The 113,894-nt window shown below is 70.2% G+C and carries 99 protein-coding genes, 5 tRNA genes and 4 pseudogenes; 55 read left to right on the plus strand and 53 right to left on the minus strand.

The genetic code is table 11. From position 1 onward, the window contains the following. Positions 1 to 363: 363 nt before the first annotated feature. The gene (locus QQM72_RS23710; protein WP_142265125.1) at positions 364 to 1,476 is read right to left on the minus strand and encodes a LacI family DNA-binding transcriptional regulator; all 1,113 of its coding nucleotides are present in this window, start codon (positions 1,474 to 1,476) and stop codon (positions 364 to 366) included. 413 nt (positions 1,477 to 1,889) lie between these two features. On the opposite strand from QQM72_RS23710, the gene hisC reads away from it, so the two are divergent. The 6 genes from hisC (at position 1,890) to QQM72_RS23740 (ending at position 11,399) form a co-directional block, all read left to right on the plus strand. Then, entirely contained in the window at positions 1,890 to 2,969 is a 1,080-nt protein-coding gene (hisC, locus tag QQM72_RS23715; protein ID WP_314222889.1) for a histidinol-phosphate transaminase, read from the plus strand. A gap of 166 nt (positions 2,970 to 3,135) precedes the next feature. Beyond that, positions 3,136 to 4,644, plus strand: a complete 1,509-nt coding sequence (locus tag QQM72_RS23720; protein WP_314222890.1) for a cytochrome ubiquinol oxidase subunit I — start codon at positions 3,136 to 3,138, stop codon at positions 4,642 to 4,644. A 20-nt stretch (positions 4,645 to 4,664) separates the two neighbouring features. After that, on the plus strand, positions 4,665 to 5,669 hold the full coding sequence (gene cydB / locus QQM72_RS23725; RefSeq protein ID WP_314222891.1) for a cytochrome d ubiquinol oxidase subunit II: 1,005 nt from the start codon (positions 4,665 to 4,667) through the stop codon (positions 5,667 to 5,669). A 93-nt stretch (positions 5,670 to 5,762) separates the two neighbouring features. Further along, positions 5,763 to 9,251, plus strand: a complete 3,489-nt coding sequence (gene cydD, locus QQM72_RS23730; RefSeq protein WP_314222892.1) for a thiol reductant ABC exporter subunit CydD — start codon at positions 5,763 to 5,765, stop codon at positions 9,249 to 9,251. Positions 9,252 to 9,376: 125 nt separating this feature from the next. Then, positions 9,377 to 10,432 carry a M23 family metallopeptidase gene (locus tag QQM72_RS23735; protein WP_314222893.1) on the plus strand — a complete coding sequence of 352 codons (1,056 nt, stop codon included), beginning with the start codon at positions 9,377 to 9,379 and terminating at the stop codon, positions 10,430 to 10,432. Between the two features lie 100 nt (positions 10,433 to 10,532). Then, positions 10,533 to 11,399 carry an AraC family transcriptional regulator gene (locus tag QQM72_RS23740; RefSeq protein WP_314222894.1) on the plus strand — a complete coding sequence of 289 codons (867 nt, stop codon included), beginning with the start codon at positions 10,533 to 10,535 and terminating at the stop codon, positions 11,397 to 11,399. Between the two features lie 13 nt (positions 11,400 to 11,412). Here QQM72_RS23740 and QQM72_RS23745 read toward each other — a convergent pair whose 3' ends face one another. The 7 genes and pseudogenes from QQM72_RS23745 to QQM72_RS23775 form a co-directional block, all read right to left on the minus strand. Beyond that, positions 11,413 to 12,300: a Cof-type HAD-IIB family hydrolase gene (locus QQM72_RS23745; RefSeq protein WP_314222895.1), complete on the minus strand. Its 888-nt coding sequence runs from the start codon at positions 12,298 to 12,300 to the stop codon at positions 11,413 to 11,415. A gap of 71 nt (positions 12,301 to 12,371) precedes the next feature. After that, on the minus strand, positions 12,372 to 13,274 hold the full coding sequence (locus QQM72_RS23750) for an LLM class flavin-dependent oxidoreductase (RefSeq protein WP_314222896.1): 903 nt from the start codon (positions 13,272 to 13,274) through the stop codon (positions 12,372 to 12,374). Between the two features lie 42 nt (positions 13,275 to 13,316). Beyond that, complete coding sequence (locus QQM72_RS23755) at positions 13,317 to 13,760, minus strand: hypothetical protein (protein WP_314222897.1); 444 nt, start codon at positions 13,758 to 13,760, stop codon at positions 13,317 to 13,319. A gap of 50 nt (positions 13,761 to 13,810) precedes the next feature. After that, entirely contained in the window at positions 13,811 to 14,374 is a 564-nt protein-coding gene (locus QQM72_RS23760) for an RNA 2'-phosphotransferase (RefSeq protein ID WP_314222898.1), read from the minus strand. A gap of 122 nt (positions 14,375 to 14,496) precedes the next feature. Beyond that, on the minus strand, positions 14,497 to 15,411 hold the full coding sequence (locus QQM72_RS23765; protein ID WP_314223031.1) for a MerR family transcriptional regulator: 915 nt from the start codon (positions 15,409 to 15,411) through the stop codon (positions 14,497 to 14,499). A gap of 112 nt (positions 15,412 to 15,523) precedes the next feature. Further along, positions 15,524 to 17,335: an SDR family oxidoreductase gene (locus tag QQM72_RS23770; protein ID WP_314222899.1), complete on the minus strand. Its 1,812-nt coding sequence runs from the start codon at positions 17,333 to 17,335 to the stop codon at positions 15,524 to 15,526. Next, a pseudogene (locus QQM72_RS23775) lies at positions 17,332 to 17,565 on the minus strand (M24 family metallopeptidase); the annotation flags it as partial. The pseudogene QQM72_RS23775 and the gene QQM72_RS23770, both read right to left, overlap by 4 nt. Positions 17,566 to 17,880: 315 nt before the next feature. On the opposite strand from QQM72_RS23775, the gene QQM72_RS23780 reads away from it, so the two are divergent. From QQM72_RS23780 to QQM72_RS23805, 6 genes are all read left to right on the plus strand, one after another. Next, positions 17,881 to 18,858 (plus strand): ABC transporter ATP-binding protein, encoded by a 978-nt coding sequence (locus QQM72_RS23780; RefSeq protein ID WP_314223032.1) that lies wholly within the window; start codon positions 17,881 to 17,883, stop codon positions 18,856 to 18,858. Continuing rightward, positions 18,848 to 19,756: an ABC transporter permease subunit gene (locus QQM72_RS23785; protein ID WP_314222900.1), complete on the plus strand. Its 909-nt coding sequence runs from the start codon at positions 18,848 to 18,850 to the stop codon at positions 19,754 to 19,756. Before QQM72_RS23780 ends, QQM72_RS23785 begins: the two co-directional genes overlap by 11 nt. Beyond that, positions 19,753 to 20,664 carry an ABC transporter ATP-binding protein gene (locus QQM72_RS23790; protein ID WP_314222901.1) on the plus strand — a complete coding sequence of 304 codons (912 nt, stop codon included), beginning with the start codon at positions 19,753 to 19,755 and terminating at the stop codon, positions 20,662 to 20,664. The genes QQM72_RS23785 and QQM72_RS23790 overlap by 4 nt, the downstream gene beginning before the upstream one ends. Positions 20,665 to 20,673: 9 nt before the next feature. Next, positions 20,674 to 21,393: an ABC transporter permease gene (locus tag QQM72_RS23795; RefSeq protein WP_020132774.1), complete on the plus strand. Its 720-nt coding sequence runs from the start codon at positions 20,674 to 20,676 to the stop codon at positions 21,391 to 21,393. A 94-nt stretch (positions 21,394 to 21,487) separates the two neighbouring features. Further along, complete coding sequence (locus QQM72_RS23800) at positions 21,488 to 21,730, plus strand: SGM_3592 family protein (protein ID WP_314222902.1); 243 nt, start codon at positions 21,488 to 21,490, stop codon at positions 21,728 to 21,730. Positions 21,731 to 22,012: 282 nt separating this feature from the next. Beyond that, a tRNA-Ser gene (locus QQM72_RS23805) sits at positions 22,013 to 22,097 on the plus strand. A 384-nt stretch (positions 22,098 to 22,481) separates the two neighbouring features. On the opposite strand, the gene QQM72_RS23810 is transcribed toward QQM72_RS23805, so the two are convergent. The 9 genes from QQM72_RS23810 to QQM72_RS23850 all read right to left on the minus strand — a co-directional run bounded on the left by QQM72_RS23810 (position 22,482) and on the right by QQM72_RS23850 (position 32,533). Further along, positions 22,482 to 23,288 (minus strand): HAD family hydrolase, encoded by an 807-nt coding sequence (locus QQM72_RS23810; RefSeq protein WP_314222903.1) that lies wholly within the window; start codon positions 23,286 to 23,288, stop codon positions 22,482 to 22,484. Beyond that, the gene (serS, locus tag QQM72_RS23815) at positions 23,285 to 24,562 is read right to left on the minus strand and encodes a serine--tRNA ligase (RefSeq protein WP_314222904.1); all 1,278 of its coding nucleotides are present in this window, start codon (positions 24,560 to 24,562) and stop codon (positions 23,285 to 23,287) included. The genes QQM72_RS23810 and serS overlap by 4 nt, the downstream gene beginning before the upstream one ends. Positions 24,563 to 25,110: 548 nt before the next feature. Then, positions 25,111 to 26,046 carry a prephenate dehydratase gene (gene pheA, locus QQM72_RS23820; RefSeq protein WP_314222905.1) on the minus strand — a complete coding sequence of 312 codons (936 nt, stop codon included), beginning with the start codon at positions 26,044 to 26,046 and terminating at the stop codon, positions 25,111 to 25,113. Positions 26,047 to 26,241: 195 nt separating this feature from the next. Beyond that, positions 26,242 to 27,549 carry an iron uptake transporter deferrochelatase/peroxidase subunit gene (gene efeB / locus QQM72_RS23825; RefSeq protein WP_314222906.1) on the minus strand — a complete coding sequence of 436 codons (1,308 nt, stop codon included), beginning with the start codon at positions 27,547 to 27,549 and terminating at the stop codon, positions 26,242 to 26,244. Positions 27,550 to 27,557: 8 nt separating this feature from the next. Then, positions 27,558 to 29,498, minus strand: a complete 1,941-nt coding sequence (locus QQM72_RS23830; RefSeq protein ID WP_314222907.1) for a copper resistance CopC/CopD family protein — start codon at positions 29,496 to 29,498, stop codon at positions 27,558 to 27,560. Positions 29,499 to 29,511: 13 nt separating this feature from the next. Beyond that, the gene (locus QQM72_RS23835) at positions 29,512 to 29,967 is read right to left on the minus strand and encodes a copper chaperone PCu(A)C (RefSeq protein WP_399078478.1); all 456 of its coding nucleotides are present in this window, start codon (positions 29,965 to 29,967) and stop codon (positions 29,512 to 29,514) included. Positions 29,968 to 29,990: 23 nt separating this feature from the next. Further along, complete coding sequence (locus tag QQM72_RS23840; RefSeq protein WP_314222908.1) at positions 29,991 to 30,641, minus strand: SCO family protein; 651 nt, start codon at positions 30,639 to 30,641, stop codon at positions 29,991 to 29,993. 138 nt (positions 30,642 to 30,779) lie between these two features. Next, positions 30,780 to 31,544: a YcnI family copper-binding membrane protein gene (locus QQM72_RS23845; RefSeq protein ID WP_314222909.1), complete on the minus strand. Its 765-nt coding sequence runs from the start codon at positions 31,542 to 31,544 to the stop codon at positions 30,780 to 30,782. 125 nt (positions 31,545 to 31,669) lie between these two features. Then, on the minus strand, positions 31,670 to 32,533 hold the full coding sequence (locus tag QQM72_RS23850; RefSeq protein WP_314222910.1) for a hypothetical protein: 864 nt from the start codon (positions 32,531 to 32,533) through the stop codon (positions 31,670 to 31,672). Between the two features lie 242 nt (positions 32,534 to 32,775). Between QQM72_RS23850 and QQM72_RS23855 the strand changes: the two genes are divergently transcribed. From QQM72_RS23855 to QQM72_RS23865, 3 genes are all read left to right on the plus strand, one after another. Next, positions 32,776 to 33,237, plus strand: a complete 462-nt coding sequence (locus tag QQM72_RS23855; RefSeq protein WP_314222911.1) for an ATP-binding protein — start codon at positions 32,776 to 32,778, stop codon at positions 33,235 to 33,237. A gap of 149 nt (positions 33,238 to 33,386) precedes the next feature. Next, a complete protein-coding gene (locus QQM72_RS23860; RefSeq protein WP_449657436.1) occupies positions 33,387 to 34,328 on the plus strand; it encodes an intradiol ring-cleavage dioxygenase in 942 nt (313 codons plus the stop codon). Positions 34,329 to 34,337: 9 nt separating this feature from the next. Next, complete coding sequence (locus QQM72_RS23865; protein ID WP_314222913.1) at positions 34,338 to 35,171, plus strand: triphosphoribosyl-dephospho-CoA synthase; 834 nt, start codon at positions 34,338 to 34,340, stop codon at positions 35,169 to 35,171. A gap of 193 nt (positions 35,172 to 35,364) precedes the next feature. Here QQM72_RS23865 and QQM72_RS23870 read toward each other — a convergent pair whose 3' ends face one another. The 4 genes from QQM72_RS23870 to QQM72_RS23885 all read right to left on the minus strand — a co-directional run bounded on the left by QQM72_RS23870 (position 35,365) and on the right by QQM72_RS23885 (position 41,573). After that, positions 35,365 to 36,582, minus strand: a complete 1,218-nt coding sequence (locus tag QQM72_RS23870; protein WP_314222914.1) for an MFS transporter — start codon at positions 36,580 to 36,582, stop codon at positions 35,365 to 35,367. Between the two features lie 359 nt (positions 36,583 to 36,941). Further along, positions 36,942 to 38,309 carry a MocR-like pyridoxine biosynthesis transcription factor PdxR gene (pdxR, locus tag QQM72_RS23875; protein ID WP_314222915.1) on the minus strand — a complete coding sequence of 456 codons (1,368 nt, stop codon included), beginning with the start codon at positions 38,307 to 38,309 and terminating at the stop codon, positions 36,942 to 36,944. Between the two features lie 129 nt (positions 38,310 to 38,438). Beyond that, a complete protein-coding gene (locus QQM72_RS23880) occupies positions 38,439 to 39,932 on the minus strand; it encodes an aminopeptidase P family protein (RefSeq protein WP_314222916.1) in 1,494 nt (497 codons plus the stop codon). A 105-nt stretch (positions 39,933 to 40,037) separates the two neighbouring features. After that, on the minus strand, positions 40,038 to 41,573 hold the full coding sequence (locus QQM72_RS23885; protein ID WP_314223034.1) for a PP2C family protein-serine/threonine phosphatase: 1,536 nt from the start codon (positions 41,571 to 41,573) through the stop codon (positions 40,038 to 40,040). 524 nt (positions 41,574 to 42,097) lie between these two features. Here QQM72_RS23885 and QQM72_RS23890 point away from each other — a divergent pair. Together QQM72_RS23890 and QQM72_RS23895 are read left to right on the plus strand one after the other, a co-directional pair. Continuing rightward, positions 42,098 to 42,763, plus strand: coding sequence for a bifunctional DNA primase/polymerase (locus QQM72_RS23890; protein ID WP_020132756.1), 666 nt, complete (start codon positions 42,098 to 42,100; stop codon positions 42,761 to 42,763). A gap of 56 nt (positions 42,764 to 42,819) precedes the next feature. Then, positions 42,820 to 43,374, plus strand: coding sequence for a hypothetical protein (locus QQM72_RS23895; RefSeq protein ID WP_314222917.1), 555 nt, complete (start codon positions 42,820 to 42,822; stop codon positions 43,372 to 43,374). Between the two features lie 277 nt (positions 43,375 to 43,651). Here the strand turns inward: QQM72_RS23895 and QQM72_RS23900 are convergent, their stop codons facing one another. From QQM72_RS23900 to QQM72_RS23910, 3 genes are all read right to left on the minus strand, one after another. Continuing rightward, a complete protein-coding gene (locus QQM72_RS23900; protein ID WP_054242183.1) occupies positions 43,652 to 44,617 on the minus strand; it encodes a DUF5926 family protein in 966 nt (321 codons plus the stop codon). 325 nt (positions 44,618 to 44,942) lie between these two features. Then, complete coding sequence (locus tag QQM72_RS23905) at positions 44,943 to 45,581, minus strand: ATP-binding protein (RefSeq protein ID WP_314222918.1); 639 nt, start codon at positions 45,579 to 45,581, stop codon at positions 44,943 to 44,945. 183 nt (positions 45,582 to 45,764) lie between these two features. Beyond that, positions 45,765 to 46,601, minus strand: a complete 837-nt coding sequence (locus QQM72_RS23910; protein WP_314222919.1) for a glycerophosphodiester phosphodiesterase — start codon at positions 46,599 to 46,601, stop codon at positions 45,765 to 45,767. A 281-nt stretch (positions 46,602 to 46,882) separates the two neighbouring features. On the opposite strand from QQM72_RS23910, the gene QQM72_RS23915 reads away from it, so the two are divergent. Beyond that, complete coding sequence (locus tag QQM72_RS23915) at positions 46,883 to 48,502, plus strand: trypsin-like peptidase domain-containing protein (RefSeq protein WP_314222920.1); 1,620 nt, start codon at positions 46,883 to 46,885, stop codon at positions 48,500 to 48,502. A 194-nt stretch (positions 48,503 to 48,696) separates the two neighbouring features. Here QQM72_RS23915 and QQM72_RS23920 read toward each other — a convergent pair whose 3' ends face one another. Further along, positions 48,697 to 49,533 carry a hypothetical protein gene (locus QQM72_RS23920; protein ID WP_314222921.1) on the minus strand — a complete coding sequence of 279 codons (837 nt, stop codon included), beginning with the start codon at positions 49,531 to 49,533 and terminating at the stop codon, positions 48,697 to 48,699. 358 nt (positions 49,534 to 49,891) lie between these two features. Between QQM72_RS23920 and QQM72_RS23925 the strand changes: the two genes are divergently transcribed. Then, positions 49,892 to 50,410, plus strand: a complete 519-nt coding sequence (locus tag QQM72_RS23925) for an RICIN domain-containing protein (protein WP_230195263.1) — start codon at positions 49,892 to 49,894, stop codon at positions 50,408 to 50,410. Positions 50,411 to 51,248: 838 nt separating this feature from the next. Here the strand turns inward: QQM72_RS23925 and QQM72_RS23930 are convergent. From QQM72_RS23930 to QQM72_RS23945, 4 genes are all read right to left on the minus strand, one after another. Further along, positions 51,249 to 51,626, minus strand: a complete 378-nt coding sequence (locus QQM72_RS23930) for a hypothetical protein (RefSeq protein ID WP_314222922.1) — start codon at positions 51,624 to 51,626, stop codon at positions 51,249 to 51,251. A 216-nt stretch (positions 51,627 to 51,842) separates the two neighbouring features. Then, on the minus strand, positions 51,843 to 52,679 hold the full coding sequence (locus QQM72_RS23935; protein ID WP_314222923.1) for a protein kinase family protein: 837 nt from the start codon (positions 52,677 to 52,679) through the stop codon (positions 51,843 to 51,845). 70 nt (positions 52,680 to 52,749) lie between these two features. After that, positions 52,750 to 53,193 (minus strand): glycine-rich domain-containing protein, encoded by a 444-nt coding sequence (locus QQM72_RS23940; protein ID WP_314222924.1) that lies wholly within the window; start codon positions 53,191 to 53,193, stop codon positions 52,750 to 52,752. A 206-nt stretch (positions 53,194 to 53,399) separates the two neighbouring features. After that, complete coding sequence (locus tag QQM72_RS23945) at positions 53,400 to 53,642, minus strand: hypothetical protein (protein ID WP_314222925.1); 243 nt, start codon at positions 53,640 to 53,642, stop codon at positions 53,400 to 53,402. Between the two features lie 114 nt (positions 53,643 to 53,756). On the opposite strand from QQM72_RS23945, the gene QQM72_RS23950 reads away from it, so the two are divergent. After that, positions 53,757 to 55,097 (plus strand): helix-turn-helix domain-containing protein, encoded by a 1,341-nt coding sequence (locus tag QQM72_RS23950; RefSeq protein ID WP_314222927.1) that lies wholly within the window; start codon positions 53,757 to 53,759, stop codon positions 55,095 to 55,097. Here the strand turns inward: QQM72_RS23950 and QQM72_RS23955 are convergent. After that, positions 55,075 to 55,608, minus strand: coding sequence for an NUDIX hydrolase (locus QQM72_RS23955; protein ID WP_054244045.1), 534 nt, complete (start codon positions 55,606 to 55,608; stop codon positions 55,075 to 55,077). The two genes, QQM72_RS23950 and QQM72_RS23955, sit on opposite strands and share 23 nt — an antisense overlap. A 263-nt stretch (positions 55,609 to 55,871) precedes the next feature. Between QQM72_RS23955 and QQM72_RS23960 the strand changes: the two genes are divergently transcribed. Together QQM72_RS23960 and QQM72_RS23965 are read left to right on the plus strand one after the other, a co-directional pair. Then, the gene (locus QQM72_RS23960) at positions 55,872 to 58,397 is read left to right on the plus strand and encodes an ATP-binding protein (RefSeq protein ID WP_314222928.1); all 2,526 of its coding nucleotides are present in this window, start codon (positions 55,872 to 55,874) and stop codon (positions 58,395 to 58,397) included. 579 nt (positions 58,398 to 58,976) lie between these two features. After that, positions 58,977 to 59,063: transfer RNA gene (locus QQM72_RS23965), tRNA-Ser, on the plus strand. Positions 59,064 to 59,198: 135 nt separating this feature from the next. Here the strand turns inward: QQM72_RS23965 and QQM72_RS23970 are convergent. Further along, the gene (locus tag QQM72_RS23970) at positions 59,199 to 59,519 is read right to left on the minus strand and encodes a hypothetical protein (RefSeq protein WP_314222929.1); all 321 of its coding nucleotides are present in this window, start codon (positions 59,517 to 59,519) and stop codon (positions 59,199 to 59,201) included. A gap of 160 nt (positions 59,520 to 59,679) precedes the next feature. Between QQM72_RS23970 and QQM72_RS23975 the strand changes: the two genes are divergently transcribed. Then, a complete protein-coding gene (locus QQM72_RS23975) occupies positions 59,680 to 60,057 on the plus strand; it encodes a hypothetical protein (RefSeq protein ID WP_314222930.1) in 378 nt (125 codons plus the stop codon). Between the two features lie 21 nt (positions 60,058 to 60,078). Here the strand turns inward: QQM72_RS23975 and QQM72_RS23980 are convergent, their stop codons facing one another. Next, complete coding sequence (locus QQM72_RS23980; RefSeq protein WP_314222931.1) at positions 60,079 to 60,972, minus strand: bifunctional DNA primase/polymerase; 894 nt, start codon at positions 60,970 to 60,972, stop codon at positions 60,079 to 60,081. 361 nt (positions 60,973 to 61,333) lie between these two features. Here QQM72_RS23980 and QQM72_RS23985 point away from each other — a divergent pair, with 361 nt between their 5' ends. The 6 genes from QQM72_RS23985 (at position 61,334) to QQM72_RS24010 (ending at position 67,258) form a co-directional block, all read left to right on the plus strand. Next, complete coding sequence (locus tag QQM72_RS23985; RefSeq protein ID WP_314222932.1) at positions 61,334 to 61,648, plus strand: hypothetical protein; 315 nt, start codon at positions 61,334 to 61,336, stop codon at positions 61,646 to 61,648. 301 nt (positions 61,649 to 61,949) lie between these two features. Beyond that, on the plus strand, positions 61,950 to 63,008 hold the full coding sequence (locus QQM72_RS23990; protein ID WP_314222933.1) for a bifunctional MaoC family dehydratase N-terminal/OB-fold nucleic acid binding domain-containing protein: 1,059 nt from the start codon (positions 61,950 to 61,952) through the stop codon (positions 63,006 to 63,008). Further along, the gene (locus QQM72_RS23995; protein ID WP_314222934.1) at positions 63,005 to 63,400 is read left to right on the plus strand and encodes a MaoC family dehydratase; all 396 of its coding nucleotides are present in this window, start codon (positions 63,005 to 63,007) and stop codon (positions 63,398 to 63,400) included. The genes QQM72_RS23990 and QQM72_RS23995 overlap by 4 nt, the downstream gene beginning before the upstream one ends. Then, positions 63,397 to 64,563: a lipid-transfer protein gene (locus QQM72_RS24000; protein ID WP_314222935.1), complete on the plus strand. Its 1,167-nt coding sequence runs from the start codon at positions 63,397 to 63,399 to the stop codon at positions 64,561 to 64,563. Before QQM72_RS23995 ends, QQM72_RS24000 begins: the two co-directional genes overlap by 4 nt. A 339-nt stretch (positions 64,564 to 64,902) precedes the next feature. Then, positions 64,903 to 65,451: a SigE family RNA polymerase sigma factor gene (locus QQM72_RS24005; protein ID WP_314222936.1), complete on the plus strand. Its 549-nt coding sequence runs from the start codon at positions 64,903 to 64,905 to the stop codon at positions 65,449 to 65,451. Positions 65,452 to 65,578: 127 nt separating this feature from the next. Then, the gene (locus tag QQM72_RS24010; RefSeq protein ID WP_314222937.1) at positions 65,579 to 67,258 is read left to right on the plus strand and encodes a long-chain fatty acid--CoA ligase; all 1,680 of its coding nucleotides are present in this window, start codon (positions 65,579 to 65,581) and stop codon (positions 67,256 to 67,258) included. A gap of 230 nt (positions 67,259 to 67,488) precedes the next feature. On the opposite strand, the gene QQM72_RS24015 is transcribed toward QQM72_RS24010, so the two are convergent. After that, a complete protein-coding gene (locus QQM72_RS24015) occupies positions 67,489 to 68,703 on the minus strand; it encodes an MFS transporter (protein WP_314222938.1) in 1,215 nt (404 codons plus the stop codon). Between the two features lie 129 nt (positions 68,704 to 68,832). Between QQM72_RS24015 and QQM72_RS24020 the strand changes: the two genes are divergently transcribed. After that, the gene (locus QQM72_RS24020) at positions 68,833 to 69,417 is read left to right on the plus strand and encodes a TetR family transcriptional regulator (RefSeq protein ID WP_314222939.1); all 585 of its coding nucleotides are present in this window, start codon (positions 68,833 to 68,835) and stop codon (positions 69,415 to 69,417) included. 127 nt (positions 69,418 to 69,544) lie between these two features. Here QQM72_RS24020 and QQM72_RS24025 read toward each other — a convergent pair whose 3' ends face one another. Together QQM72_RS24025 and QQM72_RS24030 are read right to left on the minus strand one after the other, a co-directional pair. Next, the gene (locus tag QQM72_RS24025) at positions 69,545 to 74,116 is read right to left on the minus strand and encodes a hybrid sensor histidine kinase/response regulator (RefSeq protein ID WP_314222940.1); all 4,572 of its coding nucleotides are present in this window, start codon (positions 74,114 to 74,116) and stop codon (positions 69,545 to 69,547) included. Between the two features lie 463 nt (positions 74,117 to 74,579). After that, complete coding sequence (locus QQM72_RS24030; RefSeq protein WP_314222941.1) at positions 74,580 to 75,119, minus strand: SSI family serine proteinase inhibitor; 540 nt, start codon at positions 75,117 to 75,119, stop codon at positions 74,580 to 74,582. A 157-nt stretch (positions 75,120 to 75,276) separates the two neighbouring features. Between QQM72_RS24030 and QQM72_RS24035 the strand changes: the two genes are divergently transcribed. After that, positions 75,277 to 75,367, plus strand: a tRNA-Ser gene (locus QQM72_RS24035). A gap of 194 nt (positions 75,368 to 75,561) precedes the next feature. After that, positions 75,562 to 75,634, plus strand: a tRNA-Arg gene (locus QQM72_RS24040). A gap of 94 nt (positions 75,635 to 75,728) precedes the next feature. Here the strand turns inward: QQM72_RS24040 and QQM72_RS24045 are convergent. After that, positions 75,729 to 76,234: pseudogene (locus tag QQM72_RS24045) on the minus strand (tyrosine-type recombinase/integrase); the annotation flags it as partial. A gap of 68 nt (positions 76,235 to 76,302) precedes the next feature. On the opposite strand from QQM72_RS24045, the pseudogene QQM72_RS24050 reads away from it, so the two are divergent. The 5 genes and pseudogenes from QQM72_RS24050 to QQM72_RS24070 all read left to right on the plus strand — a co-directional run. Beyond that, positions 76,303 to 76,488, plus strand: a pseudogene (locus tag QQM72_RS24050) (ATP-binding protein); the annotation flags it as partial. Between the two features lie 1,460 nt (positions 76,489 to 77,948). Further along, positions 77,949 to 78,755, plus strand: coding sequence for a DUF5819 family protein (locus tag QQM72_RS24055; protein ID WP_314222942.1), 807 nt, complete (start codon positions 77,949 to 77,951; stop codon positions 78,753 to 78,755). Between the two features lie 139 nt (positions 78,756 to 78,894). Continuing rightward, positions 78,895 to 80,046 carry an HTTM domain-containing protein gene (locus QQM72_RS24060; protein ID WP_314222943.1) on the plus strand — a complete coding sequence of 384 codons (1,152 nt, stop codon included), beginning with the start codon at positions 78,895 to 78,897 and terminating at the stop codon, positions 80,044 to 80,046. A 7-nt stretch (positions 80,047 to 80,053) separates the two neighbouring features. Then, positions 80,054 to 80,413, plus strand: a pseudogene (locus QQM72_RS24065) (thiol-disulfide oxidoreductase DCC family protein); the annotation flags it as partial. Between the two features lie 423 nt (positions 80,414 to 80,836). Then, positions 80,837 to 81,130 (plus strand): hypothetical protein, encoded by a 294-nt coding sequence (locus QQM72_RS24070; RefSeq protein ID WP_314222944.1) that lies wholly within the window; start codon positions 80,837 to 80,839, stop codon positions 81,128 to 81,130. Between the two features lie 54 nt (positions 81,131 to 81,184). Here the strand turns inward: QQM72_RS24070 and QQM72_RS24075 are convergent, their stop codons facing one another. Further along, entirely contained in the window at positions 81,185 to 81,430 is a 246-nt protein-coding gene (locus QQM72_RS24075; protein ID WP_314222945.1) for a tyrosine-type recombinase/integrase, read from the minus strand. 232 nt (positions 81,431 to 81,662) lie between these two features. After that, positions 81,663 to 82,088, minus strand: a complete 426-nt coding sequence (locus QQM72_RS24080) for a hypothetical protein (protein ID WP_310435005.1) — start codon at positions 82,086 to 82,088, stop codon at positions 81,663 to 81,665. A 615-nt stretch (positions 82,089 to 82,703) separates the two neighbouring features. Between QQM72_RS24080 and QQM72_RS24085 the strand changes: the two genes are divergently transcribed. Next, positions 82,704 to 83,576 carry a helix-turn-helix domain-containing protein gene (locus QQM72_RS24085; protein WP_314222946.1) on the plus strand — a complete coding sequence of 291 codons (873 nt, stop codon included), beginning with the start codon at positions 82,704 to 82,706 and terminating at the stop codon, positions 83,574 to 83,576. Between the two features lie 68 nt (positions 83,577 to 83,644). Here the strand turns inward: QQM72_RS24085 and QQM72_RS24090 are convergent, their stop codons facing one another. Together QQM72_RS24090 and QQM72_RS24095 are read right to left on the minus strand one after the other, a co-directional pair. Further along, on the minus strand, positions 83,645 to 84,886 hold the full coding sequence (locus QQM72_RS24090) for a PP2C family protein-serine/threonine phosphatase (RefSeq protein WP_314222947.1): 1,242 nt from the start codon (positions 84,884 to 84,886) through the stop codon (positions 83,645 to 83,647). Between the two features lie 597 nt (positions 84,887 to 85,483). Beyond that, the gene (locus QQM72_RS24095; RefSeq protein ID WP_314223035.1) at positions 85,484 to 85,747 is read right to left on the minus strand and encodes a hypothetical protein; all 264 of its coding nucleotides are present in this window, start codon (positions 85,745 to 85,747) and stop codon (positions 85,484 to 85,486) included. Between the two features lie 806 nt (positions 85,748 to 86,553). Between QQM72_RS24095 and QQM72_RS24100 the strand changes: the two genes are divergently transcribed. The 9 genes from QQM72_RS24100 to QQM72_RS24140 all read left to right on the plus strand — a co-directional run bounded on the left by QQM72_RS24100 (position 86,554) and on the right by QQM72_RS24140 (position 94,221). Beyond that, the gene (locus QQM72_RS24100; protein ID WP_314222948.1) at positions 86,554 to 87,189 is read left to right on the plus strand and encodes a DUF5994 family protein; all 636 of its coding nucleotides are present in this window, start codon (positions 86,554 to 86,556) and stop codon (positions 87,187 to 87,189) included. 5 nt (positions 87,190 to 87,194) lie between these two features. Continuing rightward, positions 87,195 to 87,380 carry a hypothetical protein gene (locus QQM72_RS24105; protein WP_314222949.1) on the plus strand — a complete coding sequence of 62 codons (186 nt, stop codon included), beginning with the start codon at positions 87,195 to 87,197 and terminating at the stop codon, positions 87,378 to 87,380. An 11-nt stretch (positions 87,381 to 87,391) separates the two neighbouring features. Further along, positions 87,392 to 87,910 carry a DUF5994 family protein gene (locus QQM72_RS24110; protein ID WP_399078409.1) on the plus strand — a complete coding sequence of 173 codons (519 nt, stop codon included), beginning with the start codon at positions 87,392 to 87,394 and terminating at the stop codon, positions 87,908 to 87,910. A gap of 528 nt (positions 87,911 to 88,438) precedes the next feature. After that, a complete protein-coding gene (locus QQM72_RS24115; protein WP_314222950.1) occupies positions 88,439 to 89,068 on the plus strand; it encodes a hypothetical protein in 630 nt (209 codons plus the stop codon). Positions 89,069 to 89,327: 259 nt separating this feature from the next. Then, positions 89,328 to 90,737 carry an ice-binding family protein gene (locus tag QQM72_RS24120; RefSeq protein WP_314222951.1) on the plus strand — a complete coding sequence of 470 codons (1,410 nt, stop codon included), beginning with the start codon at positions 89,328 to 89,330 and terminating at the stop codon, positions 90,735 to 90,737. Positions 90,738 to 90,899: 162 nt separating this feature from the next. Continuing rightward, a complete protein-coding gene (locus QQM72_RS24125; protein ID WP_314222952.1) occupies positions 90,900 to 91,589 on the plus strand; it encodes a DUF5819 family protein in 690 nt (229 codons plus the stop codon). Next, the gene (locus QQM72_RS24130; RefSeq protein WP_314222953.1) at positions 91,579 to 92,775 is read left to right on the plus strand and encodes an HTTM domain-containing protein; all 1,197 of its coding nucleotides are present in this window, start codon (positions 91,579 to 91,581) and stop codon (positions 92,773 to 92,775) included. The genes QQM72_RS24125 and QQM72_RS24130 overlap by 11 nt, the downstream gene beginning before the upstream one ends. A gap of 503 nt (positions 92,776 to 93,278) precedes the next feature. Then, positions 93,279 to 93,461 carry a hypothetical protein gene (locus tag QQM72_RS24135; protein WP_314222954.1) on the plus strand — a complete coding sequence of 61 codons (183 nt, stop codon included), beginning with the start codon at positions 93,279 to 93,281 and terminating at the stop codon, positions 93,459 to 93,461. Then, the gene (locus QQM72_RS24140) at positions 93,451 to 94,221 is read left to right on the plus strand and encodes a DUF2637 domain-containing protein (protein WP_314222955.1); all 771 of its coding nucleotides are present in this window, start codon (positions 93,451 to 93,453) and stop codon (positions 94,219 to 94,221) included. The genes QQM72_RS24135 and QQM72_RS24140 overlap by 11 nt, the downstream gene beginning before the upstream one ends. Before the next feature lie 129 nt (positions 94,222 to 94,350). On the opposite strand, the gene QQM72_RS24145 is transcribed toward QQM72_RS24140, so the two are convergent. Further along, entirely contained in the window at positions 94,351 to 94,551 is a 201-nt protein-coding gene (locus QQM72_RS24145; RefSeq protein ID WP_314222956.1) for a hypothetical protein, read from the minus strand. Between the two features lie 44 nt (positions 94,552 to 94,595). Between QQM72_RS24145 and QQM72_RS24150 the strand changes: the two genes are divergently transcribed. From QQM72_RS24150 to QQM72_RS24175, 6 genes are all read left to right on the plus strand, one after another. Further along, positions 94,596 to 95,471: a DUF2797 domain-containing protein gene (locus QQM72_RS24150; RefSeq protein WP_314222957.1), complete on the plus strand. Its 876-nt coding sequence runs from the start codon at positions 94,596 to 94,598 to the stop codon at positions 95,469 to 95,471. Positions 95,472 to 95,807: 336 nt separating this feature from the next. Further along, complete coding sequence (locus QQM72_RS24155; protein WP_314222958.1) at positions 95,808 to 96,182, plus strand: antibiotic biosynthesis monooxygenase family protein; 375 nt, start codon at positions 95,808 to 95,810, stop codon at positions 96,180 to 96,182. Positions 96,183 to 96,338: 156 nt separating this feature from the next. After that, the gene (locus tag QQM72_RS24160) at positions 96,339 to 97,079 is read left to right on the plus strand and encodes a response regulator transcription factor (protein ID WP_020131327.1); all 741 of its coding nucleotides are present in this window, start codon (positions 96,339 to 96,341) and stop codon (positions 97,077 to 97,079) included. Continuing rightward, the gene (locus QQM72_RS24165) at positions 97,076 to 98,719 is read left to right on the plus strand and encodes a HAMP domain-containing sensor histidine kinase (protein WP_314222959.1); all 1,644 of its coding nucleotides are present in this window, start codon (positions 97,076 to 97,078) and stop codon (positions 98,717 to 98,719) included. The genes QQM72_RS24160 and QQM72_RS24165 overlap by 4 nt, the downstream gene beginning before the upstream one ends. A 14-nt stretch (positions 98,720 to 98,733) precedes the next feature. Then, a complete protein-coding gene (locus QQM72_RS24170; RefSeq protein WP_314222960.1) occupies positions 98,734 to 100,290 on the plus strand; it encodes a bifunctional glycosyltransferase family 2/GtrA family protein in 1,557 nt (518 codons plus the stop codon). Further along, positions 100,287 to 102,557 carry a glycosyltransferase family 39 protein gene (locus QQM72_RS24175; protein WP_314222961.1) on the plus strand — a complete coding sequence of 757 codons (2,271 nt, stop codon included), beginning with the start codon at positions 100,287 to 100,289 and terminating at the stop codon, positions 102,555 to 102,557. Before QQM72_RS24170 ends, QQM72_RS24175 begins: the two co-directional genes overlap by 4 nt. A gap of 372 nt (positions 102,558 to 102,929) precedes the next feature. On the opposite strand, the gene QQM72_RS24180 is transcribed toward QQM72_RS24175, so the two are convergent. The 4 genes from QQM72_RS24180 to QQM72_RS24195 form a co-directional block, all read right to left on the minus strand. Then, positions 102,930 to 103,400, minus strand: a complete 471-nt coding sequence (locus tag QQM72_RS24180) for a PPOX class F420-dependent oxidoreductase (RefSeq protein ID WP_314222962.1) — start codon at positions 103,398 to 103,400, stop codon at positions 102,930 to 102,932. Between the two features lie 49 nt (positions 103,401 to 103,449). Then, complete coding sequence (locus QQM72_RS24185) at positions 103,450 to 104,271, minus strand: YceI family protein (protein WP_314222963.1); 822 nt, start codon at positions 104,269 to 104,271, stop codon at positions 103,450 to 103,452. A gap of 80 nt (positions 104,272 to 104,351) precedes the next feature. Continuing rightward, positions 104,352 to 106,919: an MFS transporter gene (locus QQM72_RS24190; protein WP_314222964.1), complete on the minus strand. Its 2,568-nt coding sequence runs from the start codon at positions 106,917 to 106,919 to the stop codon at positions 104,352 to 104,354. Between the two features lie 13 nt (positions 106,920 to 106,932). Next, complete coding sequence (locus tag QQM72_RS24195) at positions 106,933 to 107,460, minus strand: MarR family winged helix-turn-helix transcriptional regulator (RefSeq protein ID WP_314222965.1); 528 nt, start codon at positions 107,458 to 107,460, stop codon at positions 106,933 to 106,935. Between the two features lie 434 nt (positions 107,461 to 107,894). On the opposite strand from QQM72_RS24195, the gene QQM72_RS24200 reads away from it, so the two are divergent. Next, a complete protein-coding gene (locus tag QQM72_RS24200; RefSeq protein ID WP_054242212.1) occupies positions 107,895 to 108,092 on the plus strand; it encodes a hypothetical protein in 198 nt (65 codons plus the stop codon). A 144-nt stretch (positions 108,093 to 108,236) separates the two neighbouring features. On the opposite strand, the gene QQM72_RS24205 is transcribed toward QQM72_RS24200, so the two are convergent. From QQM72_RS24205 to QQM72_RS24225, 5 genes are all read right to left on the minus strand, one after another. Beyond that, positions 108,237 to 109,046 (minus strand): hypothetical protein, encoded by an 810-nt coding sequence (locus QQM72_RS24205; RefSeq protein ID WP_314222966.1) that lies wholly within the window; start codon positions 109,044 to 109,046, stop codon positions 108,237 to 108,239. A 54-nt stretch (positions 109,047 to 109,100) separates the two neighbouring features. Next, entirely contained in the window at positions 109,101 to 110,009 is a 909-nt protein-coding gene (locus QQM72_RS24210; protein ID WP_020131315.1) for an RNA polymerase sigma factor SigF, read from the minus strand. 304 nt (positions 110,010 to 110,313) lie between these two features. After that, entirely contained in the window at positions 110,314 to 111,246 is a 933-nt protein-coding gene (locus QQM72_RS24215) for an RNA polymerase sigma factor SigF (protein ID WP_399078422.1), read from the minus strand. Positions 111,247 to 111,526: 280 nt separating this feature from the next. After that, entirely contained in the window at positions 111,527 to 111,820 is a 294-nt protein-coding gene (locus QQM72_RS24220) for a Dabb family protein (RefSeq protein ID WP_314222968.1), read from the minus strand. 18 nt (positions 111,821 to 111,838) lie between these two features. Continuing rightward, positions 111,839 to 112,015 carry a hypothetical protein gene (locus tag QQM72_RS24225; protein WP_020131312.1) on the minus strand — a complete coding sequence of 59 codons (177 nt, stop codon included), beginning with the start codon at positions 112,013 to 112,015 and terminating at the stop codon, positions 111,839 to 111,841. Positions 112,016 to 112,199: 184 nt separating this feature from the next. Between QQM72_RS24225 and QQM72_RS24230 the strand changes: the two genes are divergently transcribed. Next, a complete protein-coding gene (locus QQM72_RS24230) occupies positions 112,200 to 112,469 on the plus strand; it encodes a PLDc N-terminal domain-containing protein (RefSeq protein ID WP_314222969.1) in 270 nt (89 codons plus the stop codon). On the opposite strand, the gene QQM72_RS24235 is transcribed toward QQM72_RS24230, so the two are convergent. The 3 genes from QQM72_RS24235 to QQM72_RS24245 all read right to left on the minus strand — a co-directional run bounded on the left by QQM72_RS24235 (position 112,464) and on the right by QQM72_RS24245 (position 113,640). Further along, positions 112,464 to 112,548 (minus strand) — tRNA-Ser (locus QQM72_RS24235). The two genes, QQM72_RS24230 and QQM72_RS24235, sit on opposite strands and share 6 nt — an antisense overlap. 55 nt (positions 112,549 to 112,603) lie before the next feature. Further along, positions 112,604 to 113,035 (minus strand): tRNA adenosine(34) deaminase TadA, encoded by a 432-nt coding sequence (tadA, locus tag QQM72_RS24240; protein WP_020131307.1) that lies wholly within the window; start codon positions 113,033 to 113,035, stop codon positions 112,604 to 112,606. 50 nt (positions 113,036 to 113,085) lie between these two features. Beyond that, entirely contained in the window at positions 113,086 to 113,640 is a 555-nt protein-coding gene (locus QQM72_RS24245; protein ID WP_314222970.1) for a tRNA adenosine deaminase-associated protein, read from the minus strand. Positions 113,641 to 113,894: the final 254 nt, after the last annotated feature.

The raw sequence follows: 113,894 nt of genomic DNA on the forward strand, positions 1-113,894 counted from the left end.
GCGGGGGACGGCATCGGCCGGGCAAGGGCGATTTCGGCGGGCGGAGCGAGGTCGATGAGGCGGCTGTGACCGAAGCGATGTCTGATGTCTCCAGCACCGCCGGAAATCGCCCGTACGTGCCTCCCGCCAAATTTCGTTGACGCGCCCCCCGGCCCCCCCGGCCTCCCGGCGGCCCCCAGCCCCCGGCCTCCCGGCCCCTCTTGCTCGCCCGGTCCCGCCCGCGCCGCCCCCACAGCCCCGGACTGCCGGGCCCGCTCGCTCCTGCTGCGGCGAACGGACCTTCCCCCGCCGCCCCTCGAACATGCCGCCGCTTCCCACGAACCGCGCCATCGCCTCGGCGTCGGCTGTGGGAGCGGCGGCGGCCTACTTCTCCTCCGGTGCCCGGGGTGGGCTGACCGTGGTCCGAGGGGGACGGCGCTGCGAAGAGGTGCGTACGAACAGTTCGGTCGGTATGACCTGCTCGACCGGGCGGTCCGCCTCCTCGCCCTCGATCGCGTCGATGAGGAGTTGCACCACCGCCGTACCGATGCGGCGCGGTTTCAACGAGAGGGTCGTGACGGGCGGCTCGGTGTTGGCGTACACCGTGGATTCGCTGCAACACACGATCAGCAGGTCCTCGGGGACCCGCAGCCCGTAGCGGCGGGCCGCTGCGAGCAGGTCGGTGCCGTTGGGGTCGAACAGGCCGTAGACGGCGTCGGGGCGGTCGGGGCGGGCCAGCAGCCGGTCGGCGGCCACGGCGCCCGCGCACGGGTCGTGCGCGGGGTAGGCCTCGTAGACCGGATCCTGACCGACCCGCTCGCACCACCGCAGGTACGCGCTGGTCGACAGGTGTGTGTACGTGTCCGTGGTGGTGCCGGTGAGGAGGCCGATGCGGCGGGCGCCGGCGTCGGCCAGGTGGTCGAGGATGTCGAGGACGGCGGCCTCGTGGTCGTTGTCCACCCACGCGGTGACCGGGAGCGCGCCGGCCGGGCGGCCGTCGGAGACGACCGGTAAGCCCTGCCGGACCAGCTCGCTGACCACCGGATCCTGGTCGGACGGGTCGATGACGACCGTGCCGTCCAGAGCCACGTTGGACCAGACGTCGTGGCGTGAGGTCGCGGGGAGGATGACGAGGGCGTAGCCGCGGGCGAGCGCGGCCGAGGTGGCGGCGCGCGCCATCTCCGCGAAGTAGGCGAATTCGGTGAAGGTGAAAGGTTCGTCCCCGTACGTCGTCACGGTCAGGCCGATGAGGCCCGACTTGCCGGTACGGAGGGTTCGGGCCGCCGCCGAGGGGCGGTAGCCGAGTCGGTCGGCGACCTCACGGACATGGCGTCGGGTGGCATCCGGAAGCCTGCCCTTGCCGTTGAGGGCGTCGGAGACGGTCGTGATGGAGACTCCGGCGGCGGCGGCCACGTCCCTGATGCCCGCCCGGCCCGGCCGGCTGCCTCGGCGTGAGGTTTCCGCGCGGCTCACCTGGTGCTTCCCTGCTGCTGTCATGGCGAGCCGATAGTAGGGCTCATCCGGTGGGGTAGGGCGGACGCATATGCACGCATTGACAGGCACGTTTCTGCAAGGCCAAATGGGGTCAAGTGCCTTGGAAACAATGGTAGTTGATTCCGGTAATACCAAGACGTGACGCGTCGGCACGGATGAGCCTGCCAACGCGCCGATGTTTCGAAGAGGTCTCAACTCACCTGCACGAGGGATGCGCGCCACGGAGTGCACTACCGGCGCGTAGATATATGTGCAGCGCGCCCCCTGGGGCGTACGCCTTCGTGCGGCTTCGTCCTCAGAAGTCGCGGAGGTCCCTCCGTTTCAGGCGCCGGTCCCTGCTCAGCTGTACGCACCCGCGCCGAATCCTCATAAGGTGAGCAGTATTGAAGCCGGTGGTGGTCACGAGGAGGACTGCGGTGAGCGAGACGAGCCCCAAGCTGCGCGCCGAGCTGGAGGGGATCCCCACCTACAAGCCGGGCAAGCCGGCCGCGGGCGGTGGTCCCGTGGCCTACAAGCTGTCCTCCAACGAGAACCCCTATCCGCCGCTGCCGGGTGTGATGGAGTCGGTGACGGCGGCGGCCGCCTCCTTCAACCGTTACCCGGACCTGGCTTGCACGGTCCTGATCAAGGAGCTGTCCGAGCGGTTCGGCGTCCCCGCCTCCCACCTGGCCACCGGTACCGGCTCCGTCGGTGTCGCCCAGCAGCTGGTCCAGGCCACCTCCGGCCCCGGCGACGAGGTGATCTACGCCTGGCGGTCCTTCGAGGCCTACCCGATCATCACGCAGATCAGCGGCGCGACCGCGGTGCAGGTGCCGCTGACTCCCGGGGACGTGCACGACCTGGACGCGATGGCCGACGCGATCACCGAGCGGACCCGGCTGGTCTTCGTCTGCAACCCCAACAACCCCACGGGCACCGTGGTGAAGCGGGCCGAACTGGAACGGTTCCTCGACCGGGTGCCGCGTGACGTGCTGGTCGTGCTCGACGAGGCGTACCGGGAGTTCATCCGCGACCCCGAGGTGCCGGACGGCGTGGAGCTTTACCGGAAGCGGCCCAATGTCTGTGTCCTGCGGACCTTCTCCAAGGCCTACGGCCTCGCCGGCCTGCGTATCGGCTTTGCCATCGCCCACGAGCCGGTGGCGGAGGCCCTGCGCAAGACGGCGGTGCCGTTCGGTGTGAGCCAGCTCGCGCAGGAGGCCGCGATCGCCTCGCTGCGCGCCGAGGACGCGTTGCTCGGCCGGGTCGGTTCCCTGGTGTGCGAGCGCCTCCGGGTGGTCGAGGGGCTGCGCGCGCAGGGCTGGACGGTGCCCGAGACCCAGGCCAACTTCGTGTGGCTGCGGCTCGGCGAGAGCACGGTTCCCTTCGCTGCCGCGTGTGAGCAGGCGGGCGTCGTGGTGCGGCCGTTCCCGGGCGAGGGGGTGCGGGTGACGATCGGGGAGAACGAGGCGAACGACATCTTCCTGAAGGTGACGGAAGGGTTCCGCAAGGAGCTCTAGCGAGTCGACTGCGCCGGTTTCGGCTGGTCAGCAGGGGCGACAGGGGGGTTTCCGCGGGTAGGCGGGGACCCCCCTTCACCTATGGAGAATCGGTAAGTCATACTAGCTTGTGAATGTGAACGCTTTCACAAGCGTGATCCACGAGCATGAGGTAAGGAGTGACGACGTGGACCTGGCTCTGGCGCCGGAGACACTGGCGCGCTGGCAGTTCGGCATCACCACCGTCTACCACTTCCTCTTCGTCCCCCTGACGATCTCCCTCGCGGCCCTCACCGCCGGGCTGCAGACCGCCTGGGTGCGCACGGAGAACGAGAAGTACCTCAGGGCGACGAAGTTCTGGGGCAAGCTCTTCCTGATCAACATCGCGATGGGTGTCGTCACCGGCATCGTGCAGGAGTTCCAGTTCGGCATGAACTGGTCCGACTACTCGCGCTTCGTCGGAGACATCTTCGGCGCCCCGCTCGCCTTCGAGGCCCTGATCGCCTTCTTCTTCGAGTCCACCTTCATCGGCCTGTGGATCTTCGGCTGGGACAAGCTGCCGAAGAAGATCCACCTGGCCTGCATCTGGATGGTCTCGATCGGCACGATCCTGTCGGCGTACTTCATCCTCGCGGCCAACTCGTGGATGCAGCACCCCGTCGGCTACCGGATCAACAAGGAGAAGGGGCGGGCCGAGCTCACCGACTTCTGGGCCGTGCTGACCCAGAACACCGCGCTCAGCCAGGTCTTCCACACCATGTCCGCGGCCTTCCTCACCGGTGGCGCCTTCATGGTCGGCATCGCCGCCTTCCACCTGTACCGCAAGAAGCACATCCCGGTGATGAAGACCTCGCTGCGGCTCGGCCTGGTCACGGTGGTCATCGCCGGTCTGCTCACCGCCATCAGCGGTGACACTCTCGGCAAGGTCATGTTCAAGCAGCAGCCGATGAAGATGGCCGCCGCCGAGGCCCTGTGGGACGGCGAGGCGCCCGCGCCCTTCTCGGTCTTCGCCTACGGCGACGTCGAGAAGGGGCACAACAAGGTCGCCATAGAGATCCCGGGCCTGCTGTCCTTCCTCGCGAACGACGACTTCAGTTCGTACGTCCCGGGCATCAACGACGTGAACAAGGCCGAACAGGAGAAGTACGGTCCCGGCGACTACCGGCCCAACATCCCCGTCGCCTACTGGGGCTTCCGCTGGATGATCGGCTTCGGCATGTCGTCCTTCGCGATCGGCCTGGCGGGACTCTGGCTCACCCGCAAGAAGTTCCTGCTGCCGCAGCACCTGAGGGTCGGCGAGGACGAGGTGCCGCACGTGGTGCTGTTCAAGAACAAGGCACTCGGCCCGAAGCTCACCAAGCTCTACTGGCTGGCGGCGATCTGGACGCTGGGCTTCCCGTTGATCGCCAACTCCTGGGGCTGGATCTTCACCGAGATGGGCCGTCAGCCCTGGGTCGTCTACGGCGTCCTCCAGACCCGTGACGCGGTCTCCCCCGGGGTCTCCCAGGGCGAGGTCCTCACGTCGATGATCGTCTTCACGGCGCTCTACGCGATCCTCGCCGTCATCGAGGTCAAGCTGCTGGTGAAGTACGTGAAGGCCGGGCCGCCCGAGCTCACCGAGGCCGACCTCAACCCGCCCACGAAGATCGGCGGCGACTCCCGTGACGCCGACAAGCCGATGGCCTTCTCCTACTAGGCCGAGGGAGCTGCACAGTCATGGAACTGCACGACGTCTGGTTCGTCCTGATCGCCGTCCTGTGGACCGGATACTTCTTTCTGGAGGGGTTCGACTTCGGGGTCGGCATTCTCACGAAGCTGCTCGCCCGTGACCGGCCCGAGCGGCGGGTTCTCATCAACACCATCGGGCCCGTCTGGGACGGCAACGAGGTGTGGCTGCTCACGGCGGGCGGTGCGACCTTCGCCGCCTTCCCCGAGTGGTACGCCACGCTCTTCTCCGGCTTCTACCTGCCCCTGCTGCTCATCCTGGTCTGTCTGATCGTGCGGGGCGTCGCCTTCGAATACCGGGCGAAGCGGTCCGAGGAGAGCTGGCAGCGCAACTGGGAGACCGCGATCTTCTGGACCTCGCTCCTTCCCGCGTTCCTGTGGGGCGTCGCCTTCGGCAACATCGTGCGGGGCGTCAAGATCGACCAGGACTTCGAGTACGTGGGCAACGTCTGGGACCTGCTCAACCCGTACGCGCTGCTGGGCGGTCTGGTGACCCTGACGCTGTTCACCTTCCACGGTGCGGTGTTCACGGCCCTCAAGACCGTCGGCGAGATCCGGGAACGGGCGCGGAAGCTGGCCCTGAAGGTGGGCCTCGTCACCGCCGTGTTCGCTTCGGTCTTCCTGTTGTGGACGCAGATCGACAGTGGTGACGCCAAGAGTCTGGTCGCCCTGGTGGTGGCGGTCGGTTCCCTGGTCGCGGCGCTTGTGGCGAACCAGGCGGGACGCGAGGGCTGGTCGTTCGCGCTCTCCGGCGTCACCATCGTGGCCGCCGTCGTGATGCTCTTCCTGACGCTCTTCCCGAACGTCATGCCGTCCACGCTCGACGAGAACTGGAGCCTCACGGTGACCAACGCCTCGTCGAGCCCGTACACCTTGAAGATCATGACCTGGTGTGCGGGGATCGCCACACCGGTCGTGCTGCTCTATCAGGGCTGGACGTACTGGGTGTTCCGTAAGCGGATCGGTACGCAACACATCGCCGAGGTCGCGCACTGAGTCTGATGTGGGGTGTGTTTCACGTGAAACACACCCCATGAGGAGAAAGCGTGTTTCACGTGAAACACGCTTTTTGAGAAGAGGGTGTTTCACGTGAAACCGATCGACCCGCGCCTCCTCCGGTACGCCCGCGCCACCCGTCTCTTCCTGGTGGCGGTCGTCGGTCTGGGTGCCGTCGGAGCGGTCCTGGTCATCGCGCAGGCGATGCTCATCGCGGAGGTCGTGGTGGGGGCCTTCCAGCACGGTCTGTCCCTCGCCGAACTGCGCACTCCCCTGCTGCTGTTGGCGGCCGTGGCGGTCGGCCGGGCGCTGGTGGCCTGGCTTACCGAACTCGCCGCGCACCGTGCGAGTGCCGCCGTGAAGTCGGAGTTGCGGGGTCGGCTGCTGGAGCGGGCAACCGCGTTGGGACCGAACTGGCTCAGTGGCCGGCGTACCGGTTCGCTCGTCGCCCTCGCCACGCGGGGCGTGGACGCCCTCGACGACTACTTCTCCCGCTATCTGCCGCAACTGGGGCTGGCAGTGGTCGTACCGGTTGCGGTGCTCGCCCGGATTGTGACCGAGGACTGGGTGTCCGCCGCGATCATCGTCGGCACCCTGCCCCTGATCCCGGTCTTCATGGTGCTGATCGGCTGGGCCACACAGTCGCGGATGGACCGTCAGTGGCGGCTGCTGTCCAGGCTGTCCGGGCACTTCCTGGACGTTGTCGCCGGGCTGCCCACGCTCAAGGTGTTCGGGCGGGCCAAGGCGCAGGCCGAGTCGATCCGGCGCATCACCGGCGAGTACCGGCAGGCGACGATGCGGACGCTGCGGATCGCCTTCATCTCGTCGTTCGCTCTGGAGTTGCTGGCGACGCTCTCGGTGGCTCTGGTGGCCGTGACGATCGGCATGCGCCTCGTGCACGGTGAGATGGACCTGTACATCGGCCTGGTGATCCTCGTGCTCGCGCCTGAGGCGTATCTCCCGCTGCGGCAGGTCGGGGCGCAGTACCACGCGGCCGCCGAGGGGCTGGCCGCCGCCGAGGAGATCTTCGAGGTGCTGGAGACGCCGGTACCGGCGTCGGGCACGGTCGCGGTGGCCGAGGCAGGGGTGGCCTTCGAGGGCGTGACCGTCCGCTACCCCGGGCGCTCCGCCGACGCCGTCACCGACGTGTCGTTCACCGTCGAACCTGGGGAGACGGTCGCGCTGGTCGGACCGAGCGGTGCGGGCAAGTCGACCCTGCTGAACGCGCTGCTGGGGTTCGTGCGGCCGGCTGCGGGCGGGGTGCTGGCCGGGGGAGTCGACCTGGCGTCGGCCGACCTGGAGCAGTGGCGCTCTCGGATCGCGTGGGTGCCGCAGCGCCCGCACCTCTACGCCGGGACGATCGACGAGAACGTACGGCTGGCGCGTCCCGACGCCGACGACGCGGCCGTGCGCCGGGCGCTGGCGGACGCGGGGGCGCTGGCGTTCGTCGAGGCGCTGCCCGCCGGGGCCGACACGGTGCTGGGCGAGGACGGGGTCGGGCTGTCCGCCGGGCAGCGGCAGCGGCTGGCGTTGGCCAGGGCGTTCCTCGCGGACCGGCCCGTGCTGTTGCTGGACGAGCCGACGGCCGCGCTCGACGGGGAGACCGAGGCGGAGGTGGTGGCGGCCGTGCGGCGCCTGGCCGCCGGTCGGACCGTCCTGCTGGTCGTGCACCGTCCGGCGCTGCTGGCGGTGGCGGACCGTGTGGTGCGGCTGGCCGAGGCCGAGGCACCCGTGTCCGTGGAGGCCGCGCCCAAGAACGCTCCCGCCCCGTCGGAAGAGGCGGCCGCTCTGCCCGTCGGCGGTGAGTCCGGGGCGGGGCTCGCCGTGACCGGCGGCGGCGTTCTCGCGCGGGTCCGCGCCATGGCCGGCGCCCGACGCGGCCGGCTTGCCCTCGCACTGCTGCTCGGCAGCCTCGCCCTCGGCAGCGCCGTGGGTCTCATGGCCACCTCCGGATGGCTCATCTCGCGGGCCTCGCAGCAGCCACCGGTGCTCTACCTGATGGTGGCCGTGACGGCGACCCGTGCCTTCGGTATCGGGCGGGCGGTGTTCCGGTACGCGGAGCGGCTCGTGTCGCACGACGCCGTGCTGCGGATGATGGCCGACACCCGGGTCGCCGTCTGGCGTCGGCTGGAGCGGCTGGCGCCCGCGGGGCTGCGCTCGACCCGGCGGGGTGACCTGCTGACGCGGCTCGTCGCCGATGTGGACGCCCTCCAGGACTACTGGCTGCGCTGGCTGCTGCCCGCCGGTTCGGCCGTCCTCGTCTCGGCCGGGTCCGTCGCGTTCACGGCGTGGCTGCTGCCGGAGGCCGGGGCGGTGCTCGCCGCCGGGCTGCTGACGGCCGGGATCGGCGTTCCCCTGGTCACCGGTGCCGTGGCGCGCCGGGCCGAGCGGCGGCTCGCCCCCGCCCGAGGGGTGCTCGCCACCCACACGGCCGACCTGCTCACCGGCACCGCCGAGCTGACCGTCGCGGGCGCGTTGCCCGTCCGTACCGCGGGGGTGCGCGCGGCCGACTCCGTGCTCACCCGGATCGCCTCGCGCGCGGCGACCGCCACCGCCCTCGGCGACGGACTGACCGCGCTCGTCTCCGGGCTGACCGTCACGGCCGCCGCCCTGGTGGGCGCCCAGGCCGTCGCCGACGGACGGCTGAGCGGCGTGACCATGGCCGTGGTCGTCCTCACCCCGCTGGCCGCCTTCGAAGCCGTCCTGGGGCTGCCCCTGGCCGTGCAGTACCGCCAACGGGTGCGCAGGAGCGCCGAGCGGGTGTACGAGGTCCTGGACTCCCCCGAGCCCGTGCGCGAGCCGGAGAGTCCCCGTCAGGCGCCTGTGTCACCCTTCCCGCTGGTCCTGCGGGGGCTGGCCGCCCGGCATGCCGGGCAGGGCCGGGACGCGCTCACCGGGGTCGACCTCACCCTGACGCGGGGACGCCGGATCGCCGTCGTCGGGTCCTCGGGCTCCGGCAAGACCACGCTCGCGCAGGTGCTGCTGCGGTTCCTGGACGGCGATGCGGGCTCGTACACGCTCGGCGGGGTGGACGCGCACGCCCTGGACGGCGACGACGTACGCCGGCTCGTCGGGCTGTGCGCGCAGGACGCGCATCTCTTCGACAGCTCGGTCCGCGAGAACCTCCTGCTCGCGAAGAAGGGGGCCGACGAGGAGGAACTGCGGGACGCCCTGGCGCGAGCCCGACTGCTGGAGTGGGCCGACGGTCTGCCCGAGGGGCTCGACACGCTCGTGGGCGAGCACGGCGCCCGGCTGTCCGGCGGGCAGCGGCAGCGGCTCGCGCTGGCCCGGGCGCTGCTCGCCGACTTTCCCGTCCTGGTGCTCGACGAGCCGGCCGAGCATCTGGACCTGCCGACCGCCGACGCGCTCACCCACGACCTGTTGACGGCCACCGAGGGCCGTACGACCCTGCTCATCACCCACCGGCTGGCCGGTCTCGAGGCGGTCGACGAGGTGATCGTGCTGGACGAGGGACGGGTGGTGCAGCGGGGTTCCTACGCGGCGCTGGCGGCGGTGGAGGGACCGTTGCGGAGGATGGCCGAACGGGAGGAAGCCACGGAGCTGTTGGTGGCGGCGCGATGACTTGCCGAGCGCAGCCCGACTTTCCGTTGGTGGGGCAGCCGTACTGAGCCATCAGGGGCGGGGCGTCCCCCAGGCGTACGACTTGAACAGGACCGGGGACCGGTAGCCGGGTCACGATCGCTGACATGCGCTCACATCGCGGTCGTGTCCTGCTCGTTCCGGTCCTGCTGTGCGTGTCCGGGCTGCTCGCGACCCGGCCCACGGCCGCCGAGGGGGAGCCCGGCGACGGCTCGGACTCCCGGATCAGCGCGCAGGTGGCGCGGCTGTACGAGGACGCGGCGCTGGCGACGCAGCGCTACGAGGCGGGGCGGCGCGAGGCGGAGGAGCAGCGGGGGCAGGCCCGGCGTGCGGAGGAACTCCTCACCCGTGAGCGGCGGGAGATCGCCGTGCTGCGCGAGGACCTGGGCCGTATCGCCCGCGCCCAGTACCGCGGCGGTGGCGGTCTGCCGGTCGTCGCGCAGCTGGTCCTGGCGGGCAGCCCCGACAAGCTGATGCGCGGCCAGCACGTCTTCTCGCAGGCGAATCTCGCCGTCGACAACGCGATCGGCAGGAACCGGCGGGCCGAGGCACGGCTGGCCGCCGACGAGGCGAAGGCCGTCGAAGCCTGGCAGGCCGTGGAGCGGCGTGCCAGGGAACTCGCGCGGCTGAAGAAGGACATCGACGACAAGCTCGAACAGGCACGATGGCAGTTGCAGGGCCGGGCGGACGCCTCGGTGGCGGCGGGCTCCTGCCGTGGCGCGGTGCGCCTGGACCAGCCGCCGACGCACTTCGTGGGCGACTGGGTCACACCGGTCGAGACGTACGCCCTGTCAGCGGCGTACGGCAGCGGTGGCACGCGCTGGGCGAACCGGCACACCGGGCAGGACTTCGCGGTGCCGATCGGGACGCCGGTACGGGCGGTCGGTGCGGGCCGCGTGGTGCGGGTCTCGTGCGGGGGCCCCTTCGGGATCGAGGCCGTGGTGCGCCATTCCGACGGCTACTGCACCCAGTACGCGCACCTCGCCGCCGTCACCGTCGACCAGGGCGACAAAGTGACCCCCGGGCAGTGGATCGGGCAGTCGGGCACCTCGGGCAACTCGACGGGCCCGCACCTGCACTTCGAGGTGCGGGTGACGCCCGACGCGGGCTCGGCGCTCGACCCGGTGCCCTGGCTGGCAGCACGCGGAGCGCCGGTCGGCTGAGGCTCTCCCTGCGCACCCGACCTGACCGGGCACAGGATGTCGGGTCCGGCCGGATGTCCGCCGCCTAGCGTGGTGAGCGCAACAGCGGAAGGGGACCGGAGTGCTGGAGCGGCTCAACCAGGCCATGGAGTACGTCGAGGACCACCTCGACGAGCCGATCGACGTGTCGGCGCTGGCACACGGCGCGGCCACCTCGGAGTACCACCTGCGCCGGATGTTCTCCGCGCTCGCCGGTATGCCTTTGTCGGAGTACATCCGGCGCAGGCGGCTGACCGTCGCGGGCGCCGAGGTGCTCGCCGGAGGGGACTCACTGCTGGAGATCGCCGTGCGATACGGCTACGGCTCGGGTGAGGCGTTCGCCCGGGCGTTCCGTGGTGTGCACGGCGTCGGGCCGGGCGAGGCACGCCGTACCGGCGCCGCGCTCGTCTCCCAGCCCCGGCTGGCCTTCCGCCTCACCGTCGAAGGGAGCAGCAGCATGCGCTATCGCGTCGTGGACCGGCCGGCGTTCACCGTCGCCGGCCTCAAGGCCCGGGTGCCCTTGGTGCACGCGGGGCCGAACCAGGCGATCATCGACTTCGTCCGCGGGATCGACCCGCAGGTCCTGGAGCGTCTGGAGAAGCTGTCGGACCAGGAGCCACAGGGCATCGTCGCGGTCTGCGACGACCTGGATCCGAGCCGGGCCGAGGGCACCGAACTCGACTACTACCAAGGGGTGATCACGTTCGCGGCCGCTCCCGAGGGCACGACCGCCCTGGCCGTGCCGGCCGGCACCTGGGCCGTCTTCACCACGTCCGGGCCGGCACCGCAGGCCATCCAGGAGCTGTGGCGGGACGTTTTCACGCAGTGGTTCCCGTCCAACCCGTACCGCAGCCGTCCCGGCCCGGAGGTCCTGCGCACCCGGCTGTCACCGGACGGGTCCGAGGCCGACGCCGAACTGTGGCTGCCGGTGGAACGGGAGCACGGCTGACGCTCTGGGGGAGCTACGCCCGCTCGGCGATCAGCTGCTCGATGACGACGGCGACCCCGTCCTCGTTGTTGGCGACGGTCTGCCCGGAGGCCGCCGCGAGCACGTCCGGGTGCGCATTGCCCATCGCGTACGACCGGCCGGCCCAGGTGAGCATCTCGACGTCGTTCGGCATGTCGCCGAACGCGACGACCTCCTCGTGGGAGATACCGCGTTCCGCGCAGCACAGGGCGAGCGTGCTGGCCTTGGAGACGTCGGGACCGCTGATCTCCAGCAGGGCGCTGGGGCTGGAGCGGGTGACGTTTGCGCGGTCGCCGATGGCCAGCCGGGCGAGGGTGAGGAAGGCGTCGGGGTCGATCGTGGGGTGGAAAGCGAGGATCTTGAGCACCGGCTCGTCGGCCCCGGGGGCGTCCGGCGCCAGCAGCCGCTCGGCCGGCGCGAGGGTGTCGGGTATCTCCATGTGCATCTTGGGATACTCCGGCTCCTGGTAGAAGCCGTACGTCTGCTCGATGGCGTACATGGTGCCGGGCGCCGCCTCCCGCAGCAGCCGTACGGCGTCCAGCGCGTTCTCCCGCTCCAGCTCGCGCACCTTGACGAACCGGTGGGCGCCGGGGCCGCCGTGCAGGTCGACCACGGCGGCGCCGTTGCCGCAGATCGCCAGGCCGTGCCCGTGGACGTGCTCGCTGACGACGTCCATCCAGCGGGCCGGGCGGCCGGTGACGAAGAAGACCTCGATGCCGGCCTCCTCGGCGGCGGCGAGGGCGGCGACCGTGCGCGGGGACACCGACTTGTCGTCGCGCAGCAGAGTGCCGTCGAGATCGGTGGCGATCAGCCGGGGCGGAAGGGCGGCGGCCGGGGTCTCGGGCTGTCGAGTCGCTGAGGTCACCGGGCCATTCTCGCGCATATGCCCGCACGGTCGGGCGCGAGCCCGCACACATGAGACACCGCCGAGGGGCGGGCGGTCTGATGTCGAGTTCAGCGCAGTTGCGCCTGGGCCTCCATGGCGATCTGCTCGAAGACCTTTTCGTCCGCGGCGAAGACGGAGTCGGCGATGGGCCAGTGGACCACGATCTCCGTGAAGCCGAGCTCCCGGTGCCGGCCCGCGAAGTCGACGAAGGCGTCCAGGGACTCCAGCGGGCGCCCGCGGTCCGGGGTGAACCCGGTGAGCAGGATCTTGTCCAGATCCTGTGTGTCCCGCCCGATCTCGGCACAGGTGACGGTGAGCTTCTCCATCTGGCCGCGAATGGCCTGAACGGACTGCTCGGGGGTGCCGCTCTCGTAGAGCTTGGGGTCGCCCGTGGTCACCCAGGCCTGTCCGTACCGCGCGGCGAGCCGCAGCCCGCGGGGGCCGGTCGCGGCGACCGCGAAGGGCAGCCGGGGGCGCTGGACGCAGCCGGGGATGTTGCGTGCCTCGTGCGCCGAGTAGTGGTCGCCCTCGTACGACACGGAGTCCTCGGTGAGCAACCGGTCCAGCAGCGGTACGAACTCGGCGAGGCGGTCGGCCCGCTCACGCGGGGTCCACGGATCCTGGCCGAGGGCGGTGGCGTCGAAGCCGGTGCCACCCGCGCCGATCCCCAGGGTCACCCGGCCGGCGGATACATCGTCCAGGGAGATCAGTTCCTTGGCGAGGGTCACCGGGTGCCGGAAGTTCGGCGAGGTCACCAGTGTGCCCAGGCGCAGGCGGTCGGTGACGGCGGCTGCGGCGGTCAGCGTCGGGATCGCGCCGAACCACGGCCCGTCACGGAAGGTGCGCCAGGACAGGTGGTCGTAGGTGTACGCGGCGTGGAAGCCGAGCTGCTCGGCCCGTGTCCAGGTGGAACGGCCTCCCTCGTGCCAACGCAGGTGCGGGAGGATCACGGTGCTCAGACGCAGACTCATGTAGTCGAGCGTATGCGGGCGAACGTGTTTCACGTGAAACAGTCACCGTACGCGTCCGCCCAGCCACGGGCTGAGGCCGACCAGGATGAACTCCTTGTGCACGCGGTCGCGCGGCAGCGGCACCATCAGGAAGTGGGCGGGCGGAAAGCGCCGGATCTTCACCCAGGCGTGGCCGTCGTAGAGAGCGCGGAGAAAGGCGGGAACGTCGTCGCGGTCGACGTCGGGGCACTCCACTCCGTCGACGGTGATGAGGGCGTCGTCGTCCGGGTAGAGCCGCACGCTCACGCTCGGGCGGCCGCCGAGCTCGACGTAGGCCTCGTGCGGCAGCGAGCCGTCCGCGTCGGTGGTGACGCCGACACCGGCGGAGGTGCGGCGGGAGGTCTGATCGGCGCCGATGTCGTGGGTGACCTCGATCTCGAGCGCGTACTGGGCGGCGATCGACCGGAGGGCGGTGACGGCGGCCTCAGTGGTGGGGAGGTGGTCCATACCTGTGATCATGCCGAAAGAAGACCTGGCGAGGCAGCCGAGGCCGGGCTTCAGTGTCGCTCTGGAAAGCGCAGGTACCGCGGGGGTACGGCCTTCGTCAGCCACACCCCGTTGGCGCTGACGTGGAAGACATGACCGTCACGGTGCATGGCCTCCGCGTCGACGGCGAGGACCACGGGGCGGCCCCGGCGCGCTCCGACCCGGGTCGCGGTCTCCCGGTCGGCCGAGAGGTGCACGTCGTGCCGGTTCATGGGCCGCAGCCCTTCGGCGCGGATCGCGTCCAGGGAGCGGGCCACGGTCCCGTGGTAGAGGTACGACGGCGGGGTCGCGGGGGGCAGCCCGAGGTCGACCTCGACGCTGTGGCCCTGGCTGGCGCGGATCCGGGTGCCGTCGATCGCGAAGCGCTTCTTGTCGTTGGCGGCGACGACGTGGTCCAACTCGTCCCGGGTGAAGGGGAAGCCGTGCGCGGCGCAGGCAGCGATCAGGTCGTCGATCTCCACCCAGCCGGCCTCGTCGAGCGTGAGGCCGATTCGCTCGGGCTGGTGCCGCAGGTGCTTCGAGAGGTACTTCGACACCTTCACGGTGCGTCTCTCGGCCTGGTCCGATTCGTTCATCCGCTCAGCATGACGTGAGAGACGCAGATCACGCACTCAGTTTTGGGGCTCAGGTTTGGTCCACAGCCAACTGTAGTTATCCACAGGCAAGTTGGTGATTCTGTGGACAACGGGCAGCCGCTTCAGCCCTCTTCATCAAGATCACCTGATGCCGCATGACTTGAGACGAGGTGGTTCAAGGCGCTGGCATGCACCTCCCGTTCGGCCGCGAGCGCGAGAAAGCCCGCGGCGTGCTCCGGGCCGACGAGTGCTTCCACGGCCCTCATTGTCTGCACCGGAACCGGGACCGTCCGTGTCCCCGACAGGGGCAGCGGGGTATCACCCGCTCCGAGGCGGCGGCGCAGGTGCGGACCGGCTAACAGCCGCATGGCCCGGGCCAGTTCGACGTCCACGGTCTGCCGGGCGAGCGGGCGCAGCCGTCGGGAGAGCGAGGCTGCCTCGGCCGCGTCGGCGTCGGTCGGACGGTGCGGTCCTTCGAGATGGCGCGCGAAGACATGTTCGGTGGTGAACTCCAGGAAACGGGGGGCGATCTGCTCGACCTGCCTTCTCAACTCCCGCGGATGGGAGGTGATCGCGCCCAGCGGAACCCCGGCAGCGTGCAACTCAACCGCTACCGAGAGCTCTTGGGGACTGGGAACGAGGAAGACGTCCTCGTCGCCGGGGACGGGTTCCAGCACGCCGAGTGCCACGGCGTCGGAGATCGCCCCGTCGGCGGCGGTGCCCCCGAAGCGGGCGGTCAGGTCGGAGCGGGAGACGCGGGAGGGCTCCTCGTCGGTCCACGGACCGTCCACCTCGGCGACCAGCCCCAGGACACCGCCCAGGCCACGGCCGGTGTCGTGGGCGTCCAGAAGTTCCTTGATGGAGGCGAGGGTGTAGCCGCGGTCCAGGAGGTCGGCGATCTGGTGAAGCCGGGTGCGATGGGCGTCGGAGTAGTGGCTCCCCCGCCCCTGACGCTCGGGGCGGGGGAGCAGACCACGGTCCTGGTAGGCGCGGATGGTGCGGACGGTGGCGCCGGCGAGATGCGCCAGCTTCTCCATGCGGTACGGGGGCCCGGCGGGCCGGTCGGTGGTCAAGGCGTCTTTCCCCGAACGGTCGTTGCCCTGGCGGAGGCCGAGTCCGCGGGCGGCCGTGGCGGAGCCGAGGGGCGGCTCACAGCGGCGGTCCCACCCGCGCCAGCGCCCGCAACGCCCTGGGCAGGAAACGCGACAGCGCATACGAGACCCGCGCTTCCGGAGTGACCGGAACCATCGCCTTGTCGAGCACGACCGCCCGCAGGACGGCGTCCGCGACCTTCTCCGGCGGGTAGTTGCGCAGCCCGTACGCGCGCGTGGAGCGTTTCTGGCGGCGTCGTTCCTCCTGCGCGTCCACTCCCACGAAGGTCGCCGTGGCGGTGATGTTGGTTTTCACGAGGCCGGGGCATATCGCCGTGACGCCGATGCCCTGGTCGGCCAGTTCCGCGCGCAGGCACTCGCTCAGCATCAGGACCGCCGCCTTGGAGGTGCTGTAGGCGGGCAGCGCCTTGGACGGCTGAAAGGCGGCCGCCGAGGCGGTGTTGACGATGTGGCCGCCCTGCCCGCGCTCGGCCATCTGCCGGCCGAAGAGGCGGCAACCGTGGATGACGCCCCACAGGTTGACGTCCAGAACCCTGCGCCAGTCCTCGGGTGTCGTGTCGAAGAACGAGCCCGACAGCCCGATGCCCGCGTTGTTCACCAGCACGTCCACCACACCGTGTTCCGCGTGGACCTTCGCCGCGAGTTCCTCCATCGCCTGCTCGTCGGAGACGTCGACCGCCTCCGACCAGGCCTCGGGCGCGCCGGCCAGGAGCGCCGACTCGGCGGTGCGTGCCGCTCTCTCGGCGTCCCGGTCGACGGCGATCACCCGGGCGCCCGCCTCGGCGAACGCGAACGCCGTGGCCCGCCCGATGCCGCTGCCCGCACCGGTGACCAGCACCAGCTGACCGCCGAAGCGCTCGGCGTACCGGCCGGTGGCGGCCTTGCGCACAGGCCCGCCCGCGTCGTCCCCACGGTCCTCTCCCGCCGCCTCGGCCTCCCGCTCCTTCTCGACCGAGGAGACGAAGTCGTCGATCCAGGAGGCGAGCCGGTCGGGCCGGGTGCGCGGGATCCAGTGCCCTGCCGGGAGGGTGCGCCGGGTCAACCGCGGTACCCAGTCCTCCAGCCCGTCGTACAGCCGCGCCGACAGGAACCGGTCCCCCGTAGGTGTGATGAGCTGCACGGGCGCGTGGGCGTACGCGTCCGCACGCGGGTGGCGCAGGCGGGGCCGTACGTTGTCCCGGTACAGCCAGGCCCCGTGCGCCGCGTCCGACGCCAGCGACGGCGTCGGATAGTCGCTCGCGGGAACCTTCTCGACCCGTCGCAGGATGCCGGGCCAGCGCTTGCCGAGCGGGCCGTGCCAGGCCAGCTCGGGCAGGACGGGTGTGTGCAGCAGGTACACGTACCAGGACTTGGCGCCCTGGCCGAGGAGTTGGCCGACCCGGCGCGGAGTCGGCCTGGTCAGCCGCTTGTTGATCCAGTGGCCGAAGTGGTCGAGGGACGGCCCGGACATCGAGGTGAAGGAAGCGATGCGGCCCCTGGTGCGCTCGACGGTCACGAACTCCCAGGACTGCACCGAGCCCCAGTCGTGCCCCACCAGGTGCACCGGCCGGTCCGGGCTCACCGCGTCCACGACCGCCAGGAAGTCGTCGGTGAGCTTCTCCAGGGTGAACCCGCCCCGCAGCGGCTTCGGCACGCCGGAACGGCCGTGCCCGCGGACGTCGTACAGCACCACATGGAACCCGTGGCGGTCGACGAGCCGGGACGCGACCTCGGACCACACCTCCTTGCTGTCCGGATAGCCGTGCACCAGGACGACCGTCGGCCTCTCCGGGTCCCCCAGCTCGGCCACGCACAGCTCGATCCCGCCGGTCCGCACCCGCCGCTCACGCGCACCCTCTGGCAACGTCACTTCCCCTCCGCCTTCCCTGCCGTGTCCGTCGTCGCTCCCGTGCCCGCCCAGCCCCGGACATGCGGCAGGTCGCCGTCGAGCCAGAACGCGCTCTCCTCGGGATCCGCGGATTCCGTGACCACGAGGATCTCCTCGAACTTCGCGCCCGTGCCCCGGAACCGGAGAGGGAGTTCGACCGCCCACAGGCCCGGCCTCGGCGGATGGTCGGACAGGCGGTACGGCGACCACTGCACCCGTCTGAATCCCCGCAGTTCGGCGGAGAGTTCGCGTGTCCCTGCCGTCGTCGCCGTCGTCATGCCACCTCGTCCCAGCCAGTCCCCGTCGACTGCGCTACGTGTCCGTAACTTGGCATCGCCGAATGTGACAGTTGTTAGAGTTCGCGTCAACAGGAGGGTTCGGAGCCTGTGGAAAACCCGTCGCCGCCGCCCCCGTAGCTCTCAGGCATGGCATCCCCTACGGACCCGTACATCTGAGGTCTGATGCGAAGACGGCTCTGAGGTCTGACGATTTTCGTGGCGTGCGTCACTAATTTCGATGACGTGACTGTGATCGCGACCGAAAGCCTGAGCAAGCGGTTCCCCCGGGTGACCGCTCTTGACCGGCTCTCTGTGGACGTCGGGCCCGGTGTGACCGGCCTCGTCGGAGCCAACGGGGCCGGCAAGTCCACATTGATCAAGATCCTTCTGGGTCTGTCGCCCGCCACGGAGGGCCGAGCCGAGGTGCTCGGCCTCGACGTCGCGAGCAAGGGCGCCGCCATCCGCGAGCGGGTCGGCTACATGCCGGAGCACGACTGCCTGCCGCCCGACGTCTCGGCCACCGAGTTCGTCGTGCACATGGCCCGTATGTCCGGCCTGCCGCCCACCGCCGCGCGGGAGCGCACCGCGGACACCCTGCGCCATGTCGGCCTGTACGAGGAGCGCTACCGCCCCATCGGCGGCTACTCCACCGGCATGAAGCAGCGCGTGAAGCTCGCCCAGGCCCTCGTCCACGACCCCCAGCTGGTCTTCCTGGACGAACCGACCAACGGCCTCGACCCGGTCGGCCGTGACGAGATGCTGGGCCTGATCCGCCGCATCCACACCGACTTCGGCATCTCGGTCCTGGTCACCTCCCACCTGCTGGGCGAACTGGAGCGCACCTGCGACCACGTCGTGGTCGTCGACGGCGGCAAGCTCCTGCGCTCCAGCTCCACCACCGACTTCACGCAGACCACGACCACCCTCGCGATCGAGGTCACCGACACCGACGACCACCCGGACGGCACCCGCGCGGTCCGCGAAGCGCTCCACGCGCGCGGGGTGGACGTCCTGGACGGCGACAGCGGCCTGCCGGGCGCCGGCCACGTCCTGCTGCTGACCGCGCAGGGCGAGGACACCTACGACGTCGTCCGGGACGTGGTCGCCGACCTCGGCCTCGGCCTGGTGCGCATGGAACAGCGCAGGCACCACATCTCCGAGGTCTTCACAGACGGTGACGCCACCAACGACCAGCAGCGGAAGGAGGCCGTCGGCCATGGCAGTTGAGCACCCGGTCACCGCCCCCTCGGGTGACCAGACCCGCATCCACAACATCGGCTACCGCAGTTACGACGGTCCGCGGCTGGGCCGCGCCTACGCCCGCCGCTCCCTCTACTCGCAGTCCCTGCGCGGCGCCTACGGCCTCGGCCGCTCGGTGAAGTCCAAGGTGCTGCCGATGCTGCTCTTCGTGGTGATGTGCGTACCCGCGGCCATCATGGTCGCCGTCGCGGTCGCCACGAAGGCCGACGAACTTCAGGTGGGCTACACGCGGTACGCGATCATCATGCAGGCCGTCATCAGCCTGTACGTCGCCTCGCAGGCGCCCCAGTCCGTCTCGCGCGACCTCCGCTTCAAGACCGTGCCGCTGTACTTCTCGCGGCCCATCGAGACCGCGGACTACGTACGCGCGAAGTTCGCGGCGCTCGCCTCGGCGCTCTTCGTCCTGACCGCCGCCCCGCTGCTGGTGCTGTACATCGGCGCGCTGCTGGCCAAGCTGGACTTCGCCGACCAGACCAAGGGATTCGCTCAAGGACTCGTCTCCGTGGCCCTGCTCTCGCTGCTCTTCGCCGGTCTCGGCCTGGTCATCGCCTCGGTGACCCCGCGGCGCGGCTTCGGCATCGCCGCCGTCATCGCCGTCCTGACCATCTCCTACGGCGCCGTCTCCACGCTCCAGGCCATCGCCGAAGCGCAGAACAGCACCGGCTCCATCCCGTGGATCGGTCTCTTCTCGCCGGTCACCCTCATCGACGGAGTGCAGTCCGCGTTCCTGGGCGCCACCTCCGCCTTCCCGGGCGGGATCGGCCCCTCCCACGGGGAGGGCGTCGTCTACGTCCTCGCCGTCCTCGGCCTCATCGCCGCGAGCTACGGCCTCCTGATGCGCCGCTACCGAAGGGTCGGACTGTGACCACGCTCAGCATCGACCACGTCTCCCGCTGGTTCGGCAACGTGGTCGCCGTCAACGACATCACCATGACCATCGGCCCCGGCGTCACCGGCCTGCTCGGCCCCAACGGCGCCGGAAAGTCCACTCTCATCAACATGATGGGCGGCTTCCTGGCACCCTCCACCGGCACCGTCACCCTCGACGGACAGCCGACCTGGCGCAACGAACAGATCTACCGGCACATCGGCATCGTCCCCGAGCGCGAGGCGATGTACGACTTCCTCACCGGCCGCGAATTCGTCGTCGCCAACGCCGAGTTGCACGGCCTGGGCGCCAAGGCCGCGCAGAAGGCACTGGCCACGGTCGAGATGGAGTACGCGCAGGACCGCAAGATCTCCACGTACTCCAAGGGCATGCGCCAGCGCGTCAAGATGGCGTCCGCCCTGGTCCACGACCCGTCGCTGCTGCTGCTCGACGAGCCCTTCAACGGCATGGACCCGCGCCAGCGCATGCAGCTCATGGACCTGCTGCGGCGGATGGGCGACGAGGGCCGCACCGTGCTGTTCTCCTCGCACATCCTCGAAGAGGTCGAGCAACTCGCCTGGCACATCGAGGTCGTCGTCGCGGGCCGGCACGCGGCAAGCGGCGACTTCCGCAGGATCCGCCGTCTGATGACCGACCGACCGCACCGCTACCTGGTGCGTTCCAGCGACGACCGCGCGCTCGCGGCCGCGCTGATCGCCGACCCGTCGACGTCCGGCATCGAAGTCGACCTCGCCGAGGGCGCGTTGCGTATCCAGGCCGTCGACTTCGGCCGCTTCACCGCGCTGCTGCCGAGGGTCGCCAGGGACCACGGCATCCGGCTGCTGACGGTCTCGCCGTCCGACGAGTCCCTCGAGTCCGTGTTCTCGTACCTGGTCGCGGCGTAGGAGGCCCTGATGTACGACCCCACAGTCGCCCGGCTCACATACCGGGCTCTGCTCGGCCGTCGCCGGGCCCTCATCCTGGGCGCCCTGCCCCTGCTGCTGATCGCCATCTCCGTGGTGGTGCGCGGCCTCGCGGGCGCCGACGACCAGACGGCGTCCGACCTGCTCGGCGGGCTCGCACTCGCCACGATGGTGCCGATCATCGGCGTCATCGCGGGCACGGGCGCGATCGGCCCGGAGATCGACGACGGCTCCGTGGTGTACCTGCTGTCCAAGCCGCTGAAGCGGCCGACGATCATCTTCACCAAGCTGATCGTGGCGGTCGCGGTGACGATGGTCTTCTCGGCGCTGCCCACGCTCATCGCCGGCTTCATCCTCAACGGCAACGGCCAGCAGATCGCCGTCGCCTACACGGTGGCCGCGCTGGTCTCCTCCATCGCCTACGCGGCGGTCTTCCTGCTGCTGGGCACGGTGTCCAGGCACGCGGTGGTCTTCGGCCTCGTCTACGCCCTCGTCTGGGAGGCACTGTTCGGCTCCCTGGTACCGGGTGCGCGCACGCTCAGCGTCCAGCAGTGGTCGCTGGCCGTCGCCCACAAGGTGGCGGGCGGTGACCTCGTCACCTCGGACGTCGGACTGACCACGGCGACGGTGCTGCTGGTCGTGGTGACCGTGCTGGCCACCTGGTACGCGGGACAGAAGCTGCGGGCGCTGACGCTCGCCGGCGAGGAGTGACCGGACCCGCAGGGGCGCGGGGCGGCCGTCCTTGACGGTGGCTTCACCCGCGCCCCGGCACACTGGGCGGAACGAATGGGGCGGGGAGGGCGGGATGGCGGACGACGATCCGGAGAGCGGCGGTCGCGAGCGGTCCGAGGGCGAGGTGTGGAACGACCTCGTGCTGGACGAGGACTTCATACGGGCCGCCGGTACGTCCGAACCCTCCGCACGGGCCCGGATGCTGGCCGCGCGCTGGCGGGCGGAGGAGCCCGAACCGCAGCCTTGGCGCTCCGACGACCCGCCCGCGGGCTGGTTCTTCAGCAAGGCACGCCGACGCAGGTGGCGCCGCCGGTAGCCGGCCCCCGACCCCGGCCCTCGCACGGGTGTTTTATTCGGTGGCGCCCAACTCGTCCCCCGGGCACAGTGGTTGTACCCGCAGGGCCGGAAGGGGTCCGGTCCCACAGACTGGGAGGAGCTCGACGATGTCCATGCACGACAGTCCGTCGAGTTCCCTTCAGGGCAGCCAGGGGCGGTTCCGGAGCAGTTAGCCCTCCGTCGAACCCGTTCCGTACAGGGGAGCTGCCCGGGGCGGCCGCTTCGAGCACGCGATTGTCGCTCTCGCGTGGGCCGCCCACCCGGAGGATTGGCCGAGAGGCAAGGCACCGGCTTGCTAAGCCGTGGTCGGGGGTAACCCCGCGCACGTTCGATCCGTGCATCCTCCGCGAGACGTTGTCACTGGGACTGGGCGGGAGTTGTGCGGGGCGCGCGGCTTGGCGCCCACGCGTGGCACTCGTGTGGGGTTCACGCGGGCGCGTTTACGTGTGCGTGTAGGTGCGCTCTGGCGCTGGTGCCGGTGCTGTCAGCAGTTCGGGCGCGGGTGTGTCGTGGCTGGTCGCGCAGTTCCCCGCGCCCCTGATCGCCTACGGCGATCGTCGGGCCCCGGTGGCGCCGGTGTTCTCCTGGGCCTGCGGTTTCCTGCTTCTTGTCGGCTGCGGCGATCGCGCGCGCTCTTGCTTTCGTGCTTGCGGCCCTGGTGGCCCACGGCTATCGGGGGCCCCGCGTGTTTCCGCGGTACGGGTACCCATGCCGTGGCGGTCCCCGGAGGTCTACGCGGGCAGCATGCCTTCCAGGGTTACGGCGATGCCGTCGTCGTCGTTGGACGTGGTTACCGCGTCGGCTACGGCCTTCAGTTCCTCGTGGGCGTTGGCCATGGCCACGCTGTGGGACGCCCAGGCGAACATCGGGATGTCGTTGGGCATGTCGCCGAAAGCGATCGTGTCGGCGGCCTTCAGGCCGAGACGACGGGCCGCCAGGGAGAGGCCCGTCGCCTTGGAGAGGCCCAGGGGGAGCAGCTCCACGATGCCCGCGCCGGCCATCGCGACCGTGACGAAGCCGCCCGCGGCCCGCCGGGCCGCCGCGGCCAGCGCGTCGTCCGACAGCTCGGGATGCTGTATGTAGATCTTGCTCAGCGGGGCGGACCAGAGGTCGGACGCGTCCGTGAACGGCGTCGACGGCAGGGCGCCGGTGACCGCGTAACCGGGGCCGACCAGCACGTCCCCGTCCAGGCCGTCACGGCTGGCCGCCAGGTACAGCGGGCCGACCTCCGCCTCGATCTTGGCCAGCGCCACACCGGCCAGCTGCCGGTCCAGGGTCACCGAGGTCAGCAGGCGGTGTGCGCCGGCGTCGTAGACCTGGGCGCCCTGGCCGCAGACCGCGAGACCGTCGTAACCGAGGTCGTCGAGGATGTGCCGGGTCCACGGGACCCCGCGGCCCGTCACCACGATGTGCGCGGCGCCCGCCGCGGTGACCGCGGCGAGGGCGTCACGGGTGCGCCGCGAGATCGAGTCGTCGGAGCGCAGCAGCGTCCCGTCGAGGTCGGTCGCGACCAGGCGGTAGGGGAACGCGGCGGTCACTTGGCCACCGGCTCCAGGATCTCCCGGCCGCCGAGGTACGGGCGCAGCACCTCGGGCACGTACACGGAACCGTCGGCCTGCTGGTGGTTCTCCAGGATCGCGACGATCGTCCGCGGGACGGCGCACAGCGTGCCGTTGAGCGTGGCCAGCGGGCGGACCTGCTTGCCCTCGCGGACGCGGATCGACAGCCGGCGGGACTGGAACTCGGTGCAGTCCGAGGTCGAGGTCAGCTCGCGGTACTTGCCCTGCGTCGGGATCCACGCCTCGCAGTCGAACTTCCGGGCGGCCGAGGAGCCGAGGTCACCGGAGGCGACGTCGATGACCCGGAACGGCAGCTCCAGCGAGGACAGCCACTGCTTCTCCCACGCCAGCAGACGCTGGTGCTCGGCCTGCGAGTCCTCGGGCGTGACGTACGAGAACATCTCGACCTTGTCGAACTGGTGGACGCGGAAGATGCCCTTGGTGTCCTTGCCGTGCGAACCGGCCTCGCGGCGGAAGCAGGGCGAGAAGCCCGCGTAGCGCAGCGGCAGCTTGTCCGCGTCGATGATCTCGTCCATGTGGTACGCGGCGAGGGGGACCTCGGAGGTGCCGACCAGGTAGAGGTCGTCCTTGTCGAGGTGGTAGACGTCCTGGGCGGCCTGCCCGAGGAAGCCGGTGCCCGCCATGGACTGGGGGCGGACCAGCGCCGGGGTGAGCATCGGCGTGAAGCCGGCGGCCGTGGCCTGCGCGATCGCCGCGTTGACCAGGGCCAGCTCGAGCAGGGCGCCGACGCCGGTGAGGAAGTAGAAGCGGGAGCCGGAGACCTTCGCGCCGCGCTCGACGTCGATCGCGCCGAGGATCTGGCCCAGCTCGAGGTGGTCCTTGGGCTCGAAGCCCTCGGCGCCGAAGTCGCGGATCGTGCCGTGCGTCTCGAGGGTGACGAAGTCCTCCTCGCCGCCTACGGGCACGTCGGGGTGCACGAGGTTGCCGAGCTGCTGGAGCAGCTCCTGCGTCTCGGTGTCGGCGGCGGCGCGCTCGGCGTCGGCCACCTTGACGTCGGCGGCGAGCTGGCTCGCCTTCTTCAGCAGCTCGGCCTTCTCGTCCGCGGAGGCCTTGGGGATGAGCTTGCCGAGCGATCGCTGCTCGGCGCGCAGCTCGTCGAAGCGGACGCCGGACGACCTGCGTCGCTCGTCGGCGGACAGGAGGGAGTCGACGAGCGCGACGTCCTCTCCACGGGCGCGCTGGGAAGCGCGCGCACGGTCGGGGTCCTCACGGAGCAGGCGAAGGTCAATCACGCGGCCAAGGCTACCCGTGCGGGGTTGCGGCTCACGACACCATTCCGTACGGTGCGCGGCCCGTTCCGAATCATGGCTTACGTTCCGTTATGAGTGAATTGCCCAACGTGTCAATAAAAAGTGTCTCACTCCCTGGGACGGGGCACGTGGCGGGCGTCCCGTTGACTCGATTCCCTTGCGGGAGAGGGGACTTGGAGGAGGCGTTGTCCACAGGAGCCCACGCTCCCGAAAGAGTTATCCACAGGGTGTGCGAAAGATCTGTGGATATTGGAATGGATCATTCCGATACCGCCGTGCGGGGTAGGTAATTCCCTGCCCAAACCCGGCTCCACCCCACTTTCGGGTGGAAATGGATCGCCCCAAGGGATTGATCGAAGGAAACAGGTGGACGAAGGGTGACCCGGCGTGTGGGGGTCGCGGTGGGGTGCCGTAGGGCGATTTGTCGACTGGACGGCGCCCCGTTGTCGACTTGTCCCCAGGTCGAGAAGCGGGCCTGTGGATAACTTCTGTGGATAACGAAGATGCGCAGATAGGACCGGCCGGAACGGCTACTGGAACCGGCCGTCCTGGCAGCGCGCCAACCAGTCCGCCGCCGCCACGAACTCCCCGTCCGAGGTCCCGCGCAGCGGAGCCGCCACATCCGCCACGCTCACTTCCGCACGCGGGTACGAGCCCAGGAAGCGCACCTCACGGCAGATCCGCTTCAGCCCCATGAGGGCTTCGGCCATCCGGCGGTCGGAGATGTGCCCCTCGGCGTCGATGCAGAAGCAGTAGTTGCCGATACCGGCACCGGTCGGGCGGGACTGGAGCAGCATGAGGTTGACGCCCCGGGTGGCGAACTCGCCCAGCAGGTCGCGCAGGCCACCGGGATGGTCGTCGCGCTGCCACAGGACGACGGACGTCTTGTCCGCGCCGGTCGGTGCCGCGGGCCGGGCGGGCCTGCCCACCAGCACGAACCGGGTCTGCGCGTTCTCGGCGTCGTGGATCTCGGTCTCCAGGGCGGTCAGCCCGTACCGGGCGGCCGCGAACTCGCCCGCGAAGGCGGCGTCGTAACGGCCCTCCTGGACCAGCCGGGCCGCGTCCGCGTTCGAGGCGGCCGACTCCCAGGCGGCTTCCGGCAGGTTCGCCTTCAGCCAGTTGCGCACCTGCGGCTGCGCGGCCGGATGCGCGGAGACCGTCTTGATGTCCGTGAGCTGCGTGCCGGGCCGGACCAGCAGCGCGAAGGTGATCGACAGCAGCACCTCGCGGTAGATCATCAGCGGTGTGCCCGCGACCAGCTCGTCCAGGGTGGTGGTGATCCCGCCCTCGACGGAGTTCTCGATGGGCACGAAGGCGGCCTCGGCCTCGCCGGTGCGCACCGCGTCCAGCGCGGACTGCACCGACACGTACGGGATCAGCTGCCGGGTGGCCGCCTCCGGAAGCGTGCGCAGGGCGACCTCCGTGAAGGTGCCCTCGGGGCCGAGATACGCATAGCTCGCTGGCATGACCTCACCCTAATGGCCCTTGCCGAAGCAGGTGTACGTGTCTCAAGACAGCCCCACGCAGGAATGAATCCACCCGAGGAGGCGTAACTTCCCGCTCCCGGACGTCACGGCTTCCGGACGCCCCGTTTCCGGACCGGAAGCGGGGCAACCTGACGCCCCCGGACTCGAAGCCCCCCGACTCGAAGTCTTCCGACCTCACGCCTCCAGCAGGCGCTGCCCCACGTACTCGCCCTCCGCCGCCCCGCCCGGGACAGCGAACAGACCGCTCGATTCGTGGCGGACGTACTTCGACAGGGCGTCGCCGCGGTCCAGTTTGCGCTGCACGGTGACGAAGCCGCGCAGCGGATCCGCCTGCCAGCAGACGAACAGCAGGCCCGCGTCCGGGGTGCCGTCCGGGTCGATGCCGTCGTGGTAGGAGAAGGGCCGCCGCAGCATGGCGGCTCCGCCGTTCTGGTCGGGGCGGGTGATACGGGCGTGCGCGTTGATGGGGACGACCAGATCGCCGTTCGCGTCGGTCTTCTCCAGGTCCATCGCGGTCGTCTCGGTGCCGCCGGACAGCGCGGCCCCGTCGGACTTGCGGCGCCCGATGACCTGCTCCTGAGCCTTGACCGACAGCTTCTCCCAGTCGTCGAGGAGCATGCGGATACGGCGTACGACGGCGTAGGAGCCGTCGGCCATCCAGGCGGGGTCCTTGGTGCTGTCCGACGGGACGAAGATGCGCTGGTCGAAGTCCGCGTCGGCCGGCTTGGGATTGCGGGTGCCGTCCATCTGACCCATCAGGTTGCGGGCCGTCATGGGGTGGGCGGTGGCGCCCGGCGTCCGGTTGAAGCCGTTCATCTGCCAGCGGACCTTGGCCGCCGTGCCCGCGTCCTTCTGGATCGCGCGCAGGGCGTGAAAGGCGACCAGGGCGTCGTTCGCGCCGATCTGCACCCAGAGGTCGCCGTTGCTGCGCGCCTTGTCGAGGTGGTCGGAGGAGAAGTCGGGGAGCGGGTCCAGGGCGACCGGGCGCTGCTTCTCCAGGCCGGTGCGGCTGAAGAAGCTGTTGCCGAAACCGAAGGTGACCGTCAGCGAGGAGGGTCCCGCGTCCCGGGCCACGTCGGTGTCGTCGGTGGCTGCGGCCTCGCCCGCCATCAGCCGCCGGGCCGTCTCCGACCAGCGGCGCAGCAGAGCGGCGGCCTCCTTCCGGCCCGCGCCGGCCGCGAGGTCGAAGGCGACGAGATGGCCGCGGGCCTGGAGGCCCTGGGTGATGCCCGGCTGATGTTTCACGTGGAACATCGCCTCGTCGGCGCCGATCGAGGACAGCGGAGTCGCCTGCGAGGGTGCGGCCGTGTAGCCGACGGCCCCGCCGGCCGCGCCGAGCACGAGCCCGGTGGCACCGGCGGTGCCGAGCAGCCTGCGCCGCGTCAGCCCCTCGGGGGAGGGGGCTTCCGAGGGGACACCCTCTGTTGCGTCCACGGGCGGGCGGGCCTCGGGGAGGGACTGCGGAATGGACTGGTCGGGCATGGTGCGGTTCAGCCGATCTGCGCGTTCTTGGAGACGGTCACCTGGTCGATGTCGGAGGTCCGCACGGTCACGGAGATCTCCCACTCGCCGGCCATGGGGATCTGCACCCCGTTGGCCGACCAGTGGCCGGTGGTGATGTGGTCGGGGACGACCGGCAGCGGCCCGATGTCCTTGGCCTCGAGGGTGAAGGCGACCTTGACCTCGGGCACGTCGAAGGCGCGGCCGTTGGGCCGGGTCACATAGACGTGCATCTCGTTGGCCCCGGTGCGCGCGGGGTCGAGGTCGACGCTGACCACGCCCTTGCCGTCCGTGCCGCCGGTGTCGAACGACATGTCCAGTGTGAGGGCACCCGACGCGGAGTCCGCCGCGGAGGACGAGGAGGAGGACGAGGCCCGGTTGGCAGCGGCGGCGTCCTGTTCCGTGCGGCCGGGTTCGGTCGACGTCAGGACGGTGGTGACGGCGAGCACCACGACGGCGACGCCGGCCTCGGCGAGCACCGAGCGGCGCAGGCCGAAGCGGTGGGTGTCGGAGTCCCGCAGCCGCTTCTGCCGGGTGGCGTCGACGGCGGCCTGCTGCCGGGCGAGCTGTGCGGCCCGCTCGGTGCTTTCGGAGCCGGGCGCGGCGTCGCCGGACGTCTGCTTGGCGGTGTCGGTGGTCCCGGCCGATGCCGTGACGCGCTCCTTCTCGGGTGCGGGCTTCCGTACCGCTTCCTCGGTCGTCGGGTCCGCCAGCCGTGCCGTCCACCGCCGCGAGATCCACGCGACGCCGACGAGCAGCGCCACGAGCCCGATCTTGAGGAGCAGCAGCTGGCCGTAGCGGGTGTCGGTGAAGGCGGACCAGGAGCCGAGCTGGCGCCAGGACTGGTAGGTGCCGGTGGCGACCACGACGAGAACGCTGCTGAAGGCCAGCCGGGAGAAGCGGCGCGCCGCGGGTGCCTCGACGGGCCGGTCGGCGGGCGCCCGGTACAGGGCGAGGAGGAGGGTGGTGAGTCCGCCGAGCCAGGTCGCGACCGCCAGCAGGTGCAGCACGTCGACCGGCATGGCGATGCCCGGCTGCAGTCCGGTCGAGGCGTGCTCGGCCATGGCCCAGCTGGCCGCGAGTCCGGCGGCCACGACGGTTCCGCCGATGGCGAGCCCGAAGGTCAGGTCCCGCTTCTCCTCGCCCTCGCGCTTGTCGTACGCGCCGAAGAGCACGGCGATGAACAGCGCGGCCGCAGCGAGCAGCAGCAGGCGTGACACCAGGGCCGCGCCCGTCTTGGTCTGCAGGACCTCCCCGAGGAGGTCGAGGTCGAAGACGTCGCCGAGCTTGCCGGAGCTGGTGTAGGAGCCGCGCAGGAGAAGGAGGAACAGGGTGGCCGCGGTCATCGCGACCCAGCCGGTGACGACGAGCCGTTGCAGGGCACGTACTCCGGTGCCGCGCTGCCAGCAGGCGAGCACGAAGGCGGCCCCGCCGGTCATCACGATGAAGCCGGCGTACGACGCGTACCGGCCGAAGCCGTAGAGCCAGCCGACGACGCCTCCGCCGGCGGCCTGGTCGGACACCGAGACGCTGGTCTCGGAGGGGGAGCCGATGGAGAAGGTGTAGGCGCCGGCGACGGGATGGCTGTCGGCGGACACCACCTGGTAGGTCACCGTGTAGGTGCCGTCGGGCAGCCCCGAGTGCAGTTGCACGGCATAGGTGGTGCCGCTGACCTCGGACGGTTTGCCGGTGTCGACCCGGGTGCCCTTGGGGTCCAGGACGCGCAGCGAGTCGTCGTTCATCGAGACGGTCTCGGAGAAGGTCAGCGACACCTGTGTGGGCGCCTTGTCGACCACCACCCCCTGTGCGGGGTCGCTGCCGGTCAGCGCGGCGTGCGCGGATGCGGGCCCGGCGCCGGCCAGGAGCGCACCGGTGACCGCCAGGAACAGCAGCACGAGCATCCGGACGCGGGGGGCGATGGTCTGCGTCAAGGTGGTCCCTCCCTCAGTGGCCGGTGTTCGGGTTGTACGTGGCGGACTCCACCGGCATCTCGACCTCGACGGGGTCGGACGCGGCGAAGTGCAGCTCGACGGTCACCGTCCCGCCCTGCACCGGCCTGCTCTTCAGCTTCTCGAACATCAGGTGGTTTCCGCCGCTCTTGAACACGAGTTGACCGTGCGCGGGCACGTCCAGGGACGTGACCTCCTCCATCGACGACCCGACGGTCTCGTGGAGGGTGACGCTGCCCGCCGCGGTGCTCGTGACGGAGGTCAGCTCGTCCTTCGTGCCGCCCTTGTTGACGATGGTCAGGAAACCGGCGGCCATGGTGTCGGAGACGGGCTGCGGGATGTAGGCGGCCCGGACGGACAGTTCCGCCGGCCCGCCGGAGTCCGACCCGCACCCGGTGAGCAGCAGCATCGCCCCGGTGATCACGGCGGTGGGCGCGGCGAGCAGCCGCACGGGCCCGGCGGACCTCACACGCCTCACGGGTTCGCGCCCTTGAGGATCTTGGGGAGGTCCTTGGTGTAGTCGTCGACGTCGGCGCTCTCGCCGTACAGGAGGTATCCCCCGTCGGTCTTCGGGGAGAAGGCGACGACCTGGGTGCCGTGGGTGGAGACGATCTTGCCGTTCTTGTCCTTGTGCGGTGCCTCGACGGAGATCCCGAGGGTGCGGGCGGCGGCCTGGATCGTCGCGAACTTCCCGGTCAGGCCGACGACCTGCGGGTCGATGCCCTTGAGCCACTTGCCGAGCGCGGCCGGGGTGTCACGGTCCGGGTCGGTGGTGACGAACACGACGCGCAGCTCGTCCTGGTCGGCCTGGGACAGCTGCTTCTTGGCGACGGCGATGTTGTTCATCGTCAGCGGGCAGACGTCCGGGCAGTTGGTGTAGCCGAAGTAGATGAGCGTCGGGTGGCCCGCGGTCTCCTTGCGGAGGTCGTAGCTCTTGCCCTGGGTGTCGGTGAGGACCAGGTCGGGCTTGGGGAAGGGCTGGTCGAGCACGGTCGCGGCCTGCTGCTTGCCGTTCCCGGAGACGACGGCGACGGGGCTGCTGCCGCTGTCGCCGCTGCCGCAGGCGGAGAGGGTGAGGGTGGCGGCGGCGAGCAGCGCGGCCACGGCGAACGTCTTCTTGCGCATAGAAAAATGTCCCAGATGTGTGAACTCCGGCGCGCACCGGGGGTACGGGGCGGGATGTACGACAGGGCGTACGGCCCGGTGCGCGCCGTCGAGGAGCAGGCGTCGGGCGACGGCGGCCGCCCGACACGGGGGTGTGGCTCAGGCCTCGGTCGTGGTCCGACGGCGGCCGGCGAGCACGCCGTACGCCACGCCGGCGGCGCCGACGACGATGCCGACCACGCCGAGGACCCGGGCGGTGGTGTCACTGGTGTCGGAGTCGGAGGCCGCCTCGGTCGTGGAGGCGGCCGCCTTGGCGTCGTCGGAGGACTCGTCGGAGGCGTCCTCGGCGGTCGTGCCGTGGGAGTGCTCGTCCTCGGAGGCGGCGGCCAGGGCGAGCACGGGGGCCGGGTTCTCCGGCTCCTCCGCGCCGTCCTCCTGGACCTCGATCCAGCGCACGACCTCCTTGTTGGAGTACGTCTGGATCGCCTTGAAGACGAGCTCGTCGGCGTCCTCGGGGAGCGCGCCGACGGAGACCGGGAACTTCTGGAAGTAGCCGGCCTCGATGCCCTTGCCGGTGGCGGTCCAGGTGATCTTGGTGACGGCCTCGGAGATCTGCTTGCCGTGCAGCTCGATGGGCTTGGCGAGCTTCGACTTGGTGACCTCGATCTTCCAGCCGTTGATCGGCTCCGGCATCGCGGAGGCCAGCGGGTGGTCGGCCGGGAAGGTGACCTCGAGCTTGGTGGTCGAGGCGTTGTCCCGCTCGTTGGGAACCTTGAAGTCGACGACCGCGTAGCCGCCCTTGGCGGCGGTGCCCTCGGCGGCGACGCTGACGTGCGCGAAGGCGGGCGCGGACAGGACGAGAACGGCGGAACCGGCGACGGCAGCGGCGGCGGCGACGCGGGAGGCGATACGAGAGGCCTTCATGACAGCGAGCACTCCACTCTGAGTGAATCTGCGGGTGGGAGAGGCGTGGGCAGCGATGTGCGCACGCGCGCGTGCCGCACGACGGCGGCCGTTCCCCCCGGATGTGGAGTGCTGGTCGTGTCGTGTCAGGCAGCGAGGACGAGAAGGGGTACGTCCGGCGGGCCGCGCCTGATCACCGAGTGCTGGAGTGCGGCGGTCCGGGGTGCGGGCACCGCCGCGAGCAGGGCGGGACGCGGGACACGCGGTCCCGCCCCGGGCGCGGCGGGCAGTCCGGCGAGCAGGGCGCGCACCAGCGCGAGCGCTCCGCGCAGGGAGCGTACGAGCGCCCCCTCGGCGACGCCGTGGGCCGACAGGGCGAGCAGCCGCAGCAGGGCCGTGTCACCGCGTCGCAGCAGCCATCCGGCGGCGACGGCCGCGAGGACGTGGCCGAGCAGCATGGGCAGGGACGGCAGCAGGGACATCGGCGTGCCCGCGGTGGTCAGGGCGTCCGCGGGATGATGCGCGGAACCCATCCCGCTCATGCCGCTCATGTCCGTACCGCCCCCGGCGGTGTGGACGGCGCCGCTCGGGTAGAGCCGCGCGTCGACGAGGATCCGCTGGGCCTGGGCGGGGCTGATCGCCGCCGCGGTGGCCCCGCACACCAGCCGGGCCGCCCGTTCGACGAGCGTGGCGTCGGACATGGCCGACGCCGTGGCGGTGGAGGCGGTTGCGGAGGCGGTGTGCTGGCCGAGTCCGAACAGCGTGTGCAGCACGGTCTGTCCGACCGCGAGCAGCACCGCTATGCCCGGCAGCGACCGCTCGCGTCCGGCGAGCGGCACCACGATCGCGAGGGCACCCAGGAATCCCGCGCCGAGCGTCCACAGCGGAACCGTGGCGCAGGAGGCCATGGTGTGCCCGGCCGCGGCCAGCACGACGCAGACCGCGGCGAACACCGCGGCCCGCAGCAGCCGTAGATCGCGACCTGAGCGCTCGCTGTGGGGGGCAGTCATGGCGGGGTCATCATCGCACTGGCCGCACCGCGGCCATACGGCAGGTCCACAAGATTCCGTACGATGCGGAAGATCACCTTCTGTTGTGACTGGTACGACTGATGACCCTGAGTCCTGCATACACCGATTTCAGGGCGCCGGGCATCCCCCATATGGGCGGCATCACGTGGAATTCGCGCTTACGCGGGGCCTTGAGGGGCAATAGGTATCGGTATGTCGAGCCGCGGCCTGGAGGCTGGAGCATGAGCATCTGGTGGTCACTCCATCTGCGGCGCGATGCCGCGAGCGTTCCGCTCGCCCGCCGCCTGTTGCTCGGCACCATGGAGACGGCGGGCGTCGATCCCGACGTCTGTTACGACCTCTCCGTCGCCCTGAGCGAGGCCTGTGCGAACGCCGTCGAGCACGGCGGGGGAGCCGCGCGCGGCGGCTGTTCGGAGGCGTACCGCGTCACCGCCTACCTCGACGGCGAGAAGTGCCGCATCGAAGTCGCCGACTCGGGGCCGGGCTTCGCCGGCGGGCGCACCTCCCGCGTGGACCGCTCCGCGTACGGCGACACCTACGCCGAGCACGGCCGCGGCCTCTACCTCATCCAGGAACTCGCCGACCACGTCCACATCGGCAACAAGCCGGGGCGCAGCGGTGCGGTGGTGAGCTTCGACAAGATCCTCAAGTGGCGCAAGGACGCTCCCCTCATGGCCGTCTGACCGTTCGTCAGGCGGAGCGGGCGCCGGTCTTGGCCGGTCAGGACCGGTAGAAGCCCTCGGGGAGCGGGAGTTCAGCTTTCTCAGCACTCACAGGTCGCTCTCAGCGTTCCCCCATGCCGCTGACTGGTGGCGTTCCTACGTTCATGTTCATGACGGGAAACCACAAAGACTCCACCATCACGCGGCGCCGCGCCCTCGCGGTGACCGGCGGCACGGTCGCGGCGGGCGGACTCGCCGTCGCCGGGTACCAGTCGGCCTTCGCCGACACTGCGGACGACGGGGCGAGCGCGTCGGCGTCCGCCACCTCGACCTCCACGAGCAGCAGCTGCATGACGCTGATGACGAGCGTCACGGAAGGGCCGTACTACCTCGATGGTGCCTTGGTGCGCAAGGACATCACCGAGGGCAAGAGCGGTGTGCCGCTGACCCTGCGCCTCACCGTCGTCGACGCCACCGACGGCTGCACGCCGGTCTCCGGAGCCGCTGTCGAGATCTGGCACTGCGACGCCTGGGGTTACTACTCCGGCTACACGACCGCCAACCCCGGCGGTTCGGCCCCGGCGGAGAGCGAGGACGGCTCCACCGCCGACGACGACACCTACCTGCGTGGCTACCAGATCGCCAACGCCAACGGGGTCGTCAAGTTCGAGACGATCTTCCCCGGCTGGTACACCCCGCGCACCTGCCACATCCACCTCAAGGTGCACACGGGCGGCCAGAAGGAGGACGGCACCTACGAGGGCGGCAAGGTCAACTACACCGGCCAGCTCTTCTTCCCCGACGACATCGCCGAGGAGATCTTCACGCTGGATCCCTACTCCAAGCACTCCGGCAGCTACACCACCCTCGACAACGACATGGTCTACGACGGCGGTGGCACCTCCAGCGGCCTGTTGACCCTGAAGGCCGTGCACAAGGCCGACCCCTCCAAGGGCTACAAGGGGTCCATCACCCTGGGTGTCGACCCCGACGCCGAGAACACCGGCGCGGGCGGCTCAGGCGGCGGCGGTACGCCCCCCAGCGGCGCCCCGGGCGACGCTCCGACGGGCACCCCGCCGAGCGACGCCCCGTCGGTCTCCGCCTCCTCATAAGGTCGGGACATGACAAGCCGTGAGGACGAGGCGCTCGCGCAGGCCGCGGTGGCCGCGCTGACGGGGCAACTGGCCCTGGCTCCCAAGCCGGGCCTGCCCGACCCACGTGACCTGGCAGCCCGCGTCACCCGCAAGGACCACTGCGGGCTGCGCTGGTCGGCCAAGGCGCTCGCACCCGGCCTCGCGGCGATGGCCGCGGCCGCCCGCCGCACCGGCGAACCCACGCCCCGGCTCCGCGCGGAGCTGGGCGCGATCGGGAGGTGCACCGAGCACTCGGTGGGCCTGGCCGGCGGCGGGCACCGGGGTGCGCTGTGGACGCTCGGCCTGCTGGTCGCGGCGGCCGCCCTGGACACCCGCGCGCGGGGCGTCGAGGTCGCCGCGACCGCCAAGCGGATCGCCGCCCACCCCGACCGGGCCGCTCCACGGCGGCCCTCGCGGGGCGCGACCGTCTCGGCGAAGTACGGCGCGGCCGGCGCCCGCGGCGAGGCACGCGCCGGATTCCCGCACGTACGGCGGGCCCTGGACGCGCTCGCCGCGGCCCGGTCGGCAGGCGCGGACGAGTCCGAGGCGCGGCTCGACGCCCTGCTCACCGTCATGTCCACCCTCCAGGACACCGAACTCCTGCACACCGCGGGCCCGCTGGGGCTGCGTCATGTGCAGGCCGGTGCCCGCGGCATCCTGGAGGCGGGCGGCACGGCGACCCCGGCGGGCCGCGCGGCCCTGACCGAACTCGACACCGACCTCCACGCGCGCGCGTGGAGCCCACGCGGCAGCGCGGGGCTCCTGGCGGGCGCGCTCTTCGTGGACGCCCTGCCGGTCGCCGCACTGACCCGGGCGGCCTGAGCCGGACACGGGCACCGGCGGCGGTGGCGACGGCGTGTCGCGACGGCGACGGCGACGGGCGATGGCGGCGGTGCTCCGCGGGCCGCCTCAGCGCGTGCTCGGGGCGGGCTCGGGGCGTGCTCATGGCGGGCTCGGGGCGTGCTCATGGCGGGCTCGGGGCGGGCTCGGGGCGAGCTGAGGGTGTGCGCCGCCGTCAACTCGCCGGGACCAACGCGGCCGAGGGCCCGGTCGTCCGGACGGCCGCGGCCCTCCGGGCCGCCGGGCCCATCGCGTAGGACGCCGCGACAATCGCCGCGCCCAGCAGCAGCCAGCCCGGTGTGCCCCACTCGACCAGGAGCCAGGTCAGGACCAGCGGACCGAGGGTGCGGGCCACCGTGACACCGGTGCCGAACAGCCCCTGGTACTCGCCGACCCGGTCGGCCGGCGCCAGGTCGAAGGAGAGCTGCCAGGAGCCCGCGGACTGCCCCATCTCCGCGACCACCTGAAGCACCGACCCCAGCACCAGCACGCCCGCCGCCACCCACGGCGAGGCACCCGCGGACAGGGCGAACACCGCGCACGCGGCACACATCACCCAGCCCGCCCGACGCACCGCGCGCGTGGCGCTCGCCAACCCCGTCACGCCGCGCGCCGCCCGCACCTGGAACACCGTCACCACGGCGGTGTTGAGCACGAACAGCGCGGAGACCAGCCAGGCGGGCGCCCCGGTCCGCTCGGTGATCCACAGCGGCAGCACCAGACTGAGCAGCGGCATCCGCAGCAGCAGCACGGTGTTCAGCAGCGCCACCAGGGCGTACGGCCGGTCCCGCAGCACACCCAGGCCGCCCCCGCGCGGCCGGACCCTTCCGGGAGCCACCCGGGGCAGCCGGGCGAGCAGCGACGCGCACACCAGGAAGCTCACCGCGTCGACCACGAGCACCCCGAGGTACGCCTCCCGTGTCCCGGCGTTCAGCGCGAGCCCGCCGAGCCCGGCGCCCACCGCCAGGCCCGCGTTCAGGGTCGCCTGGAGCCGCGCGAGCAGCCCCGTCCGCTCCCCGGCGGGCACCAGCCCGGCCAGCAGGGCCTGCCGGGCCGCCGCGAGCCCCGACTGCGCGGCCGCGTACCCGCACGCCACGAGCACGAACGGCACGAACCCGCGCACGAGGGTGAAGGACGCCACCGCCAGCCCGGTCGCGAGGGCCAGCAGTACCGCCGTCCCGCGCGCCCCGCGCCGGTCGGCCAGTCGCCCCAGCGGCACCCCGGCCACCGAGCCGACCGCCCACCCGAGGGTGAGCCCGAGGCCCACGCGCGCAGGGGCGAGACCGATCACCTGGGTGAAGTACAGGGCCGACGTCGTGTAGTACGCGCCGTCCCCGACCGAATTGCTCAACTGGGCGAGCGCGAGCAGCCGCCGTGGGTGAATCTTCGACATACCGATGACGCTAGAGCCGCGGTGGGCCGCTCGACAGCACCAATCACAGGCCGTGAAACTGGCCCAATCACGGTCCGACCATGGTCCGTCCGGTCTGTTTCGATCATGGCCCCGCCCGCTCGCCCGCTCGCCCGCTCGCCCGCTCGCCCGCTCGCCCGCTCGCCCGCTCGCCTGCCTGCCTGCCTGCCTGGCCCGGCCTAACCGGAGCCGGCCCAACCGGAGCCGACCGGAGCCGGCCCAACCGGAGCCGACCGGAGCCGGCCCAACCGGAGCCGACCGGAGCCGGCCCAACCGGAGCCGACCGGAGCCGGCCCGGCCCGATCATGGTCCGGTCCGGTCAGTCCCGGGTCCCGCTTCGGTCAGTCCCGGCCCAGGACCTTCGTCAGCACGTCCAGGGCCTCCGGATACAGCCGCTCCCGGGGTGTGCCGTACCCCACGACCAACCCCTGCGGGTGTCCCGGGCCGGGAGTGTGCCAGTGCTCGCCGAGACGGCCCACCGCGAGCCCCTCCGCCTCCGCCCGCGCCAGTACCTCCGCCTCGTCGCCGACCTCCACCAGCGCGTGCAGCCCGGCCGCGATGCCGCGCACGCCCCGGTCCGCGCCCACCCGTTCCAGGAGCAGGTCCCTGCGGCGGCGGTAGCGCAGCCGGCACGCGCGTACGTGCCGGTCGTAGGCGTGGCTGTGGATCAGCTCGGTCAGTGCGAGCTGCCCGATGGACTCGGTGTGGTGGTCGCTGTGCAGCTTGGCGTCGGCGACCGATTCCACCAGTTGCGGCGGCAGCACCATCCAGCCGAGCCGCAGCGCGGGCCCGAGCGTCTTGGAGGCGGTGCCGAGATAGACGACCTGCCCCGGCGCGATCCCCTGGAGCGCGCCGACCGGCTGCCGGTCGTAGCGGAACTCCCCGTCGTAGTCGTCCTCGACGATCAGCCCGTCACGCGCGCGTGCCCACTCCGTCAGCGCCCGCCGCCGCCCCGGGTGCAACGTCACACCCGTCGGGTACTGGTGCGCGGGCGTGACGACCACTGCCCCCACGTCGCCCAGTTCCCCGACGCGCACCCCGCGCTCGTCCACCGGTACCGGCGTCACGGTCCCGCCGTTGCGTCGTACCACCTCGCGGTGGAAGGGCAGCCCAGGGTCCTCCATCGCGATGCCGACGTCGCCCAGCACGCGCGTGAGGAGCGCGAGGCCCTGCACGTACCCGGAGGTGATCACGATCCGCTCGGGCGGCGCGATGATGCCCCGCGCCCGCCCCAGGTACCCCGAGAGCGCGGTGCGCAGTTCGATGCGGCCGCGCGGGTCGCCGTAGTCGTACGCCAGTGAGGGCGCCGTCGCGATGGCCCGGCGCAGCGCGCGCAGCCAGGCCGCGGCCGGGAACGCCCCGACGTCCGGGCTCCCGGGCCGCAGGTCGAAACGCGGCTCACGCGCGCGTGCGGCGGTGCCCGGCGGTTCGGCGGCGTCGGACGGCAGGGCCGCGACCCGGGTGCCCGAGCCCTGCCGCGCCGTCAGATAGCCCTCGGCGACCAGTTGGTCGTAGGCGGCCTTCACCGTGTTGCGCGAGATGCCGGTCTCGGCCGCGAGCCGCCGGGTGGCCGGCAGCCGGCTGCCGGGCGCCAGCCGTCCCTCCCGCACGGCGTCCCGCAGCGCCCGTTCCAGCCCGGCCCGCCGCCCTTCGGCGGCATCCGGTTCCAGGTGCAGGTCGACGCCGACACCGGACCAGAAGTCGTTCACGCAGTCCCCCTAGACAGAAGCGCCCCTGGACGGAAGTCCTCCTGAACGGAAGTTCCCCCGGACGGAAGTCCTCCTGGACAGGCGAATGGCCGGGCACCCACCAGTACCCGGCCATCGATCAGCGATGTGTCAGACCTTCAGTGACGCCATCCAGGCCTCGACCTCGTCGGAGCGGCGCGGCAGGCCGTCCGACAGGTTCCGGTTGCCGTCCTCCGTGACGAGGATGTCGTCCTCGATCCGGACGCCGATCCCCCGGTACTCCTCGGGCACCGTCAGGTCGTCGGCCTGGAAGTACAGGCCGGGCTCGACCGTCAGCACCATGCCGGGCTCCAGCGTCCCGTCGACGTACGACTCCACGCGCGCGGCGGCGCAGTCGTGGACGTCCATGCCGAGCATGTGACCGGTGCCGTGCAGCGTCCAGCGGCGCTGGAGGCCGAGCTCCAGGACGCGTTCGACCGGGCCTTCGACCAGGCCCCACTCGACGAGCCGTTCGGTCAGCACGCGCTGTGCGGCGTCGTGGAAGTCGCGGTACTTGCCGCCCGGTTTGACGGCCTCGATACCGGCCTCCTGGGCGTCGTACACGGCGTCGTAGATCTTCTTCTGGATCTCGCTGTAGCGGCCGTTCACCGGCAGCGTGCGCGTGACGTCGGCGGTGTAGTACGTGTGGGTCTCGACGCCCGCGTCGAGCAGCAGCAGGTCGCCGGAGCGGACCGGGCCGTCGTTGCGCACCCAGTGCAGCGTGCAGGCGTGCGGACCGGCGGCGGCGATGGTGCCGTAGCCGATGTCGTTGCCCTCCACGCGGGCGCGCAGGAAGAACGTTCCCTCGATGTAGCGCTCGCTCGTCGCCTCGGCCTTGTCCAGGACCTTCACGACGTCCTCGAAGCCGCGGACCGTCGAGTCGACGGCCTTCTGGAGCTCGCCGATCTCGAAGTCGTCCTTGACGAGGCGGGCCTCGGAGAGGAAGACGCGCAGTTCGTCGTCGCGCTCGGCGGTGACCTTGTCGGTCAGGGCCGCCTCGATGTCCGCGTCATGGCCGCGCACGACCCGCACCGGGCCGGTTGCCTCGCGCAGCTTGTCCGCCAGCTCGCGCACGTCGGAGGCCGGGATGCCGTACAGCCGCTCCGCCTCGGTGAGAGAGTGCCTGCGGCCGACCCACAGCTCGCCCTGGCCGGACAGCCAGAACTCGCCGTTCTCGCGGTCGGAGCGCGGCAGCAGGTAGACGGTGGCCTGGTGGCCGTCGGCGACGGGCTCCAGTACGAGGACGCCGTCCTCCGTCTGGTTGCCGGTGAGGTACGCGTACTCGACGGAGGCGCGGAAGGCGTATTCGGTGTCGTTCGAGCGGGTCTTCAGGTTGCCCGCGGGGACCACCAGGCGCTCGCCCGGGAAGCGCGCGGAGAGCGCGGCACGGCGGGCGGCGGTCTCGGCGGCCTGGGCGATCGGCTCCAGGTCGCGCAGTTCCGTGTCGGCCCAGCCGGACTTCATGCTCTCGGCCAGCTCGTCGGAGACGCCTGGGTACAGGCCGTTCTTCCGCTGCTTGATGGGCTCCTCGGACTCAGTCTCCGGGCCCGCTGCGGTAGCAGCATCATCCGGCACAGCCGGGGTGAGCTCGTCGGCCACGGTCATCCTCCTTGATACGGCACTGGACCCCCTCCATCGTACGGTCGTACGTAAGGGGGCCCAGGGCCGATGGACCTGTTGCCGGGCCGGTCACCGGGTGTTACGGCCGTGCTACTCGAAGCGGGCCGCCAGCAGCACCACGTCCTCGTCGCTGTCCCGTTCGGCCGCGCCGTCCGGCAGGAGGGTGCGCAGCACGTGGTCGGCGATCGCGCCCGGGTCGTGCCGCAGCGGTCGCGGAACCCCCGCGGCGGCCGCGTGCAGCCGGGCGAAGGCACGGTCGACGGGCTCGCCGGTGCGGTGCAGCAGGCCGTCCGTGTAGAGCAGAACCGTCTCGCCCGGCTCGGCCTCCATTTCGACGCTCGGCGCCTCCCAGCAGGCGAGCATGCCCAGCGGGGCGGAGACGGAGGTCTCGACGAACTCCGTGCGCCGCTCGCCGACCAGCAGCGGCGGGCAGTGCCCGGCGCCGGCCAGAGTGATCTTGCGCAGGGCGGGTTCGCAGTAGGCGAACAGGGCGGTGGCGGACCGGGCGGGCTCGGTCAGCCGCAGCAGCAGCTCCAGGTCGGACAGGACGGCGACCGGGTCCTCGCCCTCCATCACGGCGTACGCCCGCAGGGAGGCGCGCAGTCGGCCCATCGCGGCGACCGCGCTCGGCCCGGACCCGGTGACGGATCCGACGGCGAGGCCCAGCGCGGCGTCCGGCAGCGGCAGCGCGTCGTACCAGTCGCCGCCCCCGCGCGGGCCGGTGTGATGCCGGGCGGCGAGCTGGACACCGGGTACGCGCGGCAGCCGGGAGGGCAGCAGCTCCTCGGCCATCGTCTTCATGCACGCGCGTGTGCGTTCGAGCTCCAGGAGCCGCGCCAGGTGCTCGGCGGCGTACCGGACGTACAGGCCGATCAGGTGGCGCTGACGCTCGTTCGGCTCGGCGGGCTCGTCGTAGAGCCATACGGCCGCGCCCAGGCGGCCGGAAGCGCCGTCCGTCTCCAGGGGCAGCGCGTAGCTGGCGGCGTAACCGAGGCGTGCGGCCACCTCCCGGTGACGGGGGTCCATGCCGTCCTCGGCGAACAGGTCGGGCTCGGCGATCTCCCCCTCGCCGCCGGGCAGCCCCTCGAGGATGCGGCCGTAGGACAGGGCGCTGCGCGGCACGGTCTCGATGTGGCCGAGATCGGCGCGGCCGAGGCCCAGTCCGATCATGGTGTCCGGCCCCAGCCGGTCGGCGGGCTCGAGGACCACGAGACCGCGCCGGGCGCCCACGAGGGCGGCTCCGGCGTGCAGCATTTCCTGGAGGGTCTCCGGCAGCGCGTCCGTGCGGGCCAGGCGTTCGGTGAGTTCGTGGAGGGTGGTGAGATCGGAGACCCAGCCGGCGAGCCGGTCGGTCAGGAGGACGCCCGGGCCGGTGGAGCCGGGTGCGCTGGTGGGGGCGGCAGGGACCGTCGGGGAGCCCGGGGTGGCGGGCGCGGGCGCGACAGTGTGTGCGGGTGAGGGAACCGTTGAATCGATTCCGGCCACTTTCGGAGGGTGAGGGGCGTTCATGGTGTCCGGCTCTCGGACCGGAGCGTATTGCTCAAAAGCATCGCAAACCCCCATGTCATTCTGCGCCGCTAGCGGTGTCTCCACATGTACACGCACTCGTGAGGGGATGTCCAGCATTGTCCTGCTGGGCTTGCTGGTGTCCGTGGGCTCTTTGGGAGAATCGGGCACAGTTCTTCCGGCTCCCTTGCGGAATTGTAAAGTTGGCTTAAAAATGCCTCGGGTAACGGGTGATTGCGGTCGACTGGGCTTGCTCCACGGAGCGTCACAGCGGTCTTGATGGGTACGTACTCGGTAAGGGCCAGGTGTCGTTGGGAGCTCGTTGGGAGCCTTCCGGAACCTGGTGACCGGCCCGGGCGTCATAGTCATCGACGACCGTGCCCCATCCTCCCGTGGCGGAGGCGGAGAGAAATACGCGCGACGGCAAACGCCAGACTTCGCCACCCCACGCCACGCCCAGGCATGAGATGGATGCACGTCGGACGGAGTGGCCGCGGAAGCAGTCACCGCTCGACCCTGAGGGGTTCCCCCTGTCTCGTACAGGGGTGTGATGCGCCAACAGGTACGCACAGTGAAGTGATCGACACACGATGTGATGTGGCCCACGGTGTTGCCAGCGGTGCAACGGAAAGGAACGAGCGCTCATGCGCGAGATCCTCGGAAAGCGACGCAGGCTCCTGTCCCAGTCCAGCGACAGAGGACCTGAGTTGATCGACTCGGCCCTGACCTTCGCGACGGAATGGCAGTGGCCCGTCCTCCCGGGCGTGACGGCGGACCCGCAGGGGCGTTCCCGCTGCGGCTGTCCCGACCCGGAGTGCACGGTCCCCGGTGCTCACCCCTTCGACCCCGGCCTGCTCGCGGCCACCACCGAAGCGCGCATGGTGCGCTGGTGGTGGACCAACCGGCCGACCGCACCGATCATCCTGGCCACCGGGGGCACGGCCCCCTGCGCGGTCAGCCTCCCCGCCCTCGCGGCCTCGCGCGCGCTCGTGGCGCTCGACCGCCAGGGCATACGTCTCGGCCCGGTCGTCGCCTCGCCCACCCGCTGGTCGATCCTCGTCCGGCCGTACACGATGGAGCAGCTGGGTGAGCTGCTCTACGCCAAGGACTTCGTGCCCGGCTCCCTGCGCTTCCACGGCGAGGGCGGCTACATCGCCCTGCCGCCGTCCGAGACGGGTCGCGGCGACATCCGGTGGGAGCGCGCGCCGCTGCCCGGTTCGGCCTCGCCCTGGGTGCCCGACGTCGAGGCCGTGGTGGACGCCGTCGTCGACGCCCTCACTCGTACGGGTGTGAGCGCACCCGAGTTGTAGGGGTGTCGGGTGCGCGCCGGTCAGGACGCCGGCGCTCGCCCTCTATCTTCCGCTACATGAACCTTCGTCTCCTCGCCCTCGTGGGCGCCGTGGCGGGCGCGATCGCGCTGCCCCTGGCCATGGCGTCCGCGGGGCCGGTGGGCGACGAAGGGCGTACGGCCGGCGCGGCCGAAGTGGCCGATACCCATGCCACCGACGGTACGGATCCGAAGGCGCCGCCCGTCGAACCCTCCAGGTCCCCGCTGCTGCTCGGCCCGGGGCTGGCGACCGCTGCCCGCTGTGGCCCCGAACTCACCTCCCCCGACGGCGTGGAGGCGCAGACCTGCGTGCTGTCCCAGGGTGAGGACAGCTGGGCGCGCACCTACTACCGCAACGCCACCGGGCGCGCCCTGTACGCCTTCCTGAGCCTCATGGGGCCCGAGGGCCGCACCGTGCGCACGCGCTGTGCCGTGGGCGCCGAGGACGAGCCGGAATCCTGCGAGACACCCCATGAGCGGACCCGCGGCGATCTGGCGGCGTACACGGCGGTCGCGGAGTTCGCGCGAGCGACCGGCGCCGGGCCGCTTCTGCTGCGCTCCGGGAGCAACTCCCAGTCGGATGTGGGCAGTTGACATGCGACCGAACCCTGTAAACAGTTCCGGGCATGAAAAGACCCGGTTGCTGACGACGGGGGATGCATCAGCAACCGGGCAACTCGAACGGTAACAAGAGATCTGCTCCAGGCAAATTCGATCTCTTGTTTTCATCGGTATTCCGGACACCGGCGAAACGGCGCTTCTCGCGCCGACTCACCCTGAGCGGGCGGGAGTTGTGAGCGGAGTCACGCCACCCGCCGACGCAAGGGGTGCTGACCGGTCGTTCAGTTCGGCCGGGGTCCGTAGCTGTACGTCAGCTGAGCGTCACCTGTCGGTTGGTCAGGCCGCCCCGCGCGCGGCGCTCGTCGGCCGTGAGCGGCGCGTCCGAGGCCAGGGCGGTGGCGAGCCGCTCGGCGAACTCGGCCGCCGGCTTCTCCACGTCGTCCGCCGTGACCGCGCTCGGCAGGTCCCAGACCGGCACCGTCAGGCCGTGCGCCCGGAAGGAGCCGACCAGGCGCGTGCCCTCGCCGAGGCTCGAACGGCCCGCCGCGTGCAGCCGCGCGAGGGCGTCCAAAAGCCGCTCCTCCGGATGCGGCATGACCCAGCGCAGGTGGTTCTTCTCCGGCGTCTCGCACCAGTACGCGGCGTCCACACCGGTCAGCTTCACGGTCGGGATGGCCGCGGCGTTGGCGCGCTCCAGGGAGGCGGCCACCTCCGGCGCGGCGTTCTCCGGGTCCGGGACCCAGAACTCGAAGCCGCTGTGCACAACTGGCTCGAACACGCCTTCGGCGTCGAGCAGATCCTGCATCCGCGGACCGTCGGCCGGTGCGCGGCGCGCCTGCACCGGAGTGCCGGGGTCGGCGTCCAGGGCCCGCCGCAGGGTGTCGGCCAGGTCGCGGCTGATGTCGCCCGACGGCGTGTCGTTCTGCAGGCCGAGCAGCACCGAGCCGTCGTCGCGGCGCAGCGCGGGCCATGCCATCGGCAGCACCGTGGCGAGCGTGACGGACGGGACGCCCTCGGGCAGACCGCCCTTGAGCGGCAGCTCGACCGTGGCGGCCGGCACCAACTCACGCAGTGCCACCCAGTCGCCCTCACCCGGCAGGCCCTCGAAGGGGCGCTGCACCAGCTCGGTCACGGCATGTGCGGCGGCCCGGCCGTGACAGGCCTTGTAGCGGCGGCCGCTGCCGCACGGGCAGGGCTCCCGCGCGCCGACGACCGGGATGTCCGCGTCGGTGGGCTGCGGCCGCTTGGCCTTCGTCTGGGGGCGCTTCTTGGCCATCTGGGTGTCTCCCGGGTACGGCTCGTCTGGTACGGCGGGAGCCTAGCCGTTCGTACGCTCCGTCACGGGAACCTGTGGACGACGCGGGGGCTGTGGACGGACGATCACCGCGCTCGGCCCCGCGGATCTCCCCGGTCCTTCGGCGACTCTCCCCGACCGTCTCCGGCTGCCTCCGGCGGTTCTGACGACGGGTCCGACGACGGGTCCGACCGTCTGCGACTGTTCCGACGACGGGTTCGACGACGGGTCCGACCGTCTGCGACTGTTCCGGCGACGGGTCCGACCGTCTCCGGCTGTTCTGACGGCTGTTCCGACCGTCTGCGGTCTAGTCCAGGTCGTCGAACGCGTCCGCGAAGTCCAGGCCGGGCATCGACGCCACCGACGGGGCCGCGACCCGGGAGGCGAAATCGTCGCGCCGGCAGCCCGCGTCGGGGTCGTAGACGTCCGCGTCGACGACGACCCAGACCGTGACCTCGCCGCGGGCGTCGTCCCGGACGCCCCAGTCGGCGGCCAGGGACGTGATGATGTTGAGCCCGCGGCCGCCGTGCGCGGTGACGGAGGGGGTGGCCGGGGCCGGACGGGTCGGGCCGCCGCCGTCGGTCACCTCGACCACCAGTCGGCCCCCCTGATCGACACGCCATGCGGCCCGGACGTCGCCGTCTCCGGCCAGGGCGTCGCCCAGTGGCCTGCCGTGCTTGCACGCATTGCTCAAAAGTTCGGAAAGGATCAGTACGGCGTCGTCGATGACCGATTCCGACACCCCGCCCGTGCGCAACTGATCGCGCATGCGGTGTCTCGCATTACCCACGCCCGCAGGGCCATGGGGTACGGCCATGCTCGACGACGCGGGCACCTCCTGTGCCACCACCAACGCCACCCCCGAGACCTCCTTCGCCCCACGCCACGGTGTGGATGCCCCATTGGCCTGTACCGGAAACCGGCCAATGCGGCCCCGGAGACGCATTCGTCATGAACGAACACGGACCGAACGCGCCGGAGCACTCCCTGTGAGGGGCCTGTCAGTGAGTGGCTGGATTTGGACGGTATGGCTGAGAACGGAGGATGCTGTACCGGCGCTGTGGGGTCAAGAGGTATGGACGGGGCTTCTGTGACTTCCGGGACTTCTGTGACTCCCGCCGGGCACGGTTCAGCGCCCCAGCCGTCGCAGCACCTCGCCCGGGCGGTTGGTGATGATGGCGTCGACACCCAGCTCGACGCAGAGGTCGACGTCCTCCGTCTCGTTCACGGTCCACACGTGCACCTGGTGACCGGCCCCCTTCAGGCGCTCGATGTACGCCGGATGGTTGCGCACGATCCGGATCGAGGGGCCGGCGATCCCGACCCCCGCGGGCAGCCGCCCGTCGCGCAGCCGGGGCGAGACGAACTGCATCAGGTAGACCGTCGGCACCGTGGGCGCGGCCGCGCGCACGCGATGCAGCGAGCGGGCCGAGAAGCTCATGATCCGCACCGGGGACTCCGCCGCCGAGACCGGCGCGTCCAGGCCGAACCGCTTCAGCAGCACCAGCAGCCTCTCCTCCACCTGTCCGGCCCAGCGCGTCGGATGCTTGGTCTCGATGGCCAGCTCCACCCGGCGCCCCGCGTCGGAGACGAGCTCCAGCAGCCGCTCCAGGGTCAGGACGGAGGTCTCCTCGCGGTCCTCGGGCCGGACCTCCCAGTCGGGGTCCTCCTCGCGCGCGTGCCAGGCCTCGCGGGCCTCCCGTGTCTTCCAGGAGCCGAAGTCCAGCGCCGCGAGGTCGGCGAGCTCCAGGGCGGAGACCGCCCCGCGGCCGTTCGACGTACGGTTGACGCGACGGTCGTGCACGCAGACGAGATGGCCGTCCGCGGTCAGCCGTACATCGCACTCGAGGGCGTCCGCACCGTCCTCGATCGCCTTCTTGTACGCGGCCAGGGTGTGCTCGGGGGCCTCCTCGGAAGCCCCGCGGTGGGCGACGACTTGAATGTGGTGCTGCCGTGCGTGGGTCACCGCGTCATGGTGCCATCGGCGCCCGGTCGTCTGAGAACCCTCTGAGATGTTTCGATGATGCGCACTTATTGTGCGTAATGACCCATATAAGGAATGGCCAAGGACCCACAGCCACCGCTTATGGTGCTCTGACGGCCCGTGGGAAAAGCTGAGACGTACAAAAGCACATGCACAGCTTCAGCGCGCGGGGTCGACGACAAAGCGCGCGAAAGCGCGACAAGCGCCGACGAGCGTGACCCAGTGCGACCGACGACAACAGCCGTGGATCGAGGAGAAGAGCTGTGAGCACCGAGAACGAGGGCAAGAGCGAGGGCACCCAGGTACCCCCGGCCCCGTCCGCACCCCCCGTGCCGGTGGAATCTCCCTCGGCCTCCCCGCAGGCGCCCGCGCCCGACTCCGGCGCGCCCACGACTCCGCTCCCGGCGGCGCCCGCGCAGGCACCGGAAGCCGGTCACGCCTCCGCGGGTGCGCCCGAGGGCCACTGGCCGCCGCCCACCGCCCCGCAGGGAGCGCCGGCCCCGGTCGAGGGTGACTGGCCGCCGCCGGCCGCTCCGCAGGCCGCCCCGGCCCGGCAGGGAGCCCCGGCCGCCGCCGACGACTGGCCGAACCCGGCCCCGGCGACGCCCGTCTACGCCGACGCCGGGGCCGGCACGCACGCGTACGGCACCCCCGGCTCCGCCGACCTCGCCGGTGGCCCCGGTGCGGCCGGTGGCCCTGGCGGCCCCGGTGGTCCCGGCGGGACCGTCTGGGGTGCCTCCTACCAGCAGCCCGCGCCCAAGTCGGGCCGTGGCCGCGGCGGGCTCGTCGCAGCGGTCCTGGTCGCCGCGCTGGTCGCGGGCGGCCTGGGCGGCGGACTCGGCTACACGCTGGCCAAGAACGACGACGACACCGGCTCGACGACCGTCTCCGCCTCCACCAACGGCGGCGACGTCAAGCGCGACCCGGGCACGGTCGCCGGGGTCGCCGCCAAGGCACTGCCCAGCACGGTCACGATCGAGGCCGAGTCCAGCAGCGGCGAGGGCGGCACCGGCACCGGCTTCGTCTTCGACACCCAGGGCCACATCGTCACCAACAACCACGTCGTCGCGGACGCGGTCGACGGCGGCAAGGTGACGGCCACCTTCCCGGACGGCAAGAAGTACGACGCCGAGGTCGTCGGGCACGCCCAGGGCTACGACGTCGCCGTCATCAAGCTCAAGAACGCCCCCTCGGACCTGAAGCCGCTCACCCTCGGCGACTCCGACAAGGTGGCGGTCGGCGACTCGACGATCGCGATCGGCGCCCCCTTCGGCCTGTCCAACACGGTCACGACGGGCATCATCAGCGCGAAGAACCGCCCGGTGGCCTCCAGCGACGGCACCAGCAGCGCCGCCTCCTACATGAGCGCCCTCCAGACGGACGCCTCGATCAACCCGGGCAACTCCGGTGGCCCGCTGCTGGACGCCTCGGGCAACGTCATCGGCATCAACTCCGCGATCCAGTCCACCGGCAGCGGCGGCCTGGGCGGTACCACCCAGTCCGGCTCGATCGGCCTCGGCTTCGCCATCCCGATCAACCAGGCCAGGTACGTCGCCCAGCAGCTGATCAAGACCGGCGAGCCGGTGTACGCCAAGATCGGCGCGTCCGTCTCCCTGGCGGACTCCACCGAGGGCGCGAAGATCACCGACACGGCCGAGGGCGGGGCCTCCGCGGTCGAGACGGGCGGCCCGGCGGCCCAGGCCGGCCTCAAGCCCGGCGACGTCATCGTCAAGCTCGACGACATGGTGATCGACAGCGGCCCGACCCTCATCGGCGAGATCTGGACCCACCAGCCCGGCGACAAGGTCACGATCACCTACGAGCGCGACGGCAAGTCCCACACCGTCGACCTCACCCTCGGCTCCCGCAAGGGCGACAGCTGACGCCCACGCGCGCGTGCCCGCCCGTTGCCCCGTACCCCGCGCCGCCGGTCAAGAACGGCGCGGGGCGGGTGGCCCGAGCGGCCCACGGGAACGGTCACTGAACGAGGCGGTGTGCAGGAAGCATGGCTTCCTGCACACCGCCTCGGTTCGTTGCGGGCTACGAGCTACGAGCTACGAGCTACGGGATCACGGGATCAGAGAAGCGCACCGTCGGTGATCTTGGTGGCGATGCCGTTCTCGATCACGACCTCGGCCTCGACGCCCTTCTTGGCGGCCTTCTCCAGGTCGGCCTCCTCGCACGGTGCGTCCACCTTCGAGCCGGCGGTGCCGCAGATCTGGCCCCCGCCCAGGATCACGGTGTCCTCGGCGAGGTAGAAGGCCTGCTGTTCACCGCCGGAGCCCTGGGCGGCGGGCCCGTCTACCAGGTACTTGCCGGGCGCCACGTACCGCACGATGCCGTACCAGGTGCCGTTGACGCCCTTGCCCTTGTTGAGACCGTCCACGACGCTCTCGCTGCCGCCGGACGTGCTCCCGGGGGCGGTCGTGGCGCCGCCGCCGGAGGTGCTGCCGCCGCCGGACGTGCTGCCGCCGGAGGACGACGCGGAGGCGCGGCGCTCGGTGATCTGCGTCGCGGCGCCGTCCTTCATCACCACATCGGCGTTGACTGAGCGTCCGCCCTTGGTGGCGGTCTCCAGGTCGGCCTCCTCGCACGGCGCGTCCACCTTCGAGGAGGCGTCGCCGCAGATGGTGCCCGCGCCGAGGATCTTGGTGTCGTCCGCGATCCAGAACTGCTGGTCGGACTTGCCGGACACGCTGACGGTGTACTTGCCCGACGCGAGGTACGTCACCGTCCCGCCCGCGAAGGTGCCGCTGACGCCCTTGGCGCCGGACTTGTTCGCCGCCGCGGCCGTGTCGGACTTGCCGGAGGAGCTGTCGGCTGCGTCGTCGCCCTGGTTGCACGCCGACATCAGCAAGGTGCCGCCCAGGAGCGCGGCGGAGACGAGGAAAGCCTTGCGACGGTTGCGAGTCATGGGTCAATTCCCTGAATAGTCGGCTGGTTGGTGCTGAGGTGCGGTCGTTCCCCGCAGCGCTGTTGATCACTATGAGGGGACCGGGAGCCAAAAGGATGCCTCGGTCCTTGATCCAGTACGACGTCGTCACAGTCCCGTGACATGAACAACTCGGCTGCACGGAACCGGGGTTGCCGCTCCGCGCCACGAATCGGGGGCATCGGCGGCCGCGGCTCGCCTCCGCGGACTTCATCCGCATCCGAACGTGATCGGGTGGGTGAATCGCGGTCGGCACTGTGGCGTGGGCATGACCGAAGTGACATGGCATGTTCACGCTCGATTTACGTGGACACCTCCTCCGACCTCGATTCTCGCGATCATGGAATCTCTGAAGGCTCTGAGACTGACCGTGCCCATGGGACTCGCCGCCCTCGTGCTCACCGTGGCGGGCTCGATGTCCACGGCGTCGGCGACGACGTACTGGTCGTACAGCAACGACTACGAGGGCCAGTGCCTGGTGTCGTCGACCGTGAGCGACAAGGTCTGGTCGGACACCTGCAATGACGGGCTCTCCACCCGGAACTGGTACTGGGGTTCGGATTCCTACACCCGCAACTACGACGGCACGGTGTTCCGCCGGCTGGTGAGCAAAGCCAACGGCATGTGTCTCACCACGGACAGCAAGACCGCGACCAACGCTGTCTGGATGAGCGCCTGCGGGAACGCCCCCGGGCAGTGGTGGAGCGGCGATGACGACTACCTCGAATGCGACTTCATCTCCGGCACCGGGGTGTTTCTCCGTACCTCGGGCAACGGTGCCGCCGTCTACACCACCAACTACATCGGCGAAGGCGGCATCGACCCTGCCCGCTGGGTCTGGTGGGGCGCACACAGCTGACGCTGCCACGACGTGCAGAAGGCCCTCGCACCCCGCAGGAGCGAGGACGTGGACCATGCTCCCCGCTTCGAGCCCGCGCCCGGTAGTCTGTACCCGCTCCGCCCCAGGTGGGCCGGGGCGCGGGTGGGTTGCCCGAGCGGCCTAAGGGAACGGTCTTGAAAAACGCGAGAGCGTGACAGCGTTCCCGTGGGTTCGCAGCGCAGCGCCGCCGCAGGTAACAGACGTGCTGCTCAGAAGGGGTGTCCCTCAACGAGGGATACCCCTTTCGCAGTGAGGTTGTCTCACCTCAGCTCGCTTCTGTCACAGATTCGATCATCGTGTGTGGACCAGACGTGGACCATCGAGGAGAGAGAACCAGCAGTTAGAGCCGAGTTGGACGACCCGGGAGTGTGATGTCCGCGAGCAGCCGGGGGCGATGCACGAGACATGCGGGACATGACTCCGGGCAGGCGAGACGAGTGATTCGGCGGAGGAATAGCTCTATGCGAAAGCGCGCCTTAGCTGCCACGGCTGCAGCCCTAATCGCTCTCACATCCTGCGGCAGCGATGACGACCCTCACGGTGCATACCGAGCAGGCTTCGAAACTGGCTTGGACTACTCCGAACAGTGGCCAGATCCCTCTTCGGTTCCGTCGCCTGAGCAGATGAAGGAGTACTGCACCAGCAATAAGCCGGCCGCGGACGACTCGGATGCTCACGGACACGTCGACCTCTGGATGCGCGGTTGCCTGGATGGCTGGTCGCGGTCCGGAGCTGACCCGGAGTACTGGGGCACATGATGAAAGCGCCACCCCTCCTGAGTCGGTGGGTAGGTGCTTGGCAGCAGCGAGCTTGCTTGCTACTCCTCAGTGGCTTCGAGAGCGCGCTGGATCTGCTCGGTCGCGCGCTGCTGGCTGCGGTGAATCGCCTTGGCGTAGAAGCGGAACAGGACCGCGATGCTGTGGCCTGCCCGGCGTGCCACCTCGGCGGGGGAGACGCCTGATTCGAGCCAGAGCGAGACGCCCGCGTGGCGCATGGAGTACGGGACGTCAGCCAGCGGCGAGGCTGCCTCGGACTGCGTCAGTACCGCGAGCCGGGCGATCTTCCACGCCTCTCCGTACTCCTTGGACAGGAGGTGGCCGCCCTGGGGCGCGCGAAAGAGCCGGCCATCCTCGGCAGTGCCGAACTCCTTTCGGTGGCGCAGGCCAGAACTGCGCTGCCAATGAATGGGCTTCAACTGCTCTCCTCTCCAACTCTGCGACAGCCGACAGGGGTTGCGGCCGCACCCGGATCCGAGCACGCCGACCGCCCCGGTGCCATCGGCACCGGGGTCTTGATCAGGGCTTCCGCGACCGGACCACCCGGAATGCTGCCGAGGCTGAGGGGTGGTCCGGTCTTTTGTTGTTGTCGTCCGCGCGAGGGGGGCGCGAGACGGGTCGGTTGGGGTTCGGGGTCAGATCAGGGCTTTGCCCACCTCGTAGATGGTGGGCCGGTCCCCCGGCGCACGGCTGAGCATCGCTTCGACCAGTTCGCCCAGCTCACCGGGCACCTTCACGGGCCGACGCCGACCGTTGGCCACTGCCTCTCGCTGCACGGGGCGCGGAGCGTCGTCCGGGTACTCGACCGCCCGCCAGCCCGTGGCGGAGATGAGCAGCGCCGCCCCGAGCGCGTAGATGTCGGCTTCCTGCGTCGGCTCCGCTTCTCCGGTGTCCAGCACGCTGCGCGCGATCTCCGGTGCCTCGTAGTGGACGAGGCAGCCGCGGAACGGGAAGTCGTACCCCTGGGGTACCTGGCCGCCCCGGGCAAGGGCGAGGTCGAGGAGGTGCGTTCGTTCCGGGCCGATGATGAAGTGGGCGGGTTGCACGTCGCCGTGTGCCCAGCCCCTCACGTGGAGATCGGCCAGGGCATCGACGCATCCCAGCGCCACGCTGGTGCTCGCTTTGACGGACGAGCCCTGCTTGCGGCAGGGCTCCCACAGCTTGTGGAGATCCGGCCCGGCGTGCCACGGCTGGAAGTTCCACGTGCCGTGTTCCCATTCGCCGTACGCGATCTCGTCGAGGCCGAGGCGATGCAGGACGGCGCCCTCGCGTGCGGGCGCGAGCGCGGTCCAGGGCTGGGCAGGCCACTCGGCTGTTGCCTCGATCGGATAGCCCAGCTTCACCGCGAAGTGGCCGCGGTGGCTCTCGACCTCCCAGACCGTGGAGCCCCGGCGGTTGATGACCAGGCGCTGAGTCGTGGGCATGAGCGCGTCGAGCACCACGATCGGCAGTTCAGGGGTTGGGCCGGACAAGGTCTGTTCTCCTTCCGGGCGAGCGCGGCCGACCCCGAGTCGAGGCCGGCCGCGTCGCTGTTGTCGTGGGTTACGCCTGACCGTACGGTCGGCCGCAGTCCGAATCGCACTGTGCGAGGTTCGTGCAGTCCACGGTCCACAGGTCATCGAAGACCACGAACCCGGCCGCCTTCATGGCACGCGCCGAGGCGGCGACCTTCTCCGGATCGCGCGCTCCTCCACCCGGCTTCGGGTTGTGGTGCAGGAAGCGGCCCGCGTGCTGTGCGCACAGCTCGGCGTACTCCTTCGTGTGCAGGATGAGCGCGTGCAGCCCGAGGTCCACGTCGTCCGACGGAACCATGGGCACGGTGGCCGTGGCCGCCGCGACGAGGAACGCGACCGCCTGGTCCGCGATCCGTTCAGCGCGCTCGGGGGACTGCCCGTCGTGGACCGCCACGAAGCGGGCGAGGCTCTCGAACAGCTCTTCACCAGCCACCGCGCGACCGGTCTTCTGATCGCTCGCCGTTGCCGTCATGTGCCATCTCCTGAGGTGAGGTGGTGCGTGGCGCTTACATCCCGCCCTGATCGCCGAGCTCGGCGCGCGGACGATCGGGAAGCGGGCTTGGAGGCCGGCCCCGAACGGGTCGGGGAGCCGGGAAAACGGCACCCGTTCGGGGCGGCCGGTCTACTGGCTGGTGCCGAGGAGGAACAAGGCCCCGGCACATAGGCCGATGACGCGCTTCACAGCGGGACCTGACTGTTGCCGTTCCGCTCGGCCAGACGTGCGCTCATCTCTTCCCGCGCACTGGGTGCCACCACGTTGCTGGGCAGGGCATCCCACTCCTTGCCGCCACGGACCGGCCGCAGCTGCACTCGGCCACCGATCTCACCCATGACGACACCGATATGCCCGGTGACACTGTCTTTCGCCAGTTCACCGATGGCTGGTCTGGTCTGCTGATTGCTCGCCATGCACACGAGCATCGCGAGCCGGGTACCCCCGCCAAAAGGTCAGGCTGATTACCCAACTTGGGTAATATCGCGGCAAGTAGAGAATCCGCGACGTTGCGTAGCCCTCGCAGTGTGGGAGCTTGCCCAATGCCCGACGCCGACCGGCCGCAGGAGTTGCCTGCCCGGCTGCTCACCGATCCCGAGATGATCAATGCGTGCCGGGTACGGGACTTCTGCAGAATCTTCCGGCTGATGAAGACCAGAGCGGGCATCTACCCGTCGATGATCGCGAGGCGATGCGAGCTGACGCCCAGCCGCGTCGGCGAAGTAATGGCGGGCCGCCGCCAGTTGCTGCACATGGACGTCGTCGAGCGCATCGCCGACGGCCTGCGCATCCCGGGACACATGCTCGGGCTTGCCCGGCGCCCGTGGGAGACGCCTCAGGCTCTCGTCGTCACCAAGCGCGAGGCACCCCAGGTGCCGGAGCCGGAACAGCAGGCCCCCGCGTCGCTTCCGGGGCCCGATGTGGACAGCATCCTCGCGCTGACCACGCGAACCAACCTCAGCGCGGCCACGCTTGAAGCATTCCGGTCCTCGATCGAGGACTACTGGCGACGAGACGACCAGCACGGCGGGGAGGCTCTCAGGCCGGCCGTCGTCGGACAGCTTCGGTATGTGGTCGGACTCCTGAAGGAAAGCCGACCCCCGGCCATCCAGAACGGCCTGTACGGAATCGCGGCCGAGCTCGCACGCCTCACCGGCTGGACCTACTTCGACGCCCGCCAGTACAACCAAGCCCGCGCCTACTTCACCGAGGCACTGCAACTCGCGAAGGCCATCGACGACCGCCAGTTCATGGCCAACGTCCTCGCCTGCATGAGCTTGCAGGCGACCTACCAGGACAAGCCCGCGGACTCCCTGGCACTCGTGACCGCCGCCCAGGACCAGGCCCGCTCAGCCAGCGACACCACCCCGCGCGTTCTGTCGATGCTGTCCATGCGCGAAGCGTTCGCCCATGCCACGCTCGGCAGCCAGACGTCCACTCACCGGGCGATCACGGAAGCACACCGCCAGTTCGAGCAGATCCAGGCGAGCGACCCGGACCCGTCGTGGGTGGCCTACTTCGACGAGCCGAAGCTCATCGCGGACACCGGCATTGCCCATGGCCGACTGGGCGAGTCAGCGACAGCTGAACCGTTGATCGCGGATGCCTTGCGCAGGGAAGCCCACACCAACCAGCGCGGCCGGGCGTTCCACGCGTTCTGGCTGGCCCGCACGCAGCTGGATCAAGGCAAGCTCGACCAGGCGTGCCACACCGCCACGCAAGCCCTGGAGCCCGCATCGGCGGTCGCTTCAGAGCGAGTGTCAGGCCACCTTCGCGAGTTCTACGAGCAGTTGGCCCCACACAGTCAGGAGCCCGTAGCCCTGGCCTTCGAGGCGCGGCTACGGGAGCTCCTGCCACCGGTCAGCGGATCGCTTCATCCATGAGCACGTACAGGAGACCGACGAGAGATCCACTGCTCACGATCTCGCGGCGGTCGATCATCCCCCGTATCTCGCTGAGGGGTATCCACTCGATGCGGTCGGACTCGTTCTTCTCCGTGGGCGGACCCTCGTAGGTCGCCCCGTCCGCACGGAAGACGTGGTGCTGCGAGTCCGTGATCCCGTTGGCCGGCTCGGCGTAGATCAGCGGCTTGATGGGACCGGGACGCCAGCCCGTCTCCTCCAGGACTTCACGAGCTGCCGCCTCTTCAGGAGTCTCGCCCTCCTCGACCAAGCCCATGGGCAACTCCCAGGCCCAGGAGTCCGTGATGAAGCGGTGCCGCCACATCATCAGCACCTCTTGGCGGTCGTTGACCACGGCGGCCACGGCCAGGTGCCGCAGGCGAACGACGTGGTACTCCCACCTGCGCCCATCAGGCTGTTGGACGTCGACCAGACACAGATTCACCCAAGGGTTGGTGTAGATCTGTCGTTCACCGTGGGTCTTCCACTCCATACCTGCGGCCCCTCTCGATCGGACTCCAGGATCGCAGACCGATCCGAAGACAGACGCAGGTTCACCCTTTCATGTCAGCCTGACGAGATGTCTACGAATGGATCATTATATGAGGCATATATGCCAGTAGCGAGCTTTGTCGGTTACGTAGAAGTCGAAAATGTGTACGACTTTCTCTCTATTCTCAAAAACCCCAAGCGTCGCACTTTGCCTCACAGTATTCTCGGGCATCCAGGGTTAGTACGCCGTTCGACGGAGGGGTAGTGAGCACGGAATTCGCAGCATCGGCTGACACGCAGCTTGACAAAGTGGCGTTGAGCGCGAGCCATCAGCTCCCCGACCTGCGACTTCTGAGCTTCTCAGATCTTGCTACGGACATCGAGAAGTTCCTTTCAGCTGCACGTGCGCCAGAGAAGAAGGCGGCGTGGCAAAAACTTCGCGACCTGACCGTCGAATTGAAATCGAAGTCAGAAGGCCGACGGGATCCGACAGCGGGGGATCCTTGGCATCTCACGTCTGTAATGGTCGTTGGCTATCAGGGCGCTACGAATCAGGTAATAATGAAAGTCGACCCTTCGCCGGGAGTGACGATCATTCATGGCCCAAATGGCTCAGGTAAATCGACCATTGCGGACGGAGTGCGAACAGCCCTGGCGGGATCCACTAAATGGTGGACATCAGCTGAGCAGAAATCTTCTCGCTCGAAGATGGAGCCACTATGGGAGAAGATTCATGCAGCGCGAGACGCCGAAAAGACCGTGGCTGAAGTTGTTCTTTCGAGAAAGGGAGAAGAGCTTTCGCTGTCGTGCCTGATTGACGGTGGCGGCGAAGTAGTTTCGCACGATGCTAAATGGACCCTGTCCACCGGTGAAGTGGTAGGCGTCGACCTGAGAGATACGGCGTGGAGTCACGCACTCGCAGGTCACCCGCCAGTATTCGCCTACGCTGACATTGAGCGTCGAGTTCAGCAGAGCAAGGACTTGCGTGAGTACATCGAGAATCTGTTGGCATTTGGTGGATGTTTCGTTGTTCTAAGTGATCGTGTTGCTGACCTTAGTGAAAAGGCGGCATCGGCCAGGAAGCTAATTGACGAAGCGGCCAAGGAGGCTAAAAAGAGGATTGCGCAAGTCGACGAGGTCAATGGCAAGCTTGACCCTGGGGCAAGTGTTGGAAATGTCATTTGGCCAGCGTGGATCTCTGATCTTGATTCATGGCTCGCAGAGAATCAGTTGAACGACTCCGGAGGATTTTTCCCTCAGGTCACCGAGAGGCATTCGGAAATCTTGTCTGCGGCCTTGGCGAGGACAGACGAGGCGTTCCGAGGCATTGATTCATCGCCAGATTCAGTGAAGCGTAAACTTGCGAACTCGCTGCGTGGTTTTCATGAGCATGTGGTTGATCTCGAATCTCCGGGAACGGAGTGTCCAGTCTGTGAGAGCGAGCAGGCTGACTGGCCTTTGCGACTCCTGAAGAGCGTCTCTGATCTGGCTGATCTGGAACCCCTTCACCTTGAGGCGGAATCGTCACTAAGGGAGCTCAGGAGGTCACTTGATGCGGAGTTTCGCCAAGTGATCTTGGTTCTGCGTTCGGCGGCTACTCCTCTGGCTACCTCTCACGAGCTTCTTGATCGAGCGGAGAGTCGCGCCGACGAGCTCTGCCATCTCTTGGACCGCTATGGGTGTCAGCCCACCGGCGCAGCGCGAAGGATGGTCATTGAGCTTCGCTCAGTAATGGAAACTCGTGACTGGTGGAGAGCATGTGTAGAGGCTGCGAGCCTAAGTGCATTCGATAAACAGTGGCGCTTGAAGCGAAAGGCTGCGCTTGAGGACTTCGTTAGTACGTGGCGCGAGAACGTAGAATTTGCGAGTGAATATCAACTCTGGAAGGCAATTAGCGTATGCCTGAAAGACCTTACAGGTCACCTGCGCGATAAGCGTTCGCAAGATTTCACCGCTTTGGCTGGCGGGCGCGTGAGGGCACTTCTGGATGATGCAGGCGTCGTGCTAGAGGACGTACGGCTGACAACCCAGCGAGCGGAGGTCCGGGTTCAGAATTCGGCAGGGCAGCCGCTTAGCCTATCTATGCTCAGTGCGGGACAGAGAAACGCTTTCCTCCTTGCTCCCCTTCTAGCCACAATCGAGTCAGGTCCTTTCGGCTTCCTGGTACTTGACGACCCGGTGCACGCCTTCGATGATATTCGCGTAGACAGACTTGCCGCTGTTCTTGCTGAAATCGCGTTGAGGCGTCGGGTCCTTGTTTTCACGCATGATGAGCGACTCAAGGCACACTTGATGGCGCGCTCGCTCAACTGTCATTCGTGGGCGATTAGTCGAGATCTTGAGACTGGTGTTATCTCTCTAGAGTCCACTGATGAGCTGTGGCGAATGCTGCTTGATGATGCGGAATCCATTCGTTCTTTGGCTCCCAAGGTGCCAGTAAATGGATATCTCTCTGAGACTCAAATTATTCGCGGTCTTTTGCGTCAGGCGGTTGACATTGCCCTACATCAGGCCGTCGTGCGAAACGCTCTCTCTGGTGGACGGGACGTGGTGGAGGACCTAGCCCTTCTTGATTCGTGTCAGAACACCGTGACGCGATTCGATAGGGCGGAAGGGGTGATCGGCGTTGCTGACGGAAATAAGAATCCTGTGCGTGAAGCAAAACTCCGTTGCGGCATTTACTTGAAGATGTGGAACAATGCCGTACATGGGGCGCCTACTACGAAGAATGACTTGAAGTCAGAGATTGACGTCGCGCGTAAGGCGTGCGCAGATTTGGTCGGGAGTTGACGGACGTGGCTCCAGGCTTCTCGTCCACGTCACGTATTGAGGTTTTGGAACTCAGGCTGCGGATCGAGAGAGTGGCTCTGGAAGCTTATCGGGTCGTGTGTCAAGATTCTTCTACTTCCGTCACTAATAGAGTTCCGGAACGGTTGGCATTTGTTCTCGGAATGGTTTCTGAAGACCGTATAAGTGAAGCGATCGGCCTAGTCAGGCTCGCCCGGCATGTCTATAGCAAGTCTTCCGATGTGCTACACGGTCGATCGAGCATGCTGAACGTTCCCGACGCAGTCTCGCGAGAATGGCGGCTGGTTGTGGAGAGGCTAGAGGCAATCGTTTACGCGTGACGCCATAGCCCAGAGTTGGGTCATTCCGTCAGGACCGCTTCCTCCTGCTCTCTGCCGGGGCAGGGCCAGTGCGGTACCTTCCGCGCGCCAGCGTGGTACCAGGAGCGGGTGCTGCCTGCGGGCAGGGGCGTGCCGGCGGAGTGGAACCGGGCTTAGTGGACCCCGTGTGGACCATGCTCCCCACGACGCCCCCCGCGCCCGGTAGTCTGTACCCGCTCCGCCCCAGGTGGGCCGGGGCGCGGGTGGGTTGCCCGAGCGGCCTAAGGGAACGGTCTTGAAAACCGTCGTGGCAGCGATGTCACCGTGGGTTCAAATCCCACACCCACCGCAGCAGGTCAGAGCATTGCAGGTCAGAAGGGGTGCCACTCTCCGGAGGGGCACCCCTTCGGCGTGCCCCTGTCCCACTCTGACTCGCCGGTATCCCACCTCTGACCAGCGCGTGCGGCCAACCTGCGGCCAGGAATCACGGTGTCTCCGCCAAACCACCGGCGGCGTCGGGGAGGCCATCGTTGTGGGTGTCGGCTATGAGTTCGGCGAGGATGTAGTGAGCCTCGTTGCTGGACATCCCTTTTTCGACGCGCACAAAGTAGCTGCGTTCGGAGACGCGGTAGACCCGTCTCCTCTGGCGTCGACGCCCTCTTGCGGTGACAGCTTCCCCAAAGGTGTCGATGATGCGCAGCATCTCGGCCAGGGCTTCGGCTTCGGTGCCCTCAAGTTCACGGGAGACGGTGTAATTGGAAAGTTCCGACAGACCGAGGGCTCGCATGACGGCCCATCCGGGCATGGTGTTCTCCAGTCCGTGAGGCGGCGTGAGCCGCGAAGTCACGTAGCCCTGTCGCGAAGTCGGCCCGAACGTGACTTTGGGCTCGGTGATCTTGGCGCGCGGAGACTATCGGAAGGGGGAACGGCCCGGGGCTCGCCCGGCGGAACACTGGAGTACGGCGATGCTCTGGCCCGCGCCCCGTGCCGTCAGGGCAGGCGACCAGGTCGACGAGGACATTCAGCATTCAGCCCCTGGTCGTCGTCCAGGACGAGACCTGTGCGTCCGCCGGTCCCTCGCCCTCGGCGTCCGGTACGCCGTCCGGCCAACCGTCGGCCTCGTCGCCGCCTGCGTCATCCCCATCGTCCTCCGCCTCGGCGGGCGCGCAGCCGACGTCGACGCGGGCGGCAGCGCGCCGTCGCCCGAGGGTGGCGGCACGGTCCTCGCCGAGACCTGTGCGTCCGGCCGTGCGCCGGTCGTCGGTGTCGGCGCCGTCCTGGTTCTGGCCGGTGGCGGCATCGTCCTCGGACTGCGCCGTCGCACCGCACAGCGCTCGCGCTGACGGTGGAGCGCAGGGGTGCTGTCACGGTTCGGGGCGGTGCGTGGTCATGCGGGCCGCCGACGTGATCGTCCCCCGTGCCTCCCTGGCCGTCAGGCCGGTCCGTACGGCGGCGGCGACCAGGTCCTCGGTCAACTCCGGGCCGATGCCGTCCTCGTAGGCCCGGCAGGCCGCCCAGAACAGCCGTGTGTTGCGTTGCCCCTCGTGGGCGGCCAGGACGAACTGGACCAGGCCCCGGCCGTGTGCGCCGCCCGCCGTCGAGCCGGGGCCCGGGCGGGAGGAGCGCGGCGGTGGCAGCAGCAGGCGCAGCAGGGAGCGCGGGCAGGGCGCGGGGGTGAGGTGGGCGGTGCCGGGGGCGGTGGCGTAGACGCCGTGGGCGGTGCGGGAGCCGGGGCCGACCAGGTAGCCGCCGGCGCCCCGGATGTCGATGCCGGGGGCGAGGCGGCCGGCCGAGTTGGGGACGACGACGTCCGGCGGGCCGGTGAGCCACAGGTGCCGTCCGCCGGACGGGGTGAGGACGACGATCGTGGGCGGGATGGTGAAGAGGTGGCGCAGGGCCAGTTCGCGTAGGGCGGCCGTGGAGTCCGTGTCCGACTTGGTGTCCAGGTCGACGCCGATGAGGTGGTGCGGGGACAGGCCGCAGGCGATGCCGTAGCCGGTCGCCCAGGGCGCGGCGGCGAACAGTTCGCGGATGCGGGCCGGGTCGGTCGAGGCGTCGTACACGCCGTGGCCGAAGCGGCCGCACTCGCCGTGGCACGGCGGTCCCGTCGGCTCGGGGGCGTCGCGGTGAGGGGAACGCAGTGCGGGGAGTTTCGTCCGGGACAGGGGGATGACGGCCAGGCCGCGTTCGGCGGCCGACAGGGCGTGGGCGAGGGCCAGCGTGGTGGCCTGCCGGGGGTACCGGTCGGTGGTGGCCATGGAACCAGTGTCGTACGCGTGTTCGATAAAGGGAAGGGGGCAGGCCACGACGCGCCCGAGGGCGGTCGACCGGAGCGGAAAAATGCCGGAACGCTTCGCCTCATGCGGGGCCCGGGAGGCGGGTGTCCGACTTGCCAATGTTTATGGCGACAGATGAAGGAAAAGTGGTGTTGGGGTTTATCAACTTTTCATCACGCTTGAGTGCGAATCACGTCTTACAGGATGGTTCGCCTGGGAGTCGGTGGGCAACTCTGGTCTCGCGACGTCGTCACAAACGCCCGGGCGGTCGGCCAACTGTCCAGGTGAAGGCCATGCTTCACACACTTCGGGTACTCACGCACTTCCGTTCTGGAGGAACCACATGGCAAGCATCCGTACCGCCCGTGTCATCGCCGCCGTCTCCGCCCTCCCGCTGGCGGCCGCCCTCCTCGCCGGCGTCGCGGTGGCGGACAACGGCGGCTTCGCGGACGACGGATCGAACGCTGGTGTCGCGAGCATCTCCGGCAGCGGTGTCGGGCGAGATAACAGCGGCAACTCGGCCACCACACAGCAGAACGCCGTCGGCTCGGGCGCCTCGAACCAGAGCAACGGCGCGCAGGTCAACGGGTCCGCGTTCACCGCGGTCAACCAGGGCAACCGCAATGTCGCGGTCGCCTTCACCCCGCTGTGGCGGTGATCTGAGGGGTCCGGGGATCGGGGTCCGGCGCCGGCCCAGGGGGAGCTTCGCGTCGGGTGGGGGCTGTGGGGCTGTGGGGCTGTGGGGGCTGGGGTGGGGGCTGCGGGGTGGGGGCTCTGGGGGCAACGCGTCTGTGCGGCGGTACTTCGGTATCGCCGCGCAGGTGTTTTCCTACGGGGAAGTGACCTTGACAGGTATTCATATCTGACGGACAGTCAGAAACTGTTCCCGGCAAGCCCCGGCAAGCCCCGGCAAGCCCCGGCAAGCCCCGGCAAGCCCCTCCCGCGGAAGGAGTACGGCCGTGGACGACGAGCTCCACGCGCGGCTCAAGGCCTACGAAGGCCGCCCCGCGGCGGTCGCGGGCACCGGCCGGGACCCTGTCAACGCACCCATGATCCGGCACTGGTGCGAGGCGACGGGCGACCGGAACCCCGCGTACACCGGCCCCGGCGCGATCGCCCCGCCGACCATGCTCCAGGCGTGGATCATGGGCGGCCTGAGCGGCCACGAGGGGCGCGCGCAGGCCTACGACGAGCTGCTGTCCCTCCTCGACGGGGCGGGCTGCACCTCGGTCGTCGCCACCGACTGCGAGCAGGAGTACCTGCGCCCGCTGCGGCCGGGGGACGAGGTCGCCTTCGACACGGTGATCGAGTCGGTCTCGCAGCGGAAGACCACCAAGCTGGGCACCGGGTACTTCGTCACGACCCGGACGGACGTGCGTGTGGGCGAGGAACTGGTCGGCACCCATCGCTTCCGCATCCTCAAGTACGCGCCGAGCGGGCGCACGTCGAGCGGGCGTCCATCAAGCGGGCGCGCAACGGACGAGTACGTACGGAGCGACGAGCACGCGCCGCACAAGCACGCACCGACCGGGCGGGACGCGCCGCACAAGCACGCACCGACCGGGCGGGAACAGAACGTGCAGGGGCGGCAGGAAGCACCGCGGCGGCCGCGTCCCGTCGTCAACCGGGACAACGCCGGTTTCTGGGAGGGCGTCCGGTGCCACCGCCTCCTCGTCCAGCGCTGTACCGCCTGCGACACGCTCCGCTTCCCCTGGCTCCCCGGCTGCAACGCCTGCGGCTCGGCGCGGTGGGACACCGTCGAGGCCGGCGGCGAGGGCACGGTCTTCTCGTACGTCGTGATGCACCACCCGCCCTTCCCGGCCTTCTCCCCGCCCTACGCGATCGGGCTGATCGAGCTCGCCGAGGGTGTCCGCATCATCAGCAACGTGGTCGACGTGCCCTACGACAAGGTGCGGATCGGCATGCCCGTGGAGCTGGAATTCCGTTCCTACGACGATGAGGACGGCGAACTGGTGCTCCCCGTGTTCCGGCCCCGCGCGGGGGAGGCGGCCGCGTGAAGGCCGGTGACGAGCTGCCGCCGCTGGAGATCGGGATCACCCGCACCCTGATCGTCGCCGGCGCCCTCGCCTCGCGCGACTACCAGGACGTCCATCACGACCCCGAACTGGCCCGGCGCAAGGGGTCCCCCGACATCTTCATGAACATCCTGACCACCAACGGACTGGTCGGCCGCTACCTCACCGACCACTTCGGCCCGACGGCCGTGCTCCGCAAGGTCGCCATCCGGCTCGGGGCGCCCAACTACCCAGGAGACACCATGGTGTTGAGGGGCACGGTCGAGGAGTTCGACGGAGCCACCGCCGTGGTGCGGGTCACCGGGGACAACGGGATCGGCAGACATGTCACCGGCACGGTGACGCTCACCGTCCCGTCGGGAGGTGCGGGGTGAGCGTGCGGACGCGGGACTCCCTCGGCGGCCGGGCGGCGATCGTCGGCATCGGGGCCACGGAGTTCTCCAAGGACTCGGGACGCAGTGAACTGCGCCTCGCGGTGGAGTCGGTGCGGGCGGCCCTGGCCGACGCGGGACTCACGCCCGCCGACGTGGACGGGCTGGTGACGTTCACGATGGACACCAGCCCGGAGATCACCGTGGCGCAGGCCTGTGGCATGGGCGAACTGTCCTTCTTCTCCCGGGTCCACTACGGCGGCGGGGCGGCCTGCGCGACCGTCCAGCAGGCGGCGCTCGCCGTCGCGGCCGGGGTGGCCGAGGTCGTGGTCTGCTACCGCGCCTTCAACGAGCGGTCGGGGCGTCGCTTCGGCTCGGGCGTGCGGCACCGCGAACCGTCGGCGGAGGGGACGGCGCTCGGCTGGACGCTGCCGTTCGGGCTGCTCACCCCCGCCTCCTGGGTGGCGATGGCGGCGCAGCGCTATCTGTACACGTACGGGCTGACCCCGGAGGACGCGTTCGGGCCGGTCGCCGTCACGGCCCGCAGGCACGCGGCGGTGAATCCGGCGGCGTACTTCCACGACCGTCCGATCACCCGCGCCGACCACGCGGCCTCACGCTGGATCGCCGAGCCGCTCAGGCTGCTGGACTGCTGCCAGGAGACGGACGGCGGTCAGGCGCTGGTCGTCACCTCGGTGGAACGGGCCCGGGACCTGCCGCAGCCGCCCGCCGTGGTCACCGCGGCCGCCCAGGGCGCCGGCCGGGCCCAGGAGCAGATGACCAGCTTCTACCGCGACGGCCTGACGGGCCTGCCGGAGATGTCCGTGGTCGCCCGCCAGCTGTGGCGCGGCTCCGGTCTGGCGCCGGCCGACATCGACGTGGGGATCCTGTACGACCACTTCACGCCGTTCGTGCTGATGCAGCTGGAGGAGTTCGGCTTCTGCGCCCCGGGCGAGGCCCCGGCCTTCGTGGCGGAGGACCGGCTGCCGCTGAACACCCACGGCGGCCAGCTCGGCGAGGCCTACCTGCACGGGATGAACGGGGTGGCCGAAGCCGTACGGCAGCTGCGCGGCACGTCGGTGAACCAGGTGCCGGGGGCCGCCCGGACCCTGGTGACGGCGGGGACCGGGTTGCCCACGTCGGGCCTGGTCCTGACCACGGACTGAGCCGTGGACGGAGCCGTGGACTGAGCCATGGGCTGTCGTGGACGGAGCCGCCCACGCAGCCCCGGACGAGAGCCGCGGACGAGCCACGTAAGGAGCCGCCCACGCAGCCCCGGACGAGAGCCGCGGACGAGCCACGTAAGGAGCCGTGGACGGAGCCGCCTCCGGAGCCCCGGACGAGCCCCGGAGGGATGAGCACCCAGGGGTCATCCCGTAGTAGTCGGCGCCGCCTCGTCCACCTTCAGGAGGTGGGGCGGGCACCACCCCTACAACCTGAGACGGACCCGGCTTCGGGACCTGCGGCCGATCCGCCCGAGCGGGCCGCGAACCTAGCGTGGAGCCATGACCACACCCGTCTGCACCAGCGCTTCGAACGGCATGACGCGGCCTTCCCCGTACCCGTCCTTCGCGTCGTACGTCAGGGCCCGTCAGCCGGTGCTGCTGCGCACCGCACGGTCGCTGACCGCGAACCCGAGCGACGCGGAGGACCTGCTGCAGACCGCGCTCACCAAGACGTACGTCGCGTGGGAGCGGATCGAGGACCACCGGGCGCTCGACGGCTATGTCCGCCGGGCCCTGCTGAACACCCGTACGTCGCAGTGGCGCAAGCGCAAGGTCGACGAGTTCGTCTGCGACGAGCTGCCGGAGCCGGATCCGGTCGCCTCCGCGGACGACCCGGCGGAGCGGCAGGCGCTGCACGACGCCATGTGGCGGGCGATCACGAAGCTGCCCGCGCGGCAGCGGGCGATGGTCGTCCTCAGGTACTACGAGGACCTCAGTGAGATCCAGACGGCCGAGGTGCTCGGTGTCTCGGTGGGCACGGTGAAGTCGGCGGTGTCGCGGGCGCTGGGCAAGCTGCGCGAGGACCCTGAGCTGGTGCTTGTCCGCTGACGAGGGCCGATCTTCCGGCCCGTGCGGTGAGCCGCGTCGCGCCGTGACCTGATCGATCACCGCCCCCTAGTGACATACCGCGCGGTATGTGCGCAGAATCAGCACAACCGTTACCACCGCGTAGGCAATGTCGCCGCCCTGGGAGGACGCCGTGCTGAGCACCATGCAGGACGTACCGCTGACCGTCACCCGCATTCTCGTTCACGGTGTGCTGGTGCACGGCCGGTCCCAGATCACCACCTGGACAGGTGAGAGCGAGCCGCAGCGGCGCAGTTTCGCCGAGGCGGGCACCCGGGCGGTACAGCTGGCGAACGCCCTGCGCGACGACCTCGGCGTCCGCGGCGACGACCGGGTGGCGACCCTGATGTGGAACAACGCCGAGCACGTCGAGGCGTACTTCGCGATTCCCTCCATGGGCGCGGTGCTGCACACCCTCAACCTGCGCCTCCCGGCCGAGCAGCTGGTGTGGATCGTCAACCACGCCGCCGACAAGGTCGTCATAGTCAATGGTTCGCTGCTCCCGCTGCTCGCGCCCCTGCTCCCGAAGCTGCCCACGCTCGAGCACATCGTCGTCTCGGGCCCGGGTGACCGCTCGCTCCTCGAGGGCGCCCACGCGCGCGTGCACGAGTACGAGGAGCTGATCGCGGACAAGCCGAAGACCTTCGACTGGCCCGAGCTGGACGAACGTCAGGCCGCCGCCATGTGCTACACCTCCGGGACCACGGGCGACCCCAAGGGCGTGGTCTACAGCCACCGTTCGATCTACCTGCACTCGATGCAGGTGAACATGGCCGAGTCGATGGGCCTGACCGACCAGGACACCTCGCTCGTCGTCGTCCCGCAGTTCCACGTCAACGCCTGGGGACTGCCGCACGCCACCTTCATGACCGGCATCAACATGCTGATGCCGGACCGCTTCCTCCAGCCCGCGCCCCTCGCCGAGATGATCGAGAGCGAGAGGCCGACCCACGCGGCCGCCGTCCCCACCATCTGGCAGGGTCTGCTGGCCGAGCTCACCGCCAAACCGCGGGACGTCTCCTCCCTCACCCAGGTCACCATCGGTGGATCGGCCTGTCCGCCCTCCCTCATGACCGCCTTCGACGAGCTGGGCATGCGGGTCTGCCACGCCTGGGGCATGACGGAGACCTCCCCGCTCGGGACCATCGCCCGTCCGCCGGCCCACGCGGTCGGCACCGACGAGGAACTCGGCTACCGCCTCACCCAGGGCCGCTTCCCGGCCGGCGTGGAGGGCCGCCTCACCGGCCCCGGCGGCGAACGCCTCCCCTGGGACGGCGAGTCCGCGGGCGAGCTGGAGGTGCGCGGCGCGTGGATCGCCGGCGCCTACTACAACGGCCCCGACGGCGAGCCCCTGCGGCCCGCCGACAAGTTCAGCGAGGACGGCTGGCTGAAGACGGGCGACGTCGGCACCATCTCCACCGACGGCTTCCTCACCCTCACCGACCGCGCCAAGGACGTCATCAAGTCCGGCGGCGAGTGGATCTCGTCGGTGGACCTGGAGAACGCGCTGATGTCCCACCCGGACGTCACCGAGGCCGCCGTCGTGGCCGTCCCGGACGACAAGTGGGGCGAGCGCCCGCTGGCCACGGTCGTCCTCAGGGAGGGCGCGACCACGGATTTCGAGGCCCTGCGCGCCTTCCTCGCCGCCGAAGGGCAGATCGCCAAGTGGCAGCTCCCGGAGCGCTGGACGATCATCGGGTCGGTCCCGAAGACGAGCGTGGGAAAGTTCGACAAGAAGGTGCTGCGCAGGCGGTACGCGGAGGGCGAGCTCGACGTCACCCGGCTCTGAACCCGCCCGCGCTGCGGACGCGGTGACCGTTGCAGCAGCCGTCGCGGCCGTTCACGCATGTCGTGCACGCCGGGCAGGGCACCTCGCGGCCCCTGCCCGGCGTACGCCGTTTTCACGACCGTGAGCCGTCCGTACGGTCGTAGGCCGACTTCCAGACCGACTTCGCCGCCGTACGGTCGTCACCGCCGTAGGGCCGTCACCGGCGTACGGCCGTCACCGCCGTATTGCCGTCACCGGCGTACGGCCGTGGTCGTCCAGCCCAGGACCAGCCACGCGCCCGCCACCGTGACGACGCCACCCCAGCCGAAGTGGGTGAAGGCGAGGCCGGCCAGGGCCGAGGCGGTCGCGCCGCCGGCGAACCCCGCGACGACATAGGCGCTGTTCGCGGTGGCCGGGGCCGAGGTGGTCGTCAGGGCGAGGGTCTGGTTGGCGACATGGGAGGCGACGAGCGCCGCGTGGATCGCGATCGCGGCCACGAAGAGCGCCACGAGCACCTGCCCGCCCAGCCAGAACAGCGGGACCGAGACAGCGGCGAGAAGATACGCGTTGCGGACGACCTTCGCGGCGCCGAAGCGGTCGACCAGACCGCCGGCCAGCGGTGCGACGACGCTGGCGGACAGTCCGAAGAGGCCGAAGAGGCCGGCGGCGGCGGTCGTCAGGCCGTAGGACTCCTCACCCGTCAGCAGGAGGGCCAGCGAGGTCCACAAGGCGCTCCAGGCTCCGTACATCCCGGCCTGCCGCACGCAGGCCCGCCACAGGTCGGGCGAGCGCCGCACCAGGCCCGGCATCGCGGTGAGACCGGCGAAGAGGTGGCCCTCGCGGGGGCGGTGGCGTTCGGAGGGGAGGGCGGCCGCGGTCAGCAGGCCCAGGATCGTGGTGAGGACGGCCGCGCCCACGAACACCGCCCGCCAGCCGAAGGCCTGCCCGGCGAGTCCGCCGAGGACCCGCGCCGCGACGATGCCGGTGAACAGCCCGGCGATGACGGCGGCCACGTGCCGGGCGCGCCGGTCGGCGGGGGCGCGGGCGGCGACCAACGGCACGAGGAGCTGCGGGACGACGGTCGCCGCCGAGGCGACGAGCACGGCGGCCGCGAGCGCGCCGGCCCCGGCGGCCGTGGCCGCGGCGACCAGGGCCGCCGCGGTGACGAGGGAGAGGACGGCGACCAGCCGGCGCCGGTTCACGCGGTCGCCGAGCGGGGCGAAGACGAGCAGGCCGGCCGCGTAGCCGAACTGGGCGACCGAGGCGATCCAGGCCACGGCCGAGGGCGCCGAGCCGAAGTCGTGGGCGATGAGGGGGAGCAGCGGGGCCGCGAGGTAGATGTTGGCCGCCGTGACGGCGGTGCAGAGGGCGATGAGGACGAGGAGGAGCCCGTTGCGGCGGGCCGCGACCGCCGAGGGGGCGACTTCCTCTCCCGCTTCTCGGACTGCTGTGACTTCGGACGGCATGGCGGAGGTGCTCCTTCGAGCGTCTCTAATAACTAACCAGTTGGTTGGAACAGAAGGGGAACAGTCTGCGGCGAGCGTGAATTCCCTGTCAACCAACTAGTTGGTTAGGTCCGTGGCTACGATGACTCCATGGCAACCACCAGGGATCCCGAGGCCACCCGAGCCCGGATCTTCGACGCCGCCGTCGCGGAGTTCGCCCGCCACGGCATCGCGGGCGCCCGCATCGACCGCATCGCCGCCGAGGCCAAGGCGAACAAGCAGCTCATCTACGCCTACTTCGGCAACAAGGCCGAGCTGTTCTCCCAGGTCCTCGGCCGTCGCATGCTGGACCTCGCCGCCGCCGTCCCCGTCGACCCGGACGACATCGAGGGCTGGCTCGACCGGGTGATGGACTACCACGGCGCCCACCCCGAGCTGCTGCGACTCCTGTACTGGGAGGGCATCGAGTACGGCGGCACCGAGCTGCTGCCCGACGAGACGGCACGCCAGGAGCACTACGCGCTCAAGGTCGCCGCCATCCAGGACGGCCAGGACCGGGGCGTGATCTCCGACGCGATCCCGGCCCGTGACCTCTTCTTCCTGCTGATCGCGATGGCCAACTGGGCCGCCTTCGTCCCCCAGATGAGCCGCATCCTGGCGGGCTCCGAGGACGCCGACCGCGACCGCCTGCGCGCCTCCATCAAGGAGGCGGCGCGACGGATGGTCGCCCGGTAGGGCGACGCCCGGTAGGACCTCGCCGGACCGGACGAAGCCGGGCCGGACGAAGCCGGGCCGGGCGGGCGGGACCGGATGTCGCCGGGCCGTACGCGGCCCGGTAGGACATCGCCGGGCCGTACGGCTCCTAGTTGGTGCCGATCCGGGCCAGCAGGTCCACGATCCTGCTCTGCACCTCGGCGCTCGTCGACCGCTCGGCGAGGAAGAGGACCGTCTCCCCCGACGCCAGCCGCGGCAGGTCGGCCGGGTCGACGGCGGCCGTGTAGACGACCAGCGGAGTGCGGTTGAGCTGGCCGTTCGCCCGCAGCCAGTCCAGGATCCCGGACTGGCGCCGGTGCACCTGCATCAGGTCCATCACGACCAGGTTCGGCCGCAGCTGCCCGGCGAGCGTGACGGCGTCCGCGTCGCTCGCCGCCCGTGCCACCTGCATCCCGCGCCGCTCCAGCGTCGAGGTCAGGGCGAGGGCGATCTCGGCGTGCTCCTCGATGAGCAGCACCCGCGGCGGATGCTGCTCGCTGTCGCGCGGCGCGAGCGCCTTCAGCAGGACGGCGGGATCGGCGCCGTACGCCGCCTCGCGCGTCGCCTGTCCGAGCCCGGCCGTGACCAGCACCGGAACCTCGGCGGCCACCGCGGCCGTGCGCAGCGACTGCAACGCGGTACGGGTGATCGGCCCGGTCAGCGGGTCCACGAACAGCGCGGCCGGGAAGGCGGCGATCTGCGCGTCGACCTCCTCGCGCGAGTGCACGATCACCGGCCGGTAGCCGCGGTCGCTGAGCGCCTGCTGCGTACTGACGTCCGGCGCCGGCCACACCAGCAGCCGACGCGGGTTGTCCAGCGGCTCCGGCGGCAGCTCGTCGTCCAGTGGCTGGGGCTGCGGCGGATCCGCCACCTCTACGGCCCCACCGGGCCCGTCCAGCGGCTCGGGCCCCTCGGCGGCGTTCTCGTCCGGAGCCCCTATGGCGTACGACCGTCCGGCGCCCTCGGTCCCCGGCCCACCCGGCACGAGCCGCGACTGACCCGCGAGGGAGGGATGCGGTACGGGGGCCGGTACGGGCACGGCTGCCGGTGTGGGTGCCGTGCCGGGCGGCGGTGCCGGAGCCACGGGGGCCTGCGCCTGAGCCTGCGCCTGCGCCACGACGGGCTGCTCGGCCGACGGGTGCGGACGCGCCGCCTGCTCCGGGCGCGTCGTCGGGTCGGGCGGAGTCCCCAGCTTGCGGCGCCGCCCGGAACCACCGGGGGCGTGCGGGGCGGGGGTGGCCGTGGACTGCGCCGACGGCAGCCCCGGCTGCGAGTGCCGCATCGCCTGAGCCTGCTGAGCCTGCTGAGTCTGGTGTGCGTGCTGCAACTGCTGTGCCTGCTGCAACTGCTGTACCTGCTGCACCTGCGCTGCCTGCCGGGTGAACGGCACGCCCTGCCCCAGGGTCCGCACGCTGATCGCCCGACCCTGCGTCGAGTTGGGGTCCACGGGCTGGCCCGCCGCGGCCTCGGCGGGCAACGGCTGCGCCGCCCGCGGCTGCCCGACGGCGGCCTCGGGCGGAAGCGGGGTACCACCGCTGGGCGTTGTCGTCACCGGCGCGGGCTGCGCCGCCGCGGGGGCGGGGGCGGGGGCCGGGGCCGCTTCGGCCGGGAGCGGCTGACCCTGCCCGGGCGCGTTCGGCACGGGGTTGGGGGCCGTCGGTGCGGGGAGCGGCTGACCTGCGGCCGGCTGCCCGGGCAACGGCTGCCCGGGGACGGGCACGGCTGCCGGAACCGGCTGCGCGGGGGCGGGCCGGGCACCGGCAGGCTGCGCGGCGGCGACGGGCTGTCCCACCTGCTGCGCCTGAGACGGGATCTGAGGCTGGGGCTGCTGGTGCTGAACCTGTGCCGGTGCGGCGACCTCCGCGGCCTGCGCGGCGGCCCGTCGACGGCGGCCCGTGGGCGCGCTCGTGGGGTGCGGCTGGGGCGGGGTGTGGTCGTCGGCCTGGTCGTGCGGGACGGCGTCGTGCCGCCCGTGGTCGATCGCGGAATCCTCGGCGGAACCCGGAACGGGCGCCTGGGCGGGAACAGGAGCCTGAGCCTGAACCGGTGCCTGAGCCTGTGCGGGAACCTGGCCCTGTGCGGGCACCTGAACCGCTCCCGGCACCTGGCCCGCTCCCGCAGCCGCGGCCGGAATCGGCCCCACCGCTCGGGCCCCCTGGGGAACCTGGGGAGCCTGGGCGGCTGGAGAAGTCTGGGCGGTCGCGCCCATGCCGACGGCACCGTCCGGCGCCCGGTCGGCCTGCGCGGGCGGCAGGGCGAACACCGCACGGGGCCCGGCCTCCTGCGCGGCGGCGCGCTCGTTCGCGGCGGCCAGGGCACGCCGTCGCCTGCCCGTCGGCTGTCCGTCCTCCGTCTCCGCCTGTGCCATGGCTCCCGGACCCGTCCCCGGGGCTGCCTCGACCGGTGCGCCCGCGAGCGCCGGCAGCGCGGCCGGCAACGCGTTCTGCGGCTGCCGGCCGTCCGGTGCGTGGTGCGGGGGCCGCTGGCCGCCCGGCGCGGGTACGCCCTGCGGCGGAACGGTGCCGCCGAGTCCCGTACCCGAGGCCGCGGTCCCCGCCGCGTGCTCGGCGGCCGTGACGACGGCACCCTCGCTCACCCCGCCGTCGAGCGCCGCGGGCATTCCGCCGGCTCCCGCGTCGGCTCCCACGACGGCGATCTCGGCCGACCGCCCACGCCGCCGCCCGGTGCCACCGGAGCCCTCCGGGCCATCGGCCTCGTCCACCGCGGGCGGCAGCTCGCCCGGCGCCTCCTCCGGGGCCGCGGCCCCGGCCCGCCTGCGCCGCCGACCGGTCGGAACCGCCGCCTCCGCTTCGGCGCCGCCCTCCACGGCGGGGACGTCACCCTCCAGGAAGGCGTCCACGGAGGACCGCCGAGCCCGACGGCGCCCACCGGCGCCGTACTCGCCCGGAACGTTCTCCTCCGAGGCCATCGCGTTCGCGGGGGCCGCCGAGGCGGCGCCGCCTCCGGCCGCGAGCGCGGGCAGGGCCATGGCCGCCGGAGCCGCCACGGCCCCCGCGCCGCCGCCCAACGGCACCTCAAGCACGTACGCGCTGCCGCTCATGCCCGGCACCTCGTGCGTCTGGAGCACGCCACCGTGCGCCCGCACGATCCCCCGCACGATCGGTTCGTGCACGGGATCGCCGCCGGCGTACGGCCCGCGCACCTCGATGCGGACGACCTCGCCGCGCTGGGCGGCCGCCACCACGACCGTGTTGTCCATGTAACCGCCCGCCGAGACGGGCGCGTTGCCGGTGGCGTCGACGCCGGCGACGTCGGCCACGAGGTGCGCCAGCGCGGTCGCGAGGAGCCGCGCGTCGACCTCGGCCTCGATGGGCGGCGCGTGCACGGCGAACTGCACCCGTCCCGGCCCGATGAGATCCACCGCGCCGTCGACACCGGCGGCGACGACGGCGTCGAGCATCACCTTCGTCCGGGCGATGACCTCCGACCCGGTGTCGAGACGCTGGTAGCCGAGCACGTTGTCGATGAGCGTGGTGATCCGCGAGTAGCCGGCCGACAGGTGGTGGAGCACCTGGTTGGCCTCGGGCCAGAGCTGGCCGGCGTCGTCCGCGGCGAGCGCCGCCAGCTCGCGGCGCAGTTCGTCCAGCGGCCCGCGCAGGGAGTCCCCGAGCAGGGTGAGCAGCTGCTCGTGCCGCCCGGCGAGCGCCTCGTACCGGTCCTTCTCGCGCTCGCCGAGCGAGGCGTAGCGCTCCTCGCCGGCCGCGAGCTCCTCCTCGTGCCGCTCGCGCAGCTCCTCGAGCTCGGTGACGTGCTGCTGGCGCAGCGCGGTGAGGTCGGAGGCGTGCTCCTCGGAGAGCTTCTCCAACTCGTCCGCGTGCCGCTTCTCGACGCCGTCCTTCTCCTCGGCGAGGGCGTCGTAGGGCCGGCGGTCGGTGAAGGTCATGACGGCGCCGACGAGCTGATCGCCGTCGCGCACGGGCGCGGTCGTCAGATCGACCGCGACCCTGTCCCCGCTCTTGGACCACAGCACCTGCCCGCGCACCCGGTGCTTGCGCCCGGACCGCAGGGTGTCGGCGAGCGGCGACTCGTCGTACGGGAACGGCGAGCCGTCGGCGCGCGAGTGCAGCACGAGGGTGTGCAGTTCCTTGGCGCCGAGATCGCTGGCCCGGTATCCCAGTATCTGGGCGGCGGCCGGGTTGACGAGGACGATCCGGCCGTCGGTGTCGGTCCCCACGACGCCCTCGGACGCGGCCCTCAGGATCATCTCGGTCTGCCGCTGCGAACGCGCCAGCTCGGCCTCGGTGTCGACGGTCCCGGACAGGTCGCGCACGACGAGCATCAGCAGTTCGTCGGAGGCGGAGGAGTAGCCGTAGCCGTCGTAGGCCTGCTGACCGTTCTCGAGGTTGGCGCTGGTGACCTCGACCGGGAACTCGCTGCCGTCGGTGCGGCGGGCCACCATCCGGGTCGGCTTGGTCCGCCCGCGCGGGTCCATGTGATCGGGCCGCCGCATGGACCCCGGGATGAGCTTGGAGTCGAACTGCGGCAGGAGATCGAGCAGCCCCCGCCCCACCAGCGCGGTACCCGGCGTCTCGAAAGCCTCCAGCGCGATGGTGTTCGCGTTGACGACGGTCCCGTTGGCGTTGACCAGCAACAGCGCATCGGGGAGCGCGTCGAGTATGGCTGCGAGGCGAGCAGCGCCTCGGGATGGCCTGCTGCTCACGAGTCGCTTCCTCCCTGTTACCGCACCTTGCCGACCGTTCGGGCCATCTTGCCAACCGGCCCGCACCGTGTCACGCGAGGGAGTCTAAGGGCTGGGGCCCCGTCGGCGGCGCCGGATGAGAGGGAGCTCGCACGACGAAGTGACACAGAACGTGTGTCCTCACCTGTCGTGGCCTGCCGCTGCGGACGACGGACGGCTCCCGCACCCGCCCCGCATCCGGCCCGGACTTCGCGGGACCTTCGCGCGACCTTTACGGAACCGGTGCCTCCGCCACGCGTCGCCTGTACGCGCACGACCGCGGAGGCGAGGCGGGACAGAGGAGGGGTGGCACGACCGCGGAGGCGAGGCACGACCGCGGAGGCGAGGCGGGACAGACGAGGGGTGGCACGACCGCGGAGGCGAGGCACGACCGCGGAGGCGAGGCGGGGCAGACGAGGGCTGGCCGTCGGACACCGGGCGCGCGTCAGCGGGCGGCCGGGCGCAGGTCGGGCAGCAGCGGCACGAGCCGGTCCCACCGCTCGATCTGGCAGCCGTTGCTTCGGTCGTACGTCGCGTCGACAGGCCGCCCGGCCCAGCGGCCCGTGACGTGGGCGGTGGCCGGCCCGCCGTACCGCATGGTGCAGATGGCGCCGGCCGCGGCGGGCGCGAAGGCGTCCCTGCCCCACCGGGTGTTCCGGTCCACGGCGCGACAGGCGCTTCCCGTGTCCGGGTGACTGCCGCCTTCCGGGTGGCAGTACAGCTCGAACGTCCCGTTCGCCCGGCCGCCGGCATGTTGGACGGTGACCGTGAGGTGATCACCTGAGACCCGGTCCTCCTCCCGGACGGGCGGCGGCGCGAGCGAAGCGAGCGAGGTGGCGTCGGTGACGGCGGCGACCGACGTCACGGCCCCGGCTGTCCCGGCGGCGTACGCCGTGACGGGCCCGGTGGCGGACGAGGCGACCACGGCGGCACAGGCGGCGGAAGCGGCGACGGCGAGCCGTCGGAGTGGGGTGACCTGGAACATGACAGGACTAACGCGACGCCCCCGACGACGTTGCGCCCCGGCAACCGCTTTGCCCTGCGACCCACCTGCCTAGTACCGTGGACGCCGATTGGTGACACGCCCTTCGACTGTGTCATCATCTGCACGCACCACTCGCCCACACGCGAGCGGTTGTGCTGGAGGCGTCGCCTAGTCCGGTCTATGGCGCCGCACTGCTAATGCGGTTTGGGACTTCAATCCCATCGAGGGTTCAAATCCCTCCGCCTCCGCGCGATCACCGAAGCCCCGGTCCACCCGACCGGGGCTTCGTCGTTTCCCAAGACCCTCCAGACAGGCGTTTCCGCAGCTCACAAGCGGTATGGCAAACGGATTTCACATGTCGGCGGCAGTCATGTAATGTTCTTCCTGTCGCCGCGAGCGGGCCGCAAGGGCCGGGAGCCAAGACAGAAAAACCGAATAACAAGCACTCGTAGCTTAACGGATAGAGCATCTGACTACGGATCAGAAGGTTGCAGGTTCGAATCCTGCCGAGTGCACACAGGTCGAAGGCCCCGGAGAGATCCGGGGCCTTTGGTGTTTCCGGGCCGTACAGCAGCGAAGTACAGCAACGGTTGATGTCAGACGTTGATGTCAGCCCGTCGGGCCGCCGCCCATCGCTTCGGACAGCTTGCCGAGCGCGGCGCGCACCTCCTCCTCGCTGGCTTCCGCGGAGACCTCCATCGTCATGGCGATCTGTGAGTGCCGGAGGATGCGCTGTGCCACCTTCGGGTGGACCTTGAGCGCGACGAGCAGCGAGCTGCACGTGTGCCGGGTGTTCCTCAGGGTGATCACCCGGAGGGCCGGCCCGTCGGGCCCGCAGGGCGAACATGCGCGTGAAGTTCCCCGGCTCGATGGGCGTCCCGTACTTCGTGGTGAAGACCAGGCCGCGGGTGTCCTGCCAGAGCTCCCCGGCCGCCTTCCGGTCCCCGGTCTGCTGAGCGTGGCGCATGCGGAGCGCCTTGAGACAGAACGCGGGGAGGGGAAGGAAGTCGTCCGACTCTTCGGTCTTCGTCTCCCGGTGGAGTATCTGACGCCCGCCCGCTGAATCTGGTGATCCACGACAGCTCGGCTGTCTCGAAGCCGATCGACTTCCAGGTGCGCCGAAGGCGAACTCGTAGGCGCGGCCGTCGATGGTCGGGCCGTCGACACGGACCTTGGACGCGGCAGCGACAACGGAGGCACCGGCACGGCCCCCAAGGCCGAGCACCAGGACCAGGACGCCGAACACGGCCGGGGTCTGGGCATGGTCAGCGCGATCGCTCACCAGGTCGTGATCCACGACAGCGACGGCGGCCACACGGTCACCGCGGAGCTCTTCACGGACGTACGCCGAGGAGGCCACCCATGCTGAGGACGACGACCAGCCCCGGCTTCTGGTGCGAGTGCTGGTCGGAAAGGCTCGGCGGGCAGCAGCCGCCGGCGCTCTTCGGACCCTTCGACGCCTACTCGGCGGTCGAGGCGAACAACTGGGTGGGCGAGTTACAACTTTCTCTACTGGTTCAAGGCGGCCCGCCTACGGCGGTCCGCGCGCGCTGGCGGCCGGGGCCCGCCGCCGCTCCCTGTCTCCGCCACCGCTGCGCCGGCCCCCCGCCGCTCAGCGCGCAACCTCGCCGAGACGGACAGCCAGAGCGCAAGCAACCCGACGAGCCCGAGCGCCAGGACCAAGCTGAAGACAGAGCGACGGCAGAGCGCACGGCCACCGTCCCTTCCGTGGAAGCCCGGAGGCGAGCCAGGCCCTGCCCGTACGCACAACGCCTCAGCAGGTGGGACTGCGGATCATGACGCATCGAGGAAGCGTGGCTGAGGTCCGGCAGGGGTTGCTGGAGGCACACGTGACGGGTGCTCGTTCGGCGAACCCGCCGTCGTGGCTGACTTTCCGTGGCGGCGGTCAGAACTGGGTCTCACCTGAATGAACTTCATGCGCGTCTCACTCCAACTCCCGCGTGCAACCAGCGGATAAAAGCGGCCACGGTCAGAACGATGCCTTCGGAGGGAATCGTTCGCGACATGGATAGCCGAGTTATTCGTGATGCTGGTTGATCTAAGCCCATTCGAGTGAATATCCAGAGGTCATTGCGGCATCCGAGGTACCGCTTACCGCGCATCTCGTTACCTGTGCCATAGCTAGAAAGTTGCAGCATCCGCAAAGTCCTCTGATTCACTCACAGAGAAAGGTAGGTCACCGATGAAGGCTTTCCGGGGCCTCGTAGTAGGGGTGGCGGCTGGCGCCCTGTCTTTGGGGGGCGTGGCGCTCGCCAACCCGTCCGTTGTTCCTGTCGATCGGGTGATCGCTTCCCTCGCTCACCCCGCCGGCCACGACGGCGAGGACGGGGACAGCTACACATCGCTGAACCTTGACCACAACTGCAAGGGCGGAACGTTCGGGTACTGCACCTAGAACGCGACGTTCAACCCGACGATCACGCTGAACCTGCTTGGCCTCATCGGGGGTTCCAACGGAACCAACAACCCGACCAACGCCAACGGCGGGAACGGCGGGAACGGCGGGAACAACGGCAACAACGCGAACGGGAACAACGGCAACAACGCGAACGGCAACAACGGCAACAACGCGAACGGCAACTGACACGGTCGCCTGATGCACGTTGGCCACTGTGGCACGGCGTCCCCTTGCGCTGACCGCAGCCGAATCCTCGGTCGCGTTACGTAGGGGGCGCCGGCAACGGGCACGAGGTCCCGGCGCCGCCCGTCCGGGCGGCGCCGGGGCGGGCGCGGGACGTGGGGCACAAAGCGGTGCACGGCTCTCCGCCCCTGCACATGCCGGTGAGACGGCAGATCACGAGGATCATCATGGAGCAGTTCCGGAAGGCAGTGGGTGACTCCGCGCCGCCCCGAAGCTCGGACACACCAGTGAGCCCGACCAGAGCGTTCGACGCAGCCGGACCGACAACGGAGCACGACGAACCGTCCGCCCCTCCCGACGCCGACGGGAACACCCTCCCCGCCGAGGAAGCCAGGGGGGACACCGCCCCGCGCGTTCAGCTGACGGTTGCTCTGGCATTTCTGACGCTCACGGCCGCGGTGCTGCTCGGCGCCGTGGTGTGGCACCTCGGCATGGTGTTTCTGACTCTCGCGCCTGCCAGTTCCGTGACGAACAGATATCAACAAGCGATCAACGGTCACATCTATCCCGAATTCGGCCAGAACTGGCAGATGTTCGCCCCCAATCCACTCGCCCAGAATGCGTCGGTCGGTGCGCGGGTCCAGACGTTGGGGCGTGACGGTACCCGGCACACGTGGGACTGGGAAAATCTGTCCTTTTCGCATATCGAGGCCATGAAGCACAATCCGGTCCCCAGTCATCTGGACCAGAACGTGCTTCGCCGCTCCTGGGATTTCTATATCGAATCCCACGACCTGAAGGACAATCCGACGAATGGTATGCGGAGCGCGCTGTCCACCGAATACTTGTCGCGGATCGCGCTTCAGCACTTCGGCCGCCAGTGGAACGGCGAGCGGGTCGTGCGTATCCAACTCGCCTGCCGCACCAACGCCATTGCCCCGCCGGAGTGGACGGGCCAGAAGGCGCCGGACACGACGGCCTACAGAGTCCTGCCGTGGTGGCCGGTCGAGGAGAAGTTCTACAAGGAGCTGTGACGTGCACGAAATCCGCAACGCGGCGACGGTCCCCGTCCCGGCACCCCCGCACCCCGCGGACGGCTTCACTGCACCCCGGCCCTCATCGGCCCCGGCCTCACCACCATTGCCGTCCCAACCTCCCACCGCTCGGGTTGCGGTGCGCGAACGTGTCCTGGAGAAGCTGTCGGGATCCATCTCTTTCGCGGGCCGCACCCACTTCCCGTACCAGGCAGCCGTCATCCGCATCGGCTACGGCTTCTTCGTCGCCTGCTATCTGCTGCGAGAGTGGCCGAACCGCCGGGTGCTGTTCGGTGACCACAACCCCTGGTCGCTGACCATGGCCAGGACTCTCAACGCCGACACTCACGCGTTCACCGTGCTCACGTGGTCGGGTAGCCGATGGTGGTTCGAGTTCGTCTATCTCGCGGCGATCGCGGCGGCCGTGCTGCTCATGCTGGGTTGGCGCACCCGCGGCACAGCGGTGCTCTTCCTCGTGGGAGTGCTCGCCATCGAGAACCGGAGCCCCTTCGCGGGAGACGCGGGTGACGACATCATCCGCATCATGGCGGTGTACCTGGTCTTCACTCGCTGCGGCCAGATGTGGTCGCTGGACGCCCGGCGCCATGGGGCGCAGGCCGGTGATGCACGACGCGACCGGGCCGGCTCGACGTGGTGGCTCGCGCTCGGCCCGCCGCTGCTGTGGGCTTCATGCGTCCACTGGCACGGCTGGCTCGCTGTCTTCTGGGTGATGTGGAGCGTCCAGGGCCTGTGCCTCGCCCTGGAGCGGTGGGCTCCTCGCGCCACGATGCGCTCGCTGCTCGACTCCGGCGCGGGCATGCTGCACAACTGCGCGATGCTGGTCATCGCCGCTCAGGTCTGTTTCATCTACGCCTCAGCGGGCCTCTACAAGAGCCAAGGGACGAAGTGGCAGGACGGCAGCGCCGTCTACTACGCGATGCACCTGGATCTCTTCCGCCCCTGGCCGTGGCTGACCGACCTCGTCTCGACGAACATGCTGCTGGTCTTCCTGCTGTGCTACGGCACGGTCATCATGCAGATCTCCTTCCCCTTCACCCTCCTGTACCGCAAGATCAAGAACGTGCTGCTGGCCGTCATGATTCTCGAACACGTGGGGATCGCGGTCGTCCTGGGCATCCCCTTCCTGTCACTCGCCATGATCGTCTGCGACTTGGTCTTTCTGCCCACAGCCCTCCTCGTCTGGGCCGATGGCCGGACCGCAGGGCTGATGCGCCGGCTCCGCGAGCGACACGGACGGTACAAGGGCCGGCCATGCCTCGAAGGGGCGTGAACGTCCGGTGAGCCTCCCCCGCCGCCCCGAGAGCCGGCTCCAGAACCTCGCGCTGCTCGTCTATGACGGCGACTGCGGCTTCTGCGCCAGGTCGGTGCAGTTCATCGAGCGTCATATCCAGCCCAAGTGCGCCGTCACCGCCTGGCAGTTCACCGACCTCACCGCACTCGGTGTCGCGGAGCAGCGGGCGCAGCGGGAGATGCTGTGGATCACTCCGACGGGCACGGTGTACGGGGGCTCCCGAGCCCTTGCCAAGGCCCTGCTGAGCGCGGGCCGAGGATGGCGCATCCTCGGCGCTCTGCTTCTCACGCTTCCCGTCCGGTGGCTGTCCCAGGGTGTCTACCGACTGATCGCGAACAACCGCCACAGCCTGCCGGGCGGCACGGCGGCCTGTTCTGTGGGAAGTGGCCAAGCTCCGGGACCTGGACGACGAAGGGGTCTTCGACGCGATCAAGCGTGTCGTCGTGGCGTTGAACGAGATCAATGAGGACCACGACGACTGGTAGCCGCTGCAGTACGGCAACGAGGTACAGCAACCCCAGCAACCGCCAGCACCCAATACCGCCTCTACAATCCTCCCCGCCGTCCGTATGACCTCCAATGACCGATCTCTACAGAGCTACGGATCAGAAGGTTGCAGGTTCGAATCCTGCCGAGTGCACACAGGTCGAAGGCCCCGTCAGTTCAACTGACGGGGCCTTCGACATCAACTGGTGACATCAACGCCCAGCGTGCTGCCTCTTTTGGATCTTCGCCCCTGGGGTTCCGGACGAGCGATACAGTGCGCGCCGTGGACATACCCGACTGGTTCGCCTGGATCTTTCTCGGCCTGGCCGTCTTGCAGATCCTCGGTCTCGTGCCCATCATCCACCGACTGCGCGGACTCGACTCCGCGGTGCGCTTCAAGGCGCGTCTCGACCTGCTGGATGCAGTCGGTGGCCTGCTGCTCTTTGGCGGCTCGCTTCTGAGTCTCGTGGTGGCGGGACCCTGGTTGTGGATCGCGGTCCCCGGCTGGGTGCTCATGTCCGCTGGCTACGCCATAAAGGGCGTCCACCGGCTCCGCGCCCGCCGCCCCGCGGCCTGATCCGGGAGACAGGCTGTGGACCGGCCTCAGTGGCGACGTCATCAAGGTGCCCGGTTACGCGGTGGCGTCTCTGGGGTCGTCACCGAGTGCGTCGTCCATCCGATCGGCGGCGGCCTTGAGCGTCGCACTCATGACGTGCGCGTAGGTGTCGAGGGTCATCGTGATCGTGCTGTGCCCGAGGGTTTCCATGATCGTGCGAGCGTCCACGCCCTGAGCGCGCAGGAGTGACGCGCACGTGTGTCGGAGACCGTGCACACGCACGCGTCGTACGCCTGCTTCCCGGCACAGGGTGGTCGGCATGCGGTTCAGGCTGCGGGGTCCGTGACGCGGCCGGTCATCGTCGTGAAGATCAGCCCGCCACGGCCTCTGGCCCGCCCTGCCGGGCAGAAAACGAAGAGGGCGACACCCGCGGGAGTGTCGCCCTCTTCGTTTTCTGCCGTCTCAGTTCCCGGCTCGGCCGGCCTCGGAGGTTCGACGACGAGGCGGGGAGCGGCGCAGGACGCGCAGGGACACTTCCGTCCCTGCGGACCGGCTAGTGGTCGTTGACGTAGTAGTGCGTGGTCACGCTGCCGTAGTCCGGGCCCAGCCAGACCGCGACGCTGATCGAGGTGTCCTCGGGGAGGTCGTAAATGCCCCCCTGCGAAGCACGAGCCGAGGCGCATGCGCCCTCTCCGCCCGAGGCGGTGAGTGTGTAGCGGATGTGATACGCGCCGCTCGGGTACTGGACGGCGATCTGGACCCGGGGTGAGACTCCGTCGGCGTCCGTGTCGCAGACCGAGACGATGTCGCCGTACTCGGCGATGTAGGCCGTGCCACCCGGGTTGGAGTCCGAGGTGGTCCACGTGTGGTCCCAACCACCGCTGGGCGGATCAACAGTCGCCGACGCCGACGTCGCGTTGGCGAGTGCCCCGCCGGCAAGAAGAACCGTTGCGGCCAGGGCCGCAATCTTGTGGCGCATCGTTACCCCCTGTTTGTACCCGCTCGGGCAGTCCGGCGGGCCGTGGTGACCGTACGTCAGGTGGGCATACTTTGCGATCATATTTTTCACCGCGCCATCGCGGGCCATCTCGTTTCCGCTGTCCGACCGTTTCCCGTGCTGTTTCGTGCTTTGGCACGGCCTTCACGGCGTCCAGTTGGAGCGCCGAGCCGGACGTACGACCTGGACGCCGTGGGCCGCGTCTGCTCGGCTTTGCCTGGTTCGACGGCCTACGGGACGGGAGCACCCCCAAGACGGGACGGGAGCACCCAAAGACGCTGTGCCCGCCTGCGTCCTCACAGGACGACGTGCCTCGCTGCTGTACGGCAACGAAGTACAGCAACCCCGGCACGGGGTGGCGACTCTGACCGGGTCCGCTGCGACGCGCCCCCACTCGTGGCCGTCCTTCAGGTTCCTCCTCGCCGTCAGGGGAGCGCCGGCTGCTTACCGCGAGGGTCTCGCCGCCAGGGCAATTGCCAACGTAAGAGTCCGTTTCGGCCGCTGACGATCACGGCGGCATTGCGCGTCATCGGCAACCCTCGTGCCATGGCAACCTGCGTGCCGACACACCCGTTTGGACCCGGAGGTACACCGCGCGTGGCGGCGAAGACCAATCCCACTGTCAGGAGACGCCGTCTCGGCGCCGAGCTGCGTCGGCTCCGCGTGCTCAGTGGGCTGAAGAGCACAGAAGTGGCCGAGCGGCTCATGGTCTCCCAGCCCAAGATCAGCCATCTGGAGAACGGCAACCGTGCCATCAGCCCCCGTGATGTGCGCGACCTGTGCGTGATCTACGAAGTGACGGACCAGCAGGTCGTCGACTCCCTCATGGAGATGGCCAGGGAATCCGGCCAGCGGGGCTGGTGGCACCCCTATGGCGAACTCTCCGGCAGCGTCTACATCGGCCTGGAGACGGACGCCGCTTCCCTGCACACCCACGCGCCCATGATGGTGCCCGATCTGCTGCAGACTCCTGCCTACGCCCAGGCTGTCATCGGGGAGACCATTCCTCGGCTCACTGCCGAACAGGCCGCCACGCAGCTCAAGGTACGGCTGCGCCGCCAGCACCGGATCTACGACCTGGCCTGCCCGCTGAACCTGTGGGTCATCATCGACGAATCGGCCCTGCGCCGCGTCGTCGGCGGCCCGGACGTCATGCGTGAGCAACTGGAGCACCTGAAGGCACTCAGCGCGGAGCCGCACGTCACGGTGCAGGTCCTTCCCTACACGGTCGGCGCTCATCCGGGACTGTCAGGACAGTTCTCCATCCTGCGGTTCGCCGACAGTCCCGAGGCGGGGGTGGTGTACCTGGAACGGTTCGCCAGCGATCTCTACCTGGAGAAGCCGTCCGACCTGCGGCACTACAACGTGATGTACGACCACCTCCGGGCGCGGGCCCTCACCCCGGACAGCAGCCGTGACTTCATCACCGACATCGCCAAGACGTACGTCGACGCGACGGTCCCGTCCTGATCGACTCGCGTACGAACCACAGGTCGGCGCCAGGATTCGGTGAGGGAGCCGGTGCGTCGTCGGCGGGCTCAGTCGAGGGTGGCGAGGTGATCGGCATCGCCGCCTCGCCACTCGATGAGGAAGATGGTCGCGTCGTCGGTCGTGGTGCCGCCGCGTTCCTGTTTCAGGGCGTGGGAGAGCGCCCGTACCACCGCCCGTACCTGGGGATGTTCGCGGAGGATCCGATTGGTCCACTCGATCAGCTGCTCCTCACCGAACTGCTCCCCGCCGGCCTGGTGTTCCTCGATCAGGCCGTCGGTGAAGCACAGGAGCCGGTCCCCGGGTTGCAGCATCCGCTCGCTGACCACCGGCTCCTGGCCGCCGAAGCCGACCGGCAACGTGGTCGGGCTCTCCAGTCGGTCCACCACTGCGCGGTCACGGATCAGGAGCGGGGCCGGGTGGCCTGCGTTGACCCACTGCAGTCGGCCCGTGGTGATGTCCAGGATCATCATCTGGGCGGTGACGAAGTGGTCGGGGCCGAACTGGTCGTTCACGGCCCTGTCCATGAACGCATACACCTGGGACAGATCCGTATGGGCCCGTCGCGTGTGGCGATAGGCGCCGATGGCCACCGTCGCCATGGTCGCCGCGTCCAGCCCGTGGCCCATCGCGTCGATCATGGCCATGTGCAGGATGTCGCCGTTGAGGGCGTAGTCGAAGCTGTCGCCGGCCACGTCGTAGGCGGGCTCCAGGATCCCGGCCACCTCGACCTGCGGCACCGTCATCGACAGCGGGGGCAGCAACGACCACTGGATCTCGGCGGCCACGCTCATCGGGGCACTGCGGCGGGCCTGGAAGAACTGGTCGGTGTAGGCGTCCTTGGTGACGATCATGTCCGCGACCAGACCGGCGAGTCTGCGCAGCAGTCGCCGATCGTCGTCATCGACGCTGTCCAGGGTGACGGCCATCACCCCGATCTGGTCGCTGCCGTCCAGCAGCGGCAGGTACATCCGCACACTCCCGTCCTGCGGCACCTCGACGGTTCTGCGGCTCAGGAACGCGTCGCCCGCAGGGGAGTCCTCGACCGGCTCGGGGCCGCCGAGCTTCAGCCTCCGGCCCGGCAGCGGCACCAGCAGCACCTGCTCGTAGTCCTGCAGGAGGATGGAGACGTCCCGTCCCCCGACCCTGGCCACCTCTTCCGCGACGAGTGGGGCGATCAACTGCGGCGGCATCTCGTGGGCGCGGTCCAGCAGCACCCCCAACAGCCGTTCGCCGAATCCCTCCGACCGGTCCACCCCGATCCGGTCCGGCTTGCGCCCGCCGTCCACCATGGCTGTCTGCTTCCCTTCGTCCCGGGCAGGGGGAACTCATCGGGGTGGCAGCGTCCACGCGGTGTTCACCGGGCGGCCCGGTGCCCCGGCCTCGTCGAACCGCAGCCGGTGCGGGCGGTGCCGACCGGACGGCGCCGGCGCTTTCGCCACCCCGACCACGTGTCGGACGTGGCGCCCCGAGGCGACGCGCACACCCCGCTTCTCTCGGACCCACCCGGCAGGCAACGGCGAGCAGCGTGGCACCACGCAGTCGACCGGCTCAGGCTCGCATCGCCGGCCGGCCCGACGAGCCGATTACGCCATGGGCGGCATGTCGCCCCGGGCCTCGGTCACCACAAGAGCCTTGGGCGGCGGGGGCGGGAGCACGCGACCGATGAGCGGGCCGGGTTCGGGACATCGGACACCCGTCCTGATCGAACGGGCCGTCGGTGGCCATGGGCGGCCGGTCGGCCGGTAGCGCAGCGTGCTTCAACGACCCCGGCGTATACACACCGGGGTCGCCCTTCCGGGCCGGTCGCACGTGAGAGTGTGCCGACCCGCTTTCATGGTAGCCCTGGCGCACATTTCGGTCATATGGCGTCTCGTGGTTCGCGCGGGTCAGGTTTCGTCGGTCTGCGTACGGCCGTTTCCGGAGGACCGACTGGTGACCAGCCAGGAGCGTGCGGGCTCCGCTGCGCGCGTTGTGTCCACCGTGAGGTGGAGGCGGGTTCCGCCGGCCACCGTGCCGACGGGATAGCTGCGCTGCTCGGACGAGGCGAAGCAGCGACGGAGAACCTCCGCGACCTGGCGGGCGGCCTCGGGGGACGAGGCGACGAGACGCACGTCGACGTTCCCGGCTCGGGGCGGTTCCGGTGACTCCACGGGGTGCGGCCGTTCCGGCCTGCCCCCTGCTTCCACCGGGGTGCGGGCCGAGTCGTCCGTGGCACCGCCCGGCTCGGTGTCGTCGACGGCGGGCGACGCGGAAGGCTTTGCCGCTCGTCGGCTCTTCGCCCGCAGGCGGCCGATTCCCGGCAGCGCGTCACCGTAGCGGTAGGCCGCGATCCTCGCGTCGTGCTGCGCGTTGAGCTGATGGATCAGGACGATTCCCATGGCGATCACGGCGATGATCAGTACCGCGGTGACGACGGTCTCCACGTCCTCACCTCCCTCGGGCGGAGCGCGCCGGGGCGGTCCCGTTCGGTGAGGGCTCTACCTCTGCTGGTCGCGGTCATGGCGCGAACCTGTCCCCGGGCCCGTCTTGGACGTTCCGGTCCTGTAGCTCGCCGAGAACGGCACCAGCATCTGATCTGGTGTGCGAAGTGCTCCCGGTATTCCGACCCTACTCCGCTCGAAGGCCCCTGCGGGGGGAGTGTGTGACCAGGCGTTCTCCCGGAGAACGCGCCGTCCGGGCCACCGTGCGGGGACGGCGCCTCGATACCGGACACCATGTGCCGTGCCTCCCCCCTGGTGATCGACCGTCCGTTCCGGACCGTGCCTTGGGCCGGGCTCGTCCGGAAGGGGAGCGCACGGGGGAGGTCCATCCGCCGACGGCACGGTCCGTTCGGCTCGGCCGGGGAGTACGCTCGAAGTACCGAGGATATTTCGCGCACCGGCTTCCATGCTCGTGTCGTTTTCGGCGATCGCATAGGCCGGGCCGACCGCGGTCGGCCCGGGGCAGGGTTCGCGTCATGGCTGCGACCATTTCCCTCTCGCCGATACTCGAAGACCGGCTCTCGACGTCCTCCGCCACTTCTCCCTCCCTCCGTCTGTCGCTGGCTCCCGTCGGCTCCGCCCCGGCGCTGCTGGACGGTGCCTGGTGGCCCCGTTCCCGTGATCTGGCGGCTGAACTTCCTTCCCTGACAGCGGCATTGGAGCCGTCGTGGGGGCGGATCACCCGGGTCACGGTGAATCCCACCCACTGGCCGGTCGTCCCGCGCAAGGTGCCCGTCGGCGGGCACGTCGTGAAGGTGGGCTGGTTCCTGGCCGAGCAGGACCCGCACGAACTGCTGCTGCTCTCCTACCGCACGGGCCGCTGGAACCTGCTGGTCGTCCCGCCGCGGACGGATCCCGTCTCGGCCGCCTGGCTGATGTCCGCCGCGAGCGACCCACGGGGCGCATCGACCGCGAGCCGGTTGATGGAGGAGGCGGCGCGCCTGCGGACGGCGTCCGAGGCCGACCGGGCCGTCGAAGCGGTCTGGGACTCCGAGGGAGGGCACGGGGCCCGCGAGCCGTCCGCGCGTCCACGGATCCCGGCAGTCGTGGCCGAGGGCGGAGTCGAGCCGTTGCACGTGTCGCGGCCCGGTCCCCTGCTGATGGGGAGGTGAGGACCATGGAGACCTTCGCGACCCTGGTCGTCGTCATGGCGATGATCGCTCTGGGCGTGCTCCTCGTCCACTTGGCCAACCGCGTGCTCCTCGTCCACTTGGCCAACCGCCAGCACGCGATCGCACCGCCGCCTTCCACCCAGGCCGCCCCTGGGCGGCCTGGCGGAGACGCGGCACCCGGAAGGGAGTGAGGTGAGTTCCCGTGATCCCCACGATCCCCCTGCTCCCCACGATCCCCGTCAGGCTCCTGGCGGACACCGGCAGGGAGCCCATACTCCCCGGCACCGCGGTCCTGCGGATGGAGACGACGTCCCGGCGCACGGGGACGTTCGACGGCGCGTGGTGGCCGCGGTCACGCGACCTCGAGAGCCAACTGTCCGGACTGCTCGCAGTGTTGACCGCCCGGCTGGGTCCGCTCGCCCGTGTCGGCCTCGACGCGGGCGCCTGGGACGAGAGGCCGGGCCATCTGGTCGTGGACGGTCGTACCGTCCGCATCGACTGGTCGGCCGTCGGCGACGACACCATGATCGTCACTCGGGGCGACCAGGACCACTTCATGTTCCTGGTGATCCCTCCGCGGACGGCTCCCTCGCTCGCTCGCGCCGCGATGGCCATGGCCGTACGGGACGACAACGACGCCTCGGCCGAACGGATTCTCGCCGCCACCGGCGTCACCCCCGCCGACCGGACGCCCGTACTGCCCGGCGCTCCCGGCTGGTAGCCCGGCGCCTCGCACATCGCGGGCTTCGGTGCCGGAAATCGCGTTCGAGAACCGTGTTCACGGACCGACGGCATGAACTCGGTTCGCCGGGACGGAAGTTCATCCCGTCCGTCACCGCGCACGCACACCCGACACCCACACGCGTCCGGACAGAGGAGCCATGGCCCTTCCACAACTGAACATCCACCCGTACGAACGCGGCACCCGCACTCTGATCACCCTCACGGGAGTGATCGGCCCGGCCACGGCACCGCCGGCGCGCCAGGCGTCGGCCGAGTGCCTGAGCGATGACATCCGCAGCAGGACCTTGCGACCGCACCAACCGTCGCAGAGCATGGCCCCCGACATCGAGGTCACCGGCTCCGAGTTCCCGCTCGATTCGTTCCCTGTCGCCTCGTTACCCGTCGCCTCGTCACCCGTCGCCGGGGCGCGATCGGGTCGGATCCCCTTTGCCACGGGCGGTGCGCGGTGACGCCCCCGCTCGGCCGGCAGCAGCCGCCGCTCGGTGACGGCAGCACACCGTCCGCCATGGACGCCTTACGTCTGCGTCGACTGAACCGCTGGCAGGCCGAGACCCTCAAGGAGGATCTGGCCGATCTGTACGTGGAGTCCTCGCGGGCGCAGCCCGGCGAGGGGTACCGGAGCCGGGAGGCGTTCCTGCGGCGGCTGACCGGCGCCGTCCGTCGGCCCGGCTTCGCCCTGCTGATCGCGGAGAACACCGCTTTCGCGGGGTGTGTCTACGGATTCCCGGTACGGCGCGAGGGTACGTGGTGGCGGGGGTTCGACGGGCCCCTTCCGCGGAGCGTCGAACAGCTCACGGCGTCCGGGCACGTCTTCGCGATCACCGAGACAGTGGTACACCCCCACACGGACGACCAGCGCCTGGCCCGCCGCCTTCAGTACCGCCTGCTCGCCGACCATCACGCCTCGCTCGGGGCGACGTTGGTGGAACAGGCCGACTCGGCGGTCTGCGACGCCTTCCTGTCGTGGGGCTGGCAGGACATCGGGTTGGTTCGCCGGCCGTCGGACCGGCAGGCTCTCCGGCCGTCTGACCCTGTGGTGCTCCGAGCCCTGGTCCTTCCCCTCGGGCTCGGGCCGCGTACGGCCGCCCACCCGGACGGGCTCGCCCACGAGAACCGCACCCAGCGGCCCGGCTGACGAACGCCGTTCAGCGCGGTGCCCGGCGGGGGCCACCGAATTGCCGACGACTCCGCGTGATCGAGGGTATGACGCTCAGTCGGAAATGCGAATCAGAGTATTTACGGAGCACTGTCCGCTGTTTGCGTGAGGGGGAAGTGCCCCTGTTTCGTTGCCGTCGGGTAAAGGATATTTCTGCGTAATATGCGGCAGCAGTGAAAAGGCTTCCGGGTGATCGGTAGGGCCCGGTACGCCACGGCCCCCACAGAAAATGGCTTTGATGAAGCTGAAGATCCCTCAAGCAGCTGACCGCCGCACTCTGTCCGGCTTGCTGGCCTCCGCCCTCGCGGCGACGGTTTCCGCTGCGATGGTCTTCCTGACGCCGACGGCCGCGTCGGCGATCGCGTTGCCCGTACCTCTGGGCACCACCGCCACTTACTCGGTTCTGGCGGGTCAGGGAGTAACCAACACCGGCAACTCGGTGCTCGCCCACGACCTCGGGACGCACCCGAATCCGGCCATCACCGGATTCCCGCCCGGTCAGGTGGGAGGCGCCATCCACGCTGCGGACGCCGCGGCCCTCCAGGCCAAGGCCGACCTGCTCGTGGCGTACAACAACGCCGCCGGCCAGGCCGTGGACTTCGCGCTTCCGGCGGGAATCGGCGGCGGCCCGGCGCTGCTTCCCGGTGTTTACCACGCCACAGCCGGTGTCGGCATCACCGGCGACCTGGTCCTGGACGGTCAGGGCAGCTCCGACGCGGTCTGGGTGTTCCAGATTCCCGAGTCCCTGACGACGGCAACCTCCAGCCGGATTCTCCTCACCAACGGCGCTTCGGCGTGCAACGTGTTCTGGCAGATCGGCGAGGACGCGTCGCTCGGCGTCACGACCAGCTTCGTGGGCACCCTCATGGCCGAGAACTCGATCACCGTGAACCAGGGAACGAACGTCGAGGGCCGGTTGCTGGCCGAGGTCGGTTCAGTGACCCTCAACAACAACAGGATCTTCCTCGGCGGGTGCGCGGCCTCCACCACTGGTGGAGCGACGGCGGGAACGACCACCGGCACCACCACCGGCACCACCACCGGTACGACCACCAGCGGTGGGCTCCTCGGCGGCGGCCTGGTCAGCGGTGGCCTCGTCACTGGTGGCGTCCTGGGCGGGCCCATCGTCGGGACCGGCGGCACCTCGGGCAACACCGCCGGTAACTCGTCCGGAAACACCTCGGGCAACACCGCCGGGAACAACGCGGGCAACACCGCCGGGAACACCACCGGCGGGAACACCGCAGGCAACAGCGCCGGAAACACCACCGGCGGAAACGGCCCCGGCGGGAACGGCCCCGGCGGGAACGGCCATGCGCCGGGCGGACCGGGCGGACCGGGCCACGGTGGCAACGGTGGCAACGGTGGCAACGGTGGCAACGGTGGCAACGGAAAGCATGACCACGGCGGCAAGCTCGACCTCGGGCAGTACATGCACCCCGGCAAGCCCGACCACGGCAACTATGACCAGGGCCGGGAAGACCACGGCCAGGGCGATCACGGCCAAGACGACCACGGCAAGTACGACCACGGGCAGGACGACCACCGGCAGGACGACCACGGCAAGCAGTCGGACGAGAACTTCGGCTACGACGACGTGCCCAAGAGCCACGGGGGCGACGACCACTCCCAGGGTCACGAGGGCTAGGCAGCGCACAGCGGTCCGTCCGCTCACCGGATGACAGCGCGCGGCGGATTCTCCTCGAGTCCGCCGCGCGTCGTCGGGGGCGGCCGACGCGGAAAGCAGGTGCGAGCGGCTGAAACGAGAAAGACAGGGTGCGCGGTGTCGGGCGGAATTGACTCAGCGGATGTGAAGGAATTCCATCACTCCGAATCAGGTCCGGTCGTGCGGGAACGTGCAGACGGGACGGCTGCGCCGCCCAAGTTGCCGAGAGGTGCCCGTGCGCTGAAATCCGGACTGTGCGCCACCGTGGTCCTGTGTCTCGTGGCGAGTGTCGTCCACGTGCTTCTGGTATTTCTCCACGTGGCACCGGCCAACACCGTCTCCAAGCGATACAGCCCGCTGATCAATTCATGGGTCTACCCCTTCTTCGAACAGAATTGGCGGCTTTTCGCTCCGGACCCCGAATCCGTCAACCGGCAGATTCTGGCGAGAACCGCGCACACCGGCTCCGACGGATCGGTTCAGGTGAGTCCCTGGTTCGACCTGACCGCCGTTGACCGTTCCTCGGTCCTGCATGATCCGTTCCCGAGCCACACGGCACAGAACATGTTGCGCCGTGCCTGGGCCGGCTACGTCGACTCGCACGGCGGAGACGACAAGGCGCGCACCGAACGCGCCCTGATGATGCAGAAGTACCTCGGCAACATCGCCGCGGACCGAGCCGCCGCCCGCAAGAACGGCCCCTTCGACTTCATCCAGCTCCGCGTCGTCACACTGCCCGTCCCCGTGCCCGGCCCCACCGCCGGCAATCGCCCGCCGACGCCGGCCGAGAACCGGCTCCTGCCCTGGTGGAAGGTGACCCGCCATGGAAAGTGAGGCGCTGAGGGCCGTGCCCGCCCGCGTCGACCGATGGCTCGCCGGCCGGATCACGGTCGTGTGGGACCTCCTGACCGGCCGCCCGGTGTCCCTGTACGCGGCGTCGGTGCTGCGCATCGGCTACGGACTGCTCTACCTGGTCTTTCTGCTGCGTGAGTTCCCGCACCGTGACGAGATCTGGGGTCCGGGTTCCGCGTGGACGCCCGCCCTGGCACACCAGCTCTTCGAGCAGACGGGCTGGTTCAGCGTTCTGGTCCTGTCCGACAGTCGTGCCTACTTCGAGCTCTGCTATCTGCTGGCGCTGGTCACGGCCGCACTGTTCATGCTGGGCTGGCGAACCCGAGTCCTGTCGGGCCTCTTCGCCGTCGTGGTGACCTCGTTCCACGGCCGGGCGATCTTCATGACGGACGGGGGCGACAACCTGGTCCTGCTGATGTCCATCTACCTCGTCCTCACCGCGTGCGGCCGGCGCTGCTCCCTGGACGCACGCCGGAGCAGGCTGAAGGCGGCCCGTGCGGGCAGCGCGTCGGAACCGGTCGGGGGTCCCTTCGCCCGGCAACTCCGCGATGCCCGGACCACGTTGGTCACGGTGGTGCACAACTGCGGCATGTTCGTGATCGCGGCGCAGGTCTGCTTTCTCTACGGTTCAGCCGGCCTGTACAAGGTTCAGGGAGCCTTCTGGGGCGGCGGCACCGCGCTCCACTACGTCCTGAACCTCGAACTGTTCCAGCCCTGGCCCGCCGTCTCGCACTTCGTGGACGAGTACACGCTCGTGGTCGCCGTGGCCGGCTACCTGACCGTGCTCTTGCAGGTGGCCTTCCCGTTCGTGCTCTTCGGCAGGCTCAAGTATCCCGTCCTCGCGATGCTGTTGGGCATGCACGTCGGGATCGCCGTGCTCATGGGGCTGCCTCTGTTCTCCGGCGCGATGATCGTCGCGGACGCCGTGTTCCTTCCCGACCGCTTCTACACCTCGCTGCTTCACCTCTGCCGACGCGCGGCGCGGCGGACGGACAGCAGCCGGCCGGCGCCAGGACCAGCGGCACGCCCTGGAGCCGTACCCGCGCAAGGAGGGCCGGGCCGTGCGCCCGGCTCGACGCATCGAGCCGGGCTCCCGACAGGGCGGAACGACACCATGCCTGCCGCCGAGCCCGCGTCCCCCGGGGCCCCCTCGACAACGGCTGAGTGACCCCGCTGCCGCGACAGGGCACGAGTGGCCAGGCGCCCGTTCATGACTGCCCCATCGCCTCACAGGGGCGACCGGTCGGCCCCGGTACGGACGAAGGGGCGTAGGCGTCGGTCCATGAAGGTACCGGGCGCCCGCACCCACGCCCCATGGTCGTCATGGCCTGTCAGGCGGGCCTGGCCAGGCCGTCCGCGCCGTGTCCACCGGTGGCGAATCCTATTTATTGCCCAAGAGGACGCGAGAATAAAACCCGCTCGACCCATAAAGTGCGGAGTGGAGTACGTGGGAAATAGATGAAGAAACGCTCTCCTTGTATTCCACGGCGCCGGGGTCACTCATTTGCCGCGCATCTGGAGGAGGGGGAGCGGCGTTAGCGGTATATGACGAAAGCAAGGTCCCAGGGCCTGCCTCAACGCCACGCGAGGACGGATGACCTGCCTGCGGTCCGTGATCTGACAGTGCGGAAATATACTCTCCTGTCCGGTGCGGCAGGCTCGGAGCTCGCGATGCAGGGCACCGTGATCGGGGGTGGCGTGTCGGTCGAATGCCGGATCACCGAGCCACTGCTTCGCGAGTTCCTAGTGCTGCTGGAGGCGATCCAGGAGGAACTCAACTCGCGATGGAACGGCCAGGGGAACTTCGGCCGCCGCGTGGACCACGCCCGACGGGCGCATTCCTATGAATCATGACTATGTAGATCCTTCCTTTGCGCGTCGTGAATGGTATTCCGACGCATACTCCTACGGGTCGGACACCGGCTGGAACGGTGGACCTGTCGACAGCGTGCACGCGGGGGTTTCGCTGTCCCCACCCGACGCGGGCTGGGACCCGGTCGAGGAACTTGCGTATCTCATGCAGGAGGCTGCCCCGGCGGAGCAGCCGGCGAGGGTGCCACCGCCTCGCAGCGAGGCCTCATCCGGCGTCGACTTCACCGACCCGATGGAGGGCCTGGCGCAGATCACCGCTCAACTGCCGCCCACTCGAGGTTCTTCTGCCGGGCATCGGAAGATGCGAGGCCGGAAATTCCGGCGCAAGTGGTTGCAGGCCGGCAGCTTTGTCATCGTCGCACTCGTTGCCGTCATGGTGGCGATGGTCAGCGTCTTCGGCGGCATGGTGGCCTACACGCCTCTACAGAAAATCACGTCCGGAACGGGAGGTGGAATGGTCCCGTCGTGGCCTCTTCTCGTGTACGGACCCTGGACGGTGGCCTCTCTCTCCATCCTCCGTACTGCCTTGCATCAGCGCCGAGCCGTGCACTCATGGTTCATCGTTCTGCTCTTCTCCTCCGTTGCGATAATGCTGTGCGTTGCGCAGGCGGACAGGACCTTCACCGGTATCGCCGGGGCTTCCCTGCCGGCTCTCGCGTCTCTCGCGTGCTTCCAGCAACTCGTCCGGCAAATCACGCTCACCCTGCCACCGCGACAGGGCACGCGCCGCCATCGCCAGTAGCGGCCGGGTCCGGGCAGGCCGTGCCGGGCGGGGGAACGGAGCAGGCCCATTCGTACCATCGCCCTCAGAGGCTCGCTCGCTCATGTCGTGACGGGGTGGTCCGACGGCTGTGAAGGACGGCAACCTCGATCAGCTGTCGTGGAGGCGGAGTTCCTGCCGGTAGGTGTTGACCAGGGTGGTGGCGCGGGTGAACCAGTCCGTCTGGACGGCGGTCTCCTCAGCCGCCGGGGGTGCGGCCGCGGGCGGAGTGGGGGATGCGGGTCCGGGATCCGTGGGCTCGGGACGGGCATCCGGAGTGCGTGGGATGCCGCTCGCGGGGCGCGCGCCCAAGGCCCTGCCCGTGGTGTCAGTGCCTGGGCCTACCGTGGTGGGTGATGGCACAGGCATGGAAGTGCGCGGGGCTGCGGTGGTCGGCGGAGGGGCCGGAGCTGACGTGGGACGGGGGGCGTCGTAGTCCGTTGTCCTGGGGGAAGCGGATCTCCTTCGCGGTGGTGGAGGGGGGTGTGCGGGAGTGTGCGGGGGCTCGGGGGCATGGGTGTCCCCGGCGGGTGGTCGTGTCGGGGAGGAGCGCGGGCGGGCGGTGCGAGGAGTGTGCGCGACTGGACCGGGCGCACTCCGTCGCCGCGGACCGGGTCGCCGACGATCCGCGGCCGTACCGCGTGTACCTCGCGTGGTTCGGGCCCGGTCTGGTCAAGGTCGGGATCACGGCCGTCGAGCGGGGCTCGGTGCGGTTGCTGGAGCAGGGCGCGGTCTCCTTCAGCTGGCTCGGCAGCGGGCCGCTGATGGCCGCCCGGCGCACCGAGGAGCTGCTGCGGGCCGCTGTGCGGGTGCCGGACCGGATTCCGTACGCCGTGAAGCGTGCGGTGCGAGCCGCGCTGCCGGAATCGGAGGGGGAACGGGCCGAAGAGATACGTGAGGTGTACGGGCGAGCCGTGGAACTGGGCGGCTGGCCAGAGTCGTTGGAGCGCGCGCCCTTCCGGCCGGTCGATCACGTGCGGGCGTTCGGGCTGTCCGGAGCGCCGGCCGCGCTCGGGGAGGTGGGTGAGCTCGTCCCCGGCGGAGCGGTGAGCGGGGAGCTGGTGGCGGCCGCCGGACCCGATCTGCACCTCGCGACCCCGGCCGGGGTGGTCGTGCTCGACACGCGGTTGATGCGGGGGTGGCAGCTGGTGCCGGTGACGGGCGGTGAACCCGCCTTTCCCGTAAGGCACTTCGAGGTCGGGCCGGACCATCGTCAGGACGGACTGTTCTGAGGGGCCGCGCGGGACCTGGACGGTAGACGCCGGGGCCCTCCTCGCCGGAGCCGAGCTGCGACGAGCCGGGCAAGTAGTCGGCTCGGGCGAGGAGTTGACTCGGGTGGCGAGCCGGCTCGGGGCACGGGTTGGTTCGGGCGGTGAGTCGGTTCGGGCAAGGAGTCGGCTCGGGTGCGAGTCGGCCTGGGTGAAGGATTGGCCCGGGTGAAGAGTTGGCCCGGGCAAGGAGTCAGCTCGGGCGGTGAGTCGGTTCGGGTAAAGAGTTGGATCCCGCTCGGATCCCTTTCGGTAAGAACGGTGGACCGGAGGGGGGGCGCCTCGCTGATCGTGGGTGACATGAGCGAACAGCGCGTGACACCTGTTTTCGCACTTCAACCCCCCTACTACGCCGTGGTCTTCACCTCTCTGCGCACCGAGGGAGACGCCGGCTACGGAGAGACCGCCGAGCGGCTGGGCGAGTTGGTCGAGGACGTCCCGGGGTTCCTGGGGGAGGACTCGGCCCGCACCCCGGGCGGACTCGCGATCACCGTCGCGTACTTCCGCGATCTCGACGGGATCGAGCAGTGGCGGGCGCACGCCGAGCACCGGGCTGCCAAGGAGTACGGACGGGCCCACTGGTACGAGCGGTACTGCCTGCACATCGCCAAGGTGGAACACAGCCACGGGTTCGAGCGGACGCCCCAGGCGATTCTCACGGAGCGCGCGTCCTGAGGGCCGCACAGCATGCCGTACCGGGCATACCACCCTCCGAAGTCGATGCGGAGCAAAGAGTTCCCAGGTGTTGCCTGAGAGGCGCCTGTGCGTTTCTCAGGAAAATCACAGATTAGTGAAAGAGTGCTCTCAGGGGACCCGGCCAAGGTGTTCACCATGACCACGACCTCGCCCCAGGGGCGCACCGAACTGCTGAGGCCGGACGGGAGCCCCGTCCGAGTGCTTGTGGTGGACGACGAGCTGTCGATCACCGAACTGCTGTCCATGGCCCTGCGCTATGAGGGATGGCAGATCCGGAGTGCGGGAGACGGCACGGGTGCCATCCAGACCGCGCGGGAGTTCCGCCCCGACGCCGTCGTCCTGGACATGATGCTGCCCGACATGGACGGGCTGACCGTCCTGGGACGGCTGCGTCGTGAACTGCCCGAGGTGCCGGTGCTGTTCCTGACGGCCAAGGACGCGGTCGAGGACCGGATCGCCGGTCTCACGGCGGGCGGCGACGACTACGTCACCAAGCCGTTCAGTCTCGAAGAGGTCGTGGCGCGGCTGCGGGGGCTCATCCGGCGCTCCGGTGCCGCCGACCGGCGTTCCGACTCGGTGCTCGTCGTCGGGGACCTCACCCTCGACGAGGACAGTCACGAGGTGTCGCGGGCCGGGGACAACATCCACCTGACCGCCACCGAGTTCGAGCTGCTGCGCTTCCTGATGCGCAACCCGCGTCGCGTGCTCAGCAAGGCCCAGATACTCGACCGTGTCTGGTCGTACGACTTCGGCGGTCAGGCCAACGTCGTCGAGCTGTACATCTCCTACCTGCGGCGGAAGATCGACGCGGGACGCGAACCGATGATCCACACCCGGCGCGGCGCCGGGTACCTGATCAAGCCCGCCGTGTCATGAGCGGGCGACGACGGCCGGGTCCGCAGAAGCGACGAGCGGGGAAGCCGCGCACCCTGCGGACGCGGCTCGTCGTCGTGTCCGTGACTCTGATCGCCGTGATCTGCGCGGTGATCGGTACCGTGACCACCCTGGTGCTGCGGGACCACCTGTACGGGCAGCTGGACGGGTCCCTGAAGGAGGCCACCATGCGCCTCTCCGGCGGCCCCGCCGGAGGACCCGGTGGCAAGGGCGCAGTCAAGAACGACAACGGCGCCGCCGACAGCAACGCCAACGCGCCCCAGAAGCAGATGACCCTCGACGAGTTCGTCAGTCAGGGACCGGGGCCGCAGAGGGCCCTCGCGGCCATGGTCGAGAACGGCTCGATCACCAGCGGCCAGGTGGGCGAGAAGAAGAACGACGACAACAACATCCCGCGCATGGACCCCGAGGACCTCACCGAGGCCCAGATCAAGGTGCTCGGCTCGGTCGCGCAGGACGGGAAACGGCACACCGTCGAGATCCCCGGTCTCGGCACCTACCGGGTCCAGTACATCAACGGCAACAACGGCGACTACTACGTGGGCATCCCGACCTCCGACGTCGACAACACCATCAACACCTTGATCCTCGTCGAGATCAGCCTCACCGTCGCCGGCCTCATCGCCGCCACCCTCGCGGGCACCGTCATGGTCAGTGTCGCCACCCGCCCCCTCCGCAAGGTCGCCTCCACCGCCACCCGGGTCTCCGAACTCCCCCTGCACACGGGCGAGGTCAACCTCAGCGAGCGGGTGCCCGAGGCCGAGACCGATCCGCACACCGAGGTCGGGCAGGTCGGCGCCGCGCTCAACCGGATGCTGAACCATGTCCATGGCGCCCTGCACGCCCGCCAGGAGAGCGAGATGCGGGTCCGCCAGTTCGTCGCGGACGCCAGTCACGAGCTCCGTACGCCGCTCGCCTCCATCAGGGGATACGCCGAGCTGACCCGGCGCGGCCGGGAGGAGGTCGGGCCCGACACCCGGCACGCCCTCGGGCGCATCGAGTCCGAGGCCGGCCGGATGACCTTCCTCGTCGAGGACCTGCTCCTGCTCGCCCGGCTGGACGCGGGGCGCCCCCTGCAGTTCGAGCAGACCGACCTGGTCCCCCTGGTCATCGACACCATCAGCGACGCCCGCGCAGCCGGACGCGACCACGTCTGGCGCCTCGAACTTCCCGACGAGCCCGCGCTCGTCTCCGCCGACGCGGCACGCCTTCAACAGGTCCTCGTCAACCTCCTCGCCAACGCCCGGACGCACACCGCGCCCGGTACGACCGTCACCGCACGCGTGCAGCGCCGCGGGCCGTGGCTGTGCGTGGACGTCCAGGACAACGGTCAGGGCATCCCGGCCGATCTTCTGCCACATGTGTTCGAACGGTTCGCCCGAGGCGACTCGGCGCGCTCCCGTGCCACCGGTTCGACCGGCCTCGGCCTCGCCATCGTGCAGGCCGTGGCGACCGCGCACGGCGGCGCCGTGACGGTGGACAGCGTGCCCGGACAGACCGTCTTTACCGTGCATTTGCCGGCCCTTGCCCCCGCCGTTCCCCAGCCCTCCCCCGAAACGAACTGGCAACTCGACTCACAGGTCGAGCACAGTGCCACCACATGGGTGCAACAGGGCGCCTGACGAAAGTCGATGTCATGCGAACCGACTCTTCTCCCGGCACCCTGCCGGCGCGGGAGCACCTCCCGGCCGACACCGCCGGTACGCCTGTCCTGGACGTAGTGATCCCCGTCTACAACGAGGAGAAGGACCTCCAGCCGTGCGTCCGGAGACTGCACGACCATCTGACGCGAACGTTCCCGTACTCCTTCCGCATCACGATCGCGGACAACGCGTCGACGGACACCACCCCTCTGGTGGCGCAGCGACTGGAAGCGCGCATCCCGGAGGTCAGGAACTTCCGGCTCGAGCAGAAGGGCCGCGGCCGTGCGCTGCGGACCGTCTGGTCCGCCTCGGACGCCCCGATCCTCGCGTACATGGACGTGGACCTGTCCACCGACCTCAACGCGCTGCTGCCGCTGGTGGCACCGCTGATCTCGGGCCACTCGGACCTGGCGATCGGCTCTCGGCTGGCCCGTAGCTCCCGCGTGGTGCGCGGGCCGAAGCGGGAGTTCATCAGCCGCGCCTACAACCTCATCCTGCGCGGCTCGCTCCAGGCCCGCTTCTCGGACGCGCAGTGCGGGTTCAAGGCGATCCGGCGCGATGTCGCACAGATTCTGCTCCCCCTGGTGGAAGACACCGGCTGGTTCTTCGACACTGAGATGCTGGTACTCGCCGAACGTGCCGGCCTCCGTATCCACGAGGTGCCGGTCGACTGGGTCGACGACCCGAACTCCACGGTGCACATCGTGAAGACGGCGACGGACGACCTGAAGGGGGTATGGCGCGTGGGCCGGGCGCTGGCCACCGGTTCGCTTTCCCTGGACCGGCTGACCAGGCCGTTCGGCGACGACCCCCGCGACCGCGACATCATGGACGTACCCAAGGGCCTGGCCCGCCAGCTCGTCGGCTTCTGTGTCGTGGGTGGCCTCTCCACCCTCTTCTACCTCCTGCTCTACACCGTGTTCCGCCAGTTCGGCGGGTCCCAGGTCGCCAACGCGCTGGCGCTGCTGGTGTCGGCCGTCGCCAACACCGCCGCCAACCGCCGGCTCACCTTCGGCGTGCGCGGTCCCGGCGGGGCCGTCAAGCACCAGGCCCAGGGCCTGGTCGTCTTCGGCATCGGCCTCGCGCTGACCAGCGGCTCGCTCGTCGCCCTGAACACGGCGACGTCCAGCCCCGCGCACTCCACCGAACTGGCGGTGCTGATCGCCGCCAACCTCGCGGCGACCGTGCTGCGCTTCCTGCTCTTCCGCGTCTGGGTGTTCTCCGACCGGCGCGAGGGCGACGAGCCGGCGAACGGCGTGACGGCCGCCCCGGGCGCCTCCGCCCCGGCCCCCCGCGCCTCCGCCCCCGGCGCCTCCTTCCCGCACGCCTCCGCACCGACGTACCCGACCGGCGCTCCGCAGGCCGGTGCTCCGCAGGCCGGCGGGCACTCCGCGCCGCTGCCGCAGCGGCACGTCGTGCACCCGCACGACCACGACACGACCACTCAGTTCCGCGCCGGCGAAGCCGCGGACGGCACCTGGAGGGACGCGACCATGCAGATGCTGCCGGTCCGCCGCCCCCATGACACCGACCCGGGGGACGCCCGATGAGCACCGACATCGACCGGACGACGACGACCTGGGATCCGCCGCCGACCGCGGCGCCGGTCGGCACGGACCCCGACGCACGGGAGACGGCCGTCCCGGCCCCCGAGTCGGGTGAGCCGAAGCAGCCCTGGCATCGCAGACTGTGGCGCGGCCGGCCCGAGGACCCCCGCTGGGCCCGCCCGGCCTTCCTCGGCCTGCTGGCCGCCACCCTCCTGCTCTACCTGTACGACCTGAGCGCCTCCGGCTACGCCAACTCCTTCTACTCCGCCGCCGTCCAGGCCGGCAGCCAGAGCTGGAAGGCCCTGTTCTTCGGCTCGCTGGACGCGGGCAACGCCATCACCGTCGACAAGCCCCCGGCATCGCTGTGGCCGATGGCGCTGTCGGTCAGGCTCTTCGGTCTGAACTCCTGGGCGATCCTCGTCCCCGAGGTGCTGATGGGCGTCGGCTCGGTCGCCGTCGTGTACGCCTCGGTGCGCCGCCGGTTCAGTGCCGCGGCCGGTCTGATCGCGGGCGCCGTGCTGGCGCTGACGCCGGTCGCCGCGCTGATGTTCCGGTTCAACAACCCGGACGCGATGCTGGCCCTGCTGATGGCCGTGGCCTGTTACATGGTCGCCCGCGCCCTGGAGGACGGCCGGACGAAGTGGCTGGTGTGGGCCGGGGTCGCGATCGGCTTCGCGTTCCTCGCCAAGACGCTCCAGGCCTTCCTGATCCTGCCGCCGCTGGCGATCGTGTACGCGGTGTGCGCCCCGGTGGGTCTGAAGAAGCGGTTCGGCCAGCTGGCCGTCGCCACCGGCGCGCTGATCGTGTCCGGTGGCTGGTGGGTGGCGATCGTCGAGCTGTGGCCGGCCTCCTCCCGCCCGTACATCGGCGGCTCGCAGAACAACTCCTTCCTGGAGCTGACCTTCGGCTACAACGGTCTCGGCCGCCTGAACGGCGAGGAGACCGGCAGCGTCGGCGGTGGCGGCGGCGGAGGCACCGGCCAGTGGGGTGAGACCGGCTGGGACCGGATGTTCAACTCCGAGATCGGCGGCCAGATCTCCTGGCTGCTGCCCGCCGCGCTGATCCTGCTGGCCGGCGGTCTGGTGGCCACGCGGAAGCTCAAGCGGACGTCCACGACCCGCGGTCTGTTCCTGGTGTGGGGCGGCTCGCTGCTGATCACCACGGTCGTCTTCAGCTACATGGCGGGCATCTTCCACCAGTACTACACGGTGGCCCTCGCTCCCTACCTGGCGGCCGTGATCGGCATGGGCGCGGGTCTGCTGTGGGAGAAGCGGTCCGAGCTGTGGGCCTCGATCACCCTCGCGGCCTCGGTCGTCGCGGCGGCGTCCTGGTCGTACGTCCTGCTCAACCGCACCTCCGACTACCTGCCCTGGCTGAAGTGGCCGGTGCTGATCGGCGGCCTGGCCGCCGCGCTCGGCCTGACCTTCGCGGCCCGGATCAACCGTCGGTTCGCCCTCGCGGCGGCCTCCGTGGGCCTGGTGGCCGCGCTGGCCGGTCCGACGGCGTACACCATCAGCACGCTCAAGGAGGGCCACACCGGTTCCATCGTGACCGCCGGTCCGTCCGGCGCGAGCATGATGGGCGGCGGCGGCCCGGGTGGCGGCGGTGGCGGTGGCCGAGGCGGCTTCGGCGGTGGCCAGAACCAGAACGGCAACGGCAACACGCAGAACCAGGGTCAGGGCCAGGGCCAGAACCAGCAGGGCGGCGGCACCGGCGGCTTCCCCGGCGGGGGCATGCCCGGCCAGAACCAGCAGAACGGCAACGGCGGCACCCAGAACGGCAACGGCGGCACCCAGAACGGCAACGGCGGTACGCAGGGCCAGGGTCAGGGCCAGCAGGGCGGTCCCGGCGGCCAGACCGGCGACGGCGGCGGCATGGGCGGCGGTGGCGGTGTCGGCGGTCTGCTCAACGGCGCCTCGGTCACCGACGAGGCCAAGAAGCTGCTGGAGGCCGACTCCGGCAAGTACACCTGGGCGGCCGCCGCGATCGGCGCCCAGAACGCCGCGAGCTACCAGCTCGCCACGGGTGACGCGGTGATGGCGATCGGCGGCTTCAACGGCACCGACCCGTCCCCGACGCTGGCGCAGTTCAAGCAGTACGTGACCGACGGCAGGATCCACTACTTCATCAGCAGTGGCTCCGGCGGCGGCATGGGCGGCGGCAGCGACGGCACGTCCTCGCAGATCACCTCCTGGGTCGAGGCCAACTTCAAGAAGGTGACGGTCGGTTCGGCCACCTTCTACGACCTGACGCAGAAGGCGAGCAGCTGAGGCACCGCGGGTGAGCGCCTGAGTGCGTGAGCGGGTGAGGAAGGGCGGTGACCACGGTCGCCGCCCTTCTTCGCGTCCGCTCCTCGGCTCCCCACCTCACCCCCTCATGTCCCGAACAACTTTGCACGCCGGGCCCCGCGTGAGGACGGGGACCCCGGCACGCCGAGCCCGGTCGGCTCGTCGGCGCGACGGAGCCGCATGTCAGGGCGGTCCCCCGCGCGCCGCGACTTCACCTTCGCCCTGGACCTGCTGATCGCAGGCATCGAGGCAATGGTGGAACGCGGCTGATCCCCCGCTCCCCGGCTCCGTGGCCCGCCGGCCTCGGGCTCCTGGCCCGGCGGCCTCGGGGTTCCCGAGGTCGTCGGCCCCCGCCTACTGGCCGGTGACCAGTCGGGCCGGGAAGCCGCCGGTGGCGATCGGGCCCCAGCGGTCCGGGGTGATCCGGATGATCGACTTGCCCTGCTTCAGCATGGCCTGCCGGTACTCGTCCCAGTCCGGGTGCTCGCCGGCGATGTTGCGGTAGTACTCCACGAGCGGCTCGACGGAGTCGGGCGTGTCGATCACCTCGGCGTTGCCGTCGACCTGGACCCACGGCCCGTTCCAGTCGTCGCTGAGCACGAGGACGGCGACCCGCTCGTCCCGCTTGGCGTTGCGCGTCTTGGCCCGCTCGGGGTAGGTGGAGACGACGATCCGCCCCGAGTCGTCGACCCCGCAGGTCAGCGGCGAGGCCTGGGGACTGCCGTCGGCGCGCCGGGTCAGCAGGATCGCGCGGTGCCGGGGCCGTACGAAGTCGAGCAGCTCGTCCAGGGAGACCTTGGTGTTCGTCGCGATGTTCGGTGCCATGGCGTCAGCCTAGGCGCAGCGGTGCCCGTTCCGGCTGACCCTGCCGTGCCTACGCCTGGGGCAGCGCGTCGCCCTGCACCGCCTGGACGTCCAGCTCCACCTTCAGGGTCGTGCCGATGGCCGCGATGCCCGCCTGGACGACCTGGTTGTAGTTCATCGCGAAGTCCTCGCGGCGCAGCTCGGCCGTGGCCCGGAAGGCGGCCCGGGTGCCGCCCCAGGGGTCGGAGCCGGTGCCCAGATAGGCGAGGTCCAGGTCGACGGGACGGGCGACACCGTGCAGGGACAGCTCGCCGTGGACGGTCCAGCGGTCCGGGCCAGCCGGGGTCAGGCCGGCGGAGCGGTAGGTGATCTCCGGGTACGTCTCGACGTCCAGGAAGTCCGCCGAGCGCAGGTGGGTGTCGCGCATGGCGTTGCCGGTGTCGATGGACGCCGCCCGGATCACAGCGTCCACGCGGGACCTGGCGATGTCCTCCGTGGCTACCTCGATCGCCGCCGAGAACTGCGTGAACCGCCCGCGCACGCTGGAGATGCCCAGGTGCTGGGCGACCGCGCCGACGGCGGAGTGCGCCGGGTCGACGGTCCAGGGTCCGGGCGGGGGCAGTTCCGTGCCGCCCTGCCGGGCCAGGGTCACGGTCCCCACCTCCGCGCGGCCACTGGCGGTCACGATCGCGCTGGAGGCCGCGGGCGCGTACCCGACGGCCGTGACGATGACGGTGTACGCCCCCGGGGCGAGCGCGGTCGCGTCCCGTACGGCTCCTTCCCCGTCGGCCTCGGCGCGCAGCACCTGGCCGCCCGCCGTGTCGGTCACCGTGACGACCGCGTGCGACACGGCCCACCCGTCCCGCGTACGGATCTTCGCGGTCAGTCCCATCTCATGTACTCCTCGAACTGGAACCGGCCCGGTGCGGGGCAGAAACCCCCGCACCGGGCCGGAGCCGATAACTGTCGGAACTACTCGCCGGGATGGGCGAGTTCGATGTCGTGGCCGTCGACGCCGGCGCCCGCCACGGTCAGCGCGGTGGCCACCGGGGGGTAGCCGGTCGCGATGACCGTGTACTCGCCACCGTCGAGGTCGGCGAAGGCGTACGCCCCGTCCGCGCCGGTGGTGGCGGTGCCGACCACGTTGCCCGCCGCGTCGACCAGCGTCACGCGCGCGTCGGCCAGCGGACCGTGCGGCGCCCGGACGACACCCTGGAGCTGGGCGCCCGCTTCGAGGACGACCTCCGTGCGGGTCACACCCGTCGCGCCGATCTCGACGGGCAGGGCGCGCGGCCGGAACCCGACGGCGTTCACCGCGACGGTCACGGCGCCCGGCACCAGCTCGGCGAAGGAGAACTCGCCCTGCTCACCGGTGGCCGCGGTGGCCAGCAGATCGCCGCGCACATCGGTGACGATCACCATGGCGTCCTTGACGGACTCACCCGACTCGGCGGCGCGCACGACACCGCTGAGGCCGCTCGTCCCGCTGAGCAGGATGTCGTACGCGACCGGCTCGCCGTTCACGACGATCGTGGAGGCCTGCGGCTGGAAGCCGTCGGCGGAGGCGATCAGCACGTACGAACCCGTGCCCGGCGCGTCCAGTCCGTAGGAGCCGTCGGCCTGCGCGACCGACCGGCCGAGCTGGCGTCCGGCGAGCGAGATCAGGGTGACGGCGGCCTGCGGGACGGGCGCGCTCTCCGCGCCGCGCACGAAGCCGTGCACCGGGATGCCGCCCGAGGGTGCCTGGAGGGGTTCGGCGGTGGCGACGGCGGCGAGCCGCTGCGTGCCCTGCGGACCGGCCTCCCGGTCCGGCTCGGCAGCCGTCTCGGTGACCGCCCAGCCGGGGACGTGCTCCTCGGCGGGGGCAGTGAGCGCTGCCGGAGCCGCAGCGGCCGCGGTGGCCGTGCCGGCCGTCGCGGACGGCGTCTGCGTCTCCGCCGTGGCGGCCTGCGCCAGCGCGCCCTTGGTCCGCAGCGGGACCTCCTTGATGAACAGGGTGATCAGAAGGGCGAGCAGCGCCAGGACGGACGCGATCAGGAAGACGTCCGCGATGCCGTGGCCGTACGCGCTCTCCATGACCGTGCGCAGCGGCGCGGGCAGCTTGTCCATGTCCGGGATCGAGCTGGAGGAGCTCGAACCGGAGGCGAGCGAGGCGTACTTGGGGCCGAGGTCGGTGATGCCGTCCTTGGCGTAGTCGGTGATCCGGTTGGCCATGACGGCGCCCAGCGCCGAGACGCCCATCGCACCGCCCAGGGACCGGAAGAAGGTGACCGTGGAGCTGGCGGAGCCGAGGTCCTTCGGCTCGACCTGGTTCTGCGTCGAGAGCACCAGGTTCTGCATCATCATGCCGACGCCGAGGCCCAGCAGGGCCATGAAGACCGCGGTCTTCCAGTACTCCGTGTCGTAGCGGATGGTGCCCAGCAGACCGAGGCCGGCCGTGATGAGCACGCCACCGCTGACCAGCCAGGCCTTCCACTTGCCGGTCTTGGTGATGAACTGCCCGGAGACGGTGGAGGAGACGAACAGGCCGCCGATCATCGGGATCGTCATGACGCCCGACATGGTCGGGGACTTGTCCCGGGCCAGCTGGAAGTACTGGGCGAAGAACACCGTGCCGGAGAACATCGCGACGCCGACGAACATCGAGGCGATGGAGGACAGGGTGATGGTGCGGTTGCGGAAGAGGCGCAGCGGGATGATCGGCTCGGTGGCCTTCGACTCGACGAGCACGAAGATCAGCCCGAGCGCGATCGAGCCCGCGACCATCGCGTACGTCTGCCACGACAGCCAGTCGTACTTGTCACCGGCGAAGGTGACCCAGACGAGCAGCAGCGACACCGCGGCGGAGATGAAGAACGCGCCGGCCCAGTCGACCTTCACGTCCCGCTTCACGGTGGGCAGGTGCAGGGTCTTCTGGAGCACGATCAGCGCGATGACGGCGAAGGGGACGCCGACGTAGAAGCACCAGCGCCAGCCGAGCCAGCTGGTGTCGGTGATGACACCGCCGAGCAGCGGACCGCCGACGGTGGCGACGGCGAAGGTCGCGCCGAGGTAGCCGGAGTAACGGCCGCGCTCGCGCGGGGAGATCATCGCCGCCATGACGATCTGCGCGAGGGCGGACAGACCGCCGACGCCGACGCCCTGCACGACACGGCAGGCGATCAGCATGCCGGGGTTCTGCGACAGGCCGGCGGCCGCGGACCCGAGCACATAGATGACCAGCGCTATCTGGACGAGCGCCTTCTTGGGGTACAGGTCGGCGAGCTTGCCCCAGAGCGGGGTGGTCGCCGTCATCGACAGCAGAGTGGCGGTCACGACCCAGGTGTAGGCGGACTGGCCGCCGCCGAGGTCGCCGATGATCTCCGGCAGGGCGTTCGAGACGATCGTGGACGAGAGGATCGCCACGAACATCCCGAGCAGCAGCCCGGAGAGGGCCTCCATGATCTGCCGGTGGGTCATCGGAGTGGCCTCGGCGGAGCCGTGGGACCCTCCGCCGTGCTTCGCGTGAGCCCGCACACCGGCTGGTGTGGTCGTTGCCATGGGCTTCCTTTTCCTATGTTGCTTGTGCGGGTGTACGGGTGGTCTGTGTCTGTTCGCTTACGGGAACGGGAGGCGGCGGCGCGGGCGGGGCCGGCGGCCGGTGCGTGACGGTCCGGCAGTCGCCGAAGCTGGTGCGCAGGCGGGTCAGCAGGGCGATCAGCCGGCCGACCTCGGCGTCGGTCCAGTCGCCGAGCCGTTCCGCCAGCAACTCGGTGCTCCGGCGTGACAGCTCGACGAGCATCGTGTGGCCCTCGGGCGTGAGGTGCAGGATGCGGGAGCGCTTGTCCGCCGGGTCGGGGGAGCGTTCGATCCAGCCCCGGTCGGCGAGGTGCGCGGCGTGTCGGCTGGTCACGGACATGTCGACGGCGAGCAGCTCGGAGAGCGCGCTCATGCGCATGTCGCCGTGGCGGCCGAGGAGCGCCAGGACGCCGGCCGATCCCGCGGAGCAGTCGGGCGGCAGGATCCGCCCGAGGTCACGCTTGACCGCCCCGACGGCACTGAGCTGACGCGCCAGCTCCTCGTACTGCGCCTGCCCTGCCATCACACCTCCCAGTTTGTTGCTTAGGGCAACCATAGGAGCGGTTGGTTGCTACAGGCAAATAAAACGGCCGTGAGGCCCGCAAAAAGTTGGCAAAGGCAAGTATGGCGACGGTAAATGTGCAGGTGGGGGCGTTGCGGATGCCCGATCCGGGCGGGATCGGGGACGGCTGGGCCCGCAGCCGGGCTCGGCAGCGAGGGTGGCCGGTGCGGCCCGAGCCGCTCCCGGGGTGGGGTGACTCGGTCCGGGCCGTCTCCCCGGGAGGGTGGTCACGTCCGGCCGTCTCCCGGGCGGGGTGATCCCCGTCGAGGTCGTCCCTGGTACGGCGGATGCGTGCCGGGTGCCCAAGTAACCGGGCGGGTCCGGGGGGTTCCGGTCGGCCGGACTGCCCACCCCCACTTGGGCCGCCCCGCGCGTTTTCGCTAGTGTCTCGGCCCATGGCTAACACGCAGGGCCCCCAGGGCAACCACGACCCCGCCGGCAGCACCCAGATGTTCCGCGCGTTCGTCGACGACGGCGCCCCCCGGGCCGCCCAGCCGGCCCCCACCCAGTCCGGGCCCCGCATCGGCCTGATCGTCGGCATCGTCGCCGCGGTCGTGATCGTCGCGGCGGTCGCCTGGCTGGCGCTGAAGTAACCGCCGGCCCGCACCGGACACGGTGACGGGATGACGAGATGACGGGGTGAGCGAGCGCGTCGACCGCCGTGCGTCACTGCGGGGTTGACGCGCGCGCCCCCGTCTCTTCGCCTGTCCGGTCTTCGTGTGTCCGGCGCCGCCCGCTCACTCCCACCTCACCGACACGTCCCGCGTCTCGATGTGCATGCCCAGCGGTACGCGCCACGCGTCGACGCAGACCGTCCACGTCTTCTCCTCGCGCGCGCCCGCGGCGATCGGCGTCGGGAGCGCGGCCGTCGACTCGCGCGTCGCCCAGTCGATGCCGATCGCGTCGATGACATGGGTCCCGAAGGTGACCGTGCCGGAACGCACCGCGGTGCCGCCCAAGTTGCGGAAGGTGAGGGTCACGGCCTCGCACCACCGCTGGTCCGTCCCCGCGCGGACGGGATCGCTCACGGCCAGCGAGGCCGGTCCCGCTGGCGCGGTGCTCGGCGGGGCCGTGGGCGCCGGTGAGGGCACGTCCGGTGGCGTACCGCCCCCGGAGCCGCCCTCGGCAGCCCCGGAGCCGCCTTCGGCGCCAGGGGAGCCGCCCGGGGTGCCTGAGGCGCGCGGGACGCCAGGGGCGGTGGTTCGTGGGGTGCCGGGCCCGGCGCCGCCTGCCGCGGTGCCCTCCGACCCGTGTCCGGCCGTTTCGCTCGCCGGGTCCCCTGGACCGGCCGGCCCCGCGGGGGAGCCGCTCTCGTCGTCCAGCGGGACGAGCCGTACTCCGCCCGTCGGATCCGCCGAGTCGCCCGTCCGCGTGTTCGGGTGCGCGGTGTCGCCCGCTCCGCCGATGGCGACGTAGCCGCCGGTGTGCCCGTCTCCGCCGCAGGCGGCCAGGAGGCCGGCCGCCATCACGACGGCGGCCGCCGACGCGCCCCATACGGCGCCCCGGCGGCCACGTGCCCGTGTCGGATCCCGTGTCGGACTTCGCATCGCGTCAGTGTCGCTGACGCTCCGTCAGGAAGGAAGCCCTCGGTCCGGGTCCGGCTAGTCGGAGATCAGGCCCTCGCGCAGCTGCGCCAGCGTCCGGGTCAGCAGACGGGAGACGTGCATCTGGGAGATGCCGACCTCCTCGCCGATCTGGGACTGGGTCATGTTGGCGAAGAAGCGCAGCATGATGATGCGGCGTTCGCGGGGCGGGAGCTTGGCCAGCAGCGGCTTCAGCGACTCGCGGTACTCCACGCCCTCCAGGGCCGTGTCCTCGTAGCCGAGGCGGTCGGCCAGGGAGCCCTCGCCGCCGTCGTCCTCCGGTGCCGGGGAGTCCAGCGAGGAAGCCGTGTAGGCGTTGCCGACCGCGAGGCCGTCGACGACGTCCTCCTCGGACACGCCCAGCACCGCGGCGAGTTCGGCGACCGTCGGCGAGCGGTCCAGCTTCTGGGAGAGCTCGTCGCTGGCCTTGGTGAGGGCCAGGCGCAGTTCCTGGAGGCGGCGCGGGACGCGCACCGACCACGAGGTGTCGCGGAAGAAGCGCTTGATCTCGCCCACGACCGTCGGCATGGCGAACGTCGGGAACTCCACACCCCGTTCGCAGTCGAAGCGGTCGATCGCCTTGATCAGGCCGATGGTGCCGACCTGGACGATGTCCTCCATCGGTTCGTTGCGCGAGCGGAAGCGGGCCGCCGCGTAACGCACGAGGGGGAGGTTGAGCTCGATGAGGGTGTCCCGGACGTACATGCGCTCGGGGCTGTCCTCGGCGAGGGTGGCCAGTCGCAGGAACAGGGAGCGGGACAGGGTGCGGGTGTCGATGGCCCCTGTCGTGAGTACCGGGGCCGGAGCGGCCTCGGGGGCCGTGACGTCGTCGAGCACGTCGAGCACGGCGGGCTCGACGGGCGCGCTTGGCGCGGACTCGCTCTTTGTGAGCGTGAGCACCTCGGAGCTGCCCTGATCTGCGGACATGCCACCCCCTTTGGGTCGCGGGACGGTCGCGGCGGACATTCCCGCTTGAGGAACGTCAGCCTTCACCTGAATACCGGAGCCGAAGCCCCGGCAAACGCGCTTCCGGCAGAATGTCACATGTCGGCAACACGCTGTAGTGACATGTCGACATGTGAGTGACGAATCAGCCCTGGAAAGAGGGGGTCTGACGGCATTTCAGCGCAGATCCGCCGGGAAGGGGTCGAGTGAGCGATTCGCTCTCGAAGGTGACAACTCGCTCATGCTTCCGAGCCCTGATCGAGTGACGTGTCCTTCGGGCTCCGCGTCACGCTTCGATGCGGTTCGCCGATCGCAGCCGCTGGAAGCTACGCGCGAGTAGCCGGGACACGTGCATCTGTGAGACGCCGAGTTCCGCGCTGATCTGGGACTGCGTGAGGTTGCTGTAGTAGCGCAGGAGCAGGATGCGCTGCTCGCGCTCGGGGAGTTGGACCAGAAGGTGGCGCACGAGGTCGCGGTGCTCGACGCCGTCCAGCGCCGGATCCTCGTAGCCGAGGCGGTCCAGCAGCCCCGGCAGGCCGTCGCCCTCCTGGGCGGCCTCCAGCGAGGTGGCGTGGTACGAGCGGCCCGCCTCGATGCAGGAGAGCACCTCGTCCTCGCCGATGCGCAGCCGCTCGGCGATCTCGGCCGTCGTCGGAGTGCGGCCGAACGCGGTCGTCAGGTCCTCGGTGGCACTGTTGACCTGCACCCACAACTCGTGCAGCCGGCGCGGTACGTGGACCGTGCGGACGTTGTCGCGGAAGTACCGCTTGATCTCGCCGATGACCGTCGGCATGGCGAACGTCGGGAACTGCACGCCCCGCTCCGGGTCGAAGCGGTCGATGGCGTTGATCAGGCCGATGGTGCCGACCTGGACGACGTCCTCCATCGGTTCGTTGCGGGAGCGGAAGCGGGCGGCCGCGTAGCGCACGAGCGGGAGGTTGGCCTCGATGAGCGCCCCGCGCACCCGGTTGTGCTCCGGCGTGCCCGGCTGGAGCTCCTTGAGCTCGCCGAAGAGCAGCTGGGTCAGCGCCCGGGTGTCGGCGCCCCGGCGCCGCTCGGGCGGCTCGACGGGTTCCGTGGCGACTTCTGCAGGGGCTTCGGTGAGGGTTTCCGTGCGGGTTGCCGTAGGGGCCTGAGGGACGGCTTCCAGGGCCGGCGCGGGGGCGGGTGCCGGGGGTGCCTCTTCCTGAGGCGGCGCAGTACTGGCCGACACGGTCAACGCCACCTCTTCGTCAGGTCAACATCGGTCAACTCATCCGTCAAAAGCGGTCATAGCATCACAAGACATGTGCACTGTGTGCAAGCACCCCATAACGCCGTGTTGAGGGAGAAGTTGAGCCGCGTGCCCTGTTTCCCGACGTGCGAAAGCCCCCCGCTGTTCCCGCGGAGGGCTCCGAACCGACGAAAGGACTGCCGAAACGGCTACCGAAAGGACTGCCGGCCTGCCGGACTGCCGAAAGACCGTCGGGGACGGCGGCCCGGAAGCCGAGAAGGGCGGCTCAGAACTCGTAGTCGGCGACCACCCAGGTGGCGAACTCGCGCCACAGGGCGACGCCCTCCTGGTGGGCCGGGTGCTCGATGTACCGCTTGAGCGCGTCCGCGTCCTCGACCGCCGAGTTGATCGCGAAGTCGTAGGCGATGGGCCGGTCGCTGATGTTCCAGCCCAGCTCCCAGAAGCGCAGCTCCTCGATCGCGCCGCCGAGCGCCCGGAAGGCCGCTTCACCCCGCACGACACGGGGGTCGTCGCGTTCGACGCCCTCGTTGAGCTTGAAAAGGACCAGGTGGCGGATCATGGGCACTCCCAGTGCGAGCTACTCGGCCCCGTCGGCCAGCCAGGTGAAGAAGTCGCCGACGGCCTTGGCGGCGTCCGATATGCCCTGGAAGCCTATCTGGACGTAGTCGGCCGCCTTCGCCGGGTCCGTGATGATCACGTAGAGCACGAAGACCACGAGTACGTAGACGGCGATCTTCTTGGCGTTCACCGCCACCTGGCCTCCCCTGTATGAGCCCGTCCGGGCCTTGTTGACGGCGGCGAGTGTAACCGTAAGTGCGATTTTCACACCGCTTTTGAACGTCCACGGCGCGTTCGTGAACCGTTCGCGGGTCCTCGTCCGATGAGGGGGTGAACGCCGGTGCGTGCCGGGCGGAGTGGAAGAAGGGAAGGGGAGGAAAATGCTGGGACTGCTGGAACCGCTGGCCGTCGCCCCGATGGTCCTCGTTGCGGTGCTGTGCCTGTGGGCGTTGCTGGACTGCGTCCGTACCCCCGGGGAGCGCGTCCGGTACGTGCCGAAGCTGCTCTGGCTGCTCTTCCTGCTCAGCGCCCCGGTCGTCGGCGGCCTCGCCTGGGTGTACTTGGGCAAGCACCGCGAGCCGCGCGAGTGCCCCGAGAACACGACGAAGGGCCCGACTCATGGAGTCGGACCCTTCGTCCAGAAGCGGTAGCGGAGGGATTTGAACCCTCGGTGACTTGCGCCACACTCGCTTTCGAGGCGAGCTCCTTCGGCCGCTCGGACACGCTACCGAGGGAGACCCTACAGCAAGGCGGGCCATGGTTTGAAATCGGTATTCGGGGGCGATCAGCGGTCGCGGAAGAACTCCGTGAGGAGCCCCGCGCACTCCTCGGCGAGGACGCCTTCGACGACCTCGGGGCGGTGGTTGAGCCGTCGGTCGCGGACGACGTCCCAGAGGGAGCCGGCCGCGCCCGCCTTGTCGTCACGGGCACCGTAGACGACCCGGTCCACCCGGGACTGCACGAGCGCGCCCGCGCACATCGTGCACGGTTCGAGGGTCACGACGAGCGTGCAGCCGGACAGCCGCCACTCGCCCAGCGCGGCGGCCGCCCGCCGGACGGCGAGCACCTCCGCGTGGGCCGTCGGATCGCCGCCGGCCTCCCGTTCGTTGTGGCCCCTGGCGAGGACCGTCGTACCGTCCGGAGCCAGCACGACGGCGCCGACCGGGACGTCTCCGTCCCGGGCGGCCAGCCGTGCCTCGTCCAGGGCGAGCCGCATCGCGGCCCGCCAGCGGTCGCGTACGGGATCCGGCGCCGTTCGCGGTGCGGTCAGCGGACGGTCTCCAGAACCTCCGAGGCGCCCAGGGCGTCGGCGATCTCGGTGACCGCGTCCGAGGACAGCGACCTCAGCTCCTTCTCGCCGACGCCGAGGTCGTCGAGGATGCCGGCGTCGCCGACGGGGCCGTGCGGTACGGCCTCGGCCGGGCTGCCGTTCACGACGCTGACGACACCCTCGTCCTCGGTGCCGTCGTCCTCGTCCTCGTCCTCACCGTCCTCGGTGCCGTCGAGGTCGAGGGCGTCCAGGTCGTCGTCGTCACCCGGGTCCCTTCCGAGCAGTTCGTCGGTGAGCAGGATCTCGCCGTACGAGCTGCGGGCGGCGGCGGCGGCGTCGGAGACGAAGATGCGAGGGTCCTCCTCACCGTCGATACGGACGACCCCGAACCAGGAGTCCTCCTGCTCGATCAGCACGAGCACCGTGTCGTCGTCGGGAGAGGCCTCCCGGGCCAGGTCGGCCAGATCCGACAGGGTCTCCACATCGTCGAGCTCCGTGTCGCTCGCTTCCCACCCGTCTTCGGTGCGCGCGAGCAGTGCGGCGAAGTACACCGTGACTCTCCCACTGGTCTTAGGCGTGCCGGTTGGGGGTCCCCCCGGCGGAGGTTGCGGGCGGAGAGAGCTCAGGCTCCGAGCCCCACCCACTCGGAATCGTGGCAGAAACCAAGCGTCCAGGGGACGTCTTCGGCTCCCTGATTCCCGTGGTTTTGATCGCACGCCCACGAGTACGTCCATGTGCACGTACACGAGACGTCCGTCGAGTGACTCACCAGTGCTCTCGTCGCCGCCACCAGCGGATCGTACGC

The sequence above is a fragment of the Streptomyces zaehneri genome (assembly GCF_032248645.1).
In the GTDB taxonomy this organism is placed as follows: domain Bacteria; phylum Actinomycetota; class Actinomycetes; order Streptomycetales; family Streptomycetaceae; genus Streptomyces; species Streptomyces coriariae.

Excerpts from the sequence above, each read along its gene's own strand:
- QQM72_RS23955 (WP_054244045.1), bottom strand. The coding sequence starts at position 55,608 with ATGGAGTGGAAGACCCACGGTGAACGACAGATCTACACCAACCCTTGG.
- QQM72_RS24230 (WP_314222969.1), top strand. The coding sequence starts at position 112,200 with ATGCTGGGACTGCTGGAACCGCTGGCCGTCGCCCCGATGGTCCTCGTT.
- QQM72_RS23950 (WP_314222927.1), top strand. The coding sequence starts at position 53,757 with ATGCCCGACGCCGACCGGCCGCAGGAGTTGCCTGCCCGGCTGCTCACC.
- QQM72_RS23940 (WP_314222924.1), bottom strand. The coding sequence starts at position 53,193 with ATGACGGCAACGGCGAGCGATCAGAAGACCGGTCGCGCGGTGGCTGGT.
- QQM72_RS23925 (WP_230195263.1), top strand. The coding sequence starts at position 49,892 with ATGGAATCTCTGAAGGCTCTGAGACTGACCGTGCCCATGGGACTCGCC.
- QQM72_RS24190 (WP_314222964.1), bottom strand. The coding sequence starts at position 106,919 with ATGGCAACGACCACACCAGCCGGTGTGCGGGCTCACGCGAAGCACGGC.
- QQM72_RS23905 (WP_314222918.1), bottom strand. The coding sequence starts at position 45,581 with ATGCGTCTCCGGGGCCGCATTGGCCGGTTTCCGGTACAGGCCAATGGG.
- QQM72_RS23885 (WP_314223034.1), bottom strand. The coding sequence starts at position 41,573 with ATGCTGGACATCCCCTCACGAGTGCGTGTACATGTGGAGACACCGCTA.
- QQM72_RS23920 (WP_314222921.1), bottom strand. The coding sequence starts at position 49,533 with ATGACTCGCAACCGTCGCAAGGCTTTCCTCGTCTCCGCCGCGCTCCTG.
- QQM72_RS24015 (WP_314222938.1), bottom strand. The coding sequence starts at position 68,703 with ATGCCGTCCGAAGTCACAGCAGTCCGAGAAGCGGGAGAGGAAGTCGCC.
- efeB (WP_314222906.1), bottom strand. The coding sequence starts at position 27,549 with ATGCCCGACCAGTCCATTCCGCAGTCCCTCCCCGAGGCCCGCCCGCCC.
- QQM72_RS23890 (WP_020132756.1), top strand. The coding sequence starts at position 42,098 with ATGCGCGAGATCCTCGGAAAGCGACGCAGGCTCCTGTCCCAGTCCAGC.
- QQM72_RS23870 (WP_314222914.1), bottom strand. The coding sequence starts at position 36,582 with ATGTCGAAGATTCACCCACGGCGGCTGCTCGCGCTCGCCCAGTTGAGC.
- QQM72_RS23795 (WP_020132774.1), top strand. The coding sequence starts at position 20,674 with ATGTACGACCCCACAGTCGCCCGGCTCACATACCGGGCTCTGCTCGGC.
- QQM72_RS23865 (WP_314222913.1), top strand. The coding sequence starts at position 34,338 with ATGACAAGCCGTGAGGACGAGGCGCTCGCGCAGGCCGCGGTGGCCGCG.
- QQM72_RS24120 (WP_314222951.1), top strand. The coding sequence starts at position 89,328 with ATGAAGCTGAAGATCCCTCAAGCAGCTGACCGCCGCACTCTGTCCGGC.
- QQM72_RS23980 (WP_314222931.1), bottom strand. The coding sequence starts at position 60,972 with ATGGCCACCACCGACCGGTACCCCCGGCAGGCCACCACGCTGGCCCTC.
- QQM72_RS23970 (WP_314222929.1), bottom strand. The coding sequence starts at position 59,519 with ATGCCCGGATGGGCCGTCATGCGAGCCCTCGGTCTGTCGGAACTTTCC.
- QQM72_RS23800 (WP_314222902.1), top strand. The coding sequence starts at position 21,488 with ATGGCGGACGACGATCCGGAGAGCGGCGGTCGCGAGCGGTCCGAGGGC.
- QQM72_RS24020 (WP_314222939.1), top strand. The coding sequence starts at position 68,833 with ATGGCAACCACCAGGGATCCCGAGGCCACCCGAGCCCGGATCTTCGAC.
- QQM72_RS23750 (WP_314222896.1), bottom strand. The coding sequence starts at position 13,274 with ATGAGTCTGCGTCTGAGCACCGTGATCCTCCCGCACCTGCGTTGGCAC.
- tadA (WP_020131307.1), bottom strand. The coding sequence starts at position 113,035 with ATGCGGCTCGCCCTGGACGAGGCACGGCTGGCCGCCCGGGACGGAGAC.
- QQM72_RS23710 (WP_142265125.1), bottom strand. The coding sequence starts at position 1,476 with ATGACAGCAGCAGGGAAGCACCAGGTGAGCCGCGCGGAAACCTCACGC.
- cydB (WP_314222891.1), top strand. The coding sequence starts at position 4,665 with ATGGAACTGCACGACGTCTGGTTCGTCCTGATCGCCGTCCTGTGGACC.
- QQM72_RS24140 (WP_314222955.1), top strand. The coding sequence starts at position 93,451 with ATGAATCATGACTATGTAGATCCTTCCTTTGCGCGTCGTGAATGGTAT.
- QQM72_RS24200 (WP_054242212.1), top strand. The coding sequence starts at position 107,895 with ATGGCTAACACGCAGGGCCCCCAGGGCAACCACGACCCCGCCGGCAGC.
- QQM72_RS23985 (WP_314222932.1), top strand. The coding sequence starts at position 61,334 with ATGGCAAGCATCCGTACCGCCCGTGTCATCGCCGCCGTCTCCGCCCTC.
- QQM72_RS23975 (WP_314222930.1), top strand. The coding sequence starts at position 59,680 with ATGCTCTGGCCCGCGCCCCGTGCCGTCAGGGCAGGCGACCAGGTCGAC.
- QQM72_RS24030 (WP_314222941.1), bottom strand. The coding sequence starts at position 75,119 with ATGTTCCAGGTCACCCCACTCCGACGGCTCGCCGTCGCCGCTTCCGCC.
- QQM72_RS23755 (WP_314222897.1), bottom strand. The coding sequence starts at position 13,760 with ATGGACCACCTCCCCACCACTGAGGCCGCCGTCACCGCCCTCCGGTCG.
- QQM72_RS24180 (WP_314222962.1), bottom strand. The coding sequence starts at position 103,400 with ATGGCACCGAACATCGCGACGAACACCAAGGTCTCCCTGGACGAGCTG.
- QQM72_RS23735 (WP_314222893.1), top strand. The coding sequence starts at position 9,377 with ATGCGCTCACATCGCGGTCGTGTCCTGCTCGTTCCGGTCCTGCTGTGC.
- QQM72_RS24080 (WP_310435005.1), bottom strand. The coding sequence starts at position 82,088 with ATGCGCCACAAGATTGCGGCCCTGGCCGCAACGGTTCTTCTTGCCGGC.
- QQM72_RS23900 (WP_054242183.1), bottom strand. The coding sequence starts at position 44,617 with ATGGCCAAGAAGCGCCCCCAGACGAAGGCCAAGCGGCCGCAGCCCACC.
- QQM72_RS24155 (WP_314222958.1), top strand. The coding sequence starts at position 95,808 with ATGAGCGAACAGCGCGTGACACCTGTTTTCGCACTTCAACCCCCCTAC.
- QQM72_RS24175 (WP_314222961.1), top strand. The coding sequence starts at position 100,287 with ATGAGCACCGACATCGACCGGACGACGACGACCTGGGATCCGCCGCCG.
- QQM72_RS24135 (WP_314222954.1), top strand. The coding sequence starts at position 93,279 with ATGCAGGGCACCGTGATCGGGGGTGGCGTGTCGGTCGAATGCCGGATC.
- QQM72_RS24165 (WP_314222959.1), top strand. The coding sequence starts at position 97,076 with ATGAGCGGGCGACGACGGCCGGGTCCGCAGAAGCGACGAGCGGGGAAG.
- QQM72_RS24105 (WP_314222949.1), top strand. The coding sequence starts at position 87,195 with ATGGAGACCTTCGCGACCCTGGTCGTCGTCATGGCGATGATCGCTCTG.
- QQM72_RS24090 (WP_314222947.1), bottom strand. The coding sequence starts at position 84,886 with ATGGTGGACGGCGGGCGCAAGCCGGACCGGATCGGGGTGGACCGGTCG.
- QQM72_RS23855 (WP_314222911.1), top strand. The coding sequence starts at position 32,776 with ATGAGCATCTGGTGGTCACTCCATCTGCGGCGCGATGCCGCGAGCGTT.
- QQM72_RS23785 (WP_314222900.1), top strand. The coding sequence starts at position 18,848 with ATGGCAGTTGAGCACCCGGTCACCGCCCCCTCGGGTGACCAGACCCGC.
- QQM72_RS24220 (WP_314222968.1), bottom strand. The coding sequence starts at position 111,820 with ATGATCCGCCACCTGGTCCTTTTCAAGCTCAACGAGGGCGTCGAACGC.
- QQM72_RS24205 (WP_314222966.1), bottom strand. The coding sequence starts at position 109,046 with ATGCGAAGTCCGACACGGGATCCGACACGGGCACGTGGCCGCCGGGGC.
- QQM72_RS23850 (WP_314222910.1), bottom strand. The coding sequence starts at position 32,533 with ATGACTGCCCCCCACAGCGAGCGCTCAGGTCGCGATCTACGGCTGCTG.
- QQM72_RS24185 (WP_314222963.1), bottom strand. The coding sequence starts at position 104,271 with ATGGGACTGACCGCGAAGATCCGTACGCGGGACGGGTGGGCCGTGTCG.
- QQM72_RS23860 (WP_449657436.1), top strand. The coding sequence starts at position 33,387 with ATGACGGGAAACCACAAAGACTCCACCATCACGCGGCGCCGCGCCCTC.
- QQM72_RS23880 (WP_314222916.1), bottom strand. The coding sequence starts at position 39,932 with ATGACCGTGGCCGACGAGCTCACCCCGGCTGTGCCGGATGATGCTGCT.
- QQM72_RS23765 (WP_314223031.1), bottom strand. The coding sequence starts at position 15,411 with ATGGAGAAGCTGGCGCATCTCGCCGGCGCCACCGTCCGCACCATCCGC.
- QQM72_RS24150 (WP_314222957.1), top strand. The coding sequence starts at position 94,596 with ATGGCACAGGCATGGAAGTGCGCGGGGCTGCGGTGGTCGGCGGAGGGG.
- QQM72_RS23840 (WP_314222908.1), bottom strand. The coding sequence starts at position 30,641 with ATGCGCAAGAAGACGTTCGCCGTGGCCGCGCTGCTCGCCGCCGCCACC.
- QQM72_RS24170 (WP_314222960.1), top strand. The coding sequence starts at position 98,734 with ATGCGAACCGACTCTTCTCCCGGCACCCTGCCGGCGCGGGAGCACCTC.
- QQM72_RS24010 (WP_314222937.1), top strand. The coding sequence starts at position 65,579 with ATGTCGCCGCCCTGGGAGGACGCCGTGCTGAGCACCATGCAGGACGTA.
- QQM72_RS24100 (WP_314222948.1), top strand. The coding sequence starts at position 86,554 with ATGGCTGCGACCATTTCCCTCTCGCCGATACTCGAAGACCGGCTCTCG.
- pheA (WP_314222905.1), bottom strand. The coding sequence starts at position 26,046 with ATGCCAGCGAGCTATGCGTATCTCGGCCCCGAGGGCACCTTCACGGAG.
- QQM72_RS23760 (WP_314222898.1), bottom strand. The coding sequence starts at position 14,374 with ATGAACGAATCGGACCAGGCCGAGAGACGCACCGTGAAGGTGTCGAAG.
- QQM72_RS24210 (WP_020131315.1), bottom strand. The coding sequence starts at position 110,009 with ATGTCCGCAGATCAGGGCAGCTCCGAGGTGCTCACGCTCACAAAGAGC.
- QQM72_RS24160 (WP_020131327.1), top strand. The coding sequence starts at position 96,339 with ATGACCACGACCTCGCCCCAGGGGCGCACCGAACTGCTGAGGCCGGAC.
- QQM72_RS24055 (WP_314222942.1), top strand. The coding sequence starts at position 77,949 with ATGGAGCAGTTCCGGAAGGCAGTGGGTGACTCCGCGCCGCCCCGAAGC.
- QQM72_RS23745 (WP_314222895.1), bottom strand. The coding sequence starts at position 12,300 with ATGCGCGAGAATGGCCCGGTGACCTCAGCGACTCGACAGCCCGAGACC.
- QQM72_RS24075 (WP_314222945.1), bottom strand. The coding sequence starts at position 81,430 with ATGCCGACCACCCTGTGCCGGGAAGCAGGCGTACGACGCGTGCGTGTG.
- QQM72_RS23895 (WP_314222917.1), top strand. The coding sequence starts at position 42,820 with ATGAACCTTCGTCTCCTCGCCCTCGTGGGCGCCGTGGCGGGCGCGATC.
- QQM72_RS23845 (WP_314222909.1), bottom strand. The coding sequence starts at position 31,544 with ATGAAGGCCTCTCGTATCGCCTCCCGCGTCGCCGCCGCCGCTGCCGTC.
- QQM72_RS24005 (WP_314222936.1), top strand. The coding sequence starts at position 64,903 with ATGACCACACCCGTCTGCACCAGCGCTTCGAACGGCATGACGCGGCCT.
- QQM72_RS24115 (WP_314222950.1), top strand. The coding sequence starts at position 88,439 with ATGGACGCCTTACGTCTGCGTCGACTGAACCGCTGGCAGGCCGAGACC.
- QQM72_RS24130 (WP_314222953.1), top strand. The coding sequence starts at position 91,579 with ATGGAAAGTGAGGCGCTGAGGGCCGTGCCCGCCCGCGTCGACCGATGG.
- QQM72_RS23945 (WP_314222925.1), bottom strand. The coding sequence starts at position 53,642 with ATGCTCGTGTGCATGGCGAGCAATCAGCAGACCAGACCAGCCATCGGT.
- QQM72_RS24195 (WP_314222965.1), bottom strand. The coding sequence starts at position 107,460 with ATGGCAGGGCAGGCGCAGTACGAGGAGCTGGCGCGTCAGCTCAGTGCC.